The organism is Thermocrinis albus DSM 14484, assembly GCF_000025605.1.
GTDB lineage: Bacteria > Aquificota > Aquificia > Aquificales > Aquificaceae > Thermocrinis > Thermocrinis albus.
Genome location: NC_013894.1, coordinates 1,398,330 through 1,500,577, shown reverse-complemented (window position 1 = coordinate 1,500,577; position 102,248 = coordinate 1,398,330). Strand labels below are relative to the sequence as shown.

Genomic DNA, 102,248 nt, shown 5'->3' with positions numbered 1-102,248 from the left:
AAAGTATCATCTATAACACTTGTTTCTTCGTACCTGACGACAGTTTCTAATGTACCGTGTGGAGTTGAAAGGCATCAATAGAACAGGTTATTAAAGAAGTACAGACTACAGTTTCTAATGTACCGTGTGGAGTTGAAAGAGCTCTATTGCAACCTGTACTATCTTGTACCTTGTATCCGTTTCTAATGTACCGTGTGGAGTTGAAAGTCATTGAAGACACGCGTATACAACGAAACAAAATCATTGTTTCTAATGTACCGTGTGGAGTTGAAAGCTTAAAGGTTCGGTCCGCGTAAGCGGACAAATTCGCAAGTTTCTAATGTACCGTGTGGAGTTGAAAGTGAGTCTCTGGAAACTGTGCGGTGGAAAAGATACATGGTTTCTAATGTACCGTGTGGAGTTGAAAGCTTCCTAACCTTTTTCGGTGCGGTGCGGTTTTTCCGTGGTTTCTAATGTACCGTGTGGAGTTGAAAGCAGAGGACACAGGTGGTGCTGATGCGGTGGAGAGAGTGTTTCTAATGTACCGTGTGGAGTTGAAAGTCCTGAAATTTTCTTTGATGCATTCCTCATCAGCTTCAGTTTCTAATGTACCGTGTGGAGTTGAAAGGATGCAACAAGTCTCACATCTTGTGTGACATCACTCTGGTTTCTAATGTACCGTGTGGAGTTGAAAGTCAGTATCGTCACCCTTCTTCCAGCAGATACTTCAACCACGTTTCTAATGTACCGTGTGGAGTTGAAAGTTTGAAGTTTTTTAACTATTTTACGCTTCCTTCCTTTGCCCGTTTCTAATGTACCGTGTGGAGTTGAAAGAGTTTTCCGTTCGGGGCGGATGTACCAGCAAACACTGAGATTGTTTCTAATGTACCGTGTGGAGTTGAAAGGAACAACAGAAAAAAGTTGGAAAGGTACAGAATTCAGGTTTCTAATGTACCGTGTGGAGTTGAAAGCGCAACAACAGACAGAACCCGCCACCCCTACAACAGTTTCTAATGTACCGTGTGGAGTTGAAAGCTGACGTATCAGAGAAAGAGGAAGGACTGACAGGAACAGAGTTTCTAATGTACCGTGTGGAGTTGAAAGTTTTCTGCAGTATCCACGAAAACATTTAGCCCATCTTCGTTTCTAATGTACCGTGTGGAGTTGAAAGTTGTGAGAGTTCCTTCTTTCAGAGCCTTTCCAAGCATGTTTCTAATGTACCGTGTGGAGTTGAAAGTGTTCTGTGGTGGCGGATTTTTCAGTTTCAATCCCTTGTTTCTAATGTACCGTGTGGAGTTGAAAGTTGAAAAGTCTTTACTTTCCACCTCTACATCCCTCACAGGAGTTTCTAATGTACCGTGTGGAGTTGAAAGCATACTTGTTATGCATCAAACCTTTCTGACCCTCCAAGGGTTTCTAATGTACCGTGTGGAGTTGAAAGCTAAGAGATATCCTGCATCTCTCTGTAAATACTTGAAGTTTCTAATGTACCGTGTGGAGTTGAAAGCTTCAGATGCACTCTAACTGGAGAGGTGTTCAGCGATAGTTTCTAATGTACCGTGTGGAGTTGAAAGTTTTATTGGATTTGGATTTTTTTAATTGCTACTTGATTTGTTTCTAATGTACCGTGTGGAGTTGAAAGTTTAAAAGTTTTTTTGTAATGAAAGCAGAACTACTTTTCAGTTTCTAATGTACCGTGTGGAGTTGAAAGCATGATACTGAGACAAATACAAGTAGTTTGTTGAAAAAGTTTCTAATGTACCGTGTGGAGTTGAAAGCTCTTAGCATCACTGTAAAGCTCGTAGAACTTGTTTTGTTTCTAATGTACCGTGTGGAGTTGAAAGGGCAGGCTAACGAGAGTATGCAAGCAAAGGGGCTACTCAAGTTTCTAATGTACCGTGTGGAGTTGAAAGTAAAAATGGAAGGTATAACTTCCTTCTCTTCCTTCAGTTTCTAATGTACCGTGTGGAGTTGAAAGTTGAACTTCTTCAAGAACCATTCTGATAGTGGAATTAGTTTCTAATGTACCGTGTGGAGTTGAAAGAGTGCCTTAGGAGTGGGGGTCAATCTTCCCTTTCAGGTTTCTAATGTACCGTGTGGAGTTGAAAGTTAAAATGAACTTCTTCATTTCTCTCACCTCCTGTCTGTTTCTAATGTACCGTGTGGAGTTGAAAGTCTTAAAAACTTCTTCTCAAGCCTTTCCGCACTACCCGTTTCTAATGTACCGTGTGGAGTTGAAAGTTCTCTACTAAACCACAAAAGCTGTTAGTGGTGTATAGGGATGTTTCTAATGTACCGTGTGGAGTTGAAAGCATTGTGAAGATAGGGGAAACTCATGAGATAACAAGGTTTCTAATGTACCGTGTGGAGTTGAAAGTCCAGCATTGAGGAAGTGAGGCAAGAACTGAGGGGTCGTTTCTAATGTACCGTGTGGAGTTGAAAGCTGAGGATAGCAGTGCAAACTGGGGCGGTTTATGAGTTTCTAATGTACCGTGTGGAGTTGAAAGCGTTGGTGGAGATTGAATGAAGGGAGCCTCTTTTTCACTATGTTTCTAATGTACCGTGTGGAGTTGAAAGCTATGCTGTTATCCTCATCCACGAGTGCTTCCTCAGCGTTTCTAATGTACCGTGTGGAGTTGAAAGTTTGGTTTTTTGCTTTTGTAAAAAGCGGGAAGGCGTTGCGTTTCTAATGTACCGTGTGGAGTTGAAAGAATATGGCAAGACCTATCAGGCAGGCATGCCACTCCTAAGTGTTTCTAATGTACCGTGTGGAGTTGAAAGGAAACTCTATGAAGCTTTTGGGATTAAGGTGTTTGGTGAGTTTCTAATGTACCGTGTGGAGTTGAAAGGATGCTGATCCTATCACATCTCCGTGGGGTGAGACAAGTTTCTAATGTACCGTGTGGAGTTGAAAGTTATGTCCACGCTACCAACTATTATCCCTTCTTCCTTTTTGTTTCTAATGTACCGTGTGGAGTTGAAAGCGCAGGAGATACAACACTTCTTCAAAGAGGATCTCGGACGTTTCTAATGTACCGTGTGGGTTTCTAATGTACCGTGTGGAGTTGAAAGCATGAGTTTTGGATCATTCTCCATTTCCGTAATTTTCTGTTTCTAATGTACCGTGTGGAGTTGAAAGTATGTTTGCATAGCTACTGGCGGGGCTTTGTATCTTTGTTTCTAATGTACCGTGTGGAGTTGAAAGTCCCCAACAATGTACTTAATACTCTGGCGGTGGACTCGTGTTTCTAATGTACCGTGTGGAGTTGAAAGTAGGTATTTTCCTACACATTATATATGCATACTGGCGTTTCTAATGTACCGTGTGGAGTTGAAAGGCTCCTCTTTTAATGACTTAGGCATGAAAAAGCTAATGGTTTCTAATGTACCGTGTGGAGTTGAAAGTTTGCTGTGCTTGAAAAGATAGCTGGGGAGATGGGATAGTTTCTAATGTACCGTGTGGAGTTGAAAGACCCCCATCGGACCAAGCTCTTCCCTGATTAGCTCCTCAAGGGTTTCTAATGTACCGTGTGGAGTTGAAAGGTTGCTCATTGTACTGTAAAACAATCTGCATTATCTCGTTTCTAATGTACCGTGTGGAGTTGAAAGTTGCTTCCGCCATCACTTCCCAAAATGGGTAATGGCGGGTTTCTAATGTACCGTGTGGAGTTGAAAGTCTCTTGTACTATGCTACCAAGCTCCACCCTCGTTCCCGTTTCTAATGTACCGTGTGGAGTTGAAAGCTACGTCAAAAAAGCTATCAAGGAAACGCTTGATAAGTAGTTTCTAATGTACCGTGTGGAGTTGAAAGTGCAATCAATTGCTACAAAGAGACCTCTTTCTCTACCACGTTTCTAATGTACCGTGTGGAGTTGAAAGAAAAAAGAAGGTGGTGTCAGCCCTCAAGTCATTGATAGTTTCTAATGTACCGTGTGGAGTTGAAAGCTACGTCAAAAAAGCTATCAAGGAAACGCTTGATAAGTAGTTTCTAATGTACCGTGTGGAGTTGAAAGATCTTTGTCTCATCCTTGCCAGTGCCTTGTCCAGCAGTTTCTAATGTACCGTGTGGAGTTGAAAGCGCTGTTTTGCATACTGTGTGAGAAGTTCAGGATAGTGTTTCTAATGTACCGTGTGGAGTTGAAAGGTTTTTAATATCTCTATGGCCTGTTTGCCTATTATCCTGTGGAGACTCTCTATCTCTAGATCCTCCATTAAGAAGCTCCCCTCTTGTCAGACTCAAGAAATCTGTCCCTCCATCTGCAGATATCTGCTACAGACCTCTTTTCCTTCAATCTTTATTGAATATCAAAAACAAAAGGGCAGGAAAATAGTTCTGCCCTTCTATTTATTCCTGACATTAACCCTTATAGATTCTGTCTCTAATAGCAATACCTCACTACGGCAAAATCACCGCTTGAAAATCCTGCGACCACAATCTTCCCGTCTGACTGGATGGCAAGGGCACGGGCTCCATCCTCACGACCTCCAATATCTGTTCTTACCTTGCCGTTTGTGCCGAAGGTGGTATCAAGGCTTCCAGATGGTGCTGTTACAACACCTCCACCTCCTCCACCTCCTCCTCCACTACCTCCACCACCACCGCCGCCATAGTAGCCACTACCACCGCCTCCACCACAACCACTAAGAACGATCCCCATTACAATTAGACCGAAAACAAGATAACCTACATACCTCTTCATTTTACACCTCCCCACAAAATAATTTTAATTTTTATTCTCCTCTGTAAACATACTTTCCTTTATATCCCACATGGTACTGTGATATGGGCTAATGAGGAGAAAGGTGGTATCAAAGGTTCCAGATGGTGCTGTTATACCACCTCCACCACAACCACTAAGAACAATCCCATTACAATTAAACCGTGTGGAGTTGAAAACATAAAGTTGGAAGCTAGGATGGATATGGTTTATATTTAATAAGCTTATGAGCCTAAGTTGTGGTATAGTGGGACTTCCTAACGTAGGTAAGTCTACCCTCTTTAATGCCCTTACTCAGACAGCCAAAGCCCAAGCGGCCAATTATCCCTTCTGCACCATAGAACCTAACGTGGGACTTGTAGAGGTTCCTGATCCACGCCTCTACGAGATAGCACGTAGGGAAAACTCAAGGAAGATAACGCCCACCTTCGTGGAATTTGTGGATATTGCCGGTCTTGTGCGTAACGCCAGCAAAGGAGAAGGTCTTGGTAATCAGTTTTTGGCCCACATACGTGAGGTTGATGCTATAGTACAGGTACTACGCTGTTTTGAGGATCCCAGTGTGGTGCATGTGGAAGGTGATGTAAACCCTGTGAGGGATGCTCAGATCATTGATATTGAACTCATAGCCAAAGATCTCCAAACAGTGGAGAAAAGACTTGAGAAAGTCCAAAAGATGGCGCGTTTGGGGGATAAGCAAGCACTGCAAGAACTGGGTATGTTAGAAGATATCAAAAAGATTCTGGAAAATCTGGAACCTCTCAGAAGATACAGGTCCCATCTTTCTGAAGAGACATGGCACTATGCTCAGAAGACCCTGTTTCTTCTTACCACAAAGCCAGTTCTTTATGTGGCCAATGTGGGAGAGAGTGATCTACCTGAGGGAAACAGGTGGGTGAAGGAGCTTGAAGAGTACGCCAAGGGAGAGGGTGCTCCTGTTGTGATGGTGTGTGCTAAGCTGGAAGCGGAGTTAGTGGAGCTTGCTCCGGAAGAGAAGGAAGAACTCCTTAGGGTCTATGGTTTTGATGAGCCTGGTCTTAACAGGTTGGTGAGGGAAGCGTACAGGACGTTAGGTCTTATCACCTTCTTTACTGCCGGTGAAAAGGAAACGCGAGCTTGGACGGTACTGAAAGGCACAAAGGCACCTCAGGCAGCTGGAAAGATCCACTCAGACATGGAAAGGGGTTTTATAGCGGCGGAAGTGATCAGCTACGAAGATTACATAAAGGTGGGTTCTCTCAGTAAGGCTAAGGAAAAAGGCCTTGTAAGGTTAGAGGGTAAGGATTATGTGGTGCAAGATGGAGACATAATGTATTTCCGTTTTAACGTTTGAGGAGGTCTTCAAGAACAGACAGGAACTTACTGAGGGTACGCTCTTTACTAAAGTTCTTTCTGTAGAGTTCTAAAGAGTTTTGGGTAAATACCCTCCAGTTTTCTATACTCAAAAGAAGCTTTTGGTAAAGATCTTCCACGTCTCCTGCCCTAAAAACAAAACCGTTCTCTTTTTCCCTTACCGCCTCCTTAGTGCCCCCTATGTGGGAAACCACCAAAGCGCACCCACTTGCCAGAGCTTCTATAGCCACTCTAGGGAAGGCCTCCCTCTCCCGGGAAGGTACCACACAGATGTGGGACAAAGAATAATACTCTTCTACCTTGTCTGTATAACCCACCATATGAACTCTGTCCTTTATAGCCTTATCCTCCACGTAAGCTCTCACTCTAGGAAGCTCCCTTCCATCACCTACTATGTACAGCCTCACATCGTCTCTTGTCTTTGTCAGCCTTTCAAAGGCTCTCAAAAGATCCCACACTCCCTTACCTTCATCCACCTTACCCACGAAGAGGATGTTTATAGGGTGTTCAGGTTTTTGAGAAGGTTTAAAACGGCCTTCATCTATCAGGTTGTAAATCACTTGTATTTTGTCAGGAGATACACCCTCCTTTAGAAGGTTTTCCTTGACATGTCCACTTACCGCTAAGAAGAGATCCACTAAAGGAAAAACCAGTTTTCTAACCGTTATCTGTTTCATCCTATCCATATGTCTGAAAAGTACCACTTTCTTACCGAAAAGCTTTGACAAATAAACCACATCCGGATACTCCTTTCCGTTATTGGCTATAACTATGTGGGGATCCACCTCCCTCATAGCCTTATAAAGGGACCACATACCGGGGATGTGCAAGCTTCTAGGAAAACTCACGTAGAATTTCTTCACGTGGTGAGTGTGTTTATCAACAAAGGAGCCGGGAGCACACGCTAGGACTAAATCAACTCCCATATTTTTAAGTTCTTTCACCATGCTGACAGTATGTAGTTCGGTACCACCAAAGTGAGGGTTTGGGTTACCGTTAACCCACAGGATTCTCATGGCTCTTATTCTTGGTCCTTAACCATTCTTCAAAACTCATGCCCTTACGTATACTCTCCAACATGTCCTTTTCTAAGGGAGATAGATCCGAAGGCACAAGATCAGGCCTGTACCTAAGCGTCCTCTCTATAGAATGCCATAAGGCCCAGAGTTCTATAAGTTGGTGATGTCCCGAGATAAGAACCGATGGTACCTTCATTCCCATATACTCGGGTGGTCTGGTATAAACTGGTGCTCCCAGCCATCTGCGGAAGGAGTCCCGCCTCAAACTCTCAGGATCGTTCAGTACTCCCGGTAAAAGCCTGGCCACGCCTTCCAGTATAACCATTGCTACTAGCTCTCCTCCCGCCAGTACAAAGTCACCCAATGAGATCTCTTCGTCCACCAATGCAGTCACACGTTCGTCCACACCTTCGTAGCGCCCGCATATAACCATCAGGTTTTCCATGTTGGCCCACCTGTCAAGATCTTTCTGAGAGATTTTCTTACCCCACGGTTGTGGTAAAAGGACGTAAGGCTTACCCCAGTTTTGGGTAACATAATGGTGTGCCTCAAAAATAGGCTCAGGTTTTATCACCATGCCCGGAAAACCGCCGTAGGGAGTATCATCTACTTGCCCCTTGGGAGCAAAGTCTCTGAGATTTATCGGGAAAACCTCCAAAGCACCTACCTTTATGGCCTTTCTTACTATGCCGTACCTGCAGTAATCTTCTATCATCTGAGGAAATATGGTGAGCACAAAGAATTTCATACGCGTAGAAACTCTTCTACTAACTTTCTTGCCCTTTCAGGACTGAATCGGTAGTATATGTCTATGGTGGTTTTTACATGAGAGTGTCCTGCAAACTCTTTGACCACCTCCGCAGGGAAACCGCTGTTTATCAGGTTCGTTATGTAGGTGTGTCTGAAACTGTGCAGAGAAAAAGGAATGTTGAGTCTGTGGGAAAGCCTGTAAGTGTATACCTGTAGACTTCCTGCATTAACCACCAGATTCTCCTCGTAGTTCTCCAGCCAGCGAGCCAGTTTTTCCGTCACTTGGTAAGTTTCTTCTTTTGTGGGACCCATTATAGGAGCCATACGTTCCTTGTTTCCCTTTGTGGCATAGGCGGGAAGCCTCAACCAGTATATGCCGCTTTTGTCCATAAAGAAGTTATCTTTCTTAAGGTGCTTATATTCGGAGAGTCTTATACCACTGTACAGAAAGAGAGTATAGACTCTCTCGTAGACGGTGTTCTTGGTACTTTCCATTATCCTGCTGAGCTCCTCCCTCGTGAGGGCTTTGGGTGCTCTCCTTACGTTGCGCCTTCCTATCTCATCCCTTAGCTCTTCTATAGCTGCCTCCAGCTTTGTGTAAGCCTCTCGAGACATATAGCCTCTCCTGACAGCAAACTTAAAGAAGTGTTTAAGGGCAGAAAGATGAGTAAGTACGGAGGCAGGAGACAAGGAAGAAGAGTCTATGTGTTGATAAAGATGTACAGGTTCTGTGTTGAGGAGCTCATCTTCCGTTAAACCTGTGTTACGAGCGAACAGCTCCAGACACTTACTGTAGGTGATTACCGTTCTCTCACTTCGAGATCTTTCCAAGCTCCTCCTCCACAGCTCAAGGATACCCATAGTTATGTAATTTTACCTGTCTATTTCTCCACGCAACAGTTTAAGCTGGGTTTCTTTTTCCATAAGCTCCTTTTCCTTTTCCAACAGTTTTTTCTGACATTCCAGCTCTGCGCTCTTAAGATCACGTTCCAGTTTTGCCAGCTCCTTCTCCTTCTCTCTAAGACTCTTACGGAGATCTTCCAACTCAGACAGTTCTTTCTTCATCCTCTGTATGGACTCGTTGAGGATCTCTATCTCCTTCTCCCTTATAGCCAGAAGGGCATATAGACTAGCCAGTTCGTGCAACAGTTCGTCCTTTTGTTTCTCCTTCTGAAGCAGTAGCTCCATATAAGTGGCTATCAGGTTACCTTCCAGGTGTGACCGTAGTTTTTCCATACTCTCCTTTATCCTCTCCTGAACCTCCTTTACGTCTTCCTCCCTCTTCAAAAGATGTTGGTACTCATCCCCTGGCACATAGACGTACCACAGACCATCCTCTGCCTTTTCTCCTTTCAGAACACCCGCCCTTATCCTGTTCTTCACCGTGTTGAGGGACAGACCTGTCAAAGTTGCATACTCACTTGCTTTCATTTTGACGTAGTCCATGATACTCCTCCTTCAATAGTTTGACACACATGATAGCAATGATAACACTCATGGCAATTTATGTCAACGGAGAGAGGGAGGTTTTGTTAACATAAGTGCAATTATATTAACAGGCTCTGTGTCCTTTATTAACGGTAAAGGAGCTAATGGGAAAACAGCTTATCAACTTAATGCTTTAGTGTTTTATTAACTTATTAACTTAGTTTAAAAGTGTCCACATTTTACTGGAACTATAATAACGAGGAGAAAAAACACATTTCTCTATATTGGTTTTTGGCATCTTTCTGCTCACAGAAGGACTAAACAGTCATCAAAGCCTTATAGCTCTAAGGTTTGTCCCACTCGTTCCAATTTTTGAATAGGTATAGCCCCTTTTTTGTCCATGCCCGCCCGCCTGAAAACCTCTCATCAAACTATTCACATACACGAAACTTGAGAGTGGGATGATAGTGGGATATCCCATTGCAGAGGTCGTAGTGGATAGAGATGCCGTGTGGAAGGTTCTTTAATCGTCGCGGTGGTGTATGTTTGATGCGTAGATATCATAGATAGGGTGTAACCTTTTCTTTCTAGCATCATCATCATCTTCATATACATAGCTTGCATTAGCAATTCCTTGGAAGAATCTGTATTCTAAGGTGTAATCTCCCACCTTAAACAGCCTTTCAAATCTTTCTACTTTGCCCTTTATCTCTGGAAAGACCTCCCAGATCTTGTCTGGTTTTAGCTCCATAAAGCCTTCAGCGGTCAAGTAAAGTTTTGCAACCTCTTTCCCATCTTTCAGGATTTTTAGATAACCTATTGTTTCTGTATCTCGCTTTTTCCCCAATGCTACGTTATCTCCCACTTTGATAAAGGCTTTGTAGATTTTTCCCAGATACTTTCCGTTCTTGTATAGACCGGGAGAAGGGTCTGTATCGGCATAGATAATTGCCCACACAAATGCTACCACAAATCCTAATATAGTAGCAGTGTTGGGGGTTATGCCAGCAATAAACATACTAAGCCCTATTACTACAACTGCAGTTATGCTTCTAAAGATGCTTTTTTTCTTCACATCTATGTTCAATTGTTTCATTCTCATCCTCCCTGCTTCTTGGCTAAATACTGCTCTATCTTAGGTTTTATGTCATTGACAAATTCAGTTGCTACCTTTTCAGCCTTCTTTTTGCACTCTGTATGTTTCTGATACAGCTCCTCTTGGTTCATGCTCTCTATCCTCATAGGCATACAATGTGCATATGTATCTTCAAATTTAGCCCTATAGACAGCCTCTTTTATATCACTGTTTATCGTCCTTGCATAATCAAAAGCCTCGTCCCAGCATTTTATAAAACCTTGGGACAAGCCTAAAAACTTGTTATGGCATTTTCCATTGTGAAGAATGTTTTCAAATGTTTTTGCCCTCTGAAAATGAACTTTTCCCCATTGGATACAATCTGAGTAGTCTTTCTTGTCAGGTGGATTTTCCATCCCGCAGTAGAAAGCTAAGGCTTTTATGTTTTTTTTCATCAATTGCATTAGCTATTGGAGATAACAGAATGCCAACAAGAGTACCAGCCACTATACCACCTACAGCTCCCGTTGTGGTCATGGGTGTTTGGTTTATAGTCAGTCTCCCTGCATCTATGCTTCTTTGAGCCGTCTCCGCCACTAAAAAGCAGGAGGTTGGCAAAAAAGCACAGGATATCAGTAATCCCAGCTTCAAAACCCTCATGGCACTAATATTACTCAATATTTATTTCCTTGTCAATATTAGTTGCAATTAATTGCAAGACAGAAAGTGAACTACCCCGCATCAAAGATGTGGAGCTACTTCCCTACCTGTTTTAGCCCGCAAGTTTTTCTATAACTCAAAACTCAGGTATTGTCAGTTCAATAAGGAAAATATCCCACTCATCTCCAAACCTGTAAACCCACGCTCTCAATTTGTCCCAGTCATCGGTGGGCGGTTTGAAGATCTCCTCCAACTGTTTCTTAAGCCACTCTTTTTCGTCAAAGCCATCAAAGCATTCCATAAAGTAAAATTTTAACCCCTGTAGAGAAGGAGAAAGGGAAAGGACCGTTAGGGACTTGACTTCCCGCATACACAACCAGAAGGAGCAAATAAAAACCCTTCAGAGGAAGGTGGAAAGGCTACAGAATCAGGTTTCTTCCTTGAAGGGGCAATTCGGAGCAGAAGAATGCGGAAAGGAACTGGATTTTGAAAAGACTAGAGACTCGTAACGACCTTAAGCTCATAAAAGAGAAGCTCCGGAAGACGTAAAGCATAGGGAGGGCGGGAGCCCCCTTGGAGCTCGCTTAGAGTCTTTGGAACTTGCCTGTTATGGCTCGCTCAAGCTGGGGCTCCCAGCCTTTGTATATAATTTTATCGAATTTGTGCTAACAGGCAAGAGTCTCTAAGTGTCTAAAAAGCGGTTTAAAATTCTAGATCTATGTGGGACTGGGAAGTTCTGGAAGATATCCTAGGTGAGTGTCTGCAATTGCAAGACCACGTGTTTTGCAATTTGTTGAAAATTCTAACTTTAATCTGGCCACTCCTGAAATACCTCCTTCTTCTCTTACTAAAAAAAAATCTATCGGGTTTGTGCTAACAGGCAAGAGTCTTGCTTAAAACTCCACTTAGCTGTTTTGCCCTTTTGAGTTGAAGCCTCACGTAGTCCCTGTTAATCTGGAGTTGCATTCTTTGCCTGTGTAGATTCCAGAGGATGGTAAAAGGAATTATTCAAAAGAGGACCTATCCAGCTTTCTAACTCAAATTTTCTCTTATGATTTTAATCCCTGCCTGTTTTAACGCTTCTATCACTTTATCTTCGTAATCTTCTTTAGTTATCTTCCCATCACTTGCATGCAGAGTCACCTCAACATTATTCTTTTGAAACTTATCTTTCAAGTAATTAATGATCTTCGCAATAGTAGAAATTTGTCCAACAGGAACAACAAGCTCCAGAGTTATTTCGGAAAAGGTGTTTTTGTCGGCTGGTTCTTCTCGTTCTAATGTTGTCTGTTTTTCGTATAGTGAGCTTGATGGTGCTTTTATTACTGCTTTGTTTTCATTTTGTGTTATCTCCTTTGGCGTTTTTTCACATAGATCTGGTTTTATAATCACCTCTTCATCTGTTAGATTAACAGACGGTGTCTCTTTTATGTATTTACATTCTATTTGACCATTGACGATATATCCAAAGCCAAATAAACCCTTTTTTACTCCTTCTTCTATGCTTCTTAAGAAAACATCCTTTGATGCAGGCCTTATCTCGCCAGGAGTTCTGAGAAAGGACTCGTAAAGATTTTTTATTTCTACATAATCCTTCTCTTTGAGGTATCTTTCCGCTATAAGTTCCGGGATGATTTGTTCAAGGACCTCACCTTTACCCTTCAAATAGCTGTATACTTCCCCATCAAGTGAGTTTTTCCCAACGGTGGGCAAACCCATACCCCCATTATCCTTTACTTCTTTGAATCCATCTTTTGCGGGAACAAATACCCTGCGATAAAGTTTCCTTAACTCCTCGTATTCTCTCTGCTCGTAATCTTTAAGTTTGCTTTTTACCTCTTTTCTTTGAGCTTCACTTAGATTGAGGCTTTTATCATTTTCAATAGATCTCAAAGCAAGCATTTTTCTCAAATACGAATGAAAACTACTCTTTTGGTTCTCATCTATGCAGAGGAATATCAAGGTGTTTTTATAGACCCGAGGGAGCTCTCCACATTTTTCAAGAAATTCATCCTCCGGTTTGCTCCTGTCCAGAATAATAAGCTTAAGTTCGGGGCTATCAGGAACGTCTCTTGAAAATTGAGGATTGATATACCATTTAAATACCGGGCTAGATTTTGGTAAGTACTTGTTCACTATATTTTTCTCTTCTTCATAAATTTCATCATCAGATATTACTCCTTCCCTATCCACGATGATCTTATTCAGATTTGCCTGATTAGTGAAGAAAAGACCATCATCTGAAAGATAATACAGTTTTTCTTTGAGGTGGTTTATCGTAGTATCAATTACGCTACTTGGTAGTTCAGGAAGTGCAACGCTGTGTTTAATTTCCCTTATGCTAGTTCCTCTTTCCCCTCTGCCTGAAAACGACATCATAAAGATTGTTGTACTGACCTTTGTTCCAAGTTTATAAGATGTATACGCACTCCCAATAGCAGCGTCAACTTTTTTTGCCCCTGCATCATCAGAAGTTATATCCTGAGCTATGATGCTGTCCCATTCAGATCCTATATGTTCTATCAATTCTCTTCTTATCTCTTTGTTGTTTAAATTAAAGTCTCCAAGGCGTATGAAAGGTTTATTTTCCTTCATAAGATCGTAAATAACCAGGGAAAGAAGTCGTAATACTCCCCTCGTCCTCTGAAATGTCGGGAAAGAACCCCATCTTTTGTAAAGGACATCAATAACCTCAGGTTTGAAGGGATAGCTCCTCAGGAACTTTTGCCGATAATTCTCTGCCTCGTCTTCTGAAAGTAGTCCCTCCCTTTTTGCGTATTCAACAAACTCATTGACGACTTTTTTCGCTTCGCTTTCATCTACTTTCTCAAAAAGTCTGGCTCTTACAACGTGTTCTATCTCTTCGTCTCCCACAGGTGCATATATTTTTGCAGTTCTTCCGATTATTTTTGTCAATGTCTCAAGTATTCTTTGTGCATTTTCGTCGTATAGTTCAAGAATACTTGATGGTAATGTGAGAACTAAAAGCGCATTTCCTACCGATGAGACAGCTCCCGTAAGTTCCTGAATAAAGGCAAGGGTCTGCGCACTAAGATCAGAGTCTCCGATTTTTACACCGGCAGATTTCGTAGCATACGCGAGGATCTCGTCCATCAGTATGAGAACGGGAGCGTTTTCTTCCAGCAACTTGGCAAGTTTCTCTTTACCAGGGGAAATATCTCCCTTTGTGAGCTTAACTTCTCCGGTAAGCTGCCTCTCTATCTCCTCCCACGGTCTTACATCTCTGGGATCTGGAGCAGTGCCATCAAAGACAGCCACCTTGGCACCCCATTCCCTTGCTTTATGATACAGGGCTATGAGTGTGTGTGTCTTACCACCACCGAAGGGCGTCTGTAATTGAATTATCGCATCACCCCTTTTACCTTCAAGCCGTTCTTTTGCTATATCAAGTATATTTTTTAAACCATTTGTCATGTATGTTTTTGAGAAAAACAAATGGGGGTCCTGGTAATCCTGCTTCGCTGTTCCTTTCACTACCTCCCACAAATCAGCCGCGAAAACATCCATTGTAAGTTTTCCTTCAACTATGTCCCTATGAGGCTGTGCTATTTGAACGAACGGCTTCATTCATACCACCCCCATCAGAATTTATTTTACATTAACTACCGGACTCATCCATATAACCCTCTCTGCTGCTTTTTTATCTCTTCCATCAACCTATCCCTATCGCTCAGGAATCCGTCAAGAAGTTTCTTCTCTTTACTGTCGTTGGGGAGTGTTTCTGATATAGCCTGAGCCACCCTGTAAAAATACTCCTTCTCACCATAACCAGTTTCCTTAAGCACTTTCTTCATCTCCTCCTTTGCTCCTGCTTTCCATAGAAGAAGCACAAAATGTAAAACATCTATAAGTTCTTCAGATTTTTCAAGAGTCTTTATACTTCTGTCCTGAGGACCCAGCACCGCAATATTTTCTCCTTCTTTCCTAATAAAACCCCTGTTCCATTCCTTTTCAAGGTTTACACCTACGCTATGCGCCAGTTTTCTTGCCTCATCAAAATGAACCTTAGACTCACCATAAGCCCACCTGTAAAGCAGGTAAAACTTCGTAAGAGGAGAAAGATAACCAGTAATACCGTTATGAAGAACCTGCTTCACCGCATAATCGGTAACCAACTCCCGCACAATCTCAAGAAGCTTACTCACATCCACCTCATTACCAGAATAGTCCATAATCCTTTTGTATTTCCCGAAGATCTCAATGGAGGCACCTATACCCGCAACGAAAAAGTCAGCACCACTTACACCTTCATTCCACAGATCTTCAAGCTTTTTATAAAGATGCTTTTCAAGTTCTTCCTCAACTTCCTTAAGCCACCCTGTCTCTTCTCTTTTCATCTTTCTGCACACGAGATATATAGAAGAAGCAAGAGCAGCAGACTCCTTTGCTCTAAGCCGGGATTTCATCTCTGTATCTATGGGCCAGGAGGCGGTTATTACAAGATCAGAGTCAAGAAGAGAGTTTATGAGAGTCTCCCATCCGGAAGTGGACTTGTGAGTATATACTATAACGGCTATACCCTCTGGCTTTAGAACCCTTGATATCTCCTTAAAGGCTTTCTTAAGCATGTTTTCAAAAAACTGTTTACCAGCTTCATAACCACCCGGAAGATGAGAATAGGCAACTATCTCCTTTGATTTGGGAGTAAGAGGAGTTATAAAAAGTTCAGGATAAAGATCTCCGATACTTCTCTTTAACCATACATAGAAAAAGTCAGAAAGATAAGAATAAGGGACGTTATCGTAGTATGGTGGATCAGTAAATACAGCATCAAAGTAGTTGTCAGGATAAGGTAGTTCAGTGGCAGAACCCTGCCGAACAGCGGGAATTATCTGTTTAGAAGTTCCGTTTTCCTGTATGTATACTGGAGGGATCTGGGAGAGATGGGAGAGGGTTAGTAAGATCCTTCTTACAAGCATACTCTCCCAAGAGCCAACAGCTTCACTGAGTGGATTTAGCTCTGAGTAATCCCAAACCATTGGTAAGGCTTGTCTCCCAAACACATGGACGGTTCTTTCTTGAGTGTTATCATGTACACAAAGATTACTCATGTAATCAGCCATTCTATTTACTCCCAAAGCCAAATAACTCACCACTGCCTTTGCATACTCTTTATCGTATCCTTCCTCAAGCATTTTCTGGTAAGCTAACCTTACTTTTTCTGTAAAGGTAATGAGAGCCAGTTTTTGGCGAGCGTTGAAAAGGTCTCCATAAGTATTTAACCCAAAATTTCTAACAGAAAAAGCCCTTTCAGCACCTTTTCCCTTACCCTCTGGTGTTTCCTCATCCGGCACTGGATCAATTCCCCATTCTTCCATCAGTTTTTGTCTTTTCTCTTCCATATACTTCTCTGCCTCTCTGAAAACCTCTATATCTTTTTCTGTAGCAAGGCGGTATATCTTACCGCTCTTTTTGGGATGCTGAAGGACAACAGCCACCATTCTCTGTCCTGCTTTTCCGTTTTGAAAGAGTTTCCTCACTGTTTTGTCATCAACGGCAGATCTGCACACCGGACATACAGCCACAGCTCTTCTTACTGTTCCGTCCTCTGGGTTAAAGTTATTTGGCATAGGTTCATAACCTGTTCCCACTATCTTGAACTTTACTTCCTTTCCTTCCACATAAGGATAGAGAGATACTTTTTTATTTTCTTTCTTTGCCAGCCAGAACTGGCGCATCAGAGGAATCTCTGCACCGCAAGAGGGATTTTGACACGGTATAGTTCTTGCCCAGATGTAGCCTACGGGAATGGATCCGTCGGGATCTTCGGGATAAAACCTGCCTATCTCTTTTTTCGCCTCCTCAAGGACCCAGTTTCCCCACCTTTTTACATCTTCCAGAAGTAAATTGTCTGTTTTTCTTTTGACTTTCTCGCTTTTTCCAAAATTGTTAACTTCCACCTTGGTTTCTCCCGGTTTTGCGTATCGCTGTGGATACTCAAGAGTGCATTTTAAGATAATAGTAGCCACAGGGTTGTAATCCATGGCGTGAACTTCAAGTCCCAGCCTTAGAGCCTCTAAGGGTATGGAGCCACCTCCCGAAAAAGGGTCAAGCATCCTTAAAACCTTTCCCCCATTTGCCTTTAAAATGTCTTCTCTTGCCTTTTGTATCACTTTGAGACTAAGAGAGTTTTCCCATTTTGAAAGCTCAATAATGAATTTTCTTATACTGTTCCATTTCACCTCGTCCTCTGGTATGAGAGAAGCATAGATAGTGGCTCTTGAGGCTGCCAGAGGTCTTCTTGCCCACCATATATGGAGGGTGGAGATATGGCCGTGCCTTATGTTCTTTTCCTTTGAAGCTATCTCGCTCACTTCTTTAACAGGAAAGGAGCTTTCTATAAAGCTCTTCTTATGGGTCATTCTTTCCACACCTCCTGTTTTTTACTTAACCACTCGTCTGGCGGCACCACATACCTTACTACCTCCACCTTCTCCTCCGGCTGTAGTTTTTGCGCGGGGTTGTTTATTATGTAGAGCTGCGGTTTTGTGGCCGCATTCACCACTATGTAAAGCCAATATTTATCTTTAAGCTGGGATGCCTTAAACCACTCGTTGCGTGTTAGAACTATCTCTCCCATCTGGGCTCTTGCTTTGACCTCTATATACCTCACCTCTCCTTTGTCATCTGTGGACAGTATGTCATAGCCTCTGTTATCCTTAGACACATCCTCCGGATTTCTGCCGTTTTTTCTTTCGTAATCCATAGCTACCTGCATACCTATCCTCTCTATCTCCTCACTTTCCACCATTTGTCCTTTTTCCGGGATTATCCTCACAACACTGAGAAGCTCAGGCATGGTTATAGACAGACTCTGCTCTCTTTTTATCTCTTCCTCAAGGTTTCTCTTAGCTTCTTCGTATCTTTTTTTGGTATCCTCTTTATTACGAATGGCTAAATCTACCTTTTCACCCCTTCCAGATCTTTCGTAAAGTTCCGTCAGCTCAGTATCAAGCTGTGATATAAGGTAATCAAGGGAATTCAGCCCGTATTTTCTTTTTATCTGTGCTTGCCTATTTCGTTCTTCTTGAATCTCCTTCTTGTAGTTTTCCAGAACTTCTATGACGAAGTCTTTTACTTCTTCCTCTCTTTTTTCTGAATCAAAAGGTTCGCTCTCAAAGTTTCCGGTATACGGAGAAAGATCCCACAAGACGGATGGATTTATCTCTCTTAGAGTGTTTCCGTCATCGTATATAGCTATTATCTTTCTCCCTGCTACCTCACCTTTACCATCTTTTACCTCACCTGTGTAGAACCATATATAACCATTTAACTTACCTGAAGGGTCTTTAAACACAGCTCCTTTCCTTAACTCGTCACGAAATTTTTCAGAAACCCATTTAAGGACCGCCTCAAAGAGAGGATGGCCAAAGGTTATAAATTCTGCGTCAGGGTTTTTAAAGGCCAGATCTTTATCAAAGGTAACCTTACGGTATGATTTCATTATCTGCCCATACGCGTTTTTAATCTCCGGAGTTTCAGCAATACTTCTTATCTCGTAAGGTATGGAATCTATGGATATGAAATCTCCCTTCTTTTTTGTATACTTACCACCCGCTTTCTGGAAAGCTTTTTCAAAGAAGGCTCTCACATATTCCGGTATAAGTCTGAACTCTCTTGCTCTCTCTGCAGTTTCTCTTATCCTGGTGTAATCAATATGTTTGGTGGCCAGAGATTCACCCAAGGCTTCCTTTATTTTCTTTATATACTCTTCATCTATTTTAATGTCCAGTTCTTTGAGAATATCTTCCATAGTTCTTGTGTTGGTTATAGCCTCAATTATGAGTTCATAAAGGTTCTTATCTTTGAAAACATCACCTATAATATCAAAAACTTTGTCACTTCCGAGTTTTTCTTTTATCTCCTCAAGTTTTTCAAAAAGTTTTACTAAGACTTGCCCCTCTATTGTATCTTCTGCAACAAGGTTAAATATGTGCACATCTTTCTGCTGACCGTATCGGTGTATCCTTCCCATCCTCTGCTCAAGGCGGTTTGGATTCCAGGGAATGTCGTAATTTATCATGATATGACAGAACTGCAGGTTAATTCCTTCTCCTGCTGCCTCTGTGGCCACCATTATCTGAGTTTCATCTCTAAACCTCTTTTCTTCTTTTATCCTTTCATCAATCGTCATATCACCGTGTATGTAGTTGACTGTGTATCCCCAACCACTTATTTTTTTCACCAGATACTCTAGAGTATCCCTTGATTCCGTAAATATAAGTATCTTTGGATTTCCCCCCATTTTTCTGATCTCCTCAAAGCCTTTCTCAATAGCGGTTTTTAGCTCACTGAGTTTTACCTCCTTTTCACTTTTTACTATCTTTTCTGCCTTTTGAATAAGCTCACCAAGTTTATTTATCTCCGCTTTTAACTCATTTACATCTCTTGCCAGCGTAACAGACTCCCACTCCTCTTCTCTTTTCCATCTTTCGCCTTCTTCAAGATCATCTACTTCGTAGTAATCAATAGCAGATATCCCTCTCCGCTTCTCCTCTCCTTTGAGGAGTTTTTCCAGTTTATTCTTCCTTCTTTCCAACGACCTTAACAGTGCGTAAGTGCTGGACGCCATCCTTCTCTGCAGTATTGCGAGGGCAAAAGCTACGTTCCTGTTATTTTCATCCTTTAAAGCCTTACCGTACTGCTCTCTCACATAACGCGATACCTCGTTGTATAGTTCTTTTTCGGGATCAGAAAGCCGGAACTTTATGGTAGTGGACCTTCTCCCAGGGAAGATGGGTTTTCCTTCAAAATCCCTAAGGTCTTCCTTCAGCCTCCTTATGAAAAGAGGATTATCTTTGTTCTTAATGGATTCTTCCACCATCTCTTGCGTAGCAAAGAATCCGGGCACTAAAAGGTCCAAAAATAACCTAAAGTTTTCCGGATCTCCTCTGTGAGGTGTAGCTGTTAGAAATAGCAAGTGTGTTGAGTTTTTAGAGATAACTTCCCCTAACTTGTAACGCTGCGTCTTTGATATCTTACCACCGTAGTTATACGCAGATAGTTTGTGAGCCTCATCAACTATCACTAAATCCCAATGTACGTAATTCAGACCCTGCACTATATCTTCCTGCTTTGCAAAATCCATAGAGGTTATTACTTGGTCATATCTTTCCCACGGATTTTCTCCATAGTGGGACTCAAGGGTCTCTCTGTTAATTTCTACGAGAGTTTCGTTAAACTTTTCCTTTAACTCCCTTTTCCACTGATCTTTCAAATGTCCCGGCACAATAATCAAAACCTTCTTTACCAGATTTCTTAATTTGAGTTCTTTAAGTATTAGCCCAGCCATTATAGTTTTTCCTGCCCCGGGGTCATCTGCGATAAGAAACCTGATGCGTGGTTGTTTTAAAACATAACCATAGACCGCCTCTATCTGAAAAGGAAGGGGGTCTATTCTGGAAACATTCATAGCCAAGAAGGGATCAAAAAGAGATGCATGTTTAAAACGTACAGCTTCTAAAGCTAAAAAGACATTTTCAGGATCCGCGGAAAAGTCTCTTTCTGAGGCTAATATTTCTAACTGATCTAATTGGTCTTTCGTAAGTAGATCATCTATATACTGTTTTGAATTAACTTTGAATCCTTTGATATTAACATGATCTCCTTTCTCTCTAACTTCTATAACTTTAATAGGTTCACTCCAGAAAGGTCCTTTAATGATGTCACCTTTCTTAAGCATTAAATAAAATATTATATTCAGATGGTAGTAACCCCACAGATTCTCCTTTACTCTCTCTTAGTTCCGTCAGGTGTTTTCTTTTTACTGGAGTTTAAAAAGTGGTTCACCTTCTGGAGGAGATCTTGACACCTTTCGGAGGTTGGTGTTAATATTATCTCAATCCAAGGCCCGGTAGCTCAGTTGGTAGAGCACCCGGCTGAAAACCGGGGTGTCGGCGGTTCAAGTCCGCCCTGGGCCATCTTTTAAGGATGTCCAAAAACAAAGAGATAGCTCGCATCTTTGAGAGGATGGCCGATATCCTCGAGTTTCTCGGTGACAATCCCTACCGTATAAACACCTACAGGAGAGTGGCCAACATCCTCTCAGAGTTAGGTACGGATGTGGAAGAGCTGGTCAAGACAGGAAAGATATACCACATACCTGGTATAGGTCCGTCCAGTGTAGAAAAAATACTGGAGTATCTGAGAACTGGCAAGATTTCCAAGTACGAGGAGCTCAAAGAGAAGGTTCCCGAAGACCTGTTGGAACTTCTAGATGTGCCGGGTATAGGCCCAAAAACTCTCAAGCTGGCTTACGACAAGCTGGGTATAAGAAGTAAAGATGACTTCGTAAGGGCTGTCAGGAGTGGTGTTTTAGCCAGTTTACCGGGAATGGGAGAGAAAAAACTACAGAACATAATGAGAGGTCTGGAGCTTTACGAGAGAGCAAAAGAACGTATGAGTCTTATAGAAGCTTATCAGCTGGGAGAGGATATTCTCCTTCACATGCAGAAGATAGAGGATCTTTACACCAACATAGAGTTGGCAGGAAGCCTCCGCAGAAGAAAGGAGACGGTGGGAGATATAGATCTTCTGGTAGCAGCGCCAAAAGAGGTGTGGAGTAAGATCCACAATCACTTTGTGACCTTTCAGGGAGTGAAGGAGATACTGGGGAAGGGAGAGACCAAATCCAGCATACTTTTAGAAAACGGAAGGCAGGTAGATATGCGTACCGTAGAACCTCACCAGTGGGGATCCGCTCTTCAGTACTTCACAGGTTCTAAAGAACACAACGTAAGGGTAAGGGATATAGCTAAAGCTAGAGGATTAAAGTTAAGCGAGTACGGTGTCTTTAGAGCAGACACAGAAGAGTGGCTGGGAGGTAGAACAGAGGAAGAGGTTTACAGTTTGGTGGGTATGCAAACACCACCACCTGAGATAAGAGAAAACACAGGAGAGATAGAACTGGCCCTTGAGGGGAAACTCCCAAAGCTGGTAGAGTGGGAACAGATAAAAGGGGACTTCCATCTGCACACCAACTGGAGTGACGGTATGGGAAGCTTGGAGGAGATGGCAGAAACCGCATACCGTTTGGGGCTTCAGTACATAGTGGTAGGGGATCACTCTCCTTCCGCGAGGGTGGCAAAGGGTCTGGATATGGAACGGTTCCGTATGCAGTGGAAGTTGATAGAAAGACTCAACACCTACTACAATCCTAAAGGTTTTTACATCCTCAGAGGATGTGAGGTAGACATACTACCTGACGGAAGTCTGGATCTACCCAACGAGTTCCTACAGGAGTTTGACTTCGTGGTGGCCTCCATACACTCACGCTTGAATCAGGATAACACCTACAGGATCCTTAAAGCTATGGAAAACCCTTATGTGAACCTCATAGGACATCCTACAGGTAGATCTTACGGCAGTAGGGAAGGCTATCCTATACAACTGGATAAGGTAATAAGTATGGCCAAAGAGACAGGCACAGCTCTGGAAATCAACACCTTTCGGATGGACCTACCACCGGAGGCTGTAAGGAAGTGTATGGAGGTGGGTACCATGGTGGCGGTGGTTACAGATGCACACGCTCCATCCCACCTTAGGTATCTCAAGTTGGGTGTTGGGTTGGCTAGGAGAGGTTGGGCGGTCCCTCATTTAGTCCTTAACACCTTCAGCGTGGAAGATGTACGGGAGTTCGTTAGAAGGAAAAGGTGATTTATAATACCTTACATGGCGAGGGTGGGAAATCTGGCGTGTGTGAGGCTCCTCGTAGAACACGAGATAGGTGAACTCAATAGGATAAGGTGGGCGCTGGGTATCAGGGAGAGGACTCCCCTTGTGGAAAGTTTCTCCCTTGTGTTGGCAAAGCTTCCCTATATGAAGGAGGAGTACGCTCACGTGGTGGCCTCCACCATGAGGTCCTCCGATGTCATCTTTGTGGAAGGAGACATTATGCTGGCTTTTCTGCCAGGTACTGATAAAGGAGGGGCACAACAACTTATGGAAGGTGTACGGAGTTTCATGGGTGAGGAGGGAAGGTACGTGGTGGTGTCTTATCCTGACGATGGGGGAACTTACGAAGAGCTTATCTCCTCTCTCCGGGATCGTGCAAAAGAAAATGGCATTCCCTGCAGTTTTCTCAGTTAACCCATCTTTCCTTACACAGAGGGCAGAGGTCTGTCCCTTGTTGATCCAGCTCCTGCAGGGATGAAGGTACGTACATAACACAGTTCTTTTTCTCACAGGGAGGCAGTCCGAAAGACATGCCCAGCTGACGCACACTTTCTTTACAAACTCTTTCAAAGAAAACCTTCTCGTCGTAAGTTTTGAGAAGGGGAACACTAACCACCACTGACCTTCCCCCCGTTACTCCTTTACCCCAAATGGTTCTCTCTTCATCCCTCAGGCACACATCTACAAGACCCACTATCCGAAGCATGTTGGGAAAATGAAGACCTTCCATATAGTCCAGGAATAAACTTACGGGGCACTCTTCTCTGTGGAGGGAGTACTTCACAGGTGGAAGGGTGACGACAGAAGAGTGACGCACATCCACGGAAAAGTTTCTTTTTATACTGCTAGCTACAGCCAGCAGCAATCTTTTCTCCACCTGTCCGAAAGCCACGATGTATACAAAACCTATCCCATTTAGGAAGAAATAATTATATTTAACTATCACTATCTGTTGCTCACGGAGGTAAAGGATGACACGTAAGGGTGCAGATATAGTTATAGAAGTCCTCAAAGAGGAAGGTGTGGAAGTGATCTTCGGCCATCCTGGTGGTGCCATTATGGAGGTATACGACGCCCTTTACAGAGATGGGGGAATAAGACATATACTGGCAAGACATGAGCAGGGAGCTGGCCATATGGCAGAAGGTTATGCCAAAGCAACGGGTAAGGTAGGCGTAGCTATGGCCACATCTGGTCCCGGAGCCACAAACTTAGTTACAGCCATAGCGGACGCCTACATGGACTCGGTACCGGTGGTGTTTATAACTGGCCAGGTACCCACTCACCTGATAGGTAACGATGCCTTTCAGGAAGTAGATATAGTGGGTATAACCCGTCCCATCACTAAACACAACTTTCTGGTCAAAAGGATAGAGGATCTTCCCCTCATACTGAGACAAGCCTTTTACATCGCCCGTACGGGAAGACCTGGACCTGTTTTGGTGGATATTCCCAAAGACATAACACAAAAGCTTTCGGATGTGGGAATACCCACACTGGAAGAAGTAAAAGAGTCTCTTCCCGGTTACAAACCTCACGTGGAAGGAAACCCACAACAGATCAAGAAAGCTGTAAAACTCATTATGGAGGCCAAAAGGCCCGTCCTTTACGTGGGTGGTGGTGCGGTTCAATCGGAAGCCCAAAAGGAGTTGGTGGAACTTGCGGAGATGATGAAGATCCCCGTTACCACCACCAACATGGGTAAAGGTGCCTTCCCAGAAAACCACCCCTTGGCGCTCCATATGCTGGGTATGCACGGTACTTACTACGCCAACATGGCTGTTTACCACTGTGATCTTCTCATAGCGGTGGGAGCACGTTTCGATGACAGGGTCACCGGTAAAGTGGAGGAGTTCGCACCGAGAGCCAAGATCATACACATAGACATAGATCCAGCTTCCATATCCAAGAACATAGTGGTGGATGTTCCCATAGTAGGAGACGTAAAGGTGGTCCTCAGGAAGATACTGGAAGATCTCAGAAAAGAAGGAGCCAGAATTCTCTTCCCTGAGGAAAGACAAAAGTGGCTGGAACAGATAGAAAAGTGGAAAAAACTTCATCCCCTCACCTACAAAAAATCCGACAAAGTGATAAAACCCCAGTTCGTTATAGAACAGATATACGAAGCCACCAGAGGGGACGCTATCATATGCACCGGCGTAGGACAACACCAGATGTGGGCTGCCATGTTCTACCGTTACTCCTATCCCAGGCAGTTCATCAATTCAGGTGGACTAGGTACCATGGGTTTCGGGTTTCCGGCAGGTATAGGAGCCAAGATAGGAAGACCCGATAAAGAGGTGTTTGTTATAGACGGAGATGGTTCTTTTATGATGACCATGCAGGAGCTGGTAACTGCTGTGCAATACAAGGTGCCCGTTAAGGTGGCCATCATCAACAACAGTTATCTGGGTATGGTGCGTCAGTGGCAGGAGCTCTTCTACGAAAAACGTTATTCGGAGGTAGACCTCAGCGTACAACCAGATTTTGTTAAACTGGCAGAAGCCTGCGGCGCTGTAGGTTTTAGGGCAGAAAAACCCTCCGACGTGAGGGAGATAATAGAGGAAGCCCTCAGGATAGATGACAGACCTGTCATAATGGACTTTCACGTAGACAGAGAGGAGAACGTGCTTCCTATGGTACCTGCAGGCAAATCCTACAGAGACATGATACTGGATGATGGAAAGAAAAGCGTGGAAGCCGAAACCATGTACCTGGTAGGATGAAGGTCAGGGTAGTAAACTTAGGGTGTAGGAGCAATTTCTTTGACGGACAGTTCATCCTCCAGAAGTTTATAGAGAAGGGATACATCTTGGGCGACGATGCCGACATATACGTGGTAAACACCTGCGGCGTTACAAAGGAGGCGGAAAGATCCTCCCGTCAAGCCATACGCCGTATAAAGCGTAACAATCCCAACGCGGTGGTAGTGGTAACCGGCTGTTACGCCCAGATAAAACCCCACGAGCTGTCTACCATGGAAGAGGTGGATCTGGTGGTAGGAAACACCCACAAAACTCGCTTGGTGGATCTGGTAGAGGAGTATCTTCAGGGAAAGGGTCAGAGGGTAGCGGTGGAGAACATCTTCCGGCAGAGCACTTTGGAGAGTTTTCATTTGGTGACCTTCTACGAAAGATCCAGACCTTTTGTGAAGATTCAGGAAGGGTGTAACAAGTTCTGTAGCTTCTGTGTTATACCCTACGCGAGAGGAAAGGTGAGGAGTGTACCACCTCAGAAGGTTCTGGAGGAGATACATCTTCTGGCGCAGAAGGGTTTTGAAGAGGTGGTTATAACGGGAACCCAGCTTTCCCAGTACGGTTGGGATATGGGCACCACTTTGGGAAAGCTTCTTAAGGAGATGGTAAAGATAGAAGGTATCAAGCTCATAAGGCTATCATCTTTGCATCCTGCAGAGCTGGAAGAGGAACTTCTAACCATCATTACAGAAGAGGAGAAGATAGCTCCTCACTTTCACCTTCCCCTTCAGAGCGGTTCTCTTAGGATACTGCAGCTGATGGAAAGAGGTTACACACCCGATGAGTACAGAAGACTGGTAGAAAAGTTGGTGGAAAAGAGACCTCTCTCTGCCATAGGTACCGACGTCATAGTAGGCTTCCCCACAGAGACAGAGGAGGACTTTGAGGAGACTTACCGTTTCTTAGAAAGTTTACCCATAGCTTACATGCATATCTTCCCTTATTCAGACAGACCCTTCACGAAAGCTTCCCGGATGGAGGGCAAAGTTCCTTCCTCCGTCAAAGATAGGCGCGTGGAGATCCTAAAAGAGTTAGACACAAGAAAGAGGGAAAGCTTTAGGAAGAGATGTGAAGGTAAGAAGCTGAGGGCTACCGTTTTGGGTGAGGGAAAGCTCCTTACTGAGAACTACTTGGAGATAGAGAGATCTGTGGAACTACCTGCGGGAAGAGTGGTAGAGGTTGTTGTATAATCTATTCTTCATGAAAGTGAGAGTTCTCATAATGCCTAAGCGCGGTCTTCTGGATCCCGAAGGCAGAGCTGTCAAGGAGATGCTCACCGACAACGGTTTTACCGTAAAGGACGTCAAGGTAGGTAAAGTGGTGGAGCTGGAGGTGGAGGAAGGGACCGATATCAAGAAGTTGGTGGAAGGATTCTTAATAAACCCCCTTGTGGAGGAGTACATTATAGAATGAAGTTCGGCGTGTGCGTCTTTCCGGGATCCAACTGCGATTATGACACTTACTACGTCATAAGGGACCTTCTCAACCAAGAGGTGGTGTTTCTGGATCACGAGACACGAAGGATAGACGGCTTGGACTGTGTGGTGCTACCGGGTGGCTTCTCCTTTGGCGATTATCTAAGAGCTGGAGCCTTAGCCAGCAGAACACCCTTAGCTCATGCGGTGGTGGATTTTGCCCACAGGGGTGGCCTCGTACTGGGAATATGCAACGGCTTTCAGATTCTCACAGAGTTGCACCTCCTACCGGGAGCTCTTCTAAAGAACGCCCATCTCAGGTTCGTGTGTAAGGATGTCTATCTGAGGGTAGAAAACAACAGTATACCCTTTACAAGAAGCTACGAAAAAGGTGAAGTGATACGCCTACCCATAGCTCACGGTGAAGGTAGATACTATGTTCCGGAAGATGAACTGCGACGGATGGAGGAGAACGGACAGATAATCCTGCGTTACTGTGATGCAGACGGTAACGTAACGGAGGAAGCCAACCCCAACGGATCGGTGGGTAACATAGCCGGTGTATGTAACAGAGAGGGCAACGTCTTTGGCCTTATGCCCCACCCGGAGAGAGCCTGTGAGGACCTTCTCGGTTATCACGACGGTATAATTCTGTGGCACTCTATAGTTAATGTCTAAAGTGGCGTGTCTTGGTAAAGACCATACTTATTCCTTTCTCCTCACATGCCTCAATGACCTCTCTATCCCTCACAGAACCACCGGGCTGTACTATGGCGATTATACCTACCTGTGCCGCTATGTCCACGTTATCACGGAAGGGTAGAAAAGCTTCTGAAGCCAGCACAGCCCCTTTCAGATCAAACCCGTAGCGTAAGGCTCTTTCTATAGCACATCTCACGCTGTCAACACGCGAAACATTCCCTGAGCCTATACCTAACGTCATGCCGTCTTTGGCTATAACCACAGCGTTGGACTTTATGTACTTGCATATCTTGAAGGCAAACTTCAGATCTTCTTCTTCCCTGTAGGAGGGTTTACGGGTGGTGACCACCTGCCAGTCCTGATAATCTGTCCTGTCTTCCTCCTGAAGGAGGAAACCACCGCTTATCTTCTTTATGTCCCACCATGAGCCAAAACCGAGAGCCTGAACAACCCTTAAGTTCTTCTTACGGGCCAGAACTCTGATGGCAGCATCGTCAAATTCCGGAGCTACTATCACCTCAAAGAAACGCTCCACCAAGACCTCCGCTAACTTCTCTTTAACCGTGTCGTTGAAGGCCACGATACCACCGAAAGCAGACTGGGGATCTGTAGACAGCGCCTTCTCAAAGGCAGAAATAAGATCGTTTCCTACAGCCACACCGCACGGATTGGTATGTTTGACAATAACACACGCAGGCTTGGTAAATTCCGACACGAGCCTAAAAGCACTATCTGCATCCAGGTAGTTGTTGAAGGACATCTCCTTACCCTGTAACACCCTTGCCCTTACTATCCCAAGATCCTCCAAAGGGTTTTCGGCAAGATACCCTCTTTGGTGAGGGTTCTCTCCGTACCTGAGCCTTCCCACAATTCGTAAAGGAAAAGCAGACACCTCAAAGGGCTCTTCCACACCCCACATGTCGGCCAGTTTCTGAGATATAACACCATCGTAATAAGCGGTGTAGTGAAAGGCTTTTAAAGCAAGCCATCTCCTATCTTCTAAGGATAAACCTCCTTCCTTCAGCTTACTGGCTACCCAACTGTAGTCTTTGGGATCACACACCACCACCACTCTCCTGAAGTTTTTGGCAGCTGCTCTCAGAAGAGTAGGACCACCTATGTCGATGAACTCTATAAGATCTTCTTCCTCCAGGTTCTCTTTTACCTTCTCCTCAAAGGGATAGAGGTTCACCACCACCACCTGAATCGGTTTTATCCCCAGAGATTTTGCTTCCTTAACGTCTTCCTCCTTCCAGTCCCTCAGGAGTATACCCCCATGGATTGCAGGATGAAGAGTCTTTACTCTTCCACCGAGAATCTCTGGAAAGCCGGTGATCTCAAAAACTTCTGTGACAGGTATTCTTCTCTCCCTGAGGTACTGGGCTGTGCCACCCGAAGAAACTATCTCATAACCCAAGTTTACCAGAACAGAAGCCAACTCTTCTACACCTTCCTTGTGGTAAACGGAAATAATGGCTCGCATGAGAACATTTTAAAATAAAAGCATGAGCAGAAGAGCTCTCCACATCGCTTTCTGGGCAGGGGTTGCAGGGCTCAGTTTCTCTTTCTTTCTTCACATCCAGAAGGAGAAGGAAGCCTTTTACCAAGAGTACCTCCGCTACAAAGAGTTCCTTCTGCTCTTACAGTCAGCCAAACTGGGTAGAAAACAGGAACTTTCGGAAAGTTTCCTTCAACAGAAGCTGCAACAGTTTCCTCTGCAAGTGGTTTCCATAAAGACCACCGAGATGGGCTACGAAGTTAAGCTGAGAGATGTACCCGGTTCCGAGATACCCAAACTGGTTTACTTTTTAGAAGACTCAGGTTTCAGTATAAAAAAGCTGAAAGCTACCGACAACACCGGTCAGGCCACCTTTGAAGTAGAGATCGCCCTCAGGTGAGGCCCAGGTAGATTCTTTAGCTCCTCTTCCTTATAATTTTGGTCTATGAAACTGGTGGTTATAGGTCTCGGAAGAATGGGGAGGGGAATAGCAAGGCGCCTTTCAGCTGCAGGTCACACCGTGGGCGGATACGATCCAGACCCATCCGCGAGAAATTCTGTGGGTACTTACATAACCCTTTTAGACAACTACCACGAGATCCATCAATTTTTTGGCACCGAGAGAAAGCTACTGTGGATAATGGTACCTCACACCGTAGTAGATGACGTGCTGGAACATTTACTACCCCTCCTTTCGGAGGGGGATGTGGTGGTGGACGGTGGAAACTCCCACTATCTTTCGTCGCAGGCACGTCACCACAGGTTGAAGGAGAAGGGTGTGTACTTTTTGGATGTAGGGGTAAGTGGAGGTGTTTACGGAGAAGAGGAAGGGTACTGTCTCATGGTGGGAGGAGAAGAGGATGCCTTCCTATGGGCGGAGGAGGTTTTCAGAGACCTCGCTTACAGAGGAAAGGGATACGCTTACCTTGGTCCTTCGGGAGCGGGGCATTATGCCAAGATGGTACACAACGGTATAGAGTACGCTATGATGGAAGCAATAGGAGAAGGGTTTGAGCTTTTGAAAGAAAGTCCCTTTAGGTACGATCTGGCAAAGGTGGCGCGTCTTTATAACGAAGGTAGTGTCATAAGGTCATGGCTGATGGAGCTTACCCAGAAGGTTTTCCAAGAAGAGGGGGAGCTTGAAGACATACAGCCTTACGTGGAGGATACGGGTGAAGGCAGGTGGACCATCTTAGAAGCCATACAAAGAGGTCTGCCTGCACCCGCCATAGCCCTTGCTCTCTTTATGCGTTTCAGATCCAGACAAAACAACTCCTTCAGAGATAGGCTTTTGGCAGCTCTTCGGTATCAGTTCGGTAGGCACACTCCCAAGAGAAGAGATGGCTGACGATACGGTTTTTTTCATACTGGGTGGTACCGGTGATCTTGCCAGAAAGAAGCTTCTGCCAGCCCTTGCCCGGCTCATAGAGAAGGGTAAGAAGATAAAGGCCGTTTATTCCCTTGCCAGATCCAGCAGGGAAGACTGGGAGAAGGTGGCCTGTTCTTTTAGCTCCTCTGCAAAAGCTCTTTGTAAGTTTATGCCCTTTGACGTGAGGAGTAAGGAAAGTTACCAACTTCTCGCAAAGGAACTCAGTTCTCTGAAAGGTAAGAAACTGATCTTCTATTTGGCCTTACCTCCCTCTCTCTTTGAAGATGCGGTGAGGAATCTGGGTATAATCCTTAGAAACTTTACCAACCCAAGGAGCATAGTTATAGAAAAACCCTTCGGTTACGACCTGACCTCTGCCCGTAAGCTCAACAGTCTGTTGAAGAGGTACTTTGTGGAGGAGGAGATATTCCGTATAGATCACTTTCTTGGTAAGGACACGGTGCAGAACATATTCTCCCTAAGGTTCTCCAACATACTTTTTGAAGGTGTGTGGAACAGGAACTTTGTGGATAACGTACAGATACTGGCTTTAGAGGATACAGGGGTAGAAGGGAGGGAGGGTTACTACGACTCGGTGGGTGCTGTAAGGGACATGTTACAGAACCATCTGCTCCAGATACTCACCTTCACCGCCATGGAACCGCCCTGTTGCATGGAACAGGAGGCCATAAGGGACGAAAAAGTGAAGCTTTTGAAAAACCTGTCCTTTGTCTCCTTTGTGAAAGGTCAGTATATAGGCTATCCGGTGAAAGGTTCCCGCACGGAAACCTTTGTACTGGCTAAGGCTTACGTGGATAACCTCCGCTGGCAGGATGTTCCCTTCTATCTCATGACAGGTAAGAAACTTGCCAGAAGACTCACTCAAATAACGGTAGTTTTCAGGAAGATACCTAAGGGTTTCATGGCCCTTCTTGACTGTATGCCCCGGCAAAACCGCGTGGTGTTCCAAGTAAGCCCGGAAAGTAAGATAAAGATAAGTATCGAACTCAGGCCCCCCAACTGGAACTTCATGGCTTGCCCGATAGAAACCACGATAGAACACAGTACAACGCAGGGAGTTGATACCTCACCCTACGAAACTCTTCTAGAAGACATTATGGAGGGAGATCAAAGCCTCTTCATAAGAGATGACGAGGTGGAAGCTCTCTGGCAGAAGGTGGAACCCCTCCTACAGGACACATCTCCACCTTTACCTTATCCTCAGGGTGTTGAACTTCCCCACTTTGCACTGGAGTTTTTAAAAAATGAACAGAGAGAGTGGTATCTCTGAAGTGGAAAGAGGCTTACTGAGGTTTTTTAGAAGGGTATGTGATAAATTTCTCCAGAAGAAGGGTAGCTTTCACGTAGCCATCGCGGGAGGGAAAACACCTATGCAGTTTTACAGACTTCTCTCTACACAACCCTTAGCGTGGGATAGGATTTTCTTTTATCTTAGTGACGAGCGTTACGTGGACATTACCTCCACCGCCAGTAACTACCGTAACATAAGAGAAAACCTAGGATACAAAGCACGCCTTTTCCCGGTGGACACCTCTCTGCCTCCCACAGAGTCTGCCAAGCTTTACTCGTACCTCTTACCCCCTTCTTTAGACATGGCTTTACTGGGGGTAGGGGTAGACGGACATACAGCCTCCATCTTTCCTGCCACCCACTGTCATGCAGTGACAGAGAAGGTATGTGTTACCAAAGCACCAGACGGAATCACCCGTATAAGCCTTACAGAGGAGTACCTTAGATCCTCATGCCTTGTAGTGTTTCTGGTAAAAGGGGAGGAAAAACAACATGTGATAAGGAAGGACCTTTACGACGTTAACAAACCGGCCGGCAGGGTACGGGGGAGAAGAGGGACCTATCTGTTCAGCGATATGACCTGCCACACATTCACAAAGATTCTCTGAGTTCTAGATTTTACCCTCAAAGGGAGGAGGTGATAAAGAATGATGGGTGTCCAAATGGCGCCTGCCGGGTCTCTGGACACCCTCAAAGGGCGCGTTACAAATAGCCCGGCACCCAACTGTGTAACTTTGCACAGTTTGGGTAAATAAGTTGAATCATGCTTAAGAAGAGAGTGCTGGCTGTCCTTTCTACGCTGGTGGCTATAGCACCTTCCTTATCGGCGGATTCATCAGATGCGGAGCTTTTAAAAGAAGCACGTAAGTACTTTTCACCTTTACCAACCAACTTCTCCTCTCCCGACAACCCCATCACTCCCCAGAAAGTGGAGCTGGGAAAGATGCTTTTCTTTGAGAGAAGACTTTCGGTGAACGACATGATAAGCTGTGCCACATGCCACGCCATAGAGTACTACTACGCCTCACCGGCTCCCAAGCAGATGGGTGCCATAGAGATCCAACCGAGACATGCCCCCACGGTTCTCAACGCAGCCGGACAATTTGTTCAGCACTGGATAGGAAATAGAAAGGATGTGGAGGATCAGGCTAAGCAATCCTTGATAGGTCCTCCCGCCTTCGGCAATCCGTCTTACGAACATGTAGAAGAACTAAGATTAAGGAATACAGGGAGCTCTTCAAGAGGGCCTTTCCTGAAGATCCAAACCCTATAAGAGCCGAGAACATAGCCAAGGCCATCGGTGCTTTTGAGAGAACATTGGTAACACCTTCCCGCTTTGATAAATTCCTCAAAGGTGATACAAAAGCTCTCACCGCAGAGGAAAAGAGGGGACTTAGAACCTTCATACAGGTAGGTTGTGTAGCTTGCCACAACGGTGCCCTAGTGGGTGGGAACATGTACCAGAAGTTTGGAATAGTAGAACCTTATTGGAAGTACACAGGAAGCAAGGAAATTGACGAAGGAAGGTACGCTGTCACCAAAAAGGAGGAGGATAAGTACGTCTTTAAAGTACCACCACTGAGAAACGTAGCCATGACCCCTCCTTACTTTCACGACGGATCTGTGGACAGTCTGGAAAAAGCTGTATGGATAATGGGCAAGGTTCAGTTGGGTATAGACCTTTCGGAGCAACAGGTGAGGGACATAGTGGCCTTTCTGAAAAGCTTAACAGGTCCCATACCCGAGCACGCCAGAAAACCACCTATTTTACCTCCTTGATGGTCTCCTTTTGGCTAAGAAAATCGTCAGATAAAGGCCGCTGGCTATAAAGCCAGCGAGGGCAAAGAAAAACAGATACGTAGGACCTTTGGGTTCAGGTTTCAGGTCCTCCTCCTTAAAAACCACGCCGTAGGCGAACTTAAGAGCTCTCATATCGGGAGATACTATCAGCACCAGATTAGGATGTACAAAGTCTCTACCATTATCGGTTGTCATAAACCTAAAGTCTATAGCGTCTAGAAAGCGAAAAAGCTCCTCTCTACTGACAGGTTTTACCACCTTCCACCCTACACCGTCCAGTTGGTGTTCCATCTGGAACCTCTTAAGATCCTCCACAGTATCGGAAGGGTCAAAACTGAAGGAGAGAACCCAGAAGTCTCTACCGGGTACACCCAGCTTTGGTATTACTTTCTTAAGGGAGTCCGTTATAAGGGGACATGCGGACTGACACTTAGTATAGATGGGACTTAAAATAATGGGTTTTCCCTTAAGAGAGTAAAGGTGAAAGGTATTTCCATAAGAGTCTATCAGGGTGATGTCAGGTAAAGGTTTTCCCAGCACACGGGACTCATCGGGAGGTATACCCGTTGAACCTTCCTGTGAATAAGAAAAGAAGTGGGGCATAAGCCCCACCAAAAGCAAGAAAAGGCACACGAGGGGACGTTTCATTCTGACTTACTGGATGCTGGGGGCTTTGTGATAGGTACAGGGCTCTTATCGTTGTATCCGGGAGAATCGAAGAAGACGCCCCTCTTGGTGACATCGTAAAGGGGTGGAATATAGGATACGAGGAACAGGAGACTGGAGAACACCACCCAAGGCGTCAGTTTCTGAAGGGCAGGCATCTTCTCATCGTGGTAAGCTTCGGCAGAAGGAAGCTCCAGCACAGGTTCTCTCACGGGAGAGGACAGGAGAGTACCGAAGAAGGAGATGGCCCACAGAACAAAACCGATGACTATCAACACGCCCGCGAAGACGGAAAGCTCCGCATACCCTACCCACTCAGGTCTGTACAGAGGAGAGTCTGGATTAAGGTAAGTGAGACCAGTGTTGGTTCTTCTGGGGAAACCGTGAATACCTGCCACCGACATGGCGTACTCAAATATCAACATACCTTGCCACCATAACCAGGGAGCTATAACAGCCAGCCCCTTAAACTTTATGTCTTTACCTGTTAGTTTAGAAACGAGGTAGAGAGACATACCCAAGAACACAAGGGTCACCAAACCACCCACCGTGGTGTGGAAGTGTCCGGGCACGAAGGAAGTGTTATGTACCACCAGGTTCATGTTATAGGATGCGTTTATTATGCCCGTCACACCTCCCACAAAGAACAGGAAGAGTCCTGCCATAAAGTAAGATACGAGCCACTTGTCTCCTTCCAGGCTTATGTAGGGTATCTTAGTCCACCAGTAGAAGAGGCTGTTCTTCAATTCAGGGTACTTGGACTTTATAGAGTACTCCAAGGATGCTGCTACCGTGAAGGCCGTCAGCATACTAGGTACCGCAACACCGAAGGTGAAAAGGGAATGGATAAGCTTGTAGTTATTGGTAATACCGGGTTCAGTAAACTGGTGGTGAAGACCTACAGGGAAGGAGAATATAAGAAAGAGGATAAACACCAATCTGGCTGCACCATCTGAGTAAAGTTTACCATCACCGGTTACTACTTTGGGAAGAACAGTGTAGAGCATCACATAGGCAGGTAAGAGCCAGAAGTAAACCACAGGGTGTCCAAAGGCCCAGAATAAGGTTCTTGCCAAGGAAGGGTTTACCTCTTGTACCAGACCCAAGGAGAGAGGGAGTAGTTGAAACAGAACCTCTATAACGACGGGTACCAACATTATGACCCACATGATGTGGTTTATCAACATGCCATAAACAGCCAGCGGAACCTTTTTGTCAGGGTTCTCCCTTCTCCAGGATACATAGTTAGGAAGCCAGTCAAAGAAGAGAGGTATAACAGAACCTACCAGTAATAGAGCTGCACCTACGTAGAAGGTCCAGTGAGCTACCAGAGGAGGATAGAAAGTGTAGAGAACGTTGGCTTTACCAGTAAACATGGCCCACGCCGCCATCAGGGTACCTACCACCATCATGATGAAACTGGTCCACTGGACGGCTGGCCTGAGGGGTTTTTGAAGGTAGTACAGGAAGACAGCGTTACCGAGGGCTACGATCACTATAGTGGTAAAGACTATAACGTTTATAACACCGTGAAGGGTAAGACCCTGATAGTACTCTATGCCTAAGAAGGACATGCTTTTGATGACACCGGCCCTGTAAAGGACCTGCATAAGGCCGTGGTAGATACCAAAGATAAGGAGCACTATAGCAAAGACTATCTCACCCACTATAACGGTTCTTATGCTGCTGTCTACACGCATGGCTTTCCCTCCTTACTTGACTACTATCTTGGTGGCCATGTCCTGGTGGCCTATGCCACAGTACTCGTGGCACACTATATGGTAAACACCCGGCTTGTCAAACTTAACACGAGCGTATGCCACGGTACCGGGTATGGCCATAAGGTTCACGTTGGTCCCGTCTATATGAAAGCCGTGAATCACATCGGCGCTGGTGAGGTATATGTCCACCGTTGAACCTGCTGGTATCTCCACATCACTTGGTTCAAAGTACCACATGCGTGCCAGATAGTGGATCTCGTACCTGTTGGGAGCGTGTTGAATTACCTTACCTTCGGTAAAGGGTTTCACATCGGTGATACACGTAGGTACGTCTACGTTCATACCTTTAGCGGCGTACACTAACAGACCGAAGAAAATACCCAGAAAGGTTACTGCAGTAAATAGTGCGGTACGCTCCGCCCTATCCATGGCATCACCTCCTTGAAAGCAGCGTCAGATAAACACTACCCCATACCAGAGCGTAGAAGGCCAGCATGAACACCATGAAGGCAACGGCCCCTCGTGGGAAGAAAGGTTCCTTCTCCTGCATGGCACCACCTCCATAAGTTTTCATAATGAAAATATAAGCTGTGCTTATACTCATTGTCAAGATATTATCAAGCGTAAAATATTCTCATTTCTTTGGTTTAAGATAAGAATATACTAAAATCCTATTTCCACCTTCTCCAAGCACCCTCAGAACGCACGAATATGTGGGAGGGCTCTTTAAGGTTTAGTTCCTTTGCTTTAACGTAGGTGTCAAAGTCCTCCAGGAATCTTATGAGATGTTCTGGTGATTCAAAGAAAAGTACGGTATCACCACACTTGGCAGCACTGTAGTTGTCATGCGGTTTTATGTAGGCTCCACACAGGGCACATCTGGCCTGAGGGGGTAGCTTAGGTTTCGGGAGAACGGTTTTTTCTCGCCTAGCCATGTAAACCAGAGAAATTAGAACAAGGCCTGCAAAAACTTCGTACAACAGCGCGTGATAGAAGGAGAGTATACCAAGAATAAATCCCAACACGGCACTGAATATACCACCGATAGTGATTATGACGGTGAGAAACACATACCTTAGTCTTGCTCCTGAGAATATGAAGTATATGACTAACGCTATACCTGTAGCCCTCAGAAGACCCGACAGTATCACCAAAAGATGGGCCAGTTCCCTCTGCTCCATAAAGATAAGGTTAGGCTATCGCTTCTCCCTGTCAAATCTTAAGTAGGGGACTTTCTTTATGTTCTTCAACCTTGTGATGAAATACTCTCTGTTTTCTCGGGACAGCACCATACCCATGAGACCCGTCATGAAGCTCGCTAAAACAACACCGGCTACTATCAGGCCTATCAGACGTACCCTTTTCCTGCTCTCATCATCAAAGTGCATCATGATGGAACCTTCCTAAGTTCAAACTTACATACTTCTCCTCCACAGGCTTTACACTCTATCTCCTTACCTTCCCAACGACCTCCTAAGAGTACTTCTAGAACACCCGCGAACCCTCCTTGTAACGGTATGCAAACTGGTTTCTTACTCTCCATACCCTCTGCAAATACACTTCCCTTTACGCTCAGCAGTATAGAATCTTCCCCCATTTCCCACTCTACTATGCTTTCTATCGTACCTGTTTCCACAAGGAATACTTCCAAAACATCCCTCAGATTACTTCTATCTACTTTACCCTCCGTAAGTTCAAGAATGAGTCTGCCAGCCTTTAAGCCGGCACTTTTCCCCGCCATATGGAGTATTCCTCCCAAACCTATACCCGTAAAGCGAAACATACTTTTATAAAACTCCTGTACAGGTTCTTTCAGGACAAAGAAGCCGTGTTTCCTCAAAGCACCTCTTATACGCAAATCATCAAAGTGCATCATGATAAAATCTTGCCACCATACACCTGGCACGTTCACTAAACAAAAAGGCCCCCCGCAGGGGGAAGGCACAGCACGAGGTGCACCCAAGACGGTCACACGTGCACATGGTAACCCTTGTAATAAGCGTAGGGATGCCAGTCCTCAGGCACCTCTATAGGATATTTCTTAAAGTTATGGGGTCCTACCGGTGTATCTGTCATGGTCCACTCGAGAGAGGGTGATTTCCACGGATTGTCCTCCGCCTTTGGACCTCTGAGACTCTTTATCCAGTTTATCAGAGAGAGAAGTATGCCTACTGAGAGGATAACAGCTCCTACCGTCTGTATCTGCATAAGGGTGATCCATTCTGGTATGGGAGGATAGTCAGGATATCTCCTAGGCATGCCTTCAGCCATTCCCATGTACATCTGGAAGAAGTAGAAGATGTTGGCCCCTATCAGCATGAGCCAGAAGCTAAGTTTCCCTAAGGTTTCCGAGTACATCCTCCCTATGATTTTGGGATACCAGTAATACATACCGCTGAAGGCTCCAAAGGTAAGTGCCATTCCAAGAACGTAATGGAAGTGTCCCACCACGAACAGTGAATCTGATATACCGAGATCTATGGACACCATGGCGTTGGGTATACCCGTAAGGCCTCCTATCAGGAACATGAGTATTCCCCCTAATGTGAACAACATGGGAGTGTTGTACCTTATAGCACCTCTGTGGAGGGTGGCAACCCAGTTGAAGATTTTGATACCCGTAGGTACAGCCACAAACAGCGTAGTGTATGAGAAGAGGACCCTTATCCAGTCAGGTACACCCGACACAAACATATGGTGTATCCACGTGAAGAATCCCACCACCGCTATGGCATATATCGCCAACATCATAGATATGTAACCGAAGATAGGTTTACGGGACATGGTGGATATCACTTCCGAGAACACGCCAAAAGCTGGCAGGATCATTATGTAAACCACTGGGTGTGAGTAGAACCATAGTAAGTTCTGGTAAAGTAACGGATCACCACCCAGCATAGGGTTATAGAAGTTGGTACCAAGATACTTGTCGGTGAAGAGTAAGAGAACAGCACCCATGAGAGCCGGTACACCAAACAGATTGATGAGACTAGCAGCCATTATGGAGTGAACGAAGAGGTTCAGTTTGGTCCACCCTAACCCCTTTGCCCTGAGGCTCACTATGGTGGTCACCATGTTCACCGAACCTGCGGTGGAGGATATGCCGTACAGGAGGACTATAGTAACGTAAAGTATAGTGGAACCTGCATTTTCGTTAAGGGAGTAAGGTGGGTACCCTGTCCACAGCATCTTGATCCAGTTGTTGGGTAAGAGGGTTAACAGTACGAGAACGCTTGCACCAAAGAAGGACCAATAACCGAAAGCGTTCAGTCTCGGGAAAGCTACGTCCTTAGCTCCTATCATGAGGGGTACCAGAATGTTGGCAAAACCTCCTACCCATACGTTAACGGCCCACCACAGAAGTATGACGGCACCGTGACCAGTGAGTATGTAGTTATACAGATCTGCACCGGTCTGACCAAAGAGGGAAGGCAGCTGGATACCCGGTGCCGACTGCTCGTACCTTATAATCAAACCAAATATGCCGGCTACTATAAAGTAGAGAAGAGACGTAACGAGGTACAGCATACCAACTTTCTTGTGATCTGTGGTAAACAGCCACTCTTTTAGAGTGGCCCCAAACCAAGGTACAGATGGTGTGTGTGCTACAGCCATGGTTACACCTCCTTTTATTGTGTTGTTACTCCAAGCCATCTGTTAAATTCTCCTTCGGGAACCACCTTAAGGATAGCAAACATGTGGGAGTGCCACGTACCACAGTACTCTCTGCAGAACACAAAGTACTCGCCTGGTTTGTTGATCTGGAACCATGTGTGGGTTATCCTTCCAGGTACAGCGTCCTCCGTTATCCTGGCAGGATGCACAAAGAAGGAGTGGATGACATCCCTGGATGTGAGGTACACCTTCACAGGTTTGCCGGCAGGTATGTAGACCTTCTGATCCTCTGGTGCGGTGAATCCATCGGGATTAAAAAAGGCGAAGATCTTTTTACCGTTGGGGTACTCCACCTCCCAACCCCACATGAAGGCGGTAACTTTAAGTTCCATAGCTCCTTCCGGAGCATTCCTCTGCTTAACAAAGTTGGCAAAGGAGTAAGTACCCAAAAACAGGACAATTATTGTAGGGATTACTGTCCACACTATCTCAAGAGCGGTGTTCCCTTCAATGTGTTCTCCCTCCTCGTGCTGTCCTGGTCTGTAGCGGTACTTGATGGCGAAGTAGATGGAGGGGATAGCCACCAGTATGTATATGGCTATAGCTACCACAAGCCACACCTTTACAGAGTTTTCCCAGTAAACCCTTGGATAAGCGAGGGGCTCACTGGCCAGCACATGGGTCAGAGGTAAAATCAATGGTAACAGCATGTACCTCATCATCTTTGTACCTCCCTTTTACGTCTTATCACGGCGTAAACAAAGGTGACACCACCAAGAACAAGGCCGGCGGTCCCTAAAACCACCACGGGATTCAGGCTGTACCGACCTTCCCTGGGGTTGTACCTGTAACATGCCAAAAAGGCCAGATCCACCAAACTGTTAGGACTTACCTTACCGAGAGAGGCCTCTGCTACAGCCAGTCTGAAGTCACGCTCCCTAGGGGTTATGCCGTACAGGTACCTCACTACCCTGCCACGTGCGTCTAGAAACACCACCACGTTGGGATGTACGAAAACCCTGTCCTTCCTTGAATAAAAGTACTTGTATCCCAAAGCTGTCGTTAACCGTTTTATATCTTCCTCCCTCATCACCCCGAAGTGCCAAGAGGGCGTGTCCGGAAGATGAAGCCTTTCCTTGAACCTACCTATATCCTGTGGAGTATCCTGAGGGTCAAAGGAGAGGACAAGACCCCTAAAGCGTCCCTCCAGACCTCTGGAAGCCTCTACGGCGTGCTTCACTACTAATGGGCACGCTGCGTCACAAGAGAAGTAAGCCAGTATGAGGGCTAACGGCCTTCCGTTAAGGAACTCCCTCAGACGATGGGATGTACCACTTTGGTCCACGAAGGTGACGTCAGGTACCGAGGTGCCCAAATACTTCTCTTCCTCTATCTTCAGAACGGAAGCATCGAAGAAGCTAACAGGTTCCTTCGGCAGTGGAACGGCGTAGGCCAAGCCCCAGAGAAGTACAAGTACAGCCAGAAGGCCCATGGCTAGAACCTACCGTAAGATCCTACTATGTAGGCGGTCCCAGCCACTAAGAGCCACGCCAGATCCACGAAATGCCAGTAATAGCTAGCTGCTCTTATGGGCGTTATCTTGCCCAAGGCTCTAGAACTGTTTAGGAGAAGGATGAGTTGCATACCTATCCCCACCAGTACGTGAGAAGCGTGTATCCCAGTAAGGGTGTAAAAACCGGTTCCATACATGTTGGCACTTATGGTAAAGCCCTTTTGCCACAGATGGTTCCATTCTAAAGCGTGAAGCAGTATGAACAAGCTACCGAGCACCATAGTAGCTATCAGCCACAACCTGTAGCCGTTTACATCTCCATGCTCGAGAGATTTCTCAGCTCTCCATATGGTGTAACTGGATATCCAGAGTATTACAGTGAGAAGAGCCACGAGAGATAGATTCATTCCTCCCTCGGGAATCCACTTGGTTACCCACTCGGTGGCGTGCGTCACCCGCGCTGTCCAAAAACCCGCTATCACCGAACCGAATATGACTACCTCCGCAAAGACAAACCAGATGATTCCTTGAAAACCAAGCCCCTCATCCTTACCCCTTGAGAAATACTCCGCTGCCCACCCCGTTACACCCAACACAAAGAGCACCAGACCTACTCCTCCCAATACGAGGGCCAGAAGAGGCTGATGCCAACCGAAGTAAGCAACGGCGGCTAACGAAAGAAACAACGGCACTAACCCCGTGGGTAGACCCCACGGGCTGGTTTCGTGGTGTGCGGCGTGAGTCCCCTCGTGTGCCATCTTTCCACCTCCTTCTTTTATGCGCTACATTAATGATATAAATCATCTGTGTTTCCTTGTCAAGAGTTTTTAATTAAAGATATTCATAGATTAATAGACTAATAGATCTTTTATTCTCTTTCGGATCCAAAACACTTTCTACTAAAATAGTTAGCATGGAGAGTGGTCCTTTTTACTTTCAGGACATTATTCAGACTCTTCAGAGGTTCTGGGCCGATAAAGGGTGTGCCGTGTGGCAACCCTACGACATAGAGGTGGGGGCTGGTACCATGAATCCCGCCACTTTTCTGAAAGTTCTGGGAAAGGGGAGGTGGTACGTAGCTTACGTGGAACCCTCCAGAAGGCCAAAGGACGGGCGCTATGGAGAGAATCCCAACAGACTCCAACATTACTTTCAGTTTCAGGTGATCCTCAAGCCTGCTCCGGAGGATCCTCAGGAGATGTACCTGGAGAGTCTCAGAGCGCTGGGCCTTCCCCCCGAGGATCACGATGTGAGGTTTGTAGAAGATGATTGGGAATCTCCTACCTTGGGCGCCTGGGGTCTTGGTTGGGAGGTGTGGTTGGATGGTATGGAGATAACCCAGTTCACCTACTTTCAGCAGGCAGGAGGCTTAGATCTAGATGAGATATCTGTAGAGATCACGTACGGCCTTGAGAGAATAGCCATGTACATACAGGGTGTGGACAGTGTGTTTGATATAAAGTGGAACGAGTGGCTAACTTACGGAGATGTTTTCAGAAAGGCGGAGTACGAGTGGAGTGTGTATAACTTTGAGAAATCAGATCCAAAGATGCTGTTTGAAATCTACAACATGTATGAAAAAGAAGCGGAAAGACTCCTAGAAGAGGGACTGGTTTTACCTGCGTACGATTACCTTCTTAAGTGTTCTCACACTTTTAACCTGCTGGATGCCAGAGGTGTTCTGTCAGTCCAGGAAAGGGCTAGATACATAAGACGTATGCACTCCATAGCCAACAGGGTGGCAAAGCTTTACTTGGAGAGATATACTTAAGCTCATGTTGATAATAGCAGGACCCTGTGTCATAGAGAGTGAAGAACTCGTTTTAGAAGTTGCCACTTTCTTGCGAAAACTCGCGGAAAAGTATCCTCAGTTTAGGTTCGTCTTCAAGGCCTCCTTTGACAAAGCCAACAGATCATCGGTAAAATCCTTTAGAGGACCGGGTTTAGAAGAAGGTCTCAGGATCCTCCAGAAGGTTAAGGAGGAAACAGGCCTTGAAGTCACCACTGATGTACACGAAACATGGCAGGTAAAACCTGTCGCGCAGGTGGTGGACATAATCCAGATACCTGCCTTTCTCTCCAGACAGACGGATCTCCTGTTGGAAGCGGCCAGAAGCGGTAAACCGGTGAATGTGAAAAAAGGTCAGTTCTTGGCACCGTGGGATGTAAAAAATGTGGTAGAGAAACTACGCTTCGGTGGTGCGGTAGATTATTATGTGACGGAGAGGGGAGTATGCTTTGGTTACAACAACCTGGTGGTGGATTTTAGAAGCTTGGTTATCATGTCGAGTTTTACGAAGGTTATATTTGACGCCACTCACAGCGTGCAACTCCCAGGAGGAGCAGGTGACAGATCCAGTGGCCAGAGGGAGTTTGTGGTTCCCCTTATAAGAGCTGCGGTGGCTGTGGGTTGCGATGGTATATTTATGGAAACACACCCGGATCCTGACAGAGCCCTATCAGATGGTCCCAACATGGTACCCCTCAGCTGGTTAGAGGGTATCATGGAAAACGTTCAGCGAATACGGGAGGCTGTTTCTTCCACCTCCACAGGATAGAGGTTACTGAAGCAGGCGTCACAGAACTTTTCCGGATGATGGACACATCTTCTGAGACCCTCCAAAGAGAGATAGCGTAGCGTATCGGCGCCGGTGAACTTTCTTATATCCTCAAGGGACATACGGTTTGCTATGAGTTCCTCACGGGTGGGTGTGTCTATACCATAAAAGCACGGACCTATGACGGGGGGTGACGCTATTCTCAGATGTACCTCCTTGGCACCGGCACTCTTTAGCATGCTCACTATCTTCTTAGAGGTGGTTCCCCTCACCAGAGAGTCGTCTATGACCACCACACGCTTACCTTCAAGGACCGCTCTGTTGGGACTCAGTTTCATGAGGACCTTTATGTCCCTAAGCTCTTGTGTAGGTTCTATAAAGCTCCTACCCACATAATGGTTTCTTATGAGACCCATCTCGAAGGGAATTCCTGTCTCTTGGGAGTAACCCAGTGCCGGAACAACCCCCGAGTCCGGAACCGGAATAACCACATCTGCCTCCACCTTATCCTCCCTCGCCAACTCCTGCCCCATCCTCTTGCGTACATGATACACCCAGTGCTCTAAAACGTAGCTCTCAGGTTTGGAAAAGTACACCAGTTCAAAGATACACATGGCCGTTCTACTATGAGGGAAGGGAAAGTAACTTCTTATGCCTGCACTGTCTACCACCAACACCTCACCTGGCCTCAGTTCTCTCCAAAGTTGGCCCCTGAGGATGTCAAAAGAACAACTCTCGGAGGAGAAGAGAATACCCTGCCCTATTCTACCCATAAGGAGAGGCCGAAAACCCATGGGATCCCTTACAGCCACCATCTTGTCGGGAAAGAGATAAAGGAGGCTGTAGGCACCTTTTACCCTTCGCATGACATAAAAGATTCGGGGTAAGAGATCTCTGTCTTTAGGATGAAGGTCCACGTGGGGAGGTACATACTCTCCATCCTCCAACAGAATCAGAAACAGTTCTGTATCAGAACTGTGTTGAAAGGCGTAACCCTTCTCCTCTAGCTCCTTCCTCAGGGTTCCGTAGTTGACAAGATTACCGTTGTGAACTACAGCTACGGGACCAAGAGACGTTTCCCTATAGAAGGGTTGAGCATTTATAAAACCTGAGTCACCTGCCGTGGAGTACCTTACGTGAGCTATGGCGGCGTTTCCTCTGACACCTTCCAGATCCTGGGCTTTTATGGCCTCCAGCACCAAACCCGCCTTTCTCACCAACTTAATGGTGCTTCCGTCGGAAACCGCTATACCTACACTCTCCTGTCCTCTATGTTGAAGGGCGTATATACCGAAATAAGCGTATCTTTCAGCACCTTCTAGACCAAAAACACCAAACACACCGCACATGGGGATTAATTTAACACGCTTGCGTTTATAATAAGATGTTATGAAGGAACTACATCACCCACACCAAGATGATGCACTGCAGGTACTAAAGGAAGCAAAGGTAGTAGCCGTGGTAGGTATATCTCCGGATCCAGAAAGACCCTCTTACTATGTGAGCGAAAGACTTGTAAGTAAAGGCACCCACAGAGTTTACTTTGTAAACCCAAAGTACGCTGGCCAGGAGATACTGGGTGTTAAAGTGCTGAGTTCTCTCTCTGATGTACCGGAACCCATAGATATAGTCAACGTATTTAGGAACCCGGCCCACATAGAGCCCATACTGGAGGAAGCCTTAAAGGTAGGTGCCAAATGTGTGTGGTTACAACCGGGATGTGAGAATCCGGAGGTGATAGAAAAGTACAAGGACAAAATAAAGATAGTGTGGAACGCTTGCATAGGAGTAGAAGCCGGCTACCTGTGAGAAAAAGCTAAAAAACTACCAGGCTGTCCCTGTGGATGGCCTCCTCTTTTGTAGTCTTCAGCACTCTTTTCACCTCATCCCCCTTCTTGCCCAAGATGAGTTTCAACTCCTCAGAAGAAAAGTTCACTCTCCCCTTGCCTACCAGTACACCGTCAGAGGTGTAAACACCCACCACATCACCCCTTGAGAAGTAACCCTCTACCCTCTGTATACCTGCAGGCAAGAGACTCTTACCTTTCTTTATGGCAGCGTAGGCCCCTTCGTCTATGTAAAGGGCACCTTTTGGTTCCTCTATCATGGCGAGCCATCTTTTACCTGGTTTCAAACCCTTTGGATAAGGTTTAAAGTAGGTACCCTTTGTGTTTTTGTCCTTCACATCAAGTAGAGAGTCTTCCTTTCCAGTTATAACAACAGGTATACCCAGTCGGAGGGCTATACGGGTGGCGGTGAGCTTGCTGATCATACCCCCTGTTCCATAAGAGGACCTTACACTTCTAACATACTGGAATGCTGCATCTATATCCTCTATAACAGGTATTACCCTGTCATCATGATTTCGCAAACCACCTGCACTGGAAAAGAAAACTAAAAGATCCGCATCCAGCATAAAGGCTGTGTGCACTGCTAAAAAGTCGTTGTCTCCAAAAATAAGCTCCGCCACCGCCACTGTGTCGTTCTCATTGATGATAGGAATGACCTTCATCTTTAGCATTTTCTCCACAACACCTTTGACGGTATAAAACTTTCCCTTATCCCTGAAGACATCTGAGGTGAGAAGAACCTGAGCCGGTACCAAACCGTAGTTGGAAAAAACCATGTCATAGAGATGCATAAGATAAGCTTGACCTATGCCTGCCAGAACCTGTTTCTCGAGAAGCTCTTTAGGTCTTTCCGTCAAACCCAGCTTTTTGAGCCCACACAGTACCGCACCCGACGATACTATCACCAGCTCATGCTCAGCCTGCACGAGACTTTTTATTTCCTTAGCTAGCTTGGAAAGAAAAGTAAGGTCTATATCCCCGTCCTCGGTCTGTATCAGGTTAGAGCCTATTTTCAGAACTATGCGCATGACCTAATCAAGTATAAAAGTGAATCTATCTGAGCTGTCGGAGCATGGTGAGAGCGTTCACAGTAACGACCACAGTACTCGCCGTCATGAGTAGAGCACCGACAGCCGGTTCCAACACTATACCCCATCGAGCGGCCACACCCGCGGCGAGGGGAATAGCCACCACGTTATATCCAGTTGCCCAGAAAAGATTCTGCAACATCTTTCCTACAGTTATACGGGATAGACGTATTATCCGCACTACGTCTCTTGGATCACTTTTAACGAGTACTATATCCGCACTCTCTACCGCCACCTGTGTACCTGAGCCTATAGCTATGCCCACGTCCGCCTCCAGTAAGGCAGGAGCATCGTTGACACCGTCACCTACCATGGCCACCTTAAGCCCTTTGCTGCGGAGTTCTCTGATCTTTTCCACTTTTTGGTGAGGGAGAACCCGAGCCATAAAGATATCCACTCCAAGCTCTTCGGCCACATAACGTGCCACCTCCTCCGAATCTCCCGTCAGCATAATAACTCTTTTCCCCATAGCCTTTAGCTCCCTTACGGCCTCGTAGGACTCTGGCCTTACTCTGTCCGAAAGAGCTATACACCCGGCGCTCTTCCCATCTATAGCTACCAATATCACTGTCTTTCCCTGAGCTTCGAGCTCTCTCACTTTCCTGAGAAAGTGCGATTCTAACTTTACACCCAGCTCCTCCATGAGAAGTGGGGTTCCGACAGCCAGATAGTGGCCTTCTACCTCACCCGTAACTCCTCTGCCTGGATGTGCTTTAAAGTTGGTAGCAGGTAACAGATCCAGTCCTTCTTTCATCGCTTCTTCCACCACGGCTCGTGCTATCACATGCTCTGAATTGTTCTCCAAGCTGGCCACTAATCTCAAAAGTCCTCTCCGGTCAATATCCTGGCTGATAACCTCGCTAATACCAAACTTCCCTTCCGTCAGCGTACCAGTCTTGTCAAAAATGACAGCATCCACATCCTTCACCCTTTCAAAGGCGTCCCTGTTCCTAATCAATATCCCCCTTTTGGCTGAGTAAGATGTAGAAAAGGCCACCACCAGGGGTATGGCCAAACCCAGGGCATGGGGACATGCTATCACCATAACCGTAACAGCCCTCTCCACGGCGAACCTGATATCTGATCCTACATACCACCAAAAGAAAAGGGAGAGAGATCCTACCCCTATAGCTATTAAAGTAAGATAGTAGGCTACCCTGTCTGCCGTATCCTGAAGACGAGCCCTGGACATCTGGGCTTCTTTCACGAGTTGTAGGACTTGACTGAGGTACGTGTCCTCCCCAGCTTTCTCTACCTTCACCTTTATAGAGCCTTCAAGGTTTATGGCACCTCCCACCACCCTATCCCCTTCTCTCTTAGAAACAGGTCTTGACTCTCCTGTAAGCATGGACTCATCTACATGAGTGTGGCCCTCTACAACTATCCCGTCTGCCGGCACCTTTTCTCCAGGCCTTACAAGGACTGTGTCCCCAGGTTTTAACTCAGAAGCGTGCACCTCTATTATTTTCCCATCTTTGATGAGATTGGCCTTAGTAGGCATAAGCTTCACCAACTCCTCCACCGCCCTTGATGCACCCAGAAGGGATCTCATCTCTATCCAATGTCCCCACAGCATGATCACTATGAGGGTGGTAAGTTCCCAGAAAAAATCCATGCCACCCAAGGCAACGGTTGACATGCTGTAGATGAAGGCTACAGAGATGGCAAGTCCTACAAGAGTCATCATACCGGGCTTTTTACGAGAAAGCTCTTGTACCATACCTTTTAGGAAAAATGTGCCACCATAAAGAAACACTACGGTAGAGAAAACAGGTACTATCCACTCACTGCCGGGAAACCTCCGTATGGAGAAACCTATGAGTTCCTGAAAGCTCTTTGAGTAGAGAAGAACGGGCACAGTCAGAAAAGTTGAGATTATAGCCCTCCGCACTATATCTTCTGTGTGCTCTACGTGTGCTTTGTGTTCGTGATGTTCCCCGTGGTGATGATGGTGCCTCACGCTTCAACCTTTAAGCAAGTACTTGGCAAAAGCAAGTATGCCGAAGATAAGAAACAGAACGGCTAGAATATAAAGGATGCCCATACCCCATCCCATTCCGTGCATATCCCACATGTCACCTACCTCCCACAGGTACACCCACCGAGTATTGGTATACGAGCCTCCCCCCTAAGTAGCCCTGATAGAGGACTCCTCCAGACAGGAGCAGGAGACCTAAAATGTAGAGAAGGGAAAAAAATCTCCGTGATATTTTGAGACTCATCACCTTAAGTGTAAGTACTAGGAGAGAAAAGACAAAGAGAGTTATACCCAATCTTTCATGAAGGTGCAGGACAGCTTCAGCCTCCGCAGTTATGGGTAAACTTTCTATCCTTTCGTGCACCACCCAGCCCGTTAGAGCAGCCGAGGCCACGGATATTACCATTAGTAGACTCACCAAAAGAGATACACCGCCTTTCTCTTCTCCTCGCAAGAGCTTATATACCTCTATCAAGAATAGAAGGATGGGGAGGACTATGGCGAAATGCACTACAGGTGGGTGAATTTTCACTACCTGAGGGTAAGTAACCTGTAGCATAGGAGGACTTTGCACCACAGCGTGTGCCTCGTGGGCCAAAGCAAAGAACCACAGATTCATCTGATAACCTCCTCCAACTCTTTCTTTAGCTCAAGGTTCTTGTCTAAAACCTTCTTCACGGTATCCTTATGTTCTATCAGCATCCTGAGATTCCTTTCCATAAAGGCCGGGTCTTCCATCATCATACTCATCATTCTCTGTTGACACTCCTGCATCATCTGTTGCATTCTCATCTGATGCATACGGTGATGGTCATGACTCATATCCTGCTGTGCATAAGAAAATGCCATAGCTAAGTACACCGCTATAAACCTACGCATATTCCACCTCCCTGCGTTTTTTTACGTAACCTCTGAATGTTATATTATCGCTTCGACAGTGTTAATGCAAGCTTTCAATTTGTGAGAAGACCAATATAAATTTAACATCATGTATCCCTACTTTCCTGCCTTTGTAAGTTTGGAAGGTAGAAAGGTGCTGGTAGTGGGAGGTGGGAACGTTGCCACTAGGAAGGTGGAGAAGTTGCTGCCTTTCGGCCCAAGCATCACCGTAGTAGCACCCCGTATCAGTAGAGAGCTCCTATCCTTAGCCAAAGAGGGAAAGATAAGGTGGATGAAGAGATCTTTCATGTCCTCAGATATCAAAGGTGCTCACATGGTGATAGTGGCCGTGGATGATGAGAGGCTTCAGAAGAAGATATTCCGTATGTGCGAGAGAAGAAAGATCTTGTGTAACTGTGTGGACAGTCCTCACCTTTGTAACTTCCTCTTCCCTGCTCTTATACTGAGGGGGCATCTTGTAGTGGGTGTGTCTACCTCTGGGAGAGTTCCGGCTCTTTCTTCTGCCATCAGGGAATTCTTGGAGAGATGCATTCCTGAAAATACACAGCAACTTTTGGAGGATCTAGCACAACTTAGGGAAAGCATGCCCCCAGGAGAAGAACGTCAGAGATTCTTGAGGGAGTATGTCAGAAAGCTTTTACATCGTCCAGAGCCCTCAGAAGAGTCTTGATATCATCCTCCGAGTACCTTACACTGGCGGTGAGTCGAAGTCTGGCTGAACCTTTGGGAACTGTAGGATATCTGATGGCCTGCAGTAGTACACCTTTCTCCAGAAGATGTGCCGACATACGCAGGGCCCTCTCTTCCGAGTAGACCATTATGGGAAGTATGGGAGTACCGTGGTACATCACCTCAAAGCCCATGCCTCTCAGGCTCTTGTAGAGGGTCTCGGAAAGTTCCCTTAGTCTTTTGAGTCTCCACGTTTCCCTCTGTATTATCTGAAGAGCTGTCACCGCACCTGCACACAGAGCCGGTGGTATCGCTGTAGAGAAGATAAGACTCCTGGCTCTGTTCACCAAAAGGTCACACACCCTTTTAGAAGCACACACAAAAGCTCCGTAGGAACCCAAAGCCTTAGACAAGGTACCCATCATCACCACATACTCCTTCCACTCTAGATGGAAATGTTCTAAAGAGCCCCTACCTTTATCTCCTACAGTGCCTGTAGCGTGTGCCTCGTCCAACACCAAGATACATTCATACTTCTCACACAGATCCATGAGGAGTTGTACATTGGCCATATCCCCGTCCATACTAAAGACACTGTCCGTTACTATCAGTACTCTTCGGTAGTTCTTCCTGGTGGATCTTAGGAGATCTTCCAGATGTTGGTAATCACCATGTTCAAAAATCATCACATCAGCTTTAGACAACCGACATCCATCTATTATGGAGGCATGGTTCAGCCTATCACTCAGTATGAGATCACCTTCCCCAGCAAGGGCTTGAAGGAGTCCCACGTTGGCTAGATAACCGGATCCAAACAGCACACAGCTGGGAGTTCCCTTAAACTCAGCTAAGGCATCCTCCAACTCCCTGTGGTAACGGGTGTATCCAGAAACCAACTGGGAGGCTCCGGAACCAACGCCTGCATCCCTTACCACCCTCACAACAGCCTCTATCACCTCAGGGTGGTCCCGAAGCCCCAAGTAATCGTTGGAACATACATCTAGGAAACCTTCCCTGAGGCGTCTTTCTCTGTAAAGGTTCTCCCCTTTTAACCTCCTTAGCTCCTCTTCTATCCAGTCCATCAATTTATCAGTTTGTTCAAGTCATCCTCTGTGGGAAGGCCTGACTGAACTTTTCCGTTCATACCTATAAAGGTAGGGGTACCGTTTATGCCTAGCTTTTGTCCCAGCTCCAGATTGCTCTGCACTTTCTTTTTACCTTCCTCACACTGACTGCCCATATAACCCCTCTTATAGTCTTCCCATGTTTTTTTATCACACACTAAAGAAACAGATTTGGGAAAGGCGTCTGGGTGTATGGGTAGAGGATACAGTATAACGCGCACTTCCACATTATTCTTTTTGGCCCACTCTTCCACTATAGGTTCCGACCTTTTACAGAAGGGACAGTCGGGATCCGTGAAGAAATAGATGAACTTACCGCTACCTTTTGCTCCAAAGGTCATGTCGGTGTACTTTTCCAGCTCCTTCACTTTATCCTGGCTTATCTTCATAAACTCCTGTTGGCGCTCCCTTGTGAGGTTTTTCTTATCCTTTAGAGAAAGTAAGTTGCCCGCAAGGACATATTCTCCTTTCTGATCCATGTAAAAAACTATGGGGGACGCACCTACTTTTACTACCACCTCACACAGTCCCTTTATATCCTTCAGGGGGTTCACCTCCTCCACGGTGAAATCACCCGGAATAAGATCTTTCACCGATGTCTTTACCTTGTCTTTGGTGGGACACGCCGCAGAACCGCTGCAGGCCCACATACCGGCAGAAAGAACCAAAAGACCTGTCAGAAAGATAGCCTTTTTCATTTTTTCCCTCCTAAGGTGGATAGTATATATCAAACTGAAGAAGCCATATCTACAGCTTTCATCACCGCCTTGGCTTTGTTTACAGTCTCTAACCACTCTCTGTAAGGATCAGAGTCCGCCACTATACCTGCACCTGCCTGCACAAAGATCTCGCCACCCCTGTAAACGGCCGTCCTTATAGCTATGGCCATATCCATGTTACCCTCGAAGGATACATAACCTACGCTACCAGCGTATATCCCTCTACGTTCTTTTTCCAGCTCTTCTATGATCTGCATAGCCCTAACCTTTGGTGCACCCGATACAGTACCTGCCGGAAAGACAGCCTTAAGAACGTCAAAGGGAGAAACACCCTCTGCCAAGATACCATCCACATGACTTACCATATGCATGACATGAGAATAGCGCTCCACCTTCATAAACTCTTTCACCTTGACACTACCAGGCACACACACCCTGGCCAGATCGTTTCTGGCAAGATCCACTAACATGAGATGCTCCGCACGTTCTTTTTCGTCCTTTACAAGCTCTTCCTCCAGTCTTACGTCCTCCTCCTCCGTTCTGCCCCTCCTTCTGGTACCCGCTATGGGACGGGTGTGAGCTGTCTTATCCTCTACCCTTACCAAAACCTCCGGAGATGATCCTATCACTTGGAAGCTTCCCATGTCCAGATAATACATGTAGGGAGAAGGGTTTATGTACCGTAGCACCCTGTAGATGTTCTGGGGATCGCCTTTCCAGCTTTTGTAAAAACGCTGAGATAGGACCACCTGAATAACATCACCTGCAGCTATATATTCCTTGGCACGGGTCACCATATCTATAAACTCCTGCTGGGAGGTGTTGGAAGTCCATCCGGAAGGTTCCTTCTCCTTAAAAGAGGAAGGAAGCACGCTTCTGTGGAAGATGTGGTGTAGGGTGTCCTCTATGGTTCGTTCGCCTCTCCTGTACTCCTCTACACTGCTCTCAAAGAGGGGAACCACCACCTTCACCTTGCCTGTCAGGTTGTCGTGTATCACTACAAGATCTGTCAGCACCATCATGATGTCGGGTAGCATAAGAGGGTCATCTAGAGAGTCCCTTACAGGTTCGTAATGTTTCACCACGTCGTAAGAAACGTACCCCACCAGTCCTCCCCAGAAACGCGGTAGGGATGGGTCCCTGTAAGGCTGAAAGGTGCTCATCACCTTGTTAAGTTCACCGAAAGGATCCTCGGTTACCACCTCCCTGAATCGTCCTCTCTGAAAAACCTCACCCCTTTTCCTGAGAAGTTTCCAGTAAAAACTTTCTGATCTTATTATGAAGGAGTATCTTCCCCACTGACTTCCGCCTTCGGCACTCTCCAGTAGTATGTTAAAGGCACCTTCTTTTCTGAGTTTCAAAAAGAGGGAGAGAGGTGTCTCTGTGTCTGCCAAAACCTCCGTGTACAGAGCAACGGGCCTGTAAAGAGTGGTGAGTTCTAAAGCGCGTTGTAAGGATATGTTCAGATCCACCGCAGTTGCCTCAGAAATCTAAGGTCGTTTTCGTAGAAAAGTTTTATGTTATCTACCCTGTAGTATATCATGGCCAGTCTTTCCACACCCATGCCAAAGGCAAAACCCTGATAAACATCAGGATCGATACCACAGTTTCTGAGCACCTGCGGATGTACCATTCCGCATCCCATGACTTCTAACCAACCTGATCCTTTACACACCCTACAACCTGTGCCACCACACACGCTGCAACCTATGTCCACCTCAGCAGAGGGTTCGGTGAAGGGAAAGTAAGAGGCTCTGAATCTCACGGGTAGATCCTCACCGAAGAAACTTTTCAGAAAAGTCTCTATAGTGTACTTCATGTGCCCAAAAGAGACGTCTCTATCTATCACAAGCCCCTCCACCTGGTGAAACATAGGAGAGTGAGTGGGATCATCATCTCTTCTGTATACCTTACCGTAGGCTATCATCTTGATGGGAGGTTCTTGTTCCAACATGACCCTCACCTGCACGGGAGATGTATGAGTCCGTAGCAGATAACCCTCTTTATCTAAGTAAAAGGTATCCTGCATATCACGAGCGGGATGATAAGGAGGTATGTTGAGCATGTCGAAGTTATAAGCTTCTAACTCTACCTCTGGACCGGATTTTACTTCAAAGCCCATACTGGTCAGTATGTCCCTTATTCTCCTTATGGTGAGGGTGATGGGATGAAGTCCACCTAGGTAAGAGGTGGGTGGTACTGTAAGATCGTACCACTCTTTTCTCAGCTCCTCCTCCCACTGACGGATCTTGAGTTCTTCCTCTCTCTGACGGAAGAGATGCTCCAGTTTCTCTTTAAGACGGTTGAGGGAAGCTCCCACCACCTTTCTTTCCTCCGCAGGTAAAGAGGGTAGTTCTTTAAGCGCTTGTGTAAGAACACCCTTCTTACCTAAGTACTTGGCCTTTATCTCCTGAAGCTGGTGAAGAGCCGATACTTTCTCCAGTTCCTCCAATACGGCCCTTTCTATCTCCTCTACTGGTATCATGCGGTCTTGGTAAGGGCCTCTTTGGCCTTCTCCACTATCTGGCCAAAGGCCTCCGGATCTCTGACAGCCATATCGGCCAAGATCTTCCTGTTGAGATCTATTCCTGCCAGCTTAAGACCGTGCATGAACCTACTGTAAGAAATACCATGTAGTCTTACCGCTGCGTTTATACGAGCTATCCAGAGCCTTCTGAACTCCCTTTTGCGCTGTCTTCTGTCCCTATACTGATACTGAAGAGCTCTGAAGACATACTCCTTAGCACGTCTGTATACGTTCTTTCTCTTACCTCTGAAACCTTTGGCCAGCTTCAGAATCTTCTTTTTAAATTTACGGGATGATGGACCTTTTACCCTCATTATGTACCTCCTAAGCCTTCACATTATAACATAAATTTTATTCGGTAATAGGGAGTGTCCAATGCCGCCTGCCGGGTCCGGGACACTCTCAGAAGGGCGGGGTACAAATAGCCCGGCACCCAAGCTGACACTTAACAGCTTGGGTAGATGTTGGGAGGTCATGGGGTAAGGATAGGTGTGGTAAGCACTTATCCTCCCAGGAGGTGTGGTATAGCCTCTTTCTCCAAAGGGTTGGTGGAGGGGCTTGTTGAGAACGGTGCGGAAGTAAAAGTAGTTTCGGTGGTTAGAAAGGACGATATACCAACAGAGAACCCACAAGATGTGGAGTTTTTACTACGCCAGGAGGAGTTAGAGGACTACAGAAGAGCAGCCACCTTCCTTAACGACACAGTGGATGTGGTTATCCTTCAGCACGAGTATGGGATATTCGGTGGACAGGATGGTGTTATGTTACTGGAGCTGCTACGCCACCTGAAGGTACCTGTGATAACGGTACTACATACACTACTGGTGGAGCCAACACCCTCACAGAGGGAGATACTTCTCAGCTTAATAAAAGGATCTAGCAGGGTGGTGATCATATCTCGCAGTGGTTTTGATATCCTCAGAAACATCTATCGGGTGTCCTTACAGAAGGTGGTATGGATACCTCACGGTGTGCCTGCCCGAAAGAAGGGTGATCCTTTACGCTGGAGGAGGGAGCTTCAGTTGGACGGACGTGTATCGGTTCTCACCTTTGGGCTCATCGGTCCTGGAAAGGGACTTGAAACAGCTCTGAAAGCTTTGAAAATGGCCATTGAGGAAGCTCCTAACTTGGTGTACATAATAGCGGGTGCAACCCATCCCGAAGTCTTCAGAAGAGAAGGTGAGAGCTACAGGAACATGTTGGAAAGGATGGTGGAAGAGTTAGGTTTGGAAAACCATGTTATATGGATCAACAGATACCTGGAGGAGGAAGAGCTTTTGGATCTCATAGAAGCGGTGGATATATACCTCACACCCTATCCCGGTTATCAGCAGATATCTAGCGGTACTCTTACCTTTGCAGCTCACTTAGGAAAAGCCATAATCTCAACACCTTACATATACGCTTCCGAACTTCTCAAAGACGGCTCAGGTATATTGGTACCCTTCAACGATCCTATCAGTATGGCGCAGGCTCTCTCCCGTCTGGCTCATTGTCAAGACCTGCGCATTAGTCTTAGGAGAAGTATAGCCAGAAAAACAGCTGGGTGGAGCTGGACCAACTTAGCCAGGGAGTATCTCCGACTTGCAGAGAAGGTCTCCAGAGAGGGGGTAAAATCATGGAGCTGAGGTTACCGGAGCCAGATCTGAGACACTTGCGCCGACTTACAGACGATACAGGTATAATACAGCACGCCATAGGCCCCATCCCTAACAGGAGGACAGGTTACACCACCGACGACAACGCCAGAGCTCTCACAGTGGCCATAAAGGCCACTCTTCTGGAACTGGAAGATGCTACAGATTTAGCGGAGAGGTATCTGGCTTTTCTGGCATACGCCCAAAGGGAAGATGGAAAGTTCCATAACTTCTTCAGCTATGACCGAAAACCCTTAGAGGAGTCTTTCTCGGAGGACTGTCAAGGTAGAGCCTTACAGGGACTGGTGGAGTCTCTTTATCTCTGGCAAGATGGACCTATGGAAAGTGCCATCCAGACTCTTCTCAACAGATCTCTACAGGTGGTGACAGAACTAAACAGCCCTAGGGGTGTGGCCAACGCACTGCTGGCTATCGGTAGGTACTGGGAACTCTCCTCCGAGAGAAAGGCGTACCATCTTCTGAACCTTAGTGCCGATAAACTCTACAACATGTACCTTAGCCACAGACACAAGGACTGGGAATGGTTTGAGGACACTATGACTTACGAAAACGCTTTACTACCTCATGCCCTTTTGGTAGCAGGTAAGATACTGTCGCGGGATGAGTTGATAGATGCAGGTCTAAGGACCCTAAGGTTTTTATGTGAAAACACCTGGCAGGGAGACACCTTCTCCCCCATTGGTAACAAAGGATGGTTCAAAAAAGGTGGCAGAAAGGCCGTCTTTGATCAACAACCCATAGAGGCCTCTTCTACAACCCTTGCGTGTTTGGAAGCTTACACCATAACGGGGGAAGAAGAATGGTTGACGAGAGCTCTGCAGGCCCTTCAGTGGTTCACAGGCAGAAACCTTTTGGGTGTTCCCCTTCTGGATGAAAACACAGGTGGTTGCTGTGACGGCCTTTGTTCCTCCGGCGTAAACCTCAATCAGGGAGCAGAGTCTTCGGTGGTGTGGCTTTTGGCCAGACTGTCCTTTGAGGAGATTCTTGTCAAAAGGGTGGCATGAAGACTTTGGGTGTGATAGGTGCAGGTTCCTTTGCGAGGTTCGGAGTTGAAGCGGTGGCCGAGCTAAAAGACGTAGTGTTGGCGGCCGTTGCCGCACCCACACCTTCTCACAGAAAACAGGTCATAGAAGTGTGGAGAGCCAGGAGAAGGGCGTTGGGCTTTAAGGACTACCACAGACCGGTAGAAGAGTACTCGGATGGTGTTCAGTTGGTCATGGATCCTAATATAGATCTGGTGTGGGTGGCTGTTCCTCCCCACCTTCAGCCCATCATGGCAAAAAGGACCTTAGAGGCTTCCAAACTTCTCCTTCTGGAAAAACCCGGTGCCACGCATCCCTCCCTGCTGGAGCCTATAATCAAAAAACAGTCAGCAGCAGGGTGTGTTAACTTGGTACAGAGGAACATGCTCCCATACAGACTCCTCAAAACCCTCTTGGAGCAACAAGCCTTTGGGAAGATAGATGCCCTCTTTGTGGTCAACTATGCTAAGGCTCCCCCAAAAAACCACTGGTTTTGGGACAGACACAAAAGTGGTGGCGTGCTGGTAGAACACGGTGTCCATTTCTTTGACCTCGCCAGCTGGCTACTGTCCTCAGACCCTGTAAAAGTCACCCTCCAGGAGGACCACGTGGGTAAAGCTATGGCTGTCGTGGAGTACCACCATGTGAAGGCGGTATTCTATCATGCCTTTATACTGGAAGAGGGGGAAGAGTACCAGTTTGTAGAACTTGTAGGTGACAGAGGTAGGGTAAGGGTTAGGGGATGGGTACCTACCAAGATGGAGATACACACAAAACTTTCAGACATAGCTCTTTTCCTGAAAGAAACTGTAGAGAAGATACCTGAAGAAGCCCACTTACCACCTTATAAACTCACCAAAAAAGAAGATCACTGGGAGCTTGTGGTAGAAGACTCACGTAGCGCGTACATGGCAGCAATACGCCTTAACTTCATAGCCCTGCTTAAGGGTCTATCTTGTCCCTCTCTTGAGGATGCCTTCAAAGCCCTGAAAGTGGCCACTGGTATAATTTAAACCTTATGACAGGGAACGAGATAAGAGAGCGATTCCTAAGCTTCTTTGAAAGGAAAGGACACACCAGGGTAAGAAGTGCTCCTTTAATACCGGAAGGGGACCCTACTCTCCTCTTTGTGAACGCAGGTATGGTTCCTTTCAAGAACGTGTTTTTAGGATTAGAAAAAAGACCTTACACCAGGGCTGTGTCCTGTCAAAAGTGTCTGAGGGTATCAGGCAAACACAACGATCTTGAGCAGGTGGGTTATACCTCCCGACACCATACCTTTTTTGAGATGCTGGGTAACTTTTCCTTCGGCGATTACTTCAAGAGAGAGGCCATACTGTACGCATGGGAGTTTCTCACACAGGAGTTGGGCCTTCCCGAAAACAGGCTATGGGTGAGCGTTTACAAGGATGACGAAGAGGCCCTCCGCATCTGGACGGAAGAAGTAGGACTGCCTGAGGAAAGGGTGTGGAGGATGGGAGAGGAAGACAACTTCTGGCAGATGGGGGAAGTAGGACCGTGCGGTCCATCCTCGGAAATATACGTAGAGAGGGACAGTTCGGAGGAAAGATTTCTGGAGATATGGAACCTTGTTTTTATGCAGTACAACAGGGACCCTTCGGGACATCTTCATCCCCTCCCTCATCCCAGTATAGACACAGGTATGGGTCTTGAAAGGATAGCCAGCGTGCTGCAGAACACACCCACTAACTTTGAAACGGACCTTCTGAGACCCATACTGGCCTTCGGCGAGGAGATCACAGGAAAAGCTTACGGACAGGACTACCTTACCGACGTAGCTCTGAGAGTCATAGCGGACCACCTTAGAGCCCTCACCTTTGCTGTGGCGGATGGCGTCATCTTCTCCAACACAGGTAGGGGATACGTGCTGCGTAGGATACTGCGCAGAGCTCTCAGGTTCGGTTACAAACTGGGTGTGTATGAGCCCTTCCTCTACAAGGGTGTGGATACGGTGGTAAGGGTTATGAAGGACGCATACCCTGAGCTAATACAGGCCAAAGAGTACGTAAAAGGTCTCATAAAGGTGGAGGAGGAACGGTTCCTCCAAACCCTGAGGAGAGGTATGCCGGCGGTGGAGGAACTTCTCCAAAAAGGGGAAAAAACCGGTGTTTTGGATGGGAAAGATGTCTTTACCATCTACGACACGTACGGCTTTCCCCTTGACCTTTTGGAGGAGATGGCAAGAGAGAAAGGCCTCACCATAGACATGGAAGGCTTTGAGAGGGAGATGAACCTACAGAGGGAGCGCGCAAGAAAACACTTCAAGATAGAGGCAAAACAGATAAAGCCCGTATACTCTCACCTCAAAGAGTTAGGAAAAACGTCCAGGTTCGTAGGTTACCAGCAGTACAGTAGCTTCACCAAGGTGTTAGCTATAGTAAAGGATGGACAGTTGGTCTCTGAATTAAGGGAGGGAGAGAAAGGGGAGATAGTTATAGAGGAAACACCCTTCTACGCGGAGGGTGGAGGACAGGTAGGTGACACAGGTATCATAGAGGGAATGGAAGGGGTTTTCCATGTGGAAGACACCCAGTCACCCACCGAAGGCGTAATACTGCACATAGGTGTTGTTACAAAGGGAAGGATAAAGGTAGGTGATGAAGTACTGGCACAGATAGATGCGGAACGTAGGGAAGACATAAGAAGGAACCACACGGCCACACACCTACTGCACGCAGCTCTTCGGTACGTGTTGGGTGATCATGTTAGACAGGCCGGATCCTTAGTTAGTGATAAGTACCTGAGGTTTGACTTCACCCACAGCTCTCCTCTGAAAGAGGAGGAGATAAAGAAGATAGAAGAACTGGTAAACCAGCAGATTATGAAGAACGAACCCGTAATAGTAGAGGAGATGGACTATAGAACCGCCATAAGCTCTGGAGCCATAGCCATATTTGAGGAGAAGTACGGAGAGAGGGTGAGAGTCATAAGTGCCGGATCCTTCTCTAAAGAACTCTGTGGGGGTACCCATGTAGACAGAACCGGTGACATAGGTTACTTTAAGATCATCTCACAGGAATCTGTAGGTGCGGGGGTAAGAAGGATCGTGGCAAAGACAGGTAGGTGGGCTGTAGAAGAGGCTTACAGAGAGCATATTCTCTTAAAGGAACTTGCGGAGCATCTGGGTACCGATCCCGGAAACCTTCTGTCGGTGGTGGAGAAACTGGAAGAAAGGGTGAAACTACTGGAAAGAGAAAAATCAGAACTTGAGCTGAAGCTCCTTCAGGAAAAACTTAAAGAAGCACTTAAGAAGGAAAGTATAAACGGTGTTAATCTTTATTGGGGAATGGTGGAGAACACCGATCAGAGTGCCTTACGCCAGATGGCAGACCAGATAAGAAGTAAAGACTCGTCCGCGGTAATCTTTCTGGCTTCCGTAAAAGGTGAAAAACTATCCACCCTCGTGGCTGTTTCCAAAAACCTAACCCATAAACTATCTGCGGTGGATATAGTGAAACAGATAGGTCCTATACTGGGTGGCGGTGGTGGTGGAAGGGAGGATCTGGCGCAGGGAGGTGGCACAAAACCTGATGCCTTTCCAACAGCCGTTGAAAAGCTAAGGGCGATTTTGTATAATACAGTAGGAGGATAAGGATGAAGAAAGGGATACATCCGGAACTAAAGCCTACCACCTTCGTGTGCGGTTGTGGTAACACTTTCACCCTCATGAGCACAAAAGGTGGGACAGTGTACCTGGAAGTGTGTAACGCGTGCCACCCCTTTTACACAGGCAAACTAAGGGTAAAACCCTTCTTCCTGGAGATAAATGCTCCAAAAGGAGCTTGAAGATAAGCTGAACCTTGCGGAAAAGCGCTACCTACAGCTACAGGCTGAGGTACTGGATCCTGACATCGTAAAAGACAGGTTAAAGTTTGCTCAGATCAGCAAGGAACTTAAGGAACTGGAAGAACTCCACCGTCTTCATCAAGAGTACAGGAAGATCCTAAAGGAGTTGGAGGAAACCAAGGAACTTCTCAAAAACCCGGAACTGGAACCCCTTGCAAAAGAGGAAATTAAGAGATTGGAAAAAGAGCTGGAGAGTACGGAAAAACGTATAAAGATACATCTCCTTCCTAAGGATGAGAGGGATTCCAAGAACGTCATACTGGAGATAAGGGCAGGTGTAGGAGGGGAGGAGGCAGCTCTCTTTGCCAGAGATCTTTTGCATATGTACCAGAGGTATGCTGAGGAAAAGGGATGGAAGTTCAGTATCCTGAGTGCTCAGAAAACAGGTCTCGGTGGTTATAAGGAAGTTATAGCTCTGGTAGAGGGAGAAGGTGCATATTCTAGACTAAAGTACGAAAGTGGGGTGCATCGTGTACAGCGAGTTCCCGTAACGGAAGCCGGTGGAAGGATTCATACCTCCACCGCTACGGTGGCGGTACTGCCAGAGGCAGACGAAACGGAGGTACACATAGATCCCAAGGACCTGAAGATAGAGACCTTCAGAGCTAGTAGTGCAGGTGGACAGTACGTGAACACCACCGAGACAGCGGTGCGTATAACTCACCTACCAACAGGTATAGTGGTGACGTGTCAGGACGAAAGATCCCAGTACCAAAACCGCATGAAGGCCCTTAAGATCCTCTACGCACGTCTGAAGGACTTCTATGACCGACAGAAAAGGGAAGAACTGGCCAAAGAAAAACGGGAACAGATAGGCACAGGAGAGAGAAGTGAGAAGATAAGAACCTATAACTTCATACAGAACAGAGTCACAGATCACCGCATAAACCTGACCATATATCGCCTGCAGGACGTACTGGAAGGAAAGCTGGACGAGATAATAGACGCCCTTATTGAACACGATGTGGAACAAAAACTGAAGGCAATGAATGTAAGTTAAAGCTCTATCTGAAGAAGCATGCCAAAGGGCACAGCGAGTCCGTTTAGGTAAAGGGTTCCAGGCCTCAAGAGAGGTAGAAGTCTCAAAAGATCCCCTCCTTCTTCTCCTAGAAGGATAGAAACAGCTTCCAGATCGTTACGGGTTATGAGGCGGAACACTGCTTGCGTGTTGAGTTGAGAAAGAATGTACTTGCTGATGTTGGCAGGTCTTTGGGTAACAGCCACGAGTCCTATTCCCAACTTCCTCCCTTCTAGAGCTATTCTCTTGGTCATGATAAAGGCCAAATTCTCCCTACCGGCAGGCGGTTCAGAAACAGACCTTTCCGGGGCAAAGTGATGGGCCTCTTCCAACACCACCACGCGTTTTTTCCCGTTCTCTCTAGAAAGAAGGAAAAGCTCCTTCAAAAGAAGACCCACTATGTTGAGGCGCGAGTCCAGATGCAGTAAATCACTGAGGTCAAACACCACAACAGGAGCATGGGACCTTATACCTTCGTAGAGGGATCTCCACACATCCCTCTGGTTCTTCAGAGCCTCCTCTCCCAAGTCTCTCTTGGCCATCTCCATAAACTCCATCACACTGAGCTGAAGACCTCCCGCCTCCAACAGCAGGATCTCCTCCAAACTCTTCTCTCTGTATCCCAAAAGACTAAGATCTGGCTTGAGAAACTTCCTTACACCCGCCAAAAACCTTCTCTCCTCACTGGATCTTTCCTGTATATCTACACCGTAAGACCTCAGCATGGTCTTAACATCGTAAGCGTCTATGGGAAACAGGGTATAGGGGATCTTAACGTGGATAATATTCTCACGGGGTATCTGAAGTTTCTGATAATACTCACCGAAGAGGTCCATAACGATAACTTGTACATAGTTGTGGGGTATGTTTTCTATGACTCTACGCACAAAGGTGGTCTTTCCCGAACCGGTGGTACCCAGAACCGCCATATGCATACTCACCACTTTCGTAAGATCCATAAAAACATCCACCTCTGTGCCATAAAGCTTTCCCACCCTCACACCCACGTCCATAAGGTATCCGGACATGTTGATGCGAAAAACTTCGGCTATTTCCTCATCTTTTTTTGCGAAGGGAAGAACCTGAGTTCCTACCGCCACAGCTCTCAGAGGTATACCAAACTGACCCTCCCTTTGTCCCTTTACCGTCCTGTAGTGGCACAGGACCTTTAACTCCGCCAACATAAAATCACCCTTTTCCTGAGAGATGGCTCTCACCAAAGAGATCATCCAGTCCTTATGCCACTCTCTGCGTTCCAAAAGGGAGATGTCTATACCCCGCGCCGATATGTTGGATACACGGCACACCAAAAAACCATCAGAGGTAGGCAGTTTTACCAAGGACTGTTCTTCTAAATCCTCCAGTAGTAAAGCTCGCACCGTAGATATCTCGGAGGATATTACAACACCTACAGCGTCAGGATACAGCTCCGTAGAAGACCTCTTTATCTCTTCAAAAAGATCAGCCAGTCTACCAATCTCCTCCTCCTGAAGCACCTCTACCACAGCTTCTATGTTGCCCACCACACCCGAATAGGTGAGGTTAGCAGAGCCCACCACGGCCCAGCTATCATCCACAATTACCATCTTGGCGTGCAGTTTAGGATTTATGTATATCCTTCCACCACATTTCCTCACAGCGCGGAATACCCTCAGGTCCGTTATATCCAGATCTTCCTTCTGAGAAACTCTCACGATCACCTCTACCGAGACACCTTCACACACCACCGACAGTAGATCCTCCAAAATATCTCCTCTTATCCACGCGGACGCTATTTTTACAGAGTTACGGGCTTTGGATATACGCTCCTTCAGTGTATCAGCCAGACTTTTCTCCATCCTTCAAGCTTTTGGTCATCCTTATCCAGTAGTTGAACCTGTCCTTCTCAAGGAAACCCAAAGATCTATAAAAGTTCTTTGCCTGATAGTTTTCGTCACCCACCCAAAGCTCCGCCGTATCCAGCCCCCTGCTTCTGAAGTACTCCAAAGCCTTCTCCACTAACCTTTTACCTACACCCTTACCCCTGTACTGAGGTAGAACCACCAGTTCGTGGATGGCACCCACCACTTTACCCTCCCTCTTACTGAACCAGTTGCCGTCAGCTGCCACAAAACCTATGTACTCACCGTTATATTTTGCCACAAAAATGCCCGCCACATCCCTTCTCATGAGCCAGTTAAGGTAAGCCAGTACATCATCCATATGAGTGTAAGCGTACTCTTCAAGCCCTTTATAACTCTCCACATAAACCTCAGCCAGTTTAGGAATATCTTTTTCCGTCGCCTTTTCTATAACAATATCCTGCGTCTGCTTGTTCATATCTGCCTCACTCTCACCCCTTTGGGTACAGTTATGCGGAAAAGATCCTCAGAAGGAGTAAAGTTGTATTTGACATCTACCAGTTCCACCGTAGTAAAGCTTCCGTCTTTTTCCTCCACTTTTATACTCTTGATGTTTCTCCACCCATCCACCTCCACATACACACGGGAAAAGTAAGGGTCCTGCACCTTAGGTTTCAGAACTATCACATGACCGTTATTTCTGCTTATCTCCCCCACCTTGTCAAAAACATCCCTCAGGGGACGTGAGAGGAGAAAGAGAGCTTCTACAACCGCAGATCTATTTCTCTCCACCCTATCCAAGATGGCGGTATTCTCTTCAGGATCGTAGATGAGGATCCTTTTACCGTCGGAGACAATAAGCATACGCTGAGGCTGTTCGTACTCTATTCTGAACTTTCCACCCTTCTGAGCGTAAAAGAAACCTTTAGATACTTCCGGCTTTGGATACCACGAATACTGGACCTTCTGGATAAAAGATGCCCTCAGCGTTCTTATCTCTTCCAGCTTTTTCTCCAGCAACGTGAAGCTATCAGCGAGAGCCAAAAGAGGTGTGAGAATCACCAACAGTATGTACACCATAACAGAGATTAAATTATAGCTCCCTCGTAACCCAATCCAGTAGCTTATAATTTTCCACATGGTAAAGTGGGAAAACTACAGGGAGAAGTTAGAGTACCTGAAAAAGTGCTTTGAGGAGAAAGAATGCCTCAGTGCGGATGTGGAAGTGCGACTCCTTCTGCCGGGTGATGAAGGCTTCCAGCTGGACCGTAATGTACCCTACCTGTTGGTAAGATACTACTTAGATGGGGATAACTACAGGGAAAGGAAGATAGAGCTTTTTGAGTATTATCTGGACAAGGACATAAAGGAACTGATGTCTTTCCTTACCGCGTTAGTGAAAGAGTTCATAGCGGAGGTGGAACAAACAGAGTACGGTGGGGGTTAAAAGTGCGCAGTATGACAGGTGTGGGAAAGGGTGTAAGTGAGGGAGAAAGATGGAAGGTCACCACCTTTGTAAAAAGCGTTAACGGGAGAGGTCTTGAGGTATCCGTAAGGTCCGATATTTTTCTGGGAGATTTGGAACAGGATGTTCGCAGATGGGTGAAGGAGTATGTAATCAGGGGAACGGTGAATGTGGTTCTCCAGATAGAGACAAAACTGCCCCAGTCGCCCTTTGATCTTCAAAAGCTGGAGAGCATTCTTCAATCTCTGAAGGATGTTAAAGAGAAGTTAAGCTTAAATGTTTCTGATGATACCCTCTTTATGATATCCGTAAGATTAGCGGGAGAGACAAAGGAAGAACCAGACGAAGAACTACGCTCTGTTCTTACTGAGAGCCTCCAGATGGCCCTGAGGGAGCTGGTGAAAAGTAGGGAGGAGGAAGGAAGATACCTCAAAGAAGACATACTCCGACGTGTGAAGCTTATATCCTCTCTTTTGGAAGAGATCGGTGAGAAAAAGGATGCTATCTTGCAGGCATTGAAGGAGAAAGTGGCGGAAAGAGCAAGAGAGGTGGGTCTTCTACAGGAAGATCCTACCGTGATGAACGAGCTTCTTTTTTTGATATCTCGTATGGATGTATCGGAGGAGTACACACGCCTCAAAGCACATCTTCAGAGGTTTTTGGACACTTTGGAAGCGGAGGGTGATATAGGTAAGAAGTTGGACTTTTTGCTTCAGGAGATGCACAGAGAGATCACCACCTTAGGTAACAAGATGCCTGAACTTTCCCACCTGGTGGTGGATTTGAAAACGGAGATAGAAAGGCTCCGTCAGCAGGTGGCCAACGTTGAATGAAGGTGTATAATATATAAAGAGAAAGCGGGCGTAGCTCAGAGGTGGAGCGGCTGCTTGCCATGCAGCAGGTCGCGGGTTCGAGTCCCGTCGCCCGCTCTTTAAGGCAACGTGGCCGAGTGGTTAGGCGAGGGACTGCAAATCCCTTCTACGGCGGTTCGAATCCGCCCGTTGCCTCCACGTTAAACCATGAGAAGCATCAGGATGAGAGCCGAGTTCCAGGGGGAGCATGTCTCAGGTGCCGAAAGGATAGTACCATACCACGAGGTGGAAAAAACAGTTCTTGAACTTCTCAAAAGACCAAGAGTTTATGACAAGGTGGTTATTACAGTTGAGAGGCTCAAGGATGTGGAGATCGTACCCAAAGCACTACCCATACTAAGTTATGACTTTAAAAGCGTGGAAGAGGCAAGGGCTTTTGCGGTATCAAAACTTGTGGAGGCAGGTGTTCCGAAACCTGTGGCAGAGCTGGCCATAAAACTCCTACACGAAGGTCCCAACCCAAAGGGTGGTAACATGAGGGGTGCTGTTCTTATGGATGTGGAGACAGGTGAACGCCTCGAACCTGACAGAGAGAGGGGAATAAGGACCACGAGGATGGACTGGAAGGACAGAAAGTACATAAAGGAGGTGCTGAAGAAGAGAGGCATAAAGAGGGAATACTTAGAGAGGCTTATAGACGCTCTGGCTGTGGCCACCAAGAACGTTTACTGTGGTGTCCTGGCAGAGCTTTGCTGGAGTGATGATCCTGAGTATACCACCGGATACGTGGCAGGTCCCCACATAGGTTACGTAAGGATAAAACCCATGAAGGAGGAGGGTGTTCCTATAGGAGGTAGAGTGTATTTCATCAGAAAGGAGAATTTGGAAAAAATCATACAGTGTCTTCAAGAAAAGCCTATACTTATAAATAACCTATGAAGGTCCTCTACAGATTTCTCGCCGCCACAGCGGTGCTCATGGCCATACTGGGTATGTTCCTACCTCTGGTACCTACCGTGCCTTTTCTTCTTTTGGCCCTCTTCTTTCTGTCAAAATCCTCCAAAAGGGACATAGTGAGACTTAAGCGCCTTCCTATCTTAGGAGAGCGTATATACTCCCTTATAAAGAAGCGCAAGGGATCCAAGGTGGGTTAAAATCCTTACCCTATGGTGGTGACCAGATTCGCGCCCAGTCCCACAGGATACCTTCATTTAGGAAACGCAAGAACGGCCATCTTCAGCTACCTTTTTGCACGCCATCACAAAGGCAAGTTTATCCTGCGCATAGAGGATACAGACAGAGAGAGATCCACCAAAGAGTACGAGGAGATGTTGATAGAAGACTTAAAGTGGCTGGGTTTAGAATGGGACGAGATGTACCGTCAATCAGAGAGACTGGACATATACCATCAGTATGCTGAGAAGTTGGTGGAGCAAGGGCATGCTTACCCTTGTTTCTGCTCTCCAGAGGAGTTGGAGAAAGAAAGGCAAGAGGCTTACCAAAAGGGTATCCCTTACAGGTACTCAGGTAAGTGCAGGTATCTAACTAAAGAGGAGGCAGAGGAGCTCAAAAAGAAAGGTAAACCTTTCGCCATAAGGTTTAGGGTTCCCGACGGCAGGGTGGTGGTTTTCCGAGATCTCGTAAAAGGTTACATATCCATCAACGTGGACGATTTTGGTGATTTTGTGATAGTAAGAAGCGATGGGATGCCTACCTACAACTTTGTAGTGGTGGTGGATGACGCTCTTATGGGTGTCACCCATGTTATAAGGGGTGAAGATCACATTCCCAACACACCTAAACAGATCCTCATATACGAAGCGTTAGGATTAAAGATACCCGAGTTTGCTCACCTGCCGGTGATACTAGGTCCGGACAGAAGCAAGCTTTCCAAAAGACACGGAGCCGTTTCTGTGAGAAACTACCGTGAGGAAGGTTACCTTCCTGAGGCAGTTTTTAACTACCTTTGCCTCCTCGGTTGGTCGCCTCCGGAGGAAGGGCGTGAAATATACAGCAAGGAGGAGCTCATACAGATCTTTGACCTTAAAGATGTCAATGATTCACCTGCCGTCTTTGATGTGGAAAAGCTCAGGTGGATGAACGGAGTTTACATAAGGGAGGTGATCAGTCTTGAGTCGTTGGCTCACTACGTAAGACCCTTCTTGGAAAAAGCCGGGTTTTCTGTGGAAGAAGAATACCTCCTTAGAGTTCTCCAGAAGACAAGGGACTCTTTCCAGACCCTTTCAGAGGCTGTGGACAGACTCAGACCCTTCTTTTTGGATGAAGTAAACTTCTCTCCGGAAGCTATGAGTGTTCTGGAAAATGAAAGAGCTCTCCTTATACTAGAGTTCTTTTATGCGAAAATAAGGGAGGAAGGACTGAGCGGACAGAAGGTAAAAGAGTGGGCAAAACAGGCTCAGAAGGAACTAAACGTGAAGGCAAAGGATGTGTGGCACACCCTCAGAGCGGCCCTAACAGGTGAGCTGGAAGGTGTAGGTATCGATGTTCTGTGTGACGTTATTCCCGTAGAAAAGGCTCTCTATAGGCTAAAGAGAGCTATGGATATGGTAAAATGAATACGCCATGGGTGTGAAGATAGACATCAACAGCATTCAGAGGGATATGTTCATAGAACATAACGGACAGCCCTACCGAGTGCTGGACTACGAGCACGTTAAGCCGGGGAAGGGTCAAGCCTTTGTACGCATAAAGGCCAAGAACATGCAGACGGGTAACGTGATAGAACTCACCTATAAGTCTTCCGACGCTATAGAACTGGCGGACTTTGAGCAGGTTTTTGCTGAGTACTCTTACACCGACGGTGATTCTTACTACTTCGTTTCCCAGACCACCTATGAGATGATCCAGGTTCCCGCTGACAGATTGGTGGAAGAATCCAAGTTCCTTAAAGAAGGTATGCAGGTAGTAGTGTTCTTTTACAAAGGACAACCCATAGGTATAGAACTACCCCGCCATGTGGAGCTTAAGGTGGTAGAGACGGAACCCGCCTTCAAAGGTGATACCGCTGCGGGAGGCAGCAAACCTGCAAAGTTGGAAACAGGTGCTGTAGTGCAGGTGCCTTTCTTCGTAAACGAAGGAGACATAATAAAGGTGGACACCAGAACGGGCACCTACATAGAAAGGGTCAGGTGATGGACAAAGATTTTGTAAAGGAGATCATCCAACTCATCAGCAAAAGTAACATAAAGAGCTTCAGTTTAGAGGCTGAGGGCATCAAGATCCATATAGAAACCAACGTAACGGAAAGTTCTCCAAGAGAGCAGCCTGTTAGGGAGCCAAGACATCAGGAGCTACTTCCACCCTCGGAAGAAGTCCACGAGGACACATCCCATCTCCACGTTATAAAGAGTCCGTTGGTAGGGACTTTTTACAGATCCCCATCACCCGGTGCACCCCCCTTTGTGGAGGTAGGTGATATGGTGTCACCCGGACAGGTACTGTGTATAATAGAGGCTCTTAAGGTGATGAACGAGATAGAGAGTGATGTGAGAGGCAGGGTAGTAAAAATCCTGGTGGAGAACGGTGAGACGGTGGAGTACGGTCAGCCCCTCTTCATCATAGATACGAGCGTGTGACATGGAAGTTAAGAGAGTTGTTCTCACCTTAAGCAGGGAAGAAGAGAACACTTATACAGCCGAAACCTCCTTTGGTCCCCTCAAAGTAGGAGAACAAGGTTACAGACCCATGGAGCTAATACTGGTGGCACTGGCAGGTTGTTCCGGCGTTGATGTGGCCAACATCCTCAGAAAGAAGCGGCAGAAGGTTAAGGATATAAGGATAGAGGTTTTGGGAACGCGTAGGGAGGAACACCCGCGCATTTACCAACACATCAAGTTAAAGTACATCATAGTAGGAGAAGGTATAGATCCAAAAGCTGTGGATCAGGCCATAGAACTTTCTGTAAACAAGTACTGCAGTGTGTACGCCATGTTGGTAAAGAGTGTCCCTATAGAGGTTGAGAGAGAAATATGGGAAGAGAAAGGCTGAAGCAGACTTTTTCCCGCCTGAAGGATAAGGGTGAAGCTGCTTTAGTGTCTTACCTGATGGTGGGTTATCCGGAGCTGGACTTTTCTCTACAAGCTTTTCTCACCGTGGTGCAAAACGGTACCGACATACTGGAGGTAGGTGTTCCCTTCTCTGATCCTGTGGCAGATGGTCCCACCATCCAGAAGGCTCACGAGGGAGCTTTGCGTAACGGTGTCAGACTTAAAGATGTCTTTCATCAGGTAAGTAAGATAAGGGAAAACTATCCGGAAATCCCCATCCTTCTTATGACTTACTACAACCCCGTTTTTCGTACGGGCCTGGAGAAGTTCTGCCGTATGGCAGCAGACAGCGGTGCAGACGGTCTGATAGTTCCCGATCTGCCACCCGAGGAAAGCGGTCCTCTTAAGGAGCACACTTTACGCGCTGATCTTTCACTGGTGCTTCTGGCATCTCCCACCAGCACCACTAGGAGACTGAAGCTCATATGTGATACCACAGACGATATGGTTTACTTCGTTTCCGTAACAGGTACCACCGGAGCCAGAGAATCCCTTCCCTTAGAAAGACTCTCTCAACAGCTTAAAACCTACAGGCAGGTGTGCTCAAAACCGGTGGTGGTAGGTTTCGGAGTTTCCAAAAGGGAACACGCCAGTGCCCTGAAAGACATAGCGGACGGTGTGGTGGTAGGGAGTGCCCTCGTGTCTTTAGCGGAGGATAAAGATCTCAAAGCGTTAGCCAGCAAGGTAAGAGAGATAAAGGAAGCTCTAAGCTGACGTTATAATAAAGGGAAATTTTTAGGAAGGGGGACTGTTATGAGAAAGTACCTTTCTCTTGCGGCTCTTTCTTTCCTTGTATCGTGCGGCGGGGGAGGTTCAGACGGTTACAAAGCTTTTGACTCTGTCACCGTCACCCTCTCCTCCATAGAACCCCAGCTGGTGCAGGCAGACGTAATAAATCTCGTTAAAGATCAAAACACCAACCAATGTTACCCTGTTGCTGATGCTGATACGGTAACCATCAAACTAAGGAGTGATACCATCAAAGATGCGTCCGGTAAACCTATCACCAACAACCCATCTCCCGTCTATGTGTATCGCTACCGCGTTACTTTCATCCCACAAAACCCTTCTCAAAACCCTTGTGAAAACAATCCACCGTGCCGACAAACTCTCGCACAGGGCATAGACGCTTCCCTCAGTATCACCCTTCTTCCAGATTCGGAGCTCACCTATCAGGGTATTGCCGTAACGTTGGCAGATTGGGATAATGGCCCCGTGAGGACAGTGTGTAGTAGCGCAGGTGGATGTTACTACACGGCCCGCATAGAACTCTACGTGCGGGAGGTTCTGTCCGGAAGGGAGAAGGTTCTCTCTGGCAGCGTTACAGTTGACTTTGCCGATTACGCAGATCCTGGCTGTCCTCCTTGAGATTTAACAGCGAAGTCCTACCCTTGACACTAGTTATCACTTATAGTAAAATATTTGACTATAAAAATTTTAAGGAGGTAGGAGACATGAAGAAGTTTCTACTTCTAGGGGTAGCCGGGCTACTTACGTTGGCGGTATCTTGCCAGCAGAAACCTGCTGAACAGCAACAACCTGCACAACCAGCGCAACCAGCGCAACCTGCGCAACCAGCACAACCTGCACAACCTCCGGCAGCTGGTGAGCAACAGCAACAGCAACAGCAACAACCTGCTGGTGAACAACAGCAGCAGCAACCTGCTGGCGAACAAAAGAAGTAAGCTGACGGGGGCTCTGCCCCCTTCCTTGTTAACGGAGGTACTGGATGTACGCAGTCATAGAGACAGGTGGTAAGCAGTATAAGGTATCGGTAGGACAAAGGCTTAAGGTGGAAAAGCTCCCCCTTAAGGAAGGAGAAACTCTGGAGCTTGTGCCCCTTCTTGTGAGGAGCGATGACGGAAAGCTCCTCCTCAACAGCGGAAAGGTGGTGGCAGAGGTTCTTACTCACGGCAAACACAAGAAGGTAATAGTTTTTAAGTTCAAAGCCAAGAAGAACTACAAGCGTTGGAAAGGACACAGACAACCCTACACCGAGATCCTCATCAAGGATATATCTTTAGGAGGATAAGGCATGGCGTCAAAGGCAAGCGGTGGTTCAACGAGGAACGGAAGGGACAGTCATTCTAAAAGGCTGGGTGTCAAGCGTTATGATGGGCAGATAGTAAAGGCTGGCAATATACTGGTGAGGCAGAGGGGAACGCGGATTTATCCCGGTAAGAACGTGGGTATGGGTTCCGATTTTACCCTCTTCGCTCTGGTGGACGGCGTAGTGAAGTTTGAAAACAGGAGAAACAGGAAGTACGTAAGCGTTATTCCTTTACAAGAACTAGCAAGTACACAAGCTTAGCGAATCGCAGTTCCACTTTCTTGAGACGAAAGCCTCTCCCCTTCGCCTCTTTTAAAACATCCTGCCAGCTTAGGCTATTTTCTAAGGAGTGTATGAAGAAGTCCCACCTCTCCCCTCCGAAGAGGAGGGCTCCCAGGGGTTTCAGAGGGTATTTCATGATAAAAACCAACATAGGTGTAAAAAGAAACCTGTTTATGTCCAGAATACCCATCTCACCTCCCTCTTTAAGGATCCTGTAGGCCTCTGCAAGGAAAGAATCCCTGTCTTGCAGATGCCTGTAGACCAAGGATAAAACCACTGAGGAGAAGGAAGAGTCTTTGAAGGGCATGTTCTCCGCGTCGCCTAAAACAAAGTAACAGTCCCTGCACTTCCCTTTGGCCACCGAAAGCATACCTCTGGATATGTCCATACCCACCCTCAGACCCGTGTTTTGAGATTTTAAAAGCACCTCCCCCGTTCCTGTCCCCACGTCCAGCCGGTTTCCTTCTGAGGTGAGCATACTCAGAAGATCCTTCTGCCATGCGTGGATTCTTCCGCCAGTCACCCAATGAAGAAACGTGTCGTACCTTTTACTAACTGCTGAGAATACATCAGCTATCACTCTCTTCATGGTGGAAGATCACCTCCATGTCTTCATAAGGTGGTTCCTGTCTTATGTCCACGATACCGTCCTGATAAAGTACCATAAGGGCCATGAGATAGGGTACAGGGTTTCTTCCTCTAATCACATGACTCAGCATAAAACCCACTATACCTCTCATGAAGAGAGCTCTAAGTTCTTCCATAGCATCCTCCATCTTGGAGACGTGTAAGGGAGGATAGGAACTCTCCTTCCGTTTTGGAGCTCTCCTTTGGTATCTCCTCTTGGGGATTGGTTCAGAAGGCGGGATTGCAGGGAGTTCCTCTGTGATACCTTCTTCCTTTTGAAACTCCTCAACGATCTCCTCCAGTGTATAAGATCTCTTCCTTTCTCTGAGCCTCTTGGGTTCCGGAAAGAGAATTTCCACCTGCTTTCTGAGGAGGAAAGAGGCTGCCGCTATAGCTCTGGCCGGCACCCTCAGGTCCAGAAGTTCCATCTTTCTTATCTCCTCCAGATAAGCTTGTGCTAACTTAGCTATATCTACGTCCCACGGGTCCAGTCTTCCCTCCTCCACCATCCTATAAGCCAAAGCAAAGGGATGGTCTTCAAGGAGTAAGGTTACCGGGATGCCCACCTTTGCCTCCAGTAAGTGGTCATGCGCAGAAGTCTGTGTAACGTGCCTTTTAACTCCTTCCTGTGTACCACCATGTCCACCATTCCCTTCTGTAAAAGAAACTCAGCTGTCTGAAAGCCTTCCGGCAGCTGCTGTTTTATGGTTTGTTCTATCACCCTCGGCCCTGTAAAACCTATGAGGGCACCAGGTTCTGCTACTATTATGTCACCGAGAAAGGCAAAACTAGCAGAAACACCTCCGGTGGTGGGATCCGTCAACACCGTTATGTAAGGTATTCCTTTTCTTTTCAAGAAACCTACCGCTATTGAGGTCTTGGCCATCTGCATAAGAGAGAGGATACCCTCCTGCATTCTGGCACCCCCGGAAGCTACCACCGCTACGAGGGGTGTGTTCTCCTCTGCACACATAACACAGGCTCTGTAGAACTTCTCCCCCACTACAGAACCCATACTACCACCGATGAACCCAAAATCCATAACAGCAAGGGTCACTTTCACGTCCACCATATTACCTGTAGCCACCACCATGGCTTCGCTGAGACCGGTAGATGCGGAGGCTTCCTTCAGCCTTTCGGTGTAAGACTTCGTGTCCTTAAACTTGAGGGGATCAGAGGGTTTTAGATTTTCAAAAAGCAGCGCGTACTGATCCAGAAGAGAATTTATTCTCTCTTGAGCAGTCATGGGAAAGTGATATCCACAGCTGGGACAAACTTTCAGATTGGCACTTAACTCAGGCACGTAGAGGATAGACTTACATTTTGGACACTTAGTCCACAGACTTTCCCTTTCTTCCCTCCTTTTCCTGAATCTATCCAATAATCCCATGGGAAGAATTTTACAGGAAAGAAGATGTTTCTGTTATCATTGATAACATGAGAGAAAAGTACGTACGTTTCTGTGTATCTCTTCCCAAGGATCTGCTGGAAGAGCTTGACAGAAGAACCGTTCTTAGGGGTTACTCTTCGCGTTCTGAGTTGGTGAGGGACTTAATCCGAGAGATGCTTATAGAGGACATGTGGGAAAGAGAAGAAGAGGACGTGGTGGGTGTACTTACCATCGTGTACGATCATCACGATATAAGGCTCGTGAGCCGTATGTTGGATGTCCAGCATAAGTACCACGTGAACGTTCTTTGCAACACCCACGTGCATCTGGATCATAGGAACTGTCTTGAGACTATGATAATAAAAGGTAAAGCTTCCCAGATTGAGGGGCTTAGTACGCAACTGGCAGGTATGAGGGGTGTAAAGTTTGCCAAGTTGGTAAAGGCAGGCAAACCAGAAAAGTGATATAATGTTAGAAAAGGGGGTAATACCATGAAGATAACTCTCAGCGTCATCAAAGCAGATATAGGTGGATACGTAGGACACTCTCATGCTCATCCCGACGTAGTGGAGGCGGTGAAAGAGGTAGGTAAAGAAGCTGTCAAAAAGGGAACGCTTATAGATTGTGATGTACTGGTATGTGGTGATGACATAGCTCTGGTCATGACCCACACCCACGGCGTTGATAGTCCCGTGGTACACGGTCTCGCATGGGAGGCCTTCCAAAGAGGGACACAGGTGGCTAAAAAACTGAAGCTCTACGGTGCAGGACAGGATCTTTTGTCGGATGCCTTTTCGGGTAACGTAAAGGGGATGGGTCCGGGTGTGGCGGAGATGGAGTTTGAGGAAAGACCTTCGGAACCTGTTATAGTCTTCTTTGCCGACAAAACGGCACCCAGTGCCTGGAACTTGGCCCTTTACGAGATGTTTGCAGACCCTATGGTTTGCTCCGGTTTAGTGATTGATCCCAAGATGCACGAAGGTTTCACCTTTGAGGTGTTGGACACCTTTACCGGTAAGGCTGTAAAGCTGTCCACACCCTCCGAGTTGTACGATCTTCTTGCCCTCATAGGAACGGTGGAGCGATATGCGGTAAGAAGTGTGTGGAGGAACTCGGACGGAGAGATAGCAGCGGTGGCGTCTACACAGCGTCTCTCTTTAATAGCTGGTAGATACGTGGGGAAGGACGATCCTGTATTAATAGTGAGAGCTCAGTCAGGATTCCCTGCGGTAGGTGAGATCTTAGAGCCCTTTGCAAGACCTTGGATAGTGGAAGGTTGGATGAGAGGATCCCACAACGGTCCTCTGATGCCCGTGTCCTTCAGGCATGCAACACCCAGCAGGTTTGACGGTCCTCCGAGGGTGATAGCAGCAGGTTACCAACTGTCGGAGGGTAAGCTGATAGGTCCCAGAGATCTCTTTGATGATCCTGCCTTCGATAACGCCAGGCAGACGGCCCAGATGATGGCCGACATTCTCAGGCGTCAGGGAATATTTGAGCCTCACCGCCTACCTTCTGAGGAGATGGAGTATACCACACTACCCAAGATACTGAAGAAACTGGAAGGTAGATTTTATAACCTAGAGGAGGGTAAGAAGGAACCTGTGGAACACCAACAACACGCCGATGTGGATTGAACATGGATAGGATACTGAGTATAGAGGATCGTGTACTGATATTGGTGGAGGAGTTCTGTAACCACCTGGAGGTGGAGCCCTTTGAGAGCGCTCTTCAGGACTATAGGTTTCGTTTACGCTCCAAACTGGTAGAACTTCTCACGCAGGCGAAGGATCCTCAGATGATAAATGCAGGTCTTGACAACGCACTGGAAGGTATACAGAGATACTTTGAGGAAAGGATTAACAGAGCGGATCTCAGTAAAGAGAAAGAGCTGAGCAGACTCATAAAGGTCCTTACAGTGACACACCAGATACTCAGCGAACTCATGTACGACGAGAAGATCAGGGATAAGGGTACCCTATCCAAAGTGGTAGGTACTTTGGGTCAGATGCTGGAAAACCTGAGACTGGAGTACCAACGTAGGTTCGGTGGGATACTGAGAAAGTTAAAGAGGCTGTTTTTCTAGTTCTCTTATGGACCAGATGAGGGCGTCTATCACCTGATCCATCTCCTCCTCCTTTATTATAAGGGGCATCATAAGTACCATTACGTCACCCAACGGTCTTAAGAAGACACCCTTCTCCCTGCATCGGTATGCCACCTTAAAACCTACTCTGTCTCCATAAGGGAAAGGTTCTCCCTTGTCTCTGTCCTTTACCAACTCTATACCTGCCATAAAACCCAGCTGTCTTACGTCACCTACGTGCCTAAGCTCCCACATACTCTGAAGTCTTTCCCTGAGGTACTCTATCTTGGGCTGTAGCTTCTCAAGGGTTCTTTCTTCCTCAAAGATCTCCAGATTGGCCAAAGCCACAGCACAGGCCAAGTTGTTGCCCGTATAGGTGTGACCATGATAGAAGTGTTTTTTCTCTCCGAACTCACCCAAAAAGGCGTTGAAGACCTCATCGGTGGTCAGGGTAGCGGCAAGGGGTAAGTATCCTCCCGTTATACCTTTACCAAGACACATAAAGTCGGGACTCACATCTTCCTGCTGACAATAAAACATGCTGCCAGTTCTACCAAAACCAGTGGCCACCTCGTCCACTATCATGAGAACACCGTATCTCTTGGTAAGTTCCCTCACTCCCTTTAAAAACCCCTTGGGAAAGGGTAACATACCAGCAGCTGCTTGTATACCGGCTTCTAAAACCACAGCCACCACATCGTCCCTTCTCCTTAATACATCTTCTAACATACCCAAAAGCTCTTCCTTGCACTCGTCGCAGAGCCTGCCGTATCTCTCCTTACAGAAAAGATAGGGAGAAGGTAAGAATATGGTCTCAAAAAGAAGATCCCTGTATGTGCCATGAAACAGATCTATACCACCCACACTTACCGCACCTACCGTATCACCGTGATAAGCTTCCCTAAAACTAACGAACACCCTTCTTTTCTCTCCCCTGTTCCTCCAGTAATGGTAGGCCATCTTTATGGCTATCTCTACCGCCTCTGCACCATCTTCTGAATAAAAGACCTTCGTAAGACCTGGGGGAGATATATCTACCAGCCTTTTGGCCAGTAAGATGGCCGGAACATTAGAACTACCCAAGGTGGTAGTGTGAGCCACCTTCTGTAACTGCTCTATCAAAGCCCTGTTAAGTTTAGGGTGGTTGTGTCCGTGTACGTTGCACCAGAGAGAAGATATGGCATCTATAAACTTCCTTCCGTATATGTCGTAAAGATAAACTCCTTCCCCCTTCTCAAAGATGAGGTTTTCCTCTTCTCTGTAGACTTTCATCTGGGTAAAGGGATGCCAGAAATACTCCTTATCCCACTTTTCCAGCACTTCAGGTGAGAGCATAGAGTAATTATACGAAAAGATGACTCTTCATAGCCTCACAGATACTAAGAATCTCCCTTCTGATATGTCCCTCCCTTGGTTTGTCCAGAAGGGTCTCGTACATGTAACTCCTGTCTGTTTCGTCCAGCTCCTCCCAACCTACACTTAAGAGGACTTCTCTGGCCTCTCTCCTCAACGTGGTAGGTACTTCCCTCCCCGATATCTCACACCATACCAGGCTCCATGCCCTTGTAAGAGCTATGGGGTGGTATCCTCCACCTCCCAAGTATATACCATCACCGAAGGCCTCCCTCACCATCTTGAAGGCTTTGAGAAATCCCCAGTTGGAAAGCCTCCATTTGGAGAGATAGTCTTCCTCTAGTCCGTCGGTACCCAGCTGAAGAAGGTATACATCAGGTTTGAAGACTTCCTTTATCACCTCTATGCCTGTCTCTAAAACCTTCAGAAACTCCGTGTCTGTAACGCCTTTAGGTAAGGGAGCGTTGAGATTAAAACCTTTACCCTTTGATGCACCTCTTTCGTGAAGGAATCCTTTTGTGAAGGGAAAGGCATACTCGGGCGACTGATGTATGGAGAACACAAACACCGAATCGTCATGGTAATAAAAGTCCTGCACAGCATCACAGTGATGAGCGTCCAGATCTATGTACAGGATCTTCTTAAAGCCTAGTTTCTTCAGCATCTGGATGGTAACGGCAGGATCGTTGATGAAACAGAACCCGTTAGCTCTGGAAGGATAGGCGTGATGCATGCCTCCGGCCGGGTTGAAGGATATATGTCCTTCCAAGAAGAGTTCTGCAGCCTTTAAGGAAGAGCCGCATGCCAAAAGGGAACCTCTCCACGTGGCGGGTGAGAGAGGGTTTTCGTAAGTACCTATGTTGTAAAGTTCTCTGTACTTGGGTTTTACACACCCACACGCGTCTGCCTCTCTGAGGGCGTTTATGTAGTCTTCTGTGTGGTACTCCAAAAGTTCTTCCTGTGTGGCGTTTCTTCCTTCATCTACTTCTGTGTCTTTTACCAGTTCCATAGCCTTCAGAAAATCTAGAAGAAGGGATACTCTGGGTATACGCAAGGGATGGTTAGAACTGTAACGGAAGTTTCTGTAAGCGTAACTGGCCACCAGTTTAGCTCTCATAGTTTTTGAGAATACTCTTTCACCAGTCTGTGAATCTCTCTGTAGTTGATATCACCTGCCAGGACGAAGACCTTCTGTCCATACTGGAATTTGGCAGAGACGGTTATACAAAAGTCGTCAGTAGCCTGAGATATGTATATCTCCGACACATAAAGACCTTCTTCCATAGCTTTTTTAAAGTAAATCTTCTGAGATCTGTCTGCCCCCTTTTTACCTGTCTTCACTACATAGTTAGCTTTAGGATTCACCACGTTGTTGGATATCTGTAGACCTTTCTCGTTCATTATGTAGAAAAGTTCAAAGTAGGGAAACTTTTTAAAGACATCGTAAAGGATATATTCCCAGAGATCTTTTTCCGTTCTTTTGAGCTCCTCCACTATACTGAGGAAGTCTTCTTTTATCTTTTCCTTTATCTTCATTATCTGCTGGCGCAGGGGATACTCACATGTAACCACAACGGGCTGAAGGCCGTGAAACACAAAGAAAGAACTGCCGTGAACACTCTTGAGTCTGTTTTTAAGCTGGGAGTAGATATTCCAGAACTCTTCGTAACTTTTAACATCCTTTAGACCTATATCAAAGCCCACCACATGGACTGGGTTAATCTCCGCATAGAGGAGGGAGAACTCTTTGTGAAACTCCTCCATTATAGCCTTTACCTCCTCTGGTGAAAGTTTTCTCTTGGAGAGGGCGTATATCTCTCTCTCATCCTGGGACTGCATGACGTCCCCATCTATGTGATCCTTCACATCTTCGTACAGGATACGGTATAGGCCTTCTTCTTTAGCAGAGCCAAAATGTTCCCTGAAACCTTTCACATCTTTGAGATAAAAAACACACAGGTGGTAATCTTGACCGAAGAGCTTCCTCAGTTTTTGGAAAATAGGCACCGTTACCTGTCGGTACGAACTCATATAGTGTAAGAGAACGTGGTAGAAAAGAACACCCAGATACTGTCCCCTTTTATCTACCACCAGTAATGGTTTTCTACTGAAGGCAAAAAAGTCGAGAAGTCCTAAAAGGTTTTCGGGAGAGGAGCGAAAAGTCCTTATCTTGGGTAGTGGAAGGGCTATGTCCCCCACCCTCAGGTCCTTCCTTCCCTGCGAAAGAAGTAGGTCTTTCCTGTAGACAATACCTACAGGTTTACTGTCTTTAACCACCACCAAAAAATCAAATATTCTGTGCTCATCTAAGCTCCTCAGAGCTTCCGGTATGCCTAAGTCATAGTCTACCTTCGGCACACCTGTGGCCAGCTCCGAAAGATCCAGCTCCCTCATCACAGCTTTAGTTTACCTATCCTGTCTGCGGCTTCAAGAAGTCTGTGTGTAGGGACAGTGAGGGAGATACGGAAGTAGCCTTCTCCAGCTTCTCCAAAGCCATTACCGGGTGTACACACTATGGCGCACTCGTCCAGAAGTCTCTCCACAAACTGAGCGGAGGTGTAACCTTTTGGCACTTTCACCCACAGGTAAAAGGTGGCTTCGGAGGGTACAACCTCCAAGCCTATGTTTTTCAAAGCTTCCGTCATGACCCTCCTTCTCTCGGCATAGGTATCCCTTATGGGCTTTAAGGCTTCTTCAGGAAGACTAAGGGCCGCTATGGCAGCCTCCTGTATAGCTTGAAACTGCCCGGAATCTACGTTGGTCTTAACCTTTCCAAGTCCCTCTATCAGTCTTCTGTTGCCAACGGCCATACCTATACGCCACCCCGTCATGTTGAAGGTTTTGGAGAGGGAGTGAAACTCTATAGCCACCTCCTTTGCTCCCTCTACCTGTAGTATAGAGGGTGGCTTCTCCTCTCCAAAGTACACCTCTGAGTAGGCAAGATCAGAGGCCACTATTATGTTGTGCTGATGGGCCCACTCCACCAACTCCTTGTAGAAGTCCAAGGTGGCGGTGACAGAGGTGGGGTTGTTGGGATAGTTTACCCAAATGATCTTGGCTCTTTTGAGAACATCCTGGGGAACACTTCTGAAGTCAGGAAGAAAGCCGTTCTCCTCCTTCAGAGGTAAAAAGTAAGGCTCTCCCCCCGCAAAGATGGTACCTATTTTGTAAACAGGGTAGGCTGGATCAGGACACAGAACCACATCACCGGGATCCACGAAGGCCAGAGGAAAGTGGGCTATACCTTCCTTAGATCCTATCAGAGCTATCACTTCCTTTTCGGGGTCCAGTTCCACACCGAAACGTCTTTTGTACCAATCGGACACCGCTTGCCGGAAGGAGAACATTCCCTCATAAGAGGGATACCGGTGATGTTGGGGGTTTTCCACAGCTTTCTGCATGGCCCTCACTATGGGTTCTGGGGTGGGAAGGTCCGGATCCCCTACACCCAGATCAATGACATCAGCACCCTGGGCTATTTTCTCCCTTTTCTTTCTGTCTATCTGGGCAAACAGGTAAGGTGGAAGTTGCTGAATACGCTGAGAGAAACTCCACATGTCAGACCTCCGCAGGTTTGTTTTTTCTCCTTCTAAGCTCTTTAAGATACTCTTCTAAAGCCAACTCTTCTTCTTGACGGTACAAGGTTTCTCTCTCCAGAAGGTTCTCCCAATCTACCTCTTCCGCCGGGAACCAAGGTCCATCCACACAGGCCAGTTGTGTGCTTCCTTTCACTGTAACCCGACAGACGAGACACAAGCCAACCGCATCCAGCATGTAGGTGTTTACAAGAGCTATGTGGGGAACACCCTTACCCAGACTGACAAGATAACGGGAAAGCTCGTTACTACCTGCAGACACCCAAAGGTCCGCATCTACGGGAGGTGGTGTCTCTTGAGTCTCTATCACTTCAAAAACCTCCCTCAGCTTATGATACATAGGAGGTTCGCCGGGACCTGTGTAAAAAAGCTGCAGAGAACACCCCTCCTTCTTAAGGGCTCTGCCTACGTTAAAAGCAGGTGCCACACCCCACCCTGTTGTGTAAAAGACAACCTTACCGTAGTTTTTGATGGGAAATGGTTTACCTATTGGACCACCCACGTAGTAGAAACTCTCCACCTCCTCCTTTATCTGGAGTGTTGTCCTTCCCACCACCTGCAGGAGGCACCAAAAACCTTCTTCCCATAAATCCAAAATACATACCGGTATCCTTTCAGAAAGCTCATGGGGCTGCAGTATGACCAGTTGTCCCGGCTTCGCAGAGAGAAGGTGGGGGGCTCTTATCTTCAGAAGAAGGAAGTCTTCCCTCAACAGACTCTTTTCCAAAATAGGAAACATAGTCTGAAATATTTTATAAGGAAAGCCACTGTCCCGTCTGAATTACCCAACAGACTAAAGTCTACGCAGCACCCCCTCACCGTGCATATCTTGTGATAAACTATCTGGCATGGGTCTGAAGGTGGCCGTTGTGGGTGCAACTGGTGAAGTGGGAAGGGCTTTCCTTAGGGTAATGGAGGAGAGAAACTTCCCGGTGGAAGAACTTTTCCTCTTTGCCTCCGAAAGATCGGAAGGTTTAACCCTCACCTTCAAAGGAGAGAGTTTTAAGGTGAGAGCTTTGTCCAAACAGGATTCCTTCAAGGGGATAGATATAGCCCTCTTCTCCGCAGGGAGTTCGGTGAGCAGAGAGTATGCTCCCAGATTTGCACGGGACGGTGTTGTGGTCATAGACAACTCCTCTGCGTGGAGATTAGAGCCGGACGTTCCTTTGGTAGTGCCGGAAGTCAACCCGGAAGATGTTAAGAACCACAGGGGTATAATAGCCAATCCCAACTGCTCTACCATACAGATGGTGGTGGCATTAAAACCCATATACGATGTAGCCGGTGTAGAGGCGGTGGTGGTGTCCACCTACCAGTCAGTTTCCGGAGCCGGTGCCAAGGCCATAAGGGAACTGCAAGATCAGGTAAAAGCATGGTGTAAGGGAGAGCCCTTACCTCCACCCTCTGCTCTTCCAGCCACCATAGCCTTTAACGTGGTCCCCCACATAGATGTTTTTACGGAAAATGGATACACGAAGGAAGAGATGAAGATGTTCCACGAGACTAGGAAGATAATGCACGACGATAACATACGTGTGTCCGCCACCACCGTCAGAGTTCCCGTTTTCTACGGCCATTCTGAGGCTGTTACCGTTAAACTTAAAAAGCCACTGGAACCTGAGACGGCAACAGCCCTCCTTAAAGAAGCACCCGGTGTGGTGGTAGTAGAAGATACTTACGCCACAGCCCTTCAGGTGGCCGGTAGGGATGAGGTTTTCGTGAGTAGAGTGAGAAAGGATCTTGTCTTTGATCCTGGGCTCTCCATGTGGGTGGTGGCCGACAACATCCGTAAAGGTGCTGCCACTAACGCTGTTCAGATAGCGGAGTTGCTTTTAGAGTACGAGTTGGTGAAGACATGCTGAGGATAAAGGCTTCCGCTTTACAGAAGATATTGGCTCAGGCTGAGAGGGACTACCCTTACGAAACGTGTGGTCTTCTACTGGGTAAATGGGACAAGGATGTAAGGATCGCTTTTGGAGCTTACGAAACACCCAACAAGAGCCCCAACAGGAAGGAGGACCGGTACGAAATAGATCCTCTGGACTACATGAAGGCGGAAGAAAAAGCAAAGCAGTTTGGTCTTGAGATAGTAGGTGTCTACCACTCGCACCCTGATCATCCCGACAGACCCTCAACCGTAGATGAGGAGAGAGCTTTTGAAGGCTGGTCTTACATCATAGTGTCTGTAAGTAAAGGCAAGAGTGTATCTTACCGCAGTTGGGAACTGGTGGAGGGTAAGTTCAGGGAGGAAGCCGTTGAAGTATTCGGCTGATGTTTTAGACAGCATAAGGTGGAACGAGGAAGGCCTCGTAGTGGTGGTGGCTCAGGATTATAACACCGGTGAGGTGCGTATGGTGGCATGGGCCAACCGGGAGGCTCTTCTGAAAACCTTGGAGACAGGATTCGCCCATTACTACTCGCGTTCGCGGAGATCTCTCTGGAAAAAAGGTGAGACTTCAGGTCAGCTCCAGAGGGTGTTACAGGTTCGGGTAGACTGTGATGGTGATGCGGTACTGTATATAATCCATCAAGAACAGGGTGTTGCCTGTCATACAGGGGAGAGAAACTGCTTTTTTAGAAGCATAGACGGATCTAAGGTAACTAAGCCACTACCTTTTGAGGTCTTGGCACGCCTCCAAGAGGTCATAGAGGACCGCCTCCTCAAAAAACCTCAAGATTCCTACACAGTCAAAATCTACATGGAGGGAGAGGACCGCATTCTCCAGAAGCTGGGTGAGGAAGCTGTGGAGAGCCTTTTGGCCCTCAAAGGGGGAGATCCCCAAAGAATCAAAGAAGAACTGTCTGATCTTCTCTACTTTATGGTACTGTCCCTAACCACTAAAGGGGTGTCGGTGGCAGAAGTGATGGAAGAACTTTCAAGGCGTTTCAAAACTTCAGAATGACATCTCAGTTATACCAGCAAGATCCCTGTAAAAGTCCGGATACGACACAGCCACACAGTGGGGATTGTCTATAACAGTTTCACCCTCCGCCACGAGACCCGCCACTGTAAAAGCCATGGCTATTCTGTGATCTCCGTAAGTTTTTATAAAGGCACCTTTCAGGGAAGAAACCCCCTCTATCTCAAAACCATCCTCCAGTTCCTCCACTTTAGCGCCCATGCTTCTGAGATTTTCCACCACCGCTCTGATACGGTCACTCTCTTTCACCCTGAGCTCAGAAGCACCTTTTACCCTTGATCTCCCTTCAGCAAGAGCCATCAGCACTGACAAAACAGGAATCTCATCTATGAGGGATGGTACTTCCTCTCCCTTCACTTCCACGCCTTTGAGTTTTCTACCTCCTACAACTCTAATGTCCGCTATAGGTTCTCCCGAGATCTCTCTTAGATTCTCGTAGTATATCTCCCCTCCCATCTGTCTCACTTTCCTAAAGAAACCATCACGGGTGGGATTAACCATAACATCCTTGAGGAGCACCTCGGAGTCATCCACCAAAAGAGCCAACGCCACGAAGAAAGCAGCGGAAGATGGATCAGCGGGACAAAAAACCTCTGCGCTCTTAGGTATCTGCCCACCTTCTATCTTCACCATCCTACCCTTCTCTGTGTCCAAGGTAAGAACCTCTACACCAAAGAGCTTTAGCATCCTCTCTGTGTGATCTCTGGAGAGGACAGGTTCCTCCACCTGCGTGTACCCCTCAGCACCCAAACCTGCTAGCAGGATAGCAGACTTCACTTGAGCAGATGCCTTGACGTTGAAGAAGCTTATACCCTTTAAAGTTCCTCCTCTCACACTTACGGGAAGTTTGTTTCCCCTCTCTCTGCCATCCAACCATGCACCCATCTGACGTAGAGGCTCCACAACCCTCAGCATAGGTCTTTTCCTGAGACTGCTGTCTCCCGTTATGGTGGAAAAAAAAGGCTGAGTAGCCAAAAGACCCATCAGTAGTCTTGCAGTTGTCCCTGAGTTCTGGGCATTCAACACATCAGAGGGTTCTTGGAAGCGCATGGCCCTTCCCCATATGCGAAGGGTGGCGCCTTTCCTCTGAACCTTTGTTCCTAAGGCTCTTACAGCCCTAAGAGTCGCAAGGGTGTCTGCAGATATAAGCCAGTCGTGTACTACACTCTCTCCCTCTGCCATGGCGGACAGTATAACCGCCCTGTGGGACACAGATTTGTCAGAGGGAACCCTTAACTCACCCCTTACTTTCTTTACTTTCCTAACTTTAAGCATGGATGAAATGGGCGATGGAGGACTCGAACCTCCGACCTCCGTCGTGTGAGGACGGCGCTCTACCTCTGAGCTAATCGCCCTTCATATTCTAATTATACACACATACACCGAAGGTTTCAAATCTTTTACCCTTTTTGGCATCCAGTATGTAGCGTAGCAGCCTAGACTCGGAGCCTGTGTACATGACGAAAGTTCTGGAAGGACTGCAGACAAAACCTCCACTGAGGGGATATATAACTATGGAACCTTTTACAGGCATCTTGTTTCTTATTATGTTTCTCTCTGCATAAAAGGGAAGATTGTGGTGAAAGTAGGTGAGTTCATACACCGGTAGTTTGCCGGCAGGATCAAGGTGCTTTATGTAGCTACCTAGATCCCTATATGGTCTGTAAGTTTCTAACCATGGCAACACACCACCTATCAGCAGAAAGAGGAAAAGGATTCCCGAAAGGAGTGGAGCGTAACTGTGTGTCAATTTAGGTGCCAGAAAGAAGAGGGGAACGGCCAACAGAAAGAGATAACTGAGCCCCAGGTATAAAACTAAGATCAGATAAGCGATTCCCATAAGATAACTGAGAAAATAAACGGATGGAGTTTTTACCTTCTCCATCTTAGTGTCTTCCAGAAAGGCGGCTGTGAGAACCGCCATAGCAGGGTAAGCCGGCAGAACATACACAGGTATCTTCTGCTTAATGATGCTGAAAATCAGAAAGTACACCAAAAACCAAACGAAGGGAAAGGTGAGTTCCTTTCTTCTTTCCTTCACAAACCACACCACAGCCAAGTAGAAAAGGAAGGAGTAAGGAAGAAAACTCACCAGTGTGTCCAAAAGATAAAAATACCAAGGATCTTCTCCACCCCAAACGCGCTTTAGATTCTCCTCATAGAAAACTTTCAAAAACTCTTCTCTGTGAAAAATTAGCTGAAAGGCATGCCACCACATACTGACAAAAAAGAAGAAGATTCCCAGAAAGTAGTAACTTTTTTTAGTAAGCTCTTTGGGATCCGTAAGAAGAAGATAAAGCAGTACCACCAAAGCGGGCATTGCAAAAGCAACGGGTCCCTTTGTGAGAACGCCCCCCGTTGCAAAAAGAAAAGCCAAAACCAGGAACACCCAGTTTCTCTTTCTGTAGTACATGAGCCATCCCCATAGAGTGGCTGTTACGAAGAAGGTGAGAGGAACTTCTGGTGATACATACCTACCGTTAGCAAAAAAGAGGAAAGAAGTGGTAAGAACGGCAAAGGAAAGAATACCCACCTTCGTGTTAGATGTAAGCTCATAAGCTATTACGGCGGTAAGCACTCCTGTAAGTAAAGAAAGGAAGACATGCATTATCCTAAGCCCCCATTCGTTGCATCCCAGAAGCCAGTAGCCTACCACAGCAAGCCAATAGGTCATGGGAGGTTTGTTGAGCCTCACCTCACCGTTGTAATAAGGTGTTATAAAATCCCCATACTCCATCATATGGCGGGAGGCATAGGCATAGAAAGACTCGTTAGGTATCCACACCTGAAAACTCCCCAAATGGTAAAACTGGAGAAATATAATAAGAGCCACGAGCAAGTACAGGAGCATGGTAAAATTTTAACTTTGGATGCCGAAGAGAAAGGATATTAAAAAGATACTCATCATAGGTTCCGGTCCCATCGTCATAGGTCAGGCTGCGGAGTTTGATTATTCAGGTACTCAAGCTTGCAAAGCCTTGGTGGAAGAAGGATATCAGGTGGTATTGGTAAACTCTAACCCAGCCACCATAATGACAGATCCGGGTATGGCCCACAGAACCTACATAGAACCTCTGACGGTGGATATTCTGGAAGAAATAATAAAAGTAGAACGCCCAGATGCGCTTTTGCCTACCTTGGGAGGACAGACAGCCCTCAACTTAGCGGTAAAGTTATATGAGGAGGGAGTGCTCGAAAGGTACGGCGTGGAACTTCTGGGAGCTAGTTACACAGCCATAAAGAAAGGTGAAGACAGACAGCTGTTCAAAAAGTCTATGGAGAGAATAGGTCTTAAGGTTCCTCCCAGCGCGGTGGTTTCTTCCCTGGAAGAGGCTCTGCAGGCTATAAAGGAGATAGGATTCCCAGCTATACTACGTCCTGCCTTCACCCTCGGAGGGACGGGAGGAGCCATAGCCTATAACATGGAGGAATTTGTAGAAAGGTTACAGATAGCCCTCAAGACTTCTCCCATACATCAGGTACTCATAGACAAGTCCCTGATAGGATGGAAGGAGTACGAGTTTGAAGTGGTACGTGACAGGAAGGACAACGTCATAATAGTCTGCAGCATAGAGAACTTTGATCCTATGGGTGTTCACACGGGAGACTCCATCACGGTGGCACCAGCCCAGACCCTCACCGACAAGGAGTACCAGATACTGAGAGATGCCTGTATACAGATAATGCGGGAGGTTGGTGTAGATACGGGAGGTTCTAACATACAGTTTGCCGTAAATCCCGAAAACGGTGACTTTTACGTGATAGAGATGAACCCACGAGTCTCTCGCTCCTCTGCGCTGGCTTCCAAAGCTACCGGTTTCCCTATAGCCAAGGTGGCTGCCAAACTGGCTGTAGGCTACACCTTGGACGAACTTAGGAACGATATAACCCGTCACACGCCCGCTTCCTTTGAGCCGTCAATAGATTACGTGGTAGTCAAGATACCTCGCTTTGACTTTGCCAAGTTTCCCGAGGCTGACAGAACTCTCACCACCATGATGAAATCAGTGGGAGAGGTTATGGCCATAGGAAGGACCTTTAAGGAAGCTTTCCTCAAGGCGGTGAGAAGCTTAGAGATGGATCGCTTTGGACTCACCACACTTTCCATGAACAACCTTCATGACGAAGATCTAAAGAGGATGCTGAGGACACCCAACCCAGACAGGATATGGCATATAGCGGAGGCCTTCCGTAGAGGGTGGCACGTGGAGGAGGTACATCAACTGACCTACATAGACAAATGGTTCCTTTATCAGATCTGGGAGCTGGTAGAGTTTGAAAAACTCTGGAAAGATGCACCTATAAGCGAAGAGCTTTTGAGAAAGGCCAAGGAGCTGGGTTTTTCCGACAGGGAGCTGGCACAGATGAAGGGCATGAAGGAAGAAGATATCAGAAGCCTAAGGTACTCTTACCGTATAATCCCCTCCTTCAAAGGTGTGGACACATGCGCCGGTGAGTTTGTAGCTTACACACCTTATTACTACTCCTCCTACGAAAGACCTTTCTACACTATAGAAGGAGAAACCATCTTGGACGAGGACTGACATGTTTAGGGAAAAAGTTAAAAGACTTCACTTCGTAGGTGTGGGTGGCATCGGTATGAGCGGACTCGCCCTTCTTATGATGCAGATGGGTTATACAGTATCAGGCTCCGATATAAAGGAGAGTAGGAACACCCAGATGTTGAAAGATGCAGGTATAAGGGTATACATAGGTCACAGACCTGAAAATGTGGAGGACGCTCAGGTGGTGGTTTACTCCTCAGCAGTCTCTTCTGATAATCCGGAGCTAGTTTATGCAAGGAGTAGAGGAATACCCACCATACCTCGTGGTGAGATGCTGGCTGAGCTATTCCGAATAAAAGAGGGAGTAGCTGTATGTGGTTCCCACGGTAAAACCACCACCACCTCCATGATAGCTTACATCCTTCATGAGGCCGGTCTTGATCCCACTGTTCTGATAGGGGGAATCCTTCAGAGATTCAACGGAAATGCCAGACTGGGTAAGGGGGATTTCATAGTATCGGAAGCGGACGAAAGTGATGGCTCCTTCCTCAAACTCACACCCACGGTGGCTGTAATAACCAACATAGACAGGGAACATCTTGACTTTTACAAGGACTATGACAGTATCAGGAAAGCTTTCCTGGAGTTTGCCAACAGTGTTCCTTTCTATGGTTTTAGCGTTCTCAACGCCGATGACGAAGGTTGTAGCCAGATAATACCCTATGTATCTAAAAAACACTACACATACGGTATACAAACTGAAGCTCATCTGATGGCTAAGAACCTGAGACTTCTGGAAGGGACCTACTCCTTTGATGTGGTATGGATGGGGAAGAATCTTGGTAATATACACCTTAAGGTCCCTGGGAAACACAACGTGCAGAACGCTCTTGCCTCTATACTGGTGGCTCTTCAGATGGATGTGAGTTTTGATGTCATAAAAGAAGCTCTGGAAAGTTTTAGAAATGCCGAAAGGAGACTGGAGCTGAAAGGTTTTTACAAAGGTTTTCCTGTCTACGATGACTATGGTCATCATCCTACAGAGATAAGATCTGTGATAAAGGCGGTGAGAGAGATGTACCCCGATACCAAGATCCTTTTAGTGTTCCAGCCTCACAGATACTCCCGAACCTACTACCTCCTGCAAGACTTTGCCACAGTGCTGAGGGAGGCTGACAGTTGCATAGTTACCGACATATACCCCGCAGGAGAAGAAAACAGGTGGCATGTGTCCGCCAAGCAGTTGGCCGAGATCTCAGGGTGTATTTACGCCCCCTCTAAGGAAGAGGTTTTCCAAGCTGTCAAAAGGCTGGCGGATAACCACGTTATACTCTTTATGGGTGCTGGTAATATAGGTAAGTGGAGCGAGGAGTTTCTAGAAGTATGAAGGGTCTATCAGGAAAAGAGTGGAACCTCTTAAGTGAGCGTATATCTCCGGATCCGGAGATGATAAGAAGCTACGGTTACGTTGTGGCACAAGTAATGGCTAACAGAGGTGTGACCGCAGAAGCCCTTGATCTGAAGCTGAGGAAAATTCTTCCACCTCATCTTATTCCCAACATGGATATAGCGGTAGAGCGTATAGCGAAGGCCATAAAGAAGAGAGAGAACATACTCATATACGGGGACTACGATGTAGACGGTGTAACAGCCAGCGTTCTCTTGTACAGATTTTTAAGGTATGCAGGAGCAAAAGTACAGGTAGTTCTGCCCAACAGATCGTCAGGGTACGGTCTTAATATAGATCTCGTTAAAAAGTGGGATAGCTGGGTGGATCTCCTCATAACGGTAGACAACGGAACCACCGCCTTAGAAGAACTAAGGGGAAGAAGCAAGGACACCATAGTTTTGGATCATCACAACCCACACGGAGAGCTCCCTCCCGCTATTCTGGTGAACCCGAAGATAGACCAGAACACACCCAAAGATCTCAGGGAGATATCTTCCGTTGGGCTCGCCTTTTACCTCATCACATGTCTTCAGAGAGAACTCCAGCTCGATTACGATACGCGTGATGAGCTACCACTGGTGGCCATAGGTACCCTGGGAGACTTTATGAATCTGAATACCCTCAACCGCATACTGGTCTACAACGGTATAAGGGCTTTGAACTACTACCTGCAGAAAGGTGTAAAACTCTTAGGCCTGCGATTACTTATAGAGAAGGCAGGTATCCCGTTACCCATCACGTCCAGAGACATATCCTTTCTGGTGGTACCGAGACTTAACTCTCCGGGCAGAGTAGCCAATCCCTACTATAGCTTCCGACTTTTGTCAGAAAACAGAGAGAGTATAGTAAAACAGTTGGTGCTTCAGATAGAGAATTTCCACCAAGCGAGGAAAAAGCTCACAGAGATAGCTGTAGGACTTGCAGAAGAACAACTGCAGAAGCAGAAGGATGTAAGCATACCCCTTCTGAAACTGGAAGGACGTTTTAAGGGTGTGGGTGGTATAGTGGCAGGACAGCTGGTGTCCAGAATCCAGAAACCTGTGGTAGTAGTTTCCGTTAACGACAATCTTTCGTCAGCTTCTGCCAGATCGGTGGAAGGCATAGACATACACAGTACACTGGCTCCTTTGGCTCACTTATTTGTTAAATGGGGTGGGCATAGTCAGGCCATGGGTTTTACCATACACACCCACCTTTTGGATGTACTGGAAGAGAACCTAAGATATATGCCCCTACCTGACTCAGAGCTCAGACTGGACATAGATATGGAACTTCCTATAAGACGATGTGATGAAAGTTTGGTGGAGGCTCTAAGGCGTATGGAACCATTCGGGGAAGGTTTCCCTTTCCCTACATTCCTATCCGAACCCTTGACCTTACAGATCTCAGAAATATCGTCTGGTAGACTCGTTATGTACCATCCGGATACAGGTACAAGGCTGGTAAGTTACGATCGCCATCTTATAGGCAAGATATCACAGAGAGAATGGAGGGGTAGAGTAGTTTACAGTCCATCTTTGCGAGAGAAAAACATCTTCACTCTCGTGGACCTGGAAGATTTCTCCTCTTAATCTTACTAAGAATCTCTCTTTTGTACTCATCTATCTTCTGTTTTCTTGCTTCAGGTGTACGAAACATGTAAGCGCCTAAAAAGAAAGAAAAAGAAGCTAAGAGAAACAGCAGCAGAGCTAAAAGTATGTGAGAAGGGGGCGAAAAGCCCCCACTTTTATTCCTCATACTTTCTTATGCTTGGAAAGCCACTCGTAGTTATAAGGATCCCAGTCTTCAGGCATGTGAGGTATTTTGTCAAAGTTGTGAGGTGGAGGTGGTGAAGGAACCAGCCACTCCAGAGAAGGAGATTCCCAAGGGTTGTCAGGGGCCTTGGGACCGAACTTGGCAGAAAGGACCAAGTTGAGGACAGCCAAACCTACTCCTACAGCCAGTATGAAGGCACCCACTGTTTGAAGCTCGTGGAGTGTAATCCATTGGGGTATGGGAGGATAGTCAGCGTATCTCCTGGGCATACCTTCGAGTCCTACTATGAGCTGGAGGAAGTAGAAGAGGTTAGATCCTACCATGATGAGAACAAGGGCCACTTTACCCCAGAACTCACTGTACATCCTTCCCGTAACTTTGGGAAACCAATAGAAGAAGCCACCGAAGGCCACCAGCGTCACCGTCATTCCCAGCACGTAGTGGAAGTGACCCACCACAAAGTGGGAGTCCTGAACGTTTATGTCAAAGGCCGGAAGGCCAAGCGGTATACCTGTAAGACCACCTATGAGGAACATGAAGATAGCACTGAGGATGTAAAGCATAGGAGTAGTGTACCTTATGGAACCCTTGTACAGCGTTGCCACCCAGTTGAAGATCTTTATACCTGTGGGTACACCTATGAGGACGGTGGTGTAAGAGAAGATGATCTTTATCCAGTCTGGTATTCCACTGGTGAACATGTGGTGAATCCACACCATGAAACCGAGGATGGCTATACCCCATATAGCCGCTATCATGGACTTTCTACCGAATATCTCACGCCTGGAGAAGGTAGCCACTATCTCAGATATCACACCAAAGGCAGGGAGTACCATCACGTAAACAACGGGGTGAGAGTAGAACCAGAAGATGTTTTGATAAAGGATAGGGTCTCCACCTCTGGAAGGATCAAAGAAGGCGGTGTGGAAGTACTTATCCAAAAGCAGCATGGTGACAGCACCTGCTAAGGCTGGAACACCTAAGATCTGAATCACGTTCATGGCAAGGAAAGCGTGTAAGAAGAGATTCATCTTACCAAGGGTTATGCCTGGTGCCCTCATGCGCAGGTTGGTGACCACCAAGTTAACAGCAGTTGCCAAGGAAGAGGCACCGAGGAGGTGAATGATGAAGGCGTAATAAGCCACCTGACCTACGTTATCATTAAGGGATATAGGAGGATAGCCTGTCCACATCATCCTTATATGATTTCCTGGCAGCAGGGTGAGTACAGCAAGAACACTGGCAGAGAAGAAGAACCAGTAACTGAGAGCGTTTAGTCTAGGAAAAGCCACATCCCTTGCACCTATCATCAGAGGGAGTAGGAAATTTCCGAAAGAGGACCATACTCCTACCGCCCACCAGAACTGCATCAGAACACCGTGAGTGGTTAACAGAGCGTTGTAGGTATCTTCATCCATGTACTGTAGTCCAGGTTGAAACAGCTCCAACCTGATACCTAGAGCCGATATACCCGCTATAAGGAAGAAAAGCAAGCTGGTGACGCCGTACATAACGCCTATCTTCTTGTGGTCCGTGGTGAATATCCACTCTTTAAGTGTGGCTCCGAACCAAGGTCTGTGAACACCTGCTACCGCCATGGGTACACCTCCTTACTGTATGTTAAAAGATACTTGCTTACCCTGTATAGGTAAAGGGCCACCGTACCACTTTTCAAACTCCTCCTTGGGTACCACCTTCAGCACGGCAGCCATCTTAGAGTGTTTTGTTCCGCAGTACTCTCTACAGAAAACCCAGTACTCACCAGGTTGATTTATCTGGAACCAGAGATGAGTGATCCTGCCTGGAACAGCATCCTCCATAACCTTAGCTGGGTGAACGTAGAAGGAGTGTATGACATCCTGTGAGGTGAGGAGAACCTTTATAGGAACACCTGCTGGGATGTAGGCTTTTGCTGTGTCGGGAATCTTATCTAACGGTAAGTATTCCTTAGTTTGAGGATCTTCCATCATGTTGAAGAAGGCAATAACCTGTTTCCCGTTAGGATACTGAAACTGCCACCCCCACATGAACCCTGTGACCTTTATCTCGAAGGCTCCTTCAGGGGCGTTTCTCTGAACCCTGTAAAAGGCGAAACTTTGAGTAGCTAGATATATCACTATGAGAACGGGAACTATGGTCCAAAGTATCTCCAGCAAGTGATTTTCTTGAACATGCTGAGCGGTTTCGTTACCTTTTCTGTACCTGTACTTAACGGCAAAGTAGATGGCTGGTATAACCACTATGAGATAAATGGCCACCGCCACCACCAACCATATGTAGTACATGTTGTACCAGTACCGTGCTGGTTCAGCCACAGGAGCCGCTAATGCACAGGAAGCTGTAAACAGTGTTAAAAGAGCACTCTTCCTCATTCCTTCACCTCCTGCTTTACTCTATAAAATTTGGCTAAACCTAAGGTGGTAACCACACCACCTATCCCCAACAGAGCGAATATAACCAAAGGGTCCAGCACATACTTGCTTCTGGAATGATCGTATCTATAACATGCCAACACAGCAAGGTCTATCAGATTGCTGACGGAGGGGTTCTCTCTCTGAGCATCCACAAAAGCCAAAGAGACATCTTTAGGACGGAAGAAGGCTCCGTAAAGGTACCTCATTATCCTACCTTCAGGAGAGAGGAATATGACGGCGCTGGTGTGAAGAAAGATCTTGTCTCTCTCTATGTAGTAAAACTTGAGGCCGGTGGAAGTGGTTATCTGGTTTATGTCCTCCTTGCTAAGGGTACCCACTAACCAATTGGGGGGTGGATTCTCTGCACCGAAGGTCTTCCTCACCAAGTTCCTTAAAGTGTTTAGATTATCTCGTTCGTCGAAAGAAAGCACCACGTATCTATAGTTGCTAGAAAGTTCCGTTGATATCTTGTAAAGGTTACTGACTGTAAGGGGGCAGGCCGTATCACAGGTGAAGTAAACAAAAACGAGGGCAGTGGGATGCCCTTTTATAAAGCTGTAAAGATCCACATCACCCTTCAGGGTGTGTACCCGAAAGTTGGGTACAGGTTTTCCCAGATAGAGATCCTCTTCTACCTTTACCACACTCACGTCCTGTTCACCGTAAGAAGATATTCTGTAAGCCATGGCATAAGCGAGAAGTAGCGTCAGTAAAAGGATGACCTTCATACCAAGCTACCTATGAGGTAAGCACTGCTGGCTACCAACAACCACATGAGGTCCACAAAGTGCCAGTAGAGGACCGTCGCCCTCACGTAAGTTTGACCTTTGTGGTGAGTTATCTTCCCTGTCAGGAGAAGGAACACGGCCACCACCATCATGATGAGTCCTACAAATACGTGGGATGTGTGAATACCAGTAAGGGCGTAAAAACCTGTACCGTACATGTTTGAACTGAGGGTGAAACCAGAGTGCCACAGATGTGTCCACTCCTGAATATGAATGATAGCGAACAGAGCACCCAGACCTATGGTGAAGAGGAAGAATAAGGCAGATAATCCTCTTCTTTCAGCATGAGCAAACTTCTCAGCTAAGGCTGCTGTACCGCTGGAGGTCCATAGTATCAAAGTAAGTATGAGAGGTGTGTAGAGATTGAGTTCCTGAGGCACCCAACTCTTCCACTGAGACGCATGAGCTACCCTTGCCATGTAGAAGGCGGCGAACATGGTCCCAAAGATGACGATCTCCGAAACTATGAAGAACATCATAGCGGGGAATCCTAGACCCTCTTCATGGCCCCTGGTGTAAAACTCATAGGCCCAACCTGACAGACCCACCACCAGCAGAGCTAAGCTCATACCCCCTAAAAGGAGAGCTAGCATGGACTTAGCCCACACAAAGTAGGCTATGAAGGTAATGGGCAGTAAAAGAACGGCCATACCCACGGGAAGAGGCCAGAAGCTGTACTCATGGGCTCCAAGATGGTGTGCCCCGTGGTGCACCTCGTGCTGTGCCATGCTTCAACCTCCTGTAGTTATAAGAATTTTAACAACTGCAAAATATTTTATGTTGTGATCTATATCAGTATGGATAAGATTTGCTTTTAGTCCTATAAGAAAAACTTATACCTTATTCCTCCTTAGGTACTTCTATCACTATGAAGTCAGCTCTCCTGTTGGTAAATCTACCTATAGGAGTGGTATTTGGTGCTATGTAACCTTCCTTACCGAATCCTGCTATCTCTATCTTGTCTTGAGGTACCCCCTGTTTCTTGAGAAAGTCAGCCACCGCTTTGGCTCTCTTGAAAGCCAACTTCTCGTTGTATTCTTTGGAACCTATGTTGTCGGTGTATCCCTCTATCCTCACCCTTATCTGAGGGTTCTCTTTCAGAATTCTCGCCACTTCCAGGAGTAGGGGTATGTACTCCTTCTTTATAGTGTAGCTGTTAAACTCAAAGTGTACTCGCGCGGGAACCATAAGGTACTCTCTCTCCACAGTTTTTTCACCTGTGGATATGGGGCTCTCCTGAGGTTCTTCCTCCTTCACCACCTCCCTTTTACCCACATAGCACTCGAGCCCCTCTCTCTTGGCCACCTCCAACTTCCTTTTTGCTTCTGTTAAGTAAGACACAAGATTTTGATACACACGCATGGTGATGGCGGGTTGAGATACCTCTCCTTTTAGCTGGTAAGAAAGGGCTTCGTAGTAAGCTTCCGAGTAGGCTAGCTCCTTTGGAGTACATTGGATACCTTTGTTAGCCCTTATGGTAAAGAGAGCAGAGGTTATATCTTCCAAGTCACCCACCCTTATGTAAGGAGGTAGATCTTTGGGGCGTATGGGTTCCAATGTATCCAGATTATACTGACCTTCCTTTGCTCTGGATACAGCCTCCATACTTTTTAGAGCAAAGAGCTTAGATCCCACACTGTCCATTTCGGAAGCTAGCGTGACAGATATGTCTCTGTAAGCCCTGGCTTTCTCATAGTGATAAGCGTCTCTTGTAGATGAGCCTTCCTTGAAAGCCTGCTCTATGCTCCTTTGCACTTCACTAAGGGCATCCAAGGTCCTCAAATTCCCCTGCTGTCCCTGAGAAAAGCAAACCAAAAGCAAGGACAAAAGAACTCCTCTTATCTTCATCCTCTCCTCCTTTCTCTTGAAATTATAATAATAGTTGATTATAGAATCTTCACAATGCGTGCTCTTATACAAAGGGTTAAAACTTCTTGGGTCGTGGTAAATGATAAGGAGGTGGCGAGGATAGGTATGGGACTAAACGTACTTTTGGGCATAGGAAAGGGGGATACCGAGGAAATCGCTCAGAAGATGGCGCATAAGATCCTCCATATGAGGATATTTGAGGACGATGGGGGAAAGATGAATCTTTCGGTTTTAGATGTGAAGGGGGAGATTTTGGTGGTGCCACAGTTTACTCTCTATGCCAACACCAAGAGAGGTAGAAGACCTAGTTTTGAAGATGCGGAAGAACCCTCTAGAGCAAGGGAGCTGTTTCAGTACTTTACCCAGATACTTTCACAGCATGCTCCTGTGAAAGCGGGAGTTTTCGGAGCAGACATGGACGTTTTTATCCTCAACTGGGGACCTGTAACCTTCTTGGTGGAGATCTAACCCACCTTGAGGGGCATAAGACGGTAAGGTTTTAAAAGCCCGTCCTTTATGAGACCTACCCCCAGGAACTCTTCACCTTCAAACAGCCTTACGTAGCCGTTAAAGTGAGTTTTAAGATGGATAGCGTTTCCGTTCTTTATGGGACGAGCCTGAGAACCACTGAGGTACACTGCTGGTAGAAACTGGAGGGCATCCCATATAGGTATAAGAACACCCATAACGTCTTCCAAGGACATGAGCCTTTCAAAGGAGATAGCCATGCTAACGCTAAAATTACCTACAGCTGTTCTCCTGAGATCTTTCACGTAAGCACCACACCCAAGCTCCATACCTAGATCATGTACCAAGCTGCGCACGTAAGTACCAGAGGACACGGTGTAGAGAAGTTTTATCACAGGTATATGGCACTCCAACACCTGAGCCCTGTAAACCTCCACCTCTACCGCCTTCAGTTCTATGTCCACACCTCTCCTGGCGTACTGATGAGCTCTTATCCCGCCCAACTTCTTGGCAGAGTATAGTGGAGGCTTCTGAAGAATACGCCCTCTGAACTTCTCCAGAGCCTTCTCTACGTCCTCACAGGACAGCTTTACTTCTCGCTCCTCTAGAACCTTCCCTTCCTCGTCATAGGTATCTCTTATCTGTCCGAGGACCGCCACAGTTTCGTAAGTTTTAGGTTGCCTTTGAAAAAACTCTGCATAACGTGTGGCTTCTTCTACCAAAACTATCAACAGCCCCGTGGCTATGGGATCCAGTGTACCTGTGTGACCCGCTTTCTTGAAACGAAACTTCCTCTTTATCTCCTCCACCACTTTCATGGAAGTGATACCTTTAGGCTTATCTACCAACAAGATACCCGGAATCATCAGCTCAGAAAGTCCTTCAGATGTTTTTTCATAGCCATGTTACGGAGCTTTCTGAGAGCACGCGTTTCTAGCTGCCTTACTCTCTCCCTAGATATGTTAAGGATCTCCCCTATCTCTCTGAGGGTCCTCGGTTCCTCCCCCCTCAGTCCAAACCTGAGCTCTATGACCCTCCTTTCCTTCTCGGGAAGTTTGTCCAACATCTCCTCTATCTCCTTTTCTAAGAACTCGGTGAGAACCTTTTCCTCTACATCTGCGCTACCGTGCTTACTGAGAAGATCCACAAAGAAAGTGTCCTCGTCCTCTCCAATGGGTGCATCCAGGGAGAGGGGTGCTTTACATATCTGGAGGCATTTCTCCACCTCCTGAGGACTTATTTTCAGCCCCTCCTTCTTGATGCGCCTTTCAATCTCCTCCTCTGTGGGCGGTCTGCCCAGTTCCCTCTCCATCTCCTTCTGTAGTATTTCTTTAGTGTACTCGTAAGCGACCTCTTCCGCTGTAGGTTCCTTCTCCTGCTCCTTGTAGAGTTTACTGTATATACTGGCTATTCTGTTGATAACGTGGGACTGTTTGAGGGGTATACGAACAGCTCCCGATTGCTGGGAGAGGGCCTGCATGATAGCCTGCCTTATCCACCATACCGCGTAAGATATAAACTTAACACCTCTGTCTGGGTCAAAACGTTTTGCTGCCTCCACAAGACCGTAGTTACCGGCCGCTATGAGTTCCGATAGAGGTAGGCCATAACCCTGGTACTGTTTGGCTATACTTATGACGAATCTGAGGTTAGACTCCACCAGTTTCCTCAAGGCCTCCGTGTCACCCTCCTTCGCCCTTCTGGCCAATTCCTTCTCTTCTTCAGGCGTCAGGAGGGGTATTTTAGAAACCTTCTTCAGGTACTGGGCTAGGATCTCCTGCTCTGTGTCGGACATCATCTCCCCTTATCTCAAATATAACACTAAGAACAGATTGTTTCCACCTCTCCTGATAAGGATAAGGGCTCTGTCACGACCAGCACGTTTTATCTCCTCTATTCTTTGCCAGAACTGAGTAGAGTTGTCCACCGGTTGGTTGTTGACAGAGATGATAACATCGCCGGGTCTTACACCGCTTCTGTAGGCTGGACTCCCCGGAACCACTCCCATCACCAGTACACCCTTGACGCCAAGTCTTGACTGTTCGGTAGGTGTCAGGTCCCTCAAGGAAAGTCCTAAGTTTTCTGTTTGCTGTGGTGCCTCCGCTGAAGGGGGACTTTCTGGTAGCTCTCCTACCACCACCTTCACGTCTGTTTCCTTCTTGTCCCTCACTATGCGTAATGTAACCTCAGTACCAGGTTTTGTTTTCATTACCCTGAACTGAAGATCCCTTACTTCTGATACCTTCTCTCCGTTTATGGCTATTATTACGTCACCAGGTCTGAGACCAGCCTTGGCAGCCGGGCTGGATGGCATGACTTGAGCTATCAGAACGCCTTCCTTTATACCTATGGTTTCCGCTATTTCAGGTGTTATATCTTGTATCACCACACCCAACCATCCCCTAACTACTTTTCCTTTCTCTATGAGCTGGTCTGCCACCCATCTAGCCAAGTTGATGGGAATGGCGAAACCCAAACCCTGCCCTTCCGCTACTATGGCGGTGTTGATACCTATCACCTCGCCCTTTATGTTAACCAAAGGTCCACCTGAGTTACCTGGATTTATGGCAGCGTCTGTCTGTATGTAGCTCTCATACTGGGTAAGTCCTATGGATCTGCGTAAAGCGGATATCACTCCTACCGTCACGGTCCTTTCCAAACCGTAAGGGTTCCCTATGGCTATCACCAACTGACCCACCTTAAGGTTATCGGAGTTGCCCAGCTTGGCCACACGAGCGGCGGGGTTATCTATACCCTTTGCGTCCACCTCTAGAACGGCTACGTCTGTGCGAGGATCACCTCCTACCAGTCTTGCGTCCTTCTCCATGTGAGGGTCAAACCTCACTCTGATCTTTTGGGCGTTCTGAACCACATGATTGTTGGTTAGTATGTAAAACTTACCATTTTTGTAGTCTATTATGACACCAGAACCTAAGGACCTTCTTTCCTGTGGTATCTGGAAGGGGAAGGGGAAGGGAAAATCTTCATCGAAGGGATTTATGTTGACTTCCTGCCTACTAAGCACAGTGACCACAGAGGGGGAAACGCTCTCCACCACCTTTGTGAGTTCTTTCTCGAACTGTTCCAACACAGGTGTCTGAACCACAGCAGGCGTTACCTGTGGCTGTTGCACCTTTTGGGCCTTACACCCATCCAGTAGAATCAGGGAAAAGAGGAAGGACAGTGCCAAAACCAACATCTTAACCCTCCTCATCTTTCTCACACCTCACAGTAAAAGAATAACACCACAAAGGAAGTACTGTCAATTTTGCTTATAAGATCGGCCAAAGCTTTTCTGGAAAGTACCCTACCAGGTTCCCGAGCTGGGTTATACGTGCTTCCCGTGTAATGCAGAAAGCGCACCAGATCCATACCTCTGAAGGGTATGGCTATCTCCCTTATAAAAGACACCGCTATCTTTCCTCCCCACTTTTCCAGATGATACAGAACGACGTCCTTCTGTGGAAAAGGAAAACCAGTGTGGGGTAGACTACCCTCCACGGGGAGAGCGCCGAGAAACCCTTTTCTTACAACTCGCAGTATCTCCGGTATGCTTTTGGTTAGATCTGTCCAATGTAACGAGAAGTTGCTGATGGCAAAGTCAAAGCTTTTGTCCTTAAAGGGCAGATGATGAAGATCACCCACCACCGCTGTTCTTCCTGTTTCTCTGTAGCGCCGTGCCATCCCAGAAGATATATCTACACCCACAGCTTCAGCTACACCTTGACTGGCCATACCTGTGCCACAGCCGGCGTCCAACACTCTACCGTACAGAGGTCTTATACTTCTGAGAATCTGAGCACTCTCCCTCTGGGGTATAGCCCACCTGTCATAACTGTGACACGCCCTTGAGAACCTTACGGATAGTATCCTCATGAAGGGGAAAGTGTCCTCCTGCAAAAGATAAGAATTTAGCCTTCGGTAATCTTCTGTAAAGATCCAAAGCCGCCCTTAAGGGCACTACCTGGTCCAGAACTCCGTGCAGTATTATCACAGGTTTCCTAATGGTGGGTAGTAGAGGAAAGAGATTTAGGTTCATGTAGTCTTCGAGAAGTTCCGTCGCTCCATCTATGTCCAGAGCATCGGTGAACTCCCTCCCGTAAGCCAGTCTTCTGAAGTGCCACAAAAAGCTGTCCCTTTTCTGTCTCACTTTCAGCAAGAAACCCCTTAAGTTCTTCTCCGGCCAGTACCTTCTGAAATGAGCGGTCGTACCTATGAGTATGAGGGACTTCACTTTCTTGGGAAAGCGATGAGCCAGCAGAAGAGCCACACTACCCCCCAAGGACCAACCTACCAAAAGGCTGTGGGGAGGCACTCTAAGGGCGATTTCTTCCACCAACTTATCTAAAGAGGTGTACCGAAGGGAGGACCTCCCGTGATAAGGGAGGTCTATCTTAATACCTTCAAAATGACGAAACACCTTGGAGCTGAAACCCCATCCGTGCAGAAATACGTTAGCACTCACACTCCTTTATACCCATCTTCCTGT

The 102,248-nt window shown here is 46.7% G+C and carries 104 protein-coding genes, 4 tRNA genes, 1 pseudogene and 1 CRISPR repeat array (1 of these 110 only partly in view); of the genes and pseudogenes, 49 read left to right on the top strand and 60 right to left on the bottom strand.

Annotation, left to right across the window (positions count from 1 at the left end; all coding sequences use genetic code 11):
- Window positions 1-42: 42 nt before the first annotated feature.
- Window positions 43-4,123: direct repeats of the CRISPR family, unit length 29 nt; unit sequence GTTTCTAATGTACCGTGTGGAGTTGAAAG.
- A 235-nt stretch (window positions 4,124-4,358) separates the two neighbouring features.
- The gene (locus tag THAL_RS08385) at window positions 4,359-4,679 is read right to left on the bottom strand and encodes an NHL repeat-containing protein (RefSeq protein ID WP_012992637.1); all 321 of its coding nucleotides are present in this window, start codon (window positions 4,677-4,679) and stop codon (window positions 4,359-4,361) included.
- A gap of 244 nt (window positions 4,680-4,923) precedes the next feature.
- Here THAL_RS08385 and ychF point away from each other — a divergent pair, with 244 nt between their 5' ends.
- A complete protein-coding gene (gene ychF, locus THAL_RS08130) occupies window positions 4,924-6,030 on the top strand; it encodes a redox-regulated ATPase YchF (protein WP_012992636.1) in 1,107 nt (368 codons plus the stop codon).
- On the opposite strand, the gene THAL_RS08125 is transcribed toward ychF, so the two are convergent.
- From THAL_RS08125 to THAL_RS08080, 11 genes are all read right to left on the bottom strand, one after another.
- Window positions 6,020-7,066 (bottom strand): glycosyltransferase family 4 protein, encoded by a 1,047-nt coding sequence (locus tag THAL_RS08125; protein ID WP_012992635.1) that lies wholly within the window; start codon window positions 7,064-7,066, stop codon window positions 6,020-6,022. The genes ychF and THAL_RS08125 overlap by 11 nt on opposite strands.
- The gene (gene trmD / locus THAL_RS08120; RefSeq protein ID WP_012992634.1) at window positions 7,047-7,817 is read right to left on the bottom strand and encodes a tRNA (guanosine(37)-N1)-methyltransferase TrmD; all 771 of its coding nucleotides are present in this window, start codon (window positions 7,815-7,817) and stop codon (window positions 7,047-7,049) included. Before trmD ends, THAL_RS08125 begins: the two co-directional genes overlap by 20 nt.
- Window positions 7,814-8,680: a tyrosine-type recombinase/integrase gene (locus tag THAL_RS08115; protein WP_012992633.1), complete on the bottom strand. Its 867-nt coding sequence runs from the start codon at window positions 8,678-8,680 to the stop codon at window positions 7,814-7,816. Before THAL_RS08115 ends, trmD begins: the two co-directional genes overlap by 4 nt.
- A 12-nt stretch (window positions 8,681-8,692) precedes the next feature.
- The gene (locus THAL_RS08110) at window positions 8,693-9,265 is read right to left on the bottom strand and encodes a hypothetical protein (RefSeq protein WP_012992632.1); all 573 of its coding nucleotides are present in this window, start codon (window positions 9,263-9,265) and stop codon (window positions 8,693-8,695) included.
- A gap of 505 nt (window positions 9,266-9,770) precedes the next feature.
- Entirely contained in the window at window positions 9,771-10,343 is a 573-nt protein-coding gene (locus tag THAL_RS08105) for a hypothetical protein (protein WP_012992631.1), read from the bottom strand.
- A gap of 2 nt (window positions 10,344-10,345) precedes the next feature.
- A complete protein-coding gene (locus THAL_RS08100; protein ID WP_245522240.1) occupies window positions 10,346-10,777 on the bottom strand; it encodes a hypothetical protein in 432 nt (143 codons plus the stop codon).
- Window positions 10,722-10,982 carry a hypothetical protein gene (locus THAL_RS08490; RefSeq protein WP_012992629.1) on the bottom strand — a complete coding sequence of 87 codons (261 nt, stop codon included), beginning with the start codon at window positions 10,980-10,982 and terminating at the stop codon, window positions 10,722-10,724. The genes THAL_RS08100 and THAL_RS08490 overlap by 56 nt, the downstream gene beginning before the upstream one ends.
- Before the next feature lie 136 nt (window positions 10,983-11,118).
- Window positions 11,119-11,283: a hypothetical protein gene (locus THAL_RS08430; RefSeq protein WP_012992628.1), complete on the bottom strand. Its 165-nt coding sequence runs from the start codon at window positions 11,281-11,283 to the stop codon at window positions 11,119-11,121.
- A gap of 731 nt (window positions 11,284-12,014) precedes the next feature.
- Complete coding sequence (locus tag THAL_RS08090; protein ID WP_012992626.1) at window positions 12,015-14,570, bottom strand: ATP-binding protein; 2,556 nt, start codon at window positions 14,568-14,570, stop codon at window positions 12,015-12,017.
- Window positions 14,571-14,614: 44 nt separating this feature from the next.
- Window positions 14,615-17,365 carry a DUF1156 domain-containing protein gene (locus THAL_RS08085; protein ID WP_012992625.1) on the bottom strand — a complete coding sequence of 917 codons (2,751 nt, stop codon included), beginning with the start codon at window positions 17,363-17,365 and terminating at the stop codon, window positions 14,615-14,617.
- On the bottom strand, window positions 17,362-20,685 hold the full coding sequence (locus tag THAL_RS08080) for a protein NO VEIN domain-containing protein (RefSeq protein ID WP_012992624.1): 3,324 nt from the start codon (window positions 20,683-20,685) through the stop codon (window positions 17,362-17,364). The genes THAL_RS08085 and THAL_RS08080 overlap by 4 nt, the downstream gene beginning before the upstream one ends.
- A gap of 165 nt (window positions 20,686-20,850) precedes the next feature.
- Here THAL_RS08080 and THAL_RS08075 point away from each other — a divergent pair.
- The 3 genes from THAL_RS08075 (at window position 20,851) to THAL_RS08065 (ending at window position 23,090) form a co-directional block, all read left to right on the top strand.
- Window positions 20,851-20,923: transfer RNA gene (locus tag THAL_RS08075), tRNA-Phe, on the top strand.
- A gap of 10 nt (window positions 20,924-20,933) precedes the next feature.
- Entirely contained in the window at window positions 20,934-22,658 is a 1,725-nt protein-coding gene (polX, locus tag THAL_RS08070; protein ID WP_012992623.1) for a DNA polymerase/3'-5' exonuclease PolX, read from the top strand.
- 15 nt (window positions 22,659-22,673) lie between these two features.
- On the top strand, window positions 22,674-23,090 hold the full coding sequence (locus tag THAL_RS08065) for a nucleotidyl cyclase domain-containing protein (protein ID WP_012992622.1): 417 nt from the start codon (window positions 22,674-22,676) through the stop codon (window positions 23,088-23,090).
- Here THAL_RS08065 and THAL_RS08060 read toward each other — a convergent pair.
- Window positions 23,083-23,553 (bottom strand): zinc metalloprotease, encoded by a 471-nt coding sequence (locus tag THAL_RS08060; RefSeq protein WP_169301988.1) that lies wholly within the window; start codon window positions 23,551-23,553, stop codon window positions 23,083-23,085. The genes THAL_RS08065 and THAL_RS08060 overlap by 8 nt on opposite strands.
- Window positions 23,554-23,647: 94 nt before the next feature.
- Here THAL_RS08060 and ilvB point away from each other — a divergent pair, with 94 nt between their 5' ends.
- From ilvB to purQ, 4 genes are read left to right on the top strand one after another with little or no spacing between them, the layout of a single operon-like run.
- The gene (gene ilvB / locus THAL_RS08055; protein WP_012992620.1) at window positions 23,648-25,402 is read left to right on the top strand and encodes a biosynthetic-type acetolactate synthase large subunit; all 1,755 of its coding nucleotides are present in this window, start codon (window positions 23,648-23,650) and stop codon (window positions 25,400-25,402) included.
- Window positions 25,399-26,622 carry a tRNA (N(6)-L-threonylcarbamoyladenosine(37)-C(2))-methylthiotransferase MtaB gene (gene mtaB / locus THAL_RS08050; RefSeq protein WP_012992619.1) on the top strand — a complete coding sequence of 408 codons (1,224 nt, stop codon included), beginning with the start codon at window positions 25,399-25,401 and terminating at the stop codon, window positions 26,620-26,622. Before ilvB ends, mtaB begins: the two co-directional genes overlap by 4 nt.
- Window positions 26,623-26,632: 10 nt before the next feature.
- Window positions 26,633-26,845: a phosphoribosylformylglycinamidine synthase subunit PurS gene (purS, locus tag THAL_RS08045; protein ID WP_012992618.1), complete on the top strand. Its 213-nt coding sequence runs from the start codon at window positions 26,633-26,635 to the stop codon at window positions 26,843-26,845.
- Window positions 26,842-27,525 carry a phosphoribosylformylglycinamidine synthase I gene (gene purQ / locus THAL_RS08040; protein ID WP_012992617.1) on the top strand — a complete coding sequence of 228 codons (684 nt, stop codon included), beginning with the start codon at window positions 26,842-26,844 and terminating at the stop codon, window positions 27,523-27,525. The genes purS and purQ overlap by 4 nt, the downstream gene beginning before the upstream one ends.
- On the opposite strand, the gene purH is transcribed toward purQ, so the two are convergent.
- A complete protein-coding gene (gene purH, locus THAL_RS08035; RefSeq protein WP_012992616.1) occupies window positions 27,515-29,032 on the bottom strand; it encodes a bifunctional phosphoribosylaminoimidazolecarboxamide formyltransferase/IMP cyclohydrolase in 1,518 nt (505 codons plus the stop codon). The two genes, purQ and purH, sit on opposite strands and share 11 nt — an antisense overlap.
- 22 nt (window positions 29,033-29,054) lie before the next feature.
- Here purH and THAL_RS08030 point away from each other — a divergent pair, with 22 nt between their 5' ends.
- From THAL_RS08030 to THAL_RS08480, 6 genes and pseudogenes are all read left to right on the top strand, one after another.
- On the top strand, window positions 29,055-29,447 hold the full coding sequence (locus THAL_RS08030) for a hypothetical protein (RefSeq protein ID WP_012992615.1): 393 nt from the start codon (window positions 29,055-29,057) through the stop codon (window positions 29,445-29,447).
- 45 nt (window positions 29,448-29,492) lie between these two features.
- Entirely contained in the window at window positions 29,493-30,395 is a 903-nt protein-coding gene (gene gnd, locus THAL_RS08025; RefSeq protein WP_012992614.1) for a phosphogluconate dehydrogenase (NAD(+)-dependent, decarboxylating), read from the top strand.
- The gene (locus THAL_RS08020; protein WP_012992613.1) at window positions 30,388-31,707 is read left to right on the top strand and encodes a glucose-6-phosphate dehydrogenase; all 1,320 of its coding nucleotides are present in this window, start codon (window positions 30,388-30,390) and stop codon (window positions 31,705-31,707) included. Before gnd ends, THAL_RS08020 begins: the two co-directional genes overlap by 8 nt.
- Window positions 31,682-32,335, top strand: coding sequence for a 6-phosphogluconolactonase (gene pgl, locus THAL_RS08015; protein ID WP_012992612.1), 654 nt, complete (start codon window positions 31,682-31,684; stop codon window positions 32,333-32,335). The genes THAL_RS08020 and pgl overlap by 26 nt, the downstream gene beginning before the upstream one ends.
- A 155-nt stretch (window positions 32,336-32,490) precedes the next feature.
- Window positions 32,491-33,029: pseudogene (locus THAL_RS08485) on the top strand (cytochrome-c peroxidase); the annotation flags it as partial.
- A 15-nt stretch (window positions 33,030-33,044) separates the two neighbouring features.
- Window positions 33,045-33,506, top strand: coding sequence for a cytochrome-c peroxidase (locus THAL_RS08480; protein ID WP_342606915.1), 462 nt, complete (start codon window positions 33,045-33,047; stop codon window positions 33,504-33,506).
- Here THAL_RS08480 and THAL_RS08005 read toward each other — a convergent pair.
- The 11 genes from THAL_RS08005 to THAL_RS07960 form a co-directional block, all read right to left on the bottom strand.
- A complete protein-coding gene (locus tag THAL_RS08005) occupies window positions 33,495-34,175 on the bottom strand; it encodes an SCO family protein (RefSeq protein WP_012992610.1) in 681 nt (226 codons plus the stop codon). The two genes, THAL_RS08480 and THAL_RS08005, sit on opposite strands and share 12 nt — an antisense overlap.
- Window positions 34,172-35,893, bottom strand: a complete 1,722-nt coding sequence (locus THAL_RS08000) for a cbb3-type cytochrome c oxidase subunit I (RefSeq protein WP_012992609.1) — start codon at window positions 35,891-35,893, stop codon at window positions 34,172-34,174. Before THAL_RS08000 ends, THAL_RS08005 begins: the two co-directional genes overlap by 4 nt.
- A 12-nt stretch (window positions 35,894-35,905) precedes the next feature.
- Window positions 35,906-36,343, bottom strand: a complete 438-nt coding sequence (locus tag THAL_RS07995; protein WP_012992608.1) for a cytochrome c oxidase subunit II — start codon at window positions 36,341-36,343, stop codon at window positions 35,906-35,908.
- Between the two features lie 4 nt (window positions 36,344-36,347).
- Window positions 36,348-36,488 carry a hypothetical protein gene (locus THAL_RS08425; protein ID WP_169301979.1) on the bottom strand — a complete coding sequence of 47 codons (141 nt, stop codon included), beginning with the start codon at window positions 36,486-36,488 and terminating at the stop codon, window positions 36,348-36,350.
- A gap of 97 nt (window positions 36,489-36,585) precedes the next feature.
- The gene (locus THAL_RS07990) at window positions 36,586-37,095 is read right to left on the bottom strand and encodes a hypothetical protein (RefSeq protein WP_012992606.1); all 510 of its coding nucleotides are present in this window, start codon (window positions 37,093-37,095) and stop codon (window positions 36,586-36,588) included.
- A 15-nt stretch (window positions 37,096-37,110) separates the two neighbouring features.
- Window positions 37,111-37,305, bottom strand: coding sequence for a hypothetical protein (locus THAL_RS07985; protein ID WP_012992605.1), 195 nt, complete (start codon window positions 37,303-37,305; stop codon window positions 37,111-37,113).
- Complete coding sequence (locus THAL_RS07980) at window positions 37,302-37,790, bottom strand: V4R domain-containing protein (RefSeq protein ID WP_012992604.1); 489 nt, start codon at window positions 37,788-37,790, stop codon at window positions 37,302-37,304. Before THAL_RS07980 ends, THAL_RS07985 begins: the two co-directional genes overlap by 4 nt.
- Before the next feature lie 92 nt (window positions 37,791-37,882).
- The gene (locus tag THAL_RS07975; protein ID WP_041434133.1) at window positions 37,883-39,529 is read right to left on the bottom strand and encodes a cytochrome c oxidase subunit I; all 1,647 of its coding nucleotides are present in this window, start codon (window positions 39,527-39,529) and stop codon (window positions 37,883-37,885) included.
- A 14-nt stretch (window positions 39,530-39,543) separates the two neighbouring features.
- Window positions 39,544-40,248 (bottom strand): cytochrome c oxidase subunit II, encoded by a 705-nt coding sequence (gene coxB / locus THAL_RS07970; protein WP_041434291.1) that lies wholly within the window; start codon window positions 40,246-40,248, stop codon window positions 39,544-39,546.
- Window positions 40,248-41,021, bottom strand: a complete 774-nt coding sequence (locus tag THAL_RS07965) for an SCO family protein (protein WP_012992601.1) — start codon at window positions 41,019-41,021, stop codon at window positions 40,248-40,250. Before THAL_RS07965 ends, coxB (THAL_RS07970) begins: the two co-directional genes overlap by 1 nt.
- Before the next feature lie 2 nt (window positions 41,022-41,023).
- Window positions 41,024-41,800, bottom strand: a complete 777-nt coding sequence (locus tag THAL_RS07960) for a cytochrome c oxidase subunit 3 (protein ID WP_012992600.1) — start codon at window positions 41,798-41,800, stop codon at window positions 41,024-41,026.
- Between the two features lie 155 nt (window positions 41,801-41,955).
- Here THAL_RS07960 and THAL_RS07955 point away from each other — a divergent pair, with 155 nt between their 5' ends.
- Window positions 41,956-42,813 (top strand): glycine--tRNA ligase subunit alpha, encoded by an 858-nt coding sequence (locus THAL_RS07955; protein WP_012992599.1) that lies wholly within the window; start codon window positions 41,956-41,958, stop codon window positions 42,811-42,813.
- 4 nt (window positions 42,814-42,817) lie between these two features.
- Window positions 42,818-43,600, top strand: a complete 783-nt coding sequence (gene kdsA, locus THAL_RS07950) for a 3-deoxy-8-phosphooctulonate synthase (RefSeq protein WP_012992598.1) — start codon at window positions 42,818-42,820, stop codon at window positions 43,598-43,600.
- Here kdsA and purF read toward each other — a convergent pair.
- Complete coding sequence (purF, locus tag THAL_RS07945; RefSeq protein ID WP_012992597.1) at window positions 43,558-44,949, bottom strand: amidophosphoribosyltransferase; 1,392 nt, start codon at window positions 44,947-44,949, stop codon at window positions 43,558-43,560. The genes kdsA and purF overlap by 43 nt on opposite strands.
- A gap of 40 nt (window positions 44,950-44,989) precedes the next feature.
- Here purF and THAL_RS07940 point away from each other — a divergent pair, with 40 nt between their 5' ends.
- Window positions 44,990-45,409 (top strand): CoA-binding protein, encoded by a 420-nt coding sequence (locus THAL_RS07940; protein ID WP_012992596.1) that lies wholly within the window; start codon window positions 44,990-44,992, stop codon window positions 45,407-45,409.
- Window positions 45,410-45,416: 7 nt separating this feature from the next.
- On the opposite strand, the gene proB is transcribed toward THAL_RS07940, so the two are convergent.
- The 4 genes from proB to THAL_RS07920 all read right to left on the bottom strand — a co-directional run bounded on the left by proB (window position 45,417) and on the right by THAL_RS07920 (window position 49,395).
- Window positions 45,417-46,478, bottom strand: a complete 1,062-nt coding sequence (gene proB / locus THAL_RS07935; RefSeq protein WP_012992595.1) for a glutamate 5-kinase — start codon at window positions 46,476-46,478, stop codon at window positions 45,417-45,419.
- 25 nt (window positions 46,479-46,503) lie between these two features.
- Window positions 46,504-48,498, bottom strand: a complete 1,995-nt coding sequence (locus tag THAL_RS07930; protein WP_012992594.1) for a heavy metal translocating P-type ATPase — start codon at window positions 48,496-48,498, stop codon at window positions 46,504-46,506.
- A gap of 115 nt (window positions 48,499-48,613) precedes the next feature.
- Window positions 48,614-49,135 (bottom strand): DUF2231 domain-containing protein, encoded by a 522-nt coding sequence (locus THAL_RS07925; protein ID WP_012992592.1) that lies wholly within the window; start codon window positions 49,133-49,135, stop codon window positions 48,614-48,616.
- The gene (locus THAL_RS07920) at window positions 49,132-49,395 is read right to left on the bottom strand and encodes a hypothetical protein (RefSeq protein WP_012992591.1); all 264 of its coding nucleotides are present in this window, start codon (window positions 49,393-49,395) and stop codon (window positions 49,132-49,134) included. The genes THAL_RS07925 and THAL_RS07920 overlap by 4 nt, the downstream gene beginning before the upstream one ends.
- Window positions 49,396-49,504: 109 nt before the next feature.
- Here THAL_RS07920 and THAL_RS07915 point away from each other — a divergent pair, with 109 nt between their 5' ends.
- A complete protein-coding gene (locus THAL_RS07915) occupies window positions 49,505-50,086 on the top strand; it encodes a precorrin-2 dehydrogenase/sirohydrochlorin ferrochelatase family protein (protein WP_012992590.1) in 582 nt (193 codons plus the stop codon).
- Here THAL_RS07915 and bioF read toward each other — a convergent pair.
- The 5 genes from bioF to rplT are packed head-to-tail and all read right to left on the bottom strand — an operon-like array spanning window position 50,043 to window position 54,769.
- Window positions 50,043-51,167 carry an 8-amino-7-oxononanoate synthase gene (bioF, locus tag THAL_RS07910; RefSeq protein WP_012992589.1) on the bottom strand — a complete coding sequence of 375 codons (1,125 nt, stop codon included), beginning with the start codon at window positions 51,165-51,167 and terminating at the stop codon, window positions 50,043-50,045. The genes THAL_RS07915 and bioF overlap by 44 nt on opposite strands.
- Complete coding sequence (locus THAL_RS07905) at window positions 51,167-51,907, bottom strand: DsbC family protein (protein ID WP_012992588.1); 741 nt, start codon at window positions 51,905-51,907, stop codon at window positions 51,167-51,169. Before THAL_RS07905 ends, bioF begins: the two co-directional genes overlap by 1 nt.
- A 29-nt stretch (window positions 51,908-51,936) precedes the next feature.
- The gene (gene trpE / locus THAL_RS07900; protein ID WP_012992587.1) at window positions 51,937-53,400 is read right to left on the bottom strand and encodes an anthranilate synthase component I; all 1,464 of its coding nucleotides are present in this window, start codon (window positions 53,398-53,400) and stop codon (window positions 51,937-51,939) included.
- Window positions 53,391-54,413: a phenylalanine--tRNA ligase subunit alpha gene (pheS, locus tag THAL_RS07895; protein ID WP_012992586.1), complete on the bottom strand. Its 1,023-nt coding sequence runs from the start codon at window positions 54,411-54,413 to the stop codon at window positions 53,391-53,393. The genes trpE and pheS overlap by 10 nt, the downstream gene beginning before the upstream one ends.
- Window positions 54,410-54,769, bottom strand: coding sequence for a 50S ribosomal protein L20 (gene rplT / locus THAL_RS07890; protein WP_012992585.1), 360 nt, complete (start codon window positions 54,767-54,769; stop codon window positions 54,410-54,412). Before rplT ends, pheS begins: the two co-directional genes overlap by 4 nt.
- Before the next feature lie 147 nt (window positions 54,770-54,916).
- Between rplT and THAL_RS08335 the strand changes: the two genes are divergently transcribed.
- Genes THAL_RS08335 through prfA form a run of 6 tightly spaced genes read left to right on the top strand, consistent with a single transcriptional unit; the run spans window position 54,917 to window position 62,002 of the window.
- Window positions 54,917-56,083: a glycosyltransferase family 4 protein gene (locus tag THAL_RS08335; RefSeq protein ID WP_012992584.1), complete on the top strand. Its 1,167-nt coding sequence runs from the start codon at window positions 54,917-54,919 to the stop codon at window positions 56,081-56,083.
- Window positions 56,074-57,117: a hypothetical protein gene (locus THAL_RS08330; protein ID WP_012992583.1), complete on the top strand. Its 1,044-nt coding sequence runs from the start codon at window positions 56,074-56,076 to the stop codon at window positions 57,115-57,117. Before THAL_RS08335 ends, THAL_RS08330 begins: the two co-directional genes overlap by 10 nt.
- Window positions 57,114-58,148: a Gfo/Idh/MocA family protein gene (locus tag THAL_RS08210; RefSeq protein WP_012992582.1), complete on the top strand. Its 1,035-nt coding sequence runs from the start codon at window positions 57,114-57,116 to the stop codon at window positions 58,146-58,148. Before THAL_RS08330 ends, THAL_RS08210 begins: the two co-directional genes overlap by 4 nt.
- A gap of 5 nt (window positions 58,149-58,153) precedes the next feature.
- Window positions 58,154-60,748 carry an alanine--tRNA ligase gene (alaS, locus tag THAL_RS07870; RefSeq protein ID WP_012992581.1) on the top strand — a complete coding sequence of 865 codons (2,595 nt, stop codon included), beginning with the start codon at window positions 58,154-58,156 and terminating at the stop codon, window positions 60,746-60,748.
- 2 nt (window positions 60,749-60,750) lie between these two features.
- The gene (rpmE, locus tag THAL_RS07865; protein WP_012992580.1) at window positions 60,751-60,942 is read left to right on the top strand and encodes a 50S ribosomal protein L31; all 192 of its coding nucleotides are present in this window, start codon (window positions 60,751-60,753) and stop codon (window positions 60,940-60,942) included.
- Window positions 60,923-62,002, top strand: coding sequence for a peptide chain release factor 1 (prfA, locus tag THAL_RS07860; protein WP_012992579.1), 1,080 nt, complete (start codon window positions 60,923-60,925; stop codon window positions 62,000-62,002). The genes rpmE and prfA overlap by 20 nt, the downstream gene beginning before the upstream one ends.
- Here prfA and THAL_RS07855 read toward each other — a convergent pair.
- Genes THAL_RS07855 through THAL_RS07845 form a run of 3 tightly spaced genes read right to left on the bottom strand, consistent with a single transcriptional unit; the run spans window position 61,999 to window position 64,941 of the window.
- Window positions 61,999-63,858 carry a helicase HerA domain-containing protein gene (locus tag THAL_RS07855; protein ID WP_012992578.1) on the bottom strand — a complete coding sequence of 620 codons (1,860 nt, stop codon included), beginning with the start codon at window positions 63,856-63,858 and terminating at the stop codon, window positions 61,999-62,001. The two genes, prfA and THAL_RS07855, sit on opposite strands and share 4 nt — an antisense overlap.
- On the bottom strand, window positions 63,839-64,339 hold the full coding sequence (locus THAL_RS07850; protein ID WP_012992577.1) for a GNAT family N-acetyltransferase: 501 nt from the start codon (window positions 64,337-64,339) through the stop codon (window positions 63,839-63,841). The genes THAL_RS07855 and THAL_RS07850 overlap by 20 nt, the downstream gene beginning before the upstream one ends.
- Entirely contained in the window at window positions 64,336-64,941 is a 606-nt protein-coding gene (locus THAL_RS07845) for a LolA family protein (protein ID WP_012992576.1), read from the bottom strand. Before THAL_RS07845 ends, THAL_RS07850 begins: the two co-directional genes overlap by 4 nt.
- Before the next feature lie 58 nt (window positions 64,942-64,999).
- Here THAL_RS07845 and THAL_RS07840 point away from each other — a divergent pair, with 58 nt between their 5' ends.
- From THAL_RS07840 to rpmA, 15 genes are all read left to right on the top strand, one after another.
- Entirely contained in the window at window positions 65,000-65,308 is a 309-nt protein-coding gene (locus THAL_RS07840) for a hypothetical protein (RefSeq protein ID WP_012992575.1), read from the top strand.
- Between the two features lie 11 nt (window positions 65,309-65,319).
- The gene (locus THAL_RS07835) at window positions 65,320-66,159 is read left to right on the top strand and encodes a YicC/YloC family endoribonuclease (RefSeq protein WP_041434132.1); all 840 of its coding nucleotides are present in this window, start codon (window positions 65,320-65,322) and stop codon (window positions 66,157-66,159) included.
- Between the two features lie 24 nt (window positions 66,160-66,183).
- Window positions 66,184-66,255, top strand: a tRNA-Gly gene (locus THAL_RS07830).
- A gap of 6 nt (window positions 66,256-66,261) precedes the next feature.
- Window positions 66,262-66,336: transfer RNA gene (locus THAL_RS07825), tRNA-Cys, on the top strand.
- A gap of 9 nt (window positions 66,337-66,345) precedes the next feature.
- On the top strand, window positions 66,346-67,077 hold the full coding sequence (locus THAL_RS07820; RefSeq protein ID WP_012992573.1) for a 6-carboxyhexanoate--CoA ligase: 732 nt from the start codon (window positions 66,346-66,348) through the stop codon (window positions 67,075-67,077).
- Window positions 67,074-67,292: a DUF454 family protein gene (locus THAL_RS07815; protein WP_012992572.1), complete on the top strand. Its 219-nt coding sequence runs from the start codon at window positions 67,074-67,076 to the stop codon at window positions 67,290-67,292. The genes THAL_RS07820 and THAL_RS07815 overlap by 4 nt, the downstream gene beginning before the upstream one ends.
- A 12-nt stretch (window positions 67,293-67,304) precedes the next feature.
- Window positions 67,305-68,714: a glutamate--tRNA ligase gene (gene gltX, locus THAL_RS07810; RefSeq protein ID WP_012992571.1), complete on the top strand. Its 1,410-nt coding sequence runs from the start codon at window positions 67,305-67,307 to the stop codon at window positions 68,712-68,714.
- 7 nt (window positions 68,715-68,721) lie between these two features.
- The gene (gene efp / locus THAL_RS07805; RefSeq protein ID WP_012992570.1) at window positions 68,722-69,291 is read left to right on the top strand and encodes an elongation factor P; all 570 of its coding nucleotides are present in this window, start codon (window positions 68,722-68,724) and stop codon (window positions 69,289-69,291) included.
- On the top strand, window positions 69,291-69,734 hold the full coding sequence (accB, locus tag THAL_RS07800; protein ID WP_012992569.1) for an acetyl-CoA carboxylase biotin carboxyl carrier protein: 444 nt from the start codon (window positions 69,291-69,293) through the stop codon (window positions 69,732-69,734). The genes efp and accB overlap by 1 nt, the downstream gene beginning before the upstream one ends.
- 1 nt (window position 69,735) lies before the next feature.
- On the top strand, window positions 69,736-70,146 hold the full coding sequence (locus tag THAL_RS07795) for an OsmC family protein (protein ID WP_012992568.1): 411 nt from the start codon (window positions 69,736-69,738) through the stop codon (window positions 70,144-70,146).
- On the top strand, window positions 70,128-70,919 hold the full coding sequence (gene trpA, locus THAL_RS07790) for a tryptophan synthase subunit alpha (RefSeq protein ID WP_012992567.1): 792 nt from the start codon (window positions 70,128-70,130) through the stop codon (window positions 70,917-70,919). The genes THAL_RS07795 and trpA overlap by 19 nt, the downstream gene beginning before the upstream one ends.
- A gap of 39 nt (window positions 70,920-70,958) precedes the next feature.
- Window positions 70,959-71,573, top strand: coding sequence for a hypothetical protein (locus THAL_RS07785; RefSeq protein WP_012992566.1), 615 nt, complete (start codon window positions 70,959-70,961; stop codon window positions 71,571-71,573).
- A gap of 86 nt (window positions 71,574-71,659) precedes the next feature.
- The gene (locus THAL_RS07780; protein ID WP_012992565.1) at window positions 71,660-71,890 is read left to right on the top strand and encodes a hypothetical protein; all 231 of its coding nucleotides are present in this window, start codon (window positions 71,660-71,662) and stop codon (window positions 71,888-71,890) included.
- A gap of 44 nt (window positions 71,891-71,934) precedes the next feature.
- Window positions 71,935-72,237, top strand: coding sequence for a 50S ribosomal protein L21 (gene rplU / locus THAL_RS07775; protein ID WP_012992564.1), 303 nt, complete (start codon window positions 71,935-71,937; stop codon window positions 72,235-72,237).
- 3 nt (window positions 72,238-72,240) lie between these two features.
- Window positions 72,241-72,516, top strand: coding sequence for a 50S ribosomal protein L27 (gene rpmA, locus THAL_RS07770; protein ID WP_012992563.1), 276 nt, complete (start codon window positions 72,241-72,243; stop codon window positions 72,514-72,516).
- Here the strand turns inward: rpmA and THAL_RS07765 are convergent.
- The 3 genes from THAL_RS07765 to accD are packed head-to-tail and all read right to left on the bottom strand — an operon-like array spanning window position 72,479 to window position 74,554.
- The gene (locus THAL_RS07765; RefSeq protein ID WP_012992562.1) at window positions 72,479-73,126 is read right to left on the bottom strand and encodes a methyltransferase domain-containing protein; all 648 of its coding nucleotides are present in this window, start codon (window positions 73,124-73,126) and stop codon (window positions 72,479-72,481) included. The two genes, rpmA and THAL_RS07765, sit on opposite strands and share 38 nt — an antisense overlap.
- Complete coding sequence (locus THAL_RS07760; protein ID WP_012992561.1) at window positions 73,107-73,730, bottom strand: chromosome segregation protein ScpA; 624 nt, start codon at window positions 73,728-73,730, stop codon at window positions 73,107-73,109. The genes THAL_RS07765 and THAL_RS07760 overlap by 20 nt, the downstream gene beginning before the upstream one ends.
- On the bottom strand, window positions 73,715-74,554 hold the full coding sequence (gene accD, locus THAL_RS07755; protein ID WP_012992560.1) for an acetyl-CoA carboxylase, carboxyltransferase subunit beta: 840 nt from the start codon (window positions 74,552-74,554) through the stop codon (window positions 73,715-73,717). The genes THAL_RS07760 and accD overlap by 16 nt, the downstream gene beginning before the upstream one ends.
- Before the next feature lie 47 nt (window positions 74,555-74,601).
- On the opposite strand from accD, the gene nikR reads away from it, so the two are divergent.
- The 3 genes from nikR to THAL_RS07740 are packed head-to-tail and all read left to right on the top strand — an operon-like array spanning window position 74,602 to window position 76,640.
- A complete protein-coding gene (nikR, locus tag THAL_RS07750; RefSeq protein WP_012992559.1) occupies window positions 74,602-75,018 on the top strand; it encodes a nickel-responsive transcriptional regulator NikR in 417 nt (138 codons plus the stop codon).
- A gap of 27 nt (window positions 75,019-75,045) precedes the next feature.
- Window positions 75,046-76,191, top strand: coding sequence for a fructose-1,6-bisphosphate aldolase/phosphatase (gene fbp, locus THAL_RS07745; RefSeq protein WP_012992558.1), 1,146 nt, complete (start codon window positions 75,046-75,048; stop codon window positions 76,189-76,191).
- Window positions 76,192-76,193: 2 nt separating this feature from the next.
- Complete coding sequence (locus THAL_RS07740; RefSeq protein WP_012992557.1) at window positions 76,194-76,640, top strand: hypothetical protein; 447 nt, start codon at window positions 76,194-76,196, stop codon at window positions 76,638-76,640.
- On the opposite strand, the gene bioA is transcribed toward THAL_RS07740, so the two are convergent.
- Genes bioA through THAL_RS07715 form a run of 5 tightly spaced genes read right to left on the bottom strand, consistent with a single transcriptional unit; the run spans window position 76,620 to window position 82,328 of the window.
- Window positions 76,620-77,975: an adenosylmethionine--8-amino-7-oxononanoate transaminase gene (gene bioA / locus THAL_RS07735; RefSeq protein WP_012992556.1), complete on the bottom strand. Its 1,356-nt coding sequence runs from the start codon at window positions 77,973-77,975 to the stop codon at window positions 76,620-76,622. The two genes, THAL_RS07740 and bioA, sit on opposite strands and share 21 nt — an antisense overlap.
- A 7-nt stretch (window positions 77,976-77,982) precedes the next feature.
- Window positions 77,983-79,110: an arginase family protein gene (locus tag THAL_RS07730; RefSeq protein ID WP_012992555.1), complete on the bottom strand. Its 1,128-nt coding sequence runs from the start codon at window positions 79,108-79,110 to the stop codon at window positions 77,983-77,985.
- The gene (locus THAL_RS07725) at window positions 79,107-80,387 is read right to left on the bottom strand and encodes a CBS domain-containing protein (protein ID WP_012992554.1); all 1,281 of its coding nucleotides are present in this window, start codon (window positions 80,385-80,387) and stop codon (window positions 79,107-79,109) included. The genes THAL_RS07730 and THAL_RS07725 overlap by 4 nt, the downstream gene beginning before the upstream one ends.
- Complete coding sequence (locus THAL_RS07720) at window positions 80,387-81,550, bottom strand: LL-diaminopimelate aminotransferase (RefSeq protein WP_012992553.1); 1,164 nt, start codon at window positions 81,548-81,550, stop codon at window positions 80,387-80,389. The genes THAL_RS07725 and THAL_RS07720 overlap by 1 nt, the downstream gene beginning before the upstream one ends.
- Before the next feature lies 1 nt (window position 81,551).
- The gene (locus THAL_RS07715) at window positions 81,552-82,328 is read right to left on the bottom strand and encodes an iron-sulfur cluster-binding protein (protein ID WP_012992552.1); all 777 of its coding nucleotides are present in this window, start codon (window positions 82,326-82,328) and stop codon (window positions 81,552-81,554) included.
- A gap of 109 nt (window positions 82,329-82,437) precedes the next feature.
- Between THAL_RS07715 and THAL_RS07710 the strand changes: the two genes are divergently transcribed.
- From THAL_RS07710 to hisIE, 3 genes are read left to right on the top strand one after another with little or no spacing between them, the layout of a single operon-like run.
- Window positions 82,438-83,451: an aspartate-semialdehyde dehydrogenase gene (locus tag THAL_RS07710; protein ID WP_012992551.1), complete on the top strand. Its 1,014-nt coding sequence runs from the start codon at window positions 82,438-82,440 to the stop codon at window positions 83,449-83,451.
- Entirely contained in the window at window positions 83,445-83,861 is a 417-nt protein-coding gene (locus THAL_RS07705) for a M67 family metallopeptidase (protein ID WP_012992550.1), read from the top strand. Before THAL_RS07710 ends, THAL_RS07705 begins: the two co-directional genes overlap by 7 nt.
- Entirely contained in the window at window positions 83,845-84,492 is a 648-nt protein-coding gene (hisIE, locus tag THAL_RS07700) for a bifunctional phosphoribosyl-AMP cyclohydrolase/phosphoribosyl-ATP diphosphatase HisIE (protein ID WP_012992549.1), read from the top strand. The genes THAL_RS07705 and hisIE overlap by 17 nt, the downstream gene beginning before the upstream one ends.
- On the opposite strand, the gene aroA is transcribed toward hisIE, so the two are convergent.
- The 3 genes from aroA to THAL_RS07685 all read right to left on the bottom strand — a co-directional run bounded on the left by aroA (window position 84,484) and on the right by THAL_RS07685 (window position 87,361).
- Window positions 84,484-85,785 carry a 3-phosphoshikimate 1-carboxyvinyltransferase gene (aroA, locus tag THAL_RS07695; protein ID WP_012992548.1) on the bottom strand — a complete coding sequence of 434 codons (1,302 nt, stop codon included), beginning with the start codon at window positions 85,783-85,785 and terminating at the stop codon, window positions 84,484-84,486. The two genes, hisIE and aroA, sit on opposite strands and share 9 nt — an antisense overlap.
- Window positions 85,786-85,793: 8 nt before the next feature.
- Window positions 85,794-85,865, bottom strand: a tRNA-Val gene (locus tag THAL_RS07690).
- Window positions 85,866-85,873: 8 nt separating this feature from the next.
- Window positions 85,874-87,361: an ArnT family glycosyltransferase gene (locus tag THAL_RS07685; protein WP_012992547.1), complete on the bottom strand. Its 1,488-nt coding sequence runs from the start codon at window positions 87,359-87,361 to the stop codon at window positions 85,874-85,876.
- A 19-nt stretch (window positions 87,362-87,380) separates the two neighbouring features.
- Here THAL_RS07685 and carB point away from each other — a divergent pair, with 19 nt between their 5' ends.
- Genes carB through THAL_RS07670 form a run of 3 tightly spaced genes read left to right on the top strand, consistent with a single transcriptional unit; the run spans window position 87,381 to window position 92,036 of the window.
- The gene (carB, locus tag THAL_RS07680; RefSeq protein WP_012992546.1) at window positions 87,381-89,054 is read left to right on the top strand and encodes a carbamoyl-phosphate synthase large subunit; all 1,674 of its coding nucleotides are present in this window, start codon (window positions 87,381-87,383) and stop codon (window positions 89,052-89,054) included.
- Window position 89,055: 1 nt separating this feature from the next.
- Window positions 89,056-90,402 carry a UDP-N-acetylmuramate--L-alanine ligase gene (gene murC, locus THAL_RS07675; protein WP_012992545.1) on the top strand — a complete coding sequence of 449 codons (1,347 nt, stop codon included), beginning with the start codon at window positions 89,056-89,058 and terminating at the stop codon, window positions 90,400-90,402.
- Window positions 90,399-92,036 carry a single-stranded-DNA-specific exonuclease RecJ gene (locus THAL_RS07670; protein ID WP_012992544.1) on the top strand — a complete coding sequence of 546 codons (1,638 nt, stop codon included), beginning with the start codon at window positions 90,399-90,401 and terminating at the stop codon, window positions 92,034-92,036. The genes murC and THAL_RS07670 overlap by 4 nt, the downstream gene beginning before the upstream one ends.
- Before the next feature lie 162 nt (window positions 92,037-92,198).
- Here THAL_RS07670 and THAL_RS07660 read toward each other — a convergent pair whose 3' ends face one another.
- From THAL_RS07660 to THAL_RS07640, 5 genes are all read right to left on the bottom strand, one after another.
- Window positions 92,199-93,818 carry a cytochrome c oxidase subunit I gene (locus THAL_RS07660; RefSeq protein ID WP_012992542.1) on the bottom strand — a complete coding sequence of 540 codons (1,620 nt, stop codon included), beginning with the start codon at window positions 93,816-93,818 and terminating at the stop codon, window positions 92,199-92,201.
- Window positions 93,819-93,830: 12 nt separating this feature from the next.
- Window positions 93,831-94,592, bottom strand: a complete 762-nt coding sequence (coxB, locus tag THAL_RS07655) for a cytochrome c oxidase subunit II (RefSeq protein WP_012992541.1) — start codon at window positions 94,590-94,592, stop codon at window positions 93,831-93,833.
- Complete coding sequence (locus THAL_RS07650; protein ID WP_012992540.1) at window positions 94,589-95,362, bottom strand: SCO family protein; 774 nt, start codon at window positions 95,360-95,362, stop codon at window positions 94,589-94,591. The genes coxB (THAL_RS07655) and THAL_RS07650 overlap by 4 nt, the downstream gene beginning before the upstream one ends.
- The gene (locus THAL_RS07645; RefSeq protein ID WP_012992539.1) at window positions 95,359-96,150 is read right to left on the bottom strand and encodes a cytochrome c oxidase subunit 3; all 792 of its coding nucleotides are present in this window, start codon (window positions 96,148-96,150) and stop codon (window positions 95,359-95,361) included. The genes THAL_RS07650 and THAL_RS07645 overlap by 4 nt, the downstream gene beginning before the upstream one ends.
- Window positions 96,151-96,262: 112 nt before the next feature.
- Window positions 96,263-97,270, bottom strand: coding sequence for an OmpA family protein (locus THAL_RS07640; protein WP_012992538.1), 1,008 nt, complete (start codon window positions 97,268-97,270; stop codon window positions 96,263-96,265).
- Window positions 97,271-97,324: 54 nt separating this feature from the next.
- Between THAL_RS07640 and dtd the strand changes: the two genes are divergently transcribed.
- On the top strand, window positions 97,325-97,759 hold the full coding sequence (gene dtd, locus THAL_RS07635; RefSeq protein WP_012992537.1) for a D-aminoacyl-tRNA deacylase: 435 nt from the start codon (window positions 97,325-97,327) through the stop codon (window positions 97,757-97,759).
- On the opposite strand, the gene truB is transcribed toward dtd, so the two are convergent.
- The 6 genes in view from truB to THAL_RS07605 are tightly spaced (at most 6 nt apart) and all read right to left on the bottom strand, a layout consistent with a single transcriptional unit that may run on beyond the window.
- Window positions 97,756-98,625, bottom strand: coding sequence for a tRNA pseudouridine(55) synthase TruB (gene truB / locus THAL_RS07630; protein ID WP_012992536.1), 870 nt, complete (start codon window positions 98,623-98,625; stop codon window positions 97,756-97,758). The genes dtd and truB overlap by 4 nt on opposite strands.
- Window positions 98,625-99,557 (bottom strand): sigma-70 family RNA polymerase sigma factor, encoded by a 933-nt coding sequence (locus THAL_RS07625; protein ID WP_012992535.1) that lies wholly within the window; start codon window positions 99,555-99,557, stop codon window positions 98,625-98,627. The genes truB and THAL_RS07625 overlap by 1 nt, the downstream gene beginning before the upstream one ends.
- A gap of 6 nt (window positions 99,558-99,563) precedes the next feature.
- Complete coding sequence (locus tag THAL_RS07620; RefSeq protein ID WP_041434281.1) at window positions 99,564-100,973, bottom strand: Do family serine endopeptidase; 1,410 nt, start codon at window positions 100,971-100,973, stop codon at window positions 99,564-99,566.
- A 5-nt stretch (window positions 100,974-100,978) separates the two neighbouring features.
- A complete protein-coding gene (locus THAL_RS07615) occupies window positions 100,979-101,635 on the bottom strand; it encodes a class I SAM-dependent methyltransferase (RefSeq protein ID WP_012992533.1) in 657 nt (218 codons plus the stop codon).
- Entirely contained in the window at window positions 101,589-102,224 is a 636-nt protein-coding gene (locus THAL_RS07610; protein WP_012992532.1) for an alpha/beta fold hydrolase, read from the bottom strand. The genes THAL_RS07615 and THAL_RS07610 overlap by 47 nt, the downstream gene beginning before the upstream one ends.
- On the bottom strand, window positions 102,214-102,248 hold the 3' portion of the coding sequence (locus tag THAL_RS07605) for a YgaP family membrane protein (RefSeq protein ID WP_245522238.1). The gene runs 166 nt beyond the window's last position; 35 of the gene's 201 nt are visible here — the last part of the coding sequence; its start codon lies off the right edge, out of view; it ends in the stop codon at window positions 102,214-102,216. Before THAL_RS07605 ends, THAL_RS07610 begins: the two co-directional genes overlap by 11 nt.

Excerpts from the sequence above, each read along its gene's own strand:
- THAL_RS08090 (WP_012992626.1), bottom strand. The coding sequence starts at position 14,570 with ATGAAGCCGTTCGTTCAAATAGCACAGCCTCATAGGGACATAGTTGAA.
- THAL_RS07915 (WP_012992590.1), top strand. The coding sequence starts at position 49,505 with ATGTATCCCTACTTTCCTGCCTTTGTAAGTTTGGAAGGTAGAAAGGTG.
- mtaB (WP_012992619.1), top strand. The coding sequence starts at position 25,399 with ATGAAGGTCAGGGTAGTAAACTTAGGGTGTAGGAGCAATTTCTTTGAC.
- bioA (WP_012992556.1), bottom strand. The coding sequence starts at position 77,975 with ATGCTCTCACCTGAAGTGCTGGAAAAGTGGGATAAGGAGTATTTCTGG.
- THAL_RS08330 (WP_012992583.1), top strand. The coding sequence starts at position 56,074 with ATGGAGCTGAGGTTACCGGAGCCAGATCTGAGACACTTGCGCCGACTT.
- alaS (WP_012992581.1), top strand. The coding sequence starts at position 58,154 with ATGACAGGGAACGAGATAAGAGAGCGATTCCTAAGCTTCTTTGAAAGG.
- THAL_RS07850 (WP_012992577.1), bottom strand. The coding sequence starts at position 64,339 with ATGAACAAGCAGACGCAGGATATTGTTATAGAAAAGGCGACGGAAAAA.
- THAL_RS08065 (WP_012992622.1), top strand. The coding sequence starts at position 22,674 with ATGGCGAGGGTGGGAAATCTGGCGTGTGTGAGGCTCCTCGTAGAACAC.
- THAL_RS07705 (WP_012992550.1), top strand. The coding sequence starts at position 83,445 with ATGCTGAGGATAAAGGCTTCCGCTTTACAGAAGATATTGGCTCAGGCT.
- THAL_RS08385 (WP_012992637.1), bottom strand. The coding sequence starts at position 4,679 with ATGAAGAGGTATGTAGGTTATCTTGTTTTCGGTCTAATTGTAATGGGG.
- THAL_RS07995 (WP_012992608.1), bottom strand. The coding sequence starts at position 36,343 with ATGGATAGGGCGGAGCGTACCGCACTATTTACTGCAGTAACCTTTCTG.
- THAL_RS08005 (WP_012992610.1), bottom strand. The coding sequence starts at position 34,175 with ATGAAACGTCCCCTCGTGTGCCTTTTCTTGCTTTTGGTGGGGCTTATG.
- THAL_RS07765 (WP_012992562.1), bottom strand. The coding sequence starts at position 73,126 with ATGAAGAGAGTGATAGCTGATGTATTCTCAGCAGTTAGTAAAAGGTAC.
- THAL_RS08490 (WP_012992629.1), bottom strand. The coding sequence starts at position 10,982 with ATGAGGGTTTTGAAGCTGGGATTACTGATATCCTGTGCTTTTTTGCCA.
- THAL_RS07730 (WP_012992555.1), bottom strand. The coding sequence starts at position 79,110 with ATGAGAGCTAAACTGGTGGCCAGTTACGCTTACAGAAACTTCCGTTAC.
- efp (WP_012992570.1), top strand. The coding sequence starts at position 68,722 with ATGGGTGTGAAGATAGACATCAACAGCATTCAGAGGGATATGTTCATA.
- pgl (WP_012992612.1), top strand. The coding sequence starts at position 31,682 with ATGAACAGAGAGAGTGGTATCTCTGAAGTGGAAAGAGGCTTACTGAGG.
- THAL_RS07955 (WP_012992599.1), top strand. The coding sequence starts at position 41,956 with ATGGAGAGTGGTCCTTTTTACTTTCAGGACATTATTCAGACTCTTCAG.
- THAL_RS07710 (WP_012992551.1), top strand. The coding sequence starts at position 82,438 with ATGGGTCTGAAGGTGGCCGTTGTGGGTGCAACTGGTGAAGTGGGAAGG.
- prfA (WP_012992579.1), top strand. The coding sequence starts at position 60,923 with ATGCTCCAAAAGGAGCTTGAAGATAAGCTGAACCTTGCGGAAAAGCGC.
- THAL_RS07920 (WP_012992591.1), bottom strand. The coding sequence starts at position 49,395 with ATGCGTAGGTTTATAGCGGTGTACTTAGCTATGGCATTTTCTTATGCA.
- THAL_RS08125 (WP_012992635.1), bottom strand. The coding sequence starts at position 7,066 with ATGAGAATCCTGTGGGTTAACGGTAACCCAAACCCTCACTTTGGTGGT.
- coxB (WP_041434291.1), bottom strand. The coding sequence starts at position 40,248 with ATGAGGTACATGCTGTTACCATTGATTTTACCTCTGACCCATGTGCTG.
- THAL_RS07960 (WP_012992600.1), bottom strand. The coding sequence starts at position 41,800 with ATGGCACACGAGGGGACTCACGCCGCACACCACGAAACCAGCCCGTGG.
- coxB (WP_012992541.1), bottom strand. The coding sequence starts at position 94,592 with ATGAGGAAGAGTGCTCTTTTAACACTGTTTACAGCTTCCTGTGCATTA.
- THAL_RS07615 (WP_012992533.1), bottom strand. The coding sequence starts at position 101,635 with ATGAGGATACTATCCGTAAGGTTCTCAAGGGCGTGTCACAGTTATGAC.
- ychF (WP_012992636.1), top strand. The coding sequence starts at position 4,924 with ATGAGCCTAAGTTGTGGTATAGTGGGACTTCCTAACGTAGGTAAGTCT.
- THAL_RS08115 (WP_012992633.1), bottom strand. The coding sequence starts at position 8,680 with ATGGGTATCCTTGAGCTGTGGAGGAGGAGCTTGGAAAGATCTCGAAGT.
- THAL_RS07640 (WP_012992538.1), bottom strand. The coding sequence starts at position 97,270 with ATGAAGATAAGAGGAGTTCTTTTGTCCTTGCTTTTGGTTTGCTTTTCT.
- THAL_RS07940 (WP_012992596.1), top strand. The coding sequence starts at position 44,990 with ATGAAGGAACTACATCACCCACACCAAGATGATGCACTGCAGGTACTA.
- THAL_RS08100 (WP_245522240.1), bottom strand. The coding sequence starts at position 10,777 with ATGAAAAAAAACATAAAAGCCTTAGCTTTCTACTGCGGGATGGAAAAT.
- THAL_RS08425 (WP_169301979.1), bottom strand. The coding sequence starts at position 36,488 with ATGAAAACTTATGGAGGTGGTGCCATGCAGGAGAAGGAACCTTTCTTC.
- THAL_RS07685 (WP_012992547.1), bottom strand. The coding sequence starts at position 87,361 with ATGCTCCTGTACTTGCTCGTGGCTCTTATTATATTTCTCCAGTTTTAC.
- purS (WP_012992618.1), top strand. The coding sequence starts at position 26,633 with ATGAAAGTGAGAGTTCTCATAATGCCTAAGCGCGGTCTTCTGGATCCC.
- dtd (WP_012992537.1), top strand. The coding sequence starts at position 97,325 with ATGCGTGCTCTTATACAAAGGGTTAAAACTTCTTGGGTCGTGGTAAAT.
- THAL_RS08080 (WP_012992624.1), bottom strand. The coding sequence starts at position 20,685 with ATGCTTAAGAAAGGTGACATCATTAAAGGACCTTTCTGGAGTGAACCT.
- bioF (WP_012992589.1), bottom strand. The coding sequence starts at position 51,167 with ATGGACTGGATAGAAGAGGAGCTAAGGAGGTTAAAAGGGGAGAACCTT.
- THAL_RS07845 (WP_012992576.1), bottom strand. The coding sequence starts at position 64,941 with ATGGTGTACATACTGTTGGTGATTCTCACACCTCTTTTGGCTCTCGCT.
- THAL_RS07715 (WP_012992552.1), bottom strand. The coding sequence starts at position 82,328 with ATGTTTCCTATTTTGGAAAAGAGTCTGTTGAGGGAAGACTTCCTTCTT.
- THAL_RS07905 (WP_012992588.1), bottom strand. The coding sequence starts at position 51,907 with ATGAAAAAGGCTATCTTTCTGACAGGTCTTTTGGTTCTTTCTGCCGGT.
- THAL_RS07670 (WP_012992544.1), top strand. The coding sequence starts at position 90,399 with ATGAAGGGTCTATCAGGAAAAGAGTGGAACCTCTTAAGTGAGCGTATA.
- proB (WP_012992595.1), bottom strand. The coding sequence starts at position 46,478 with ATGCGCATAGTTCTGAAAATAGGCTCTAACCTGATACAGACCGAGGAC.
- THAL_RS07625 (WP_012992535.1), bottom strand. The coding sequence starts at position 99,557 with ATGATGTCCGACACAGAGCAGGAGATCCTAGCCCAGTACCTGAAGAAG.
- THAL_RS07660 (WP_012992542.1), bottom strand. The coding sequence starts at position 93,818 with ATGGCGGTAGCAGGTGTTCACAGACCTTGGTTCGGAGCCACACTTAAA.
- purH (WP_012992616.1), bottom strand. The coding sequence starts at position 29,032 with ATGCGAGCCATTATTTCCGTTTACCACAAGGAAGGTGTAGAAGAGTTG.
- truB (WP_012992536.1), bottom strand. The coding sequence starts at position 98,625 with ATGATTCCGGGTATCTTGTTGGTAGATAAGCCTAAAGGTATCACTTCC.
- trpA (WP_012992567.1), top strand. The coding sequence starts at position 70,128 with ATGGGAAGAGAAAGGCTGAAGCAGACTTTTTCCCGCCTGAAGGATAAG.
- THAL_RS07650 (WP_012992540.1), bottom strand. The coding sequence starts at position 95,362 with ATGAAGGTCATCCTTTTACTGACGCTACTTCTCGCTTATGCCATGGCT.
- THAL_RS07780 (WP_012992565.1), top strand. The coding sequence starts at position 71,660 with ATGAAGAAGTTTCTACTTCTAGGGGTAGCCGGGCTACTTACGTTGGCG.
- THAL_RS07820 (WP_012992573.1), top strand. The coding sequence starts at position 66,346 with ATGAGAAGCATCAGGATGAGAGCCGAGTTCCAGGGGGAGCATGTCTCA.
- murC (WP_012992545.1), top strand. The coding sequence starts at position 89,056 with ATGTTTAGGGAAAAAGTTAAAAGACTTCACTTCGTAGGTGTGGGTGGC.
- aroA (WP_012992548.1), bottom strand. The coding sequence starts at position 85,785 with ATGCTTAAAGTTAGGAAAGTAAAGAAAGTAAGGGGTGAGTTAAGGGTT.
- THAL_RS07925 (WP_012992592.1), bottom strand. The coding sequence starts at position 49,135 with ATGAATCTGTGGTTCTTTGCTTTGGCCCACGAGGCACACGCTGTGGTG.
- purF (WP_012992597.1), bottom strand. The coding sequence starts at position 44,949 with ATGTGCGGTGTGTTTGGTGTTTTTGGTCTAGAAGGTGCTGAAAGATAC.
- gnd (WP_012992614.1), top strand. The coding sequence starts at position 29,493 with ATGAAACTGGTGGTTATAGGTCTCGGAAGAATGGGGAGGGGAATAGCA.
- rpmA (WP_012992563.1), top strand. The coding sequence starts at position 72,241 with ATGGCGTCAAAGGCAAGCGGTGGTTCAACGAGGAACGGAAGGGACAGT.
- THAL_RS08020 (WP_012992613.1), top strand. The coding sequence starts at position 30,388 with ATGGCTGACGATACGGTTTTTTTCATACTGGGTGGTACCGGTGATCTT.
- pheS (WP_012992586.1), bottom strand. The coding sequence starts at position 54,413 with ATGATACCAGTAGAGGAGATAGAAAGGGCCGTATTGGAGGAACTGGAG.
- THAL_RS07645 (WP_012992539.1), bottom strand. The coding sequence starts at position 96,150 with ATGGCACAGCACGAGGTGCACCACGGGGCACACCATCTTGGAGCCCAT.
- accB (WP_012992569.1), top strand. The coding sequence starts at position 69,291 with ATGGACAAAGATTTTGTAAAGGAGATCATCCAACTCATCAGCAAAAGT.
- THAL_RS07725 (WP_012992554.1), bottom strand. The coding sequence starts at position 80,387 with ATGAGGGAGCTGGATCTTTCGGAGCTGGCCACAGGTGTGCCGAAGGTA.
- fbp (WP_012992558.1), top strand. The coding sequence starts at position 75,046 with ATGAAGATAACTCTCAGCGTCATCAAAGCAGATATAGGTGGATACGTA.
- THAL_RS07840 (WP_012992575.1), top strand. The coding sequence starts at position 65,000 with ATGGTAAAGTGGGAAAACTACAGGGAGAAGTTAGAGTACCTGAAAAAG.
- THAL_RS08030 (WP_012992615.1), top strand. The coding sequence starts at position 29,055 with ATGAGCAGAAGAGCTCTCCACATCGCTTTCTGGGCAGGGGTTGCAGGG.
- THAL_RS08110 (WP_012992632.1), bottom strand. The coding sequence starts at position 9,265 with ATGGACTACGTCAAAATGAAAGCAAGTGAGTATGCAACTTTGACAGGT.
- THAL_RS07740 (WP_012992557.1), top strand. The coding sequence starts at position 76,194 with ATGGATAGGATACTGAGTATAGAGGATCGTGTACTGATATTGGTGGAG.
- THAL_RS08105 (WP_012992631.1), bottom strand. The coding sequence starts at position 10,343 with ATGAAACAATTGAACATAGATGTGAAGAAAAAAAGCATCTTTAGAAGC.
- THAL_RS07985 (WP_012992605.1), bottom strand. The coding sequence starts at position 37,305 with ATGATGCACTTTGATGATGAGAGCAGGAAAAGGGTACGTCTGATAGGC.
- THAL_RS07720 (WP_012992553.1), bottom strand. The coding sequence starts at position 81,550 with ATGTGGAGTTTCTCTCAGCGTATTCAGCAACTTCCACCTTACCTGTTT.
- carB (WP_012992546.1), top strand. The coding sequence starts at position 87,381 with ATGCCGAAGAGAAAGGATATTAAAAAGATACTCATCATAGGTTCCGGT.
- THAL_RS07965 (WP_012992601.1), bottom strand. The coding sequence starts at position 41,021 with ATGGGCCTTCTGGCTGTACTTGTACTTCTCTGGGGCTTGGCCTACGCC.
- THAL_RS07980 (WP_012992604.1), bottom strand. The coding sequence starts at position 37,790 with ATGATGCACTTTGATGATTTGCGTATAAGAGGTGCTTTGAGGAAACAC.
- rplU (WP_012992564.1), top strand. The coding sequence starts at position 71,935 with ATGTACGCAGTCATAGAGACAGGTGGTAAGCAGTATAAGGTATCGGTA.
- THAL_RS08085 (WP_012992625.1), bottom strand. The coding sequence starts at position 17,365 with ATGACCCATAAGAAGAGCTTTATAGAAAGCTCCTTTCCTGTTAAAGAA.
- purQ (WP_012992617.1), top strand. The coding sequence starts at position 26,842 with ATGAAGTTCGGCGTGTGCGTCTTTCCGGGATCCAACTGCGATTATGAC.
- gltX (WP_012992571.1), top strand. The coding sequence starts at position 67,305 with ATGGTGGTGACCAGATTCGCGCCCAGTCCCACAGGATACCTTCATTTA.
- ilvB (WP_012992620.1), top strand. The coding sequence starts at position 23,648 with ATGACACGTAAGGGTGCAGATATAGTTATAGAAGTCCTCAAAGAGGAA.
- nikR (WP_012992559.1), top strand. The coding sequence starts at position 74,602 with ATGAGAGAAAAGTACGTACGTTTCTGTGTATCTCTTCCCAAGGATCTG.
- THAL_RS08430 (WP_012992628.1), bottom strand. The coding sequence starts at position 11,283 with ATGGAATGCTTTGATGGCTTTGACGAAAAAGAGTGGCTTAAGAAACAG.
- THAL_RS07785 (WP_012992566.1), top strand. The coding sequence starts at position 70,959 with ATGAGAAAGTACCTTTCTCTTGCGGCTCTTTCTTTCCTTGTATCGTGC.
- THAL_RS07855 (WP_012992578.1), bottom strand. The coding sequence starts at position 63,858 with ATGGAGAAAAGTCTGGCTGATACACTGAAGGAGCGTATATCCAAAGCC.
- THAL_RS07795 (WP_012992568.1), top strand. The coding sequence starts at position 69,736 with ATGGAAGTTAAGAGAGTTGTTCTCACCTTAAGCAGGGAAGAAGAGAAC.
- THAL_RS08000 (WP_012992609.1), bottom strand. The coding sequence starts at position 35,893 with ATGCGTGTAGACAGCAGCATAAGAACCGTTATAGTGGGTGAGATAGTC.
- polX (WP_012992623.1), top strand. The coding sequence starts at position 20,934 with ATGTCCAAAAACAAAGAGATAGCTCGCATCTTTGAGAGGATGGCCGAT.
- THAL_RS08335 (WP_012992584.1), top strand. The coding sequence starts at position 54,917 with ATGTTGGGAGGTCATGGGGTAAGGATAGGTGTGGTAAGCACTTATCCT.
- accD (WP_012992560.1), bottom strand. The coding sequence starts at position 74,554 with ATGGGATTATTGGATAGATTCAGGAAAAGGAGGGAAGAAAGGGAAAGT.
- THAL_RS07835 (WP_041434132.1), top strand. The coding sequence starts at position 65,320 with ATGACAGGTGTGGGAAAGGGTGTAAGTGAGGGAGAAAGATGGAAGGTC.
- THAL_RS07620 (WP_041434281.1), bottom strand. The coding sequence starts at position 100,973 with ATGAGGAGGGTTAAGATGTTGGTTTTGGCACTGTCCTTCCTCTTTTCC.
- THAL_RS07815 (WP_012992572.1), top strand. The coding sequence starts at position 67,074 with ATGAAGGTCCTCTACAGATTTCTCGCCGCCACAGCGGTGCTCATGGCC.
- THAL_RS07990 (WP_012992606.1), bottom strand. The coding sequence starts at position 37,095 with ATGGAGCAGAGGGAACTGGCCCATCTTTTGGTGATACTGTCGGGTCTT.
- trmD (WP_012992634.1), bottom strand. The coding sequence starts at position 7,817 with ATGAAATTCTTTGTGCTCACCATATTTCCTCAGATGATAGAAGATTAC.
- rplT (WP_012992585.1), bottom strand. The coding sequence starts at position 54,769 with ATGAGGGTAAAAGGTCCATCATCCCGTAAATTTAAAAAGAAGATTCTG.
- kdsA (WP_012992598.1), top strand. The coding sequence starts at position 42,818 with ATGTTGATAATAGCAGGACCCTGTGTCATAGAGAGTGAAGAACTCGTT.
- THAL_RS08210 (WP_012992582.1), top strand. The coding sequence starts at position 57,114 with ATGAAGACTTTGGGTGTGATAGGTGCAGGTTCCTTTGCGAGGTTCGGA.
- rpmE (WP_012992580.1), top strand. The coding sequence starts at position 60,751 with ATGAAGAAAGGGATACATCCGGAACTAAAGCCTACCACCTTCGTGTGC.
- THAL_RS07975 (WP_041434133.1), bottom strand. The coding sequence starts at position 39,529 with ATGGCTGTAGCACACACACCATCTGTACCTTGGTTTGGGGCCACTCTA.